The 112,216-nt window shown below is 71.8% G+C and carries 103 protein-coding genes and 1 pseudogene (1 of these 104 running past the window's edge); 56 read left to right on the top strand and 48 right to left on the bottom strand.

Features of this window, described 5'->3' with window-relative positions; genetic code table 11:
• Positions 1–67: 67 nt before the first annotated feature.
• From JAP66_RS06150 to JAP66_RS06135, 4 genes are all read left to right on the top strand, one after another.
• Entirely contained in the window at positions 68–1,207 is a 1,140-nt protein-coding gene (locus JAP66_RS06150; protein WP_199430564.1) for an epoxide hydrolase family protein, read from the top strand.
• Between the two features lie 90 nt (positions 1,208–1,297).
• Positions 1,298–1,738 (top strand): SRPBCC family protein, encoded by a 441-nt coding sequence (locus tag JAP66_RS06145; RefSeq protein WP_199430563.1) that lies wholly within the window; start codon positions 1,298–1,300, stop codon positions 1,736–1,738.
• A gap of 236 nt (positions 1,739–1,974) precedes the next feature.
• Positions 1,975–7,512: an ATP-binding protein gene (locus JAP66_RS06140; RefSeq protein ID WP_199430562.1), complete on the top strand. Its 5,538-nt coding sequence runs from the start codon at positions 1,975–1,977 to the stop codon at positions 7,510–7,512.
• Positions 7,513–7,758: 246 nt separating this feature from the next.
• Positions 7,759–8,268 carry a DinB family protein gene (locus JAP66_RS06135; RefSeq protein WP_199430561.1) on the top strand — a complete coding sequence of 170 codons (510 nt, stop codon included), beginning with the start codon at positions 7,759–7,761 and terminating at the stop codon, positions 8,266–8,268.
• Positions 8,269–8,340: 72 nt separating this feature from the next.
• Here the strand turns inward: JAP66_RS06135 and JAP66_RS06130 are convergent, their stop codons facing one another.
• Complete coding sequence (locus JAP66_RS06130) at positions 8,341–9,096, bottom strand: SGNH/GDSL hydrolase family protein (protein ID WP_199430560.1); 756 nt, start codon at positions 9,094–9,096, stop codon at positions 8,341–8,343.
• A gap of 113 nt (positions 9,097–9,209) precedes the next feature.
• Between JAP66_RS06130 and JAP66_RS06125 the strand changes: the two genes are divergently transcribed.
• The 3 genes from JAP66_RS06125 to JAP66_RS06115 are packed head-to-tail and all read left to right on the top strand — an operon-like array spanning position 9,210 to position 11,522.
• Entirely contained in the window at positions 9,210–10,268 is a 1,059-nt protein-coding gene (locus JAP66_RS06125; RefSeq protein ID WP_199430559.1) for an alcohol dehydrogenase family protein, read from the top strand.
• Positions 10,268–10,960, top strand: a complete 693-nt coding sequence (locus JAP66_RS06120; RefSeq protein WP_199430558.1) for an HAD-IA family hydrolase — start codon at positions 10,268–10,270, stop codon at positions 10,958–10,960. The genes JAP66_RS06125 and JAP66_RS06120 overlap by 1 nt, the downstream gene beginning before the upstream one ends.
• 37 nt (positions 10,961–10,997) lie before the next feature.
• Positions 10,998–11,522 (top strand): retropepsin-like aspartic protease, encoded by a 525-nt coding sequence (locus tag JAP66_RS06115; RefSeq protein ID WP_199430557.1) that lies wholly within the window; start codon positions 10,998–11,000, stop codon positions 11,520–11,522.
• On the opposite strand, the gene JAP66_RS06110 is transcribed toward JAP66_RS06115, so the two are convergent.
• From JAP66_RS06110 to JAP66_RS32005, 3 genes are all read right to left on the bottom strand, one after another.
• The gene (locus JAP66_RS06110) at positions 11,486–12,430 is read right to left on the bottom strand and encodes a ribonuclease Z (protein ID WP_199430556.1); all 945 of its coding nucleotides are present in this window, start codon (positions 12,428–12,430) and stop codon (positions 11,486–11,488) included. The two genes, JAP66_RS06115 and JAP66_RS06110, sit on opposite strands and share 37 nt — an antisense overlap.
• 46 nt (positions 12,431–12,476) lie before the next feature.
• The gene (locus tag JAP66_RS06105; protein WP_199430555.1) at positions 12,477–12,896 is read right to left on the bottom strand and encodes a CBS domain-containing protein; all 420 of its coding nucleotides are present in this window, start codon (positions 12,894–12,896) and stop codon (positions 12,477–12,479) included.
• A gap of 73 nt (positions 12,897–12,969) precedes the next feature.
• Positions 12,970–13,203 (bottom strand): hypothetical protein, encoded by a 234-nt coding sequence (locus JAP66_RS32005; RefSeq protein WP_235998767.1) that lies wholly within the window; start codon positions 13,201–13,203, stop codon positions 12,970–12,972.
• A gap of 60 nt (positions 13,204–13,263) precedes the next feature.
• On the opposite strand from JAP66_RS32005, the gene JAP66_RS06100 reads away from it, so the two are divergent.
• The 3 genes from JAP66_RS06100 (at position 13,264) to JAP66_RS06090 (ending at position 19,060) form a co-directional block, all read left to right on the top strand.
• On the top strand, positions 13,264–14,322 hold the full coding sequence (locus tag JAP66_RS06100) for a DNA polymerase IV (RefSeq protein ID WP_307849453.1): 1,059 nt from the start codon (positions 13,264–13,266) through the stop codon (positions 14,320–14,322).
• 177 nt (positions 14,323–14,499) lie between these two features.
• Entirely contained in the window at positions 14,500–16,557 is a 2,058-nt protein-coding gene (locus tag JAP66_RS06095) for a DNA gyrase/topoisomerase IV subunit B (RefSeq protein WP_307849452.1), read from the top strand.
• Positions 16,558–16,573: 16 nt separating this feature from the next.
• Positions 16,574–19,060, top strand: coding sequence for a DNA gyrase/topoisomerase IV subunit A (locus JAP66_RS06090; protein WP_199430553.1), 2,487 nt, complete (start codon positions 16,574–16,576; stop codon positions 19,058–19,060).
• A gap of 42 nt (positions 19,061–19,102) precedes the next feature.
• Here JAP66_RS06090 and JAP66_RS06085 read toward each other — a convergent pair whose 3' ends face one another.
• The 3 genes from JAP66_RS06085 to JAP66_RS06075 form a co-directional block, all read right to left on the bottom strand.
• Positions 19,103–20,035: an RluA family pseudouridine synthase gene (locus JAP66_RS06085; RefSeq protein ID WP_199430552.1), complete on the bottom strand. Its 933-nt coding sequence runs from the start codon at positions 20,033–20,035 to the stop codon at positions 19,103–19,105.
• A gap of 195 nt (positions 20,036–20,230) precedes the next feature.
• On the bottom strand, positions 20,231–20,902 hold the full coding sequence (locus tag JAP66_RS06080) for a response regulator (protein WP_199430551.1): 672 nt from the start codon (positions 20,900–20,902) through the stop codon (positions 20,231–20,233).
• Positions 20,899–22,041, bottom strand: coding sequence for a sensor histidine kinase (locus JAP66_RS06075; RefSeq protein WP_199430550.1), 1,143 nt, complete (start codon positions 22,039–22,041; stop codon positions 20,899–20,901). The genes JAP66_RS06080 and JAP66_RS06075 overlap by 4 nt, the downstream gene beginning before the upstream one ends.
• Positions 22,042–22,204: 163 nt before the next feature.
• Between JAP66_RS06075 and JAP66_RS06070 the strand changes: the two genes are divergently transcribed.
• The gene (locus JAP66_RS06070; RefSeq protein ID WP_199430549.1) at positions 22,205–23,071 is read left to right on the top strand and encodes a class I SAM-dependent methyltransferase; all 867 of its coding nucleotides are present in this window, start codon (positions 22,205–22,207) and stop codon (positions 23,069–23,071) included.
• 2 nt (positions 23,072–23,073) lie between these two features.
• Complete coding sequence (locus tag JAP66_RS06065; protein WP_199430548.1) at positions 23,074–23,688, top strand: YHS domain-containing protein; 615 nt, start codon at positions 23,074–23,076, stop codon at positions 23,686–23,688.
• 48 nt (positions 23,689–23,736) lie between these two features.
• Here the strand turns inward: JAP66_RS06065 and JAP66_RS06060 are convergent, their stop codons facing one another.
• Entirely contained in the window at positions 23,737–24,741 is a 1,005-nt protein-coding gene (locus tag JAP66_RS06060; RefSeq protein ID WP_199430547.1) for a sugar-binding transcriptional regulator, read from the bottom strand.
• A gap of 128 nt (positions 24,742–24,869) precedes the next feature.
• Between JAP66_RS06060 and JAP66_RS06055 the strand changes: the two genes are divergently transcribed.
• The 5 genes from JAP66_RS06055 to JAP66_RS06035 all read left to right on the top strand — a co-directional run bounded on the left by JAP66_RS06055 (position 24,870) and on the right by JAP66_RS06035 (position 29,894).
• Positions 24,870–25,877, top strand: a complete 1,008-nt coding sequence (locus tag JAP66_RS06055; RefSeq protein ID WP_199430546.1) for a zinc-dependent alcohol dehydrogenase family protein — start codon at positions 24,870–24,872, stop codon at positions 25,875–25,877.
• The gene (locus tag JAP66_RS06050; RefSeq protein WP_199430545.1) at positions 25,870–27,234 is read left to right on the top strand and encodes an ABC transporter substrate-binding protein; all 1,365 of its coding nucleotides are present in this window, start codon (positions 25,870–25,872) and stop codon (positions 27,232–27,234) included. The genes JAP66_RS06055 and JAP66_RS06050 overlap by 8 nt, the downstream gene beginning before the upstream one ends.
• Positions 27,231–28,169 (top strand): carbohydrate ABC transporter permease, encoded by a 939-nt coding sequence (locus JAP66_RS06045; RefSeq protein ID WP_235998765.1) that lies wholly within the window; start codon positions 27,231–27,233, stop codon positions 28,167–28,169. Before JAP66_RS06050 ends, JAP66_RS06045 begins: the two co-directional genes overlap by 4 nt.
• Entirely contained in the window at positions 28,166–28,993 is an 828-nt protein-coding gene (locus tag JAP66_RS06040; protein WP_199430544.1) for a carbohydrate ABC transporter permease, read from the top strand. Before JAP66_RS06045 ends, JAP66_RS06040 begins: the two co-directional genes overlap by 4 nt.
• 79 nt (positions 28,994–29,072) lie before the next feature.
• A complete protein-coding gene (locus JAP66_RS06035; protein ID WP_199430543.1) occupies positions 29,073–29,894 on the top strand; it encodes an SAM-dependent methyltransferase in 822 nt (273 codons plus the stop codon).
• A gap of 48 nt (positions 29,895–29,942) precedes the next feature.
• Here the strand turns inward: JAP66_RS06035 and JAP66_RS06030 are convergent, their stop codons facing one another.
• The 3 genes from JAP66_RS06030 to JAP66_RS06020 all read right to left on the bottom strand — a co-directional run bounded on the left by JAP66_RS06030 (position 29,943) and on the right by JAP66_RS06020 (position 32,868).
• A complete protein-coding gene (locus JAP66_RS06030) occupies positions 29,943–30,509 on the bottom strand; it encodes a hemerythrin domain-containing protein (RefSeq protein ID WP_199430542.1) in 567 nt (188 codons plus the stop codon).
• A gap of 73 nt (positions 30,510–30,582) precedes the next feature.
• Entirely contained in the window at positions 30,583–31,608 is a 1,026-nt protein-coding gene (locus tag JAP66_RS06025; RefSeq protein ID WP_199430541.1) for a S1C family serine protease, read from the bottom strand.
• A 9-nt stretch (positions 31,609–31,617) separates the two neighbouring features.
• A complete protein-coding gene (locus tag JAP66_RS06020) occupies positions 31,618–32,868 on the bottom strand; it encodes a cation:proton antiporter (protein WP_199430540.1) in 1,251 nt (416 codons plus the stop codon).
• A gap of 138 nt (positions 32,869–33,006) precedes the next feature.
• Here JAP66_RS06020 and JAP66_RS06015 point away from each other — a divergent pair, with 138 nt between their 5' ends.
• Together JAP66_RS06015 and JAP66_RS06010 are read left to right on the top strand one after the other, a co-directional pair.
• Positions 33,007–33,363 (top strand): hypothetical protein, encoded by a 357-nt coding sequence (locus JAP66_RS06015; RefSeq protein ID WP_307849451.1) that lies wholly within the window; start codon positions 33,007–33,009, stop codon positions 33,361–33,363.
• A gap of 23 nt (positions 33,364–33,386) precedes the next feature.
• Positions 33,387–33,920: an SPW repeat protein gene (locus JAP66_RS06010; RefSeq protein WP_199430538.1), complete on the top strand. Its 534-nt coding sequence runs from the start codon at positions 33,387–33,389 to the stop codon at positions 33,918–33,920.
• An 8-nt stretch (positions 33,921–33,928) separates the two neighbouring features.
• On the opposite strand, the gene JAP66_RS06005 is transcribed toward JAP66_RS06010, so the two are convergent.
• Positions 33,929–34,768: a YihY/virulence factor BrkB family protein gene (locus tag JAP66_RS06005; RefSeq protein ID WP_199430537.1), complete on the bottom strand. Its 840-nt coding sequence runs from the start codon at positions 34,766–34,768 to the stop codon at positions 33,929–33,931.
• Between the two features lie 79 nt (positions 34,769–34,847).
• Between JAP66_RS06005 and JAP66_RS06000 the strand changes: the two genes are divergently transcribed.
• A complete protein-coding gene (locus JAP66_RS06000) occupies positions 34,848–35,849 on the top strand; it encodes a universal stress protein (protein ID WP_235998763.1) in 1,002 nt (333 codons plus the stop codon).
• Complete coding sequence (locus JAP66_RS05995) at positions 35,846–36,373, top strand: YflT domain-containing protein (protein WP_199430536.1); 528 nt, start codon at positions 35,846–35,848, stop codon at positions 36,371–36,373. The genes JAP66_RS06000 and JAP66_RS05995 overlap by 4 nt, the downstream gene beginning before the upstream one ends.
• Before the next feature lie 73 nt (positions 36,374–36,446).
• On the opposite strand, the gene JAP66_RS05990 is transcribed toward JAP66_RS05995, so the two are convergent.
• Positions 36,447–37,202, bottom strand: coding sequence for an acetate uptake transporter (locus tag JAP66_RS05990; RefSeq protein WP_199430535.1), 756 nt, complete (start codon positions 37,200–37,202; stop codon positions 36,447–36,449).
• Between the two features lie 171 nt (positions 37,203–37,373).
• Here JAP66_RS05990 and JAP66_RS05985 point away from each other — a divergent pair, with 171 nt between their 5' ends.
• The 6 genes from JAP66_RS05985 (at position 37,374) to JAP66_RS05960 (ending at position 44,458) form a co-directional block, all read left to right on the top strand.
• Positions 37,374–37,835 (top strand): hypothetical protein, encoded by a 462-nt coding sequence (locus tag JAP66_RS05985; protein ID WP_199430534.1) that lies wholly within the window; start codon positions 37,374–37,376, stop codon positions 37,833–37,835.
• A gap of 38 nt (positions 37,836–37,873) precedes the next feature.
• The gene (locus tag JAP66_RS05980; RefSeq protein WP_199430533.1) at positions 37,874–39,187 is read left to right on the top strand and encodes a calcium:cation antiporter family protein; all 1,314 of its coding nucleotides are present in this window, start codon (positions 37,874–37,876) and stop codon (positions 39,185–39,187) included.
• A gap of 318 nt (positions 39,188–39,505) precedes the next feature.
• On the top strand, positions 39,506–39,985 hold the full coding sequence (locus JAP66_RS05975) for a hypothetical protein (protein ID WP_199430532.1): 480 nt from the start codon (positions 39,506–39,508) through the stop codon (positions 39,983–39,985).
• Between the two features lie 121 nt (positions 39,986–40,106).
• Positions 40,107–42,065, top strand: coding sequence for an MFS transporter (locus JAP66_RS05970; RefSeq protein ID WP_199430531.1), 1,959 nt, complete (start codon positions 40,107–40,109; stop codon positions 42,063–42,065).
• Positions 42,066–42,068: 3 nt separating this feature from the next.
• Positions 42,069–43,448, top strand: a complete 1,380-nt coding sequence (locus JAP66_RS05965) for a cytochrome ubiquinol oxidase subunit I (protein ID WP_307849450.1) — start codon at positions 42,069–42,071, stop codon at positions 43,446–43,448.
• Positions 43,445–44,458, top strand: a complete 1,014-nt coding sequence (locus tag JAP66_RS05960; protein ID WP_199430530.1) for a cytochrome d ubiquinol oxidase subunit II — start codon at positions 43,445–43,447, stop codon at positions 44,456–44,458. Before JAP66_RS05965 ends, JAP66_RS05960 begins: the two co-directional genes overlap by 4 nt.
• A gap of 13 nt (positions 44,459–44,471) precedes the next feature.
• On the opposite strand, the gene JAP66_RS05955 is transcribed toward JAP66_RS05960, so the two are convergent.
• The gene (locus JAP66_RS05955) at positions 44,472–45,530 is read right to left on the bottom strand and encodes an AI-2E family transporter (RefSeq protein WP_307849449.1); all 1,059 of its coding nucleotides are present in this window, start codon (positions 45,528–45,530) and stop codon (positions 44,472–44,474) included.
• A gap of 88 nt (positions 45,531–45,618) precedes the next feature.
• Between JAP66_RS05955 and JAP66_RS05950 the strand changes: the two genes are divergently transcribed.
• Complete coding sequence (locus JAP66_RS05950; RefSeq protein ID WP_199430529.1) at positions 45,619–46,146, top strand: DUF421 domain-containing protein; 528 nt, start codon at positions 45,619–45,621, stop codon at positions 46,144–46,146.
• A 9-nt stretch (positions 46,147–46,155) separates the two neighbouring features.
• Here JAP66_RS05950 and qcrA read toward each other — a convergent pair whose 3' ends face one another.
• Positions 46,156–47,283: a cytochrome bc1 complex Rieske iron-sulfur subunit gene (gene qcrA, locus JAP66_RS05945; protein WP_199430528.1), complete on the bottom strand. Its 1,128-nt coding sequence runs from the start codon at positions 47,281–47,283 to the stop codon at positions 46,156–46,158.
• An 80-nt stretch (positions 47,284–47,363) separates the two neighbouring features.
• Here qcrA and JAP66_RS05940 point away from each other — a divergent pair, with 80 nt between their 5' ends.
• The 6 genes from JAP66_RS05940 (at position 47,364) to JAP66_RS05915 (ending at position 51,665) form a co-directional block, all read left to right on the top strand.
• Complete coding sequence (locus JAP66_RS05940; RefSeq protein WP_199430527.1) at positions 47,364–47,915, top strand: copper chaperone PCu(A)C; 552 nt, start codon at positions 47,364–47,366, stop codon at positions 47,913–47,915.
• A gap of 54 nt (positions 47,916–47,969) precedes the next feature.
• A complete protein-coding gene (locus tag JAP66_RS05935; protein WP_307849448.1) occupies positions 47,970–48,218 on the top strand; it encodes a hypothetical protein in 249 nt (82 codons plus the stop codon).
• Positions 48,219–48,251: 33 nt separating this feature from the next.
• On the top strand, positions 48,252–48,788 hold the full coding sequence (locus JAP66_RS05930) for a DUF1360 domain-containing protein (RefSeq protein WP_199430526.1): 537 nt from the start codon (positions 48,252–48,254) through the stop codon (positions 48,786–48,788).
• 23 nt (positions 48,789–48,811) lie between these two features.
• The gene (locus JAP66_RS05925) at positions 48,812–49,105 is read left to right on the top strand and encodes a DUF3040 domain-containing protein (protein WP_199430525.1); all 294 of its coding nucleotides are present in this window, start codon (positions 48,812–48,814) and stop codon (positions 49,103–49,105) included.
• Positions 49,106–49,142: 37 nt separating this feature from the next.
• The gene (locus JAP66_RS05920; protein ID WP_199430524.1) at positions 49,143–49,781 is read left to right on the top strand and encodes a DUF2238 domain-containing protein; all 639 of its coding nucleotides are present in this window, start codon (positions 49,143–49,145) and stop codon (positions 49,779–49,781) included.
• A 93-nt stretch (positions 49,782–49,874) separates the two neighbouring features.
• Positions 49,875–51,665, top strand: a complete 1,791-nt coding sequence (locus tag JAP66_RS05915) for a thiamine pyrophosphate-requiring protein (RefSeq protein ID WP_199430523.1) — start codon at positions 49,875–49,877, stop codon at positions 51,663–51,665.
• A 43-nt stretch (positions 51,666–51,708) separates the two neighbouring features.
• Here JAP66_RS05915 and JAP66_RS05910 read toward each other — a convergent pair whose 3' ends face one another.
• On the bottom strand, positions 51,709–53,514 hold the full coding sequence (locus JAP66_RS05910; RefSeq protein ID WP_199430522.1) for a glycoside hydrolase family 15 protein: 1,806 nt from the start codon (positions 53,512–53,514) through the stop codon (positions 51,709–51,711).
• 64 nt (positions 53,515–53,578) lie between these two features.
• Here JAP66_RS05910 and JAP66_RS05905 point away from each other — a divergent pair, with 64 nt between their 5' ends.
• From JAP66_RS05905 to JAP66_RS05895, 3 genes are all read left to right on the top strand, one after another.
• On the top strand, positions 53,579–54,145 hold the full coding sequence (locus JAP66_RS05905) for a DUF4232 domain-containing protein (protein ID WP_199430521.1): 567 nt from the start codon (positions 53,579–53,581) through the stop codon (positions 54,143–54,145).
• A 6-nt stretch (positions 54,146–54,151) separates the two neighbouring features.
• The gene (locus tag JAP66_RS05900) at positions 54,152–55,171 is read left to right on the top strand and encodes an SDR family oxidoreductase (protein WP_199430520.1); all 1,020 of its coding nucleotides are present in this window, start codon (positions 54,152–54,154) and stop codon (positions 55,169–55,171) included.
• Between the two features lie 209 nt (positions 55,172–55,380).
• Complete coding sequence (locus tag JAP66_RS05895) at positions 55,381–56,187, top strand: SAM-dependent methyltransferase (RefSeq protein ID WP_199430519.1); 807 nt, start codon at positions 55,381–55,383, stop codon at positions 56,185–56,187.
• 10 nt (positions 56,188–56,197) lie between these two features.
• Here the strand turns inward: JAP66_RS05895 and JAP66_RS05890 are convergent, their stop codons facing one another.
• The 5 genes from JAP66_RS05890 to JAP66_RS05870 form a co-directional block, all read right to left on the bottom strand.
• Entirely contained in the window at positions 56,198–57,136 is a 939-nt protein-coding gene (locus JAP66_RS05890; RefSeq protein ID WP_199430518.1) for a UbiA prenyltransferase family protein, read from the bottom strand.
• Entirely contained in the window at positions 57,124–58,368 is a 1,245-nt protein-coding gene (locus JAP66_RS05885) for a cytochrome P450 (RefSeq protein WP_199430517.1), read from the bottom strand. The genes JAP66_RS05890 and JAP66_RS05885 overlap by 13 nt, the downstream gene beginning before the upstream one ends.
• The gene (locus tag JAP66_RS05880) at positions 58,368–60,083 is read right to left on the bottom strand and encodes a prenyltransferase/squalene oxidase repeat-containing protein (protein WP_199430516.1); all 1,716 of its coding nucleotides are present in this window, start codon (positions 60,081–60,083) and stop codon (positions 58,368–58,370) included. The genes JAP66_RS05885 and JAP66_RS05880 overlap by 1 nt, the downstream gene beginning before the upstream one ends.
• A gap of 342 nt (positions 60,084–60,425) precedes the next feature.
• A complete protein-coding gene (locus JAP66_RS05875; protein ID WP_199430515.1) occupies positions 60,426–61,610 on the bottom strand; it encodes a YncE family protein in 1,185 nt (394 codons plus the stop codon).
• A 126-nt stretch (positions 61,611–61,736) separates the two neighbouring features.
• On the bottom strand, positions 61,737–62,570 hold the full coding sequence (locus JAP66_RS05870; RefSeq protein WP_199430514.1) for an alpha/beta fold hydrolase: 834 nt from the start codon (positions 62,568–62,570) through the stop codon (positions 61,737–61,739).
• A 128-nt stretch (positions 62,571–62,698) separates the two neighbouring features.
• On the opposite strand from JAP66_RS05870, the gene JAP66_RS05865 reads away from it, so the two are divergent.
• Together JAP66_RS05865 and JAP66_RS05860 are read left to right on the top strand one after the other, a co-directional pair.
• On the top strand, positions 62,699–64,078 hold the full coding sequence (locus JAP66_RS05865) for an HNH endonuclease signature motif containing protein (RefSeq protein WP_199430513.1): 1,380 nt from the start codon (positions 62,699–62,701) through the stop codon (positions 64,076–64,078).
• An 8-nt stretch (positions 64,079–64,086) separates the two neighbouring features.
• Positions 64,087–64,671, top strand: a complete 585-nt coding sequence (locus tag JAP66_RS05860) for a hypothetical protein (RefSeq protein ID WP_199430512.1) — start codon at positions 64,087–64,089, stop codon at positions 64,669–64,671.
• 42 nt (positions 64,672–64,713) lie between these two features.
• On the opposite strand, the gene JAP66_RS05855 is transcribed toward JAP66_RS05860, so the two are convergent.
• The 3 genes and pseudogenes from JAP66_RS05855 to JAP66_RS05845 all read right to left on the bottom strand — a co-directional run.
• The gene (locus JAP66_RS05855) at positions 64,714–65,973 is read right to left on the bottom strand and encodes a class I SAM-dependent methyltransferase (protein ID WP_199430511.1); all 1,260 of its coding nucleotides are present in this window, start codon (positions 65,971–65,973) and stop codon (positions 64,714–64,716) included.
• Positions 65,974–65,980: 7 nt separating this feature from the next.
• Complete coding sequence (locus JAP66_RS05850) at positions 65,981–67,366, bottom strand: FAD-binding oxidoreductase (RefSeq protein ID WP_199430510.1); 1,386 nt, start codon at positions 67,364–67,366, stop codon at positions 65,981–65,983.
• Positions 67,367–67,511: 145 nt separating this feature from the next.
• Positions 67,512–67,817: pseudogene (locus tag JAP66_RS05845) on the bottom strand (MerR family transcriptional regulator); the annotation flags it as partial.
• 145 nt (positions 67,818–67,962) lie between these two features.
• Between JAP66_RS05845 and JAP66_RS05840 the strand changes: the two are divergent.
• On the top strand, positions 67,963–68,448 hold the full coding sequence (locus tag JAP66_RS05840; RefSeq protein ID WP_199430509.1) for a hypothetical protein: 486 nt from the start codon (positions 67,963–67,965) through the stop codon (positions 68,446–68,448).
• A 34-nt stretch (positions 68,449–68,482) separates the two neighbouring features.
• Here JAP66_RS05840 and JAP66_RS05835 read toward each other — a convergent pair whose 3' ends face one another.
• The 4 genes from JAP66_RS05835 to JAP66_RS05820 form a co-directional block, all read right to left on the bottom strand.
• Complete coding sequence (locus JAP66_RS05835; protein WP_199430508.1) at positions 68,483–69,859, bottom strand: FAD-binding protein; 1,377 nt, start codon at positions 69,857–69,859, stop codon at positions 68,483–68,485.
• Positions 69,860–70,149: 290 nt separating this feature from the next.
• Positions 70,150–70,986: an ATP-binding cassette domain-containing protein gene (locus tag JAP66_RS05830; RefSeq protein ID WP_199430507.1), complete on the bottom strand. Its 837-nt coding sequence runs from the start codon at positions 70,984–70,986 to the stop codon at positions 70,150–70,152.
• Positions 70,987–70,990: 4 nt separating this feature from the next.
• A complete protein-coding gene (locus JAP66_RS05825) occupies positions 70,991–72,052 on the bottom strand; it encodes an ABC transporter permease (RefSeq protein ID WP_199430506.1) in 1,062 nt (353 codons plus the stop codon).
• A 16-nt stretch (positions 72,053–72,068) separates the two neighbouring features.
• Entirely contained in the window at positions 72,069–73,070 is a 1,002-nt protein-coding gene (locus tag JAP66_RS05820) for a sugar ABC transporter substrate-binding protein (protein ID WP_199430505.1), read from the bottom strand.
• 146 nt (positions 73,071–73,216) lie between these two features.
• Here JAP66_RS05820 and JAP66_RS05815 point away from each other — a divergent pair, with 146 nt between their 5' ends.
• The 4 genes from JAP66_RS05815 to JAP66_RS05800 all read left to right on the top strand — a co-directional run bounded on the left by JAP66_RS05815 (position 73,217) and on the right by JAP66_RS05800 (position 76,343).
• Positions 73,217–74,260: a LacI family DNA-binding transcriptional regulator gene (locus JAP66_RS05815; RefSeq protein WP_235998761.1), complete on the top strand. Its 1,044-nt coding sequence runs from the start codon at positions 73,217–73,219 to the stop codon at positions 74,258–74,260.
• 181 nt (positions 74,261–74,441) lie between these two features.
• Positions 74,442–74,606, top strand: a complete 165-nt coding sequence (locus JAP66_RS05810; protein ID WP_199430504.1) for a hypothetical protein — start codon at positions 74,442–74,444, stop codon at positions 74,604–74,606.
• Between the two features lie 54 nt (positions 74,607–74,660).
• Entirely contained in the window at positions 74,661–74,873 is a 213-nt protein-coding gene (locus JAP66_RS05805) for a hypothetical protein (RefSeq protein ID WP_199430503.1), read from the top strand.
• Positions 74,874–75,122: 249 nt separating this feature from the next.
• Positions 75,123–76,343 carry a 3-hydroxyacyl-CoA dehydrogenase gene (locus JAP66_RS05800; RefSeq protein ID WP_199430502.1) on the top strand — a complete coding sequence of 407 codons (1,221 nt, stop codon included), beginning with the start codon at positions 75,123–75,125 and terminating at the stop codon, positions 76,341–76,343.
• Positions 76,344–76,407: 64 nt separating this feature from the next.
• On the opposite strand, the gene JAP66_RS05795 is transcribed toward JAP66_RS05800, so the two are convergent.
• Positions 76,408–76,596, bottom strand: coding sequence for a hypothetical protein (locus tag JAP66_RS05795; protein ID WP_199430501.1), 189 nt, complete (start codon positions 76,594–76,596; stop codon positions 76,408–76,410).
• A 139-nt stretch (positions 76,597–76,735) separates the two neighbouring features.
• Here JAP66_RS05795 and JAP66_RS05790 point away from each other — a divergent pair, with 139 nt between their 5' ends.
• From JAP66_RS05790 to JAP66_RS05765, 6 genes are all read left to right on the top strand, one after another.
• Entirely contained in the window at positions 76,736–76,969 is a 234-nt protein-coding gene (locus JAP66_RS05790; protein WP_199430500.1) for a DUF6480 family protein, read from the top strand.
• A gap of 25 nt (positions 76,970–76,994) precedes the next feature.
• On the top strand, positions 76,995–78,284 hold the full coding sequence (locus tag JAP66_RS05785) for an NAD(P)/FAD-dependent oxidoreductase (RefSeq protein WP_199430499.1): 1,290 nt from the start codon (positions 76,995–76,997) through the stop codon (positions 78,282–78,284).
• A 126-nt stretch (positions 78,285–78,410) separates the two neighbouring features.
• Positions 78,411–80,108, top strand: coding sequence for a 2,3-epoxybenzoyl-CoA dihydrolase (boxC, locus tag JAP66_RS05780; RefSeq protein WP_199430498.1), 1,698 nt, complete (start codon positions 78,411–78,413; stop codon positions 80,106–80,108).
• Positions 80,109–80,110: 2 nt separating this feature from the next.
• Positions 80,111–81,532 carry a benzoyl-CoA 2,3-epoxidase subunit BoxB gene (gene boxB / locus JAP66_RS05775; RefSeq protein ID WP_199430497.1) on the top strand — a complete coding sequence of 474 codons (1,422 nt, stop codon included), beginning with the start codon at positions 80,111–80,113 and terminating at the stop codon, positions 81,530–81,532.
• 32 nt (positions 81,533–81,564) lie between these two features.
• Positions 81,565–83,178 carry a benzoate-CoA ligase family protein gene (locus JAP66_RS05770; protein WP_199430496.1) on the top strand — a complete coding sequence of 538 codons (1,614 nt, stop codon included), beginning with the start codon at positions 81,565–81,567 and terminating at the stop codon, positions 83,176–83,178.
• A complete protein-coding gene (locus JAP66_RS05765; RefSeq protein WP_199430495.1) occupies positions 83,175–84,026 on the top strand; it encodes an amidohydrolase family protein in 852 nt (283 codons plus the stop codon). Before JAP66_RS05770 ends, JAP66_RS05765 begins: the two co-directional genes overlap by 4 nt.
• Positions 84,027–84,138: 112 nt before the next feature.
• Here the strand turns inward: JAP66_RS05765 and JAP66_RS05760 are convergent, their stop codons facing one another.
• Genes JAP66_RS05760 through mftA form a run of 14 tightly spaced genes read right to left on the bottom strand, consistent with a single transcriptional unit; the run spans position 84,139 to position 97,234 of the window.
• Positions 84,139–85,002 (bottom strand): PaaX family transcriptional regulator, encoded by an 864-nt coding sequence (locus JAP66_RS05760; protein WP_199430494.1) that lies wholly within the window; start codon positions 85,000–85,002, stop codon positions 84,139–84,141.
• A gap of 53 nt (positions 85,003–85,055) precedes the next feature.
• Positions 85,056–85,436, bottom strand: a complete 381-nt coding sequence (locus tag JAP66_RS05755) for a VOC family protein (protein WP_199430493.1) — start codon at positions 85,434–85,436, stop codon at positions 85,056–85,058.
• 22 nt (positions 85,437–85,458) lie between these two features.
• Positions 85,459–86,139, bottom strand: a complete 681-nt coding sequence (gene mftE / locus JAP66_RS05750) for a mycofactocin biosynthesis peptidyl-dipeptidase MftE (RefSeq protein WP_199430492.1) — start codon at positions 86,137–86,139, stop codon at positions 85,459–85,461.
• Positions 86,136–87,458 (bottom strand): mycofactocin biosynthesis glycosyltransferase MftF, encoded by a 1,323-nt coding sequence (gene mftF / locus JAP66_RS05745; RefSeq protein ID WP_199430491.1) that lies wholly within the window; start codon positions 87,456–87,458, stop codon positions 86,136–86,138. The genes mftE and mftF overlap by 4 nt, the downstream gene beginning before the upstream one ends.
• On the bottom strand, positions 87,455–88,243 hold the full coding sequence (locus tag JAP66_RS05740) for a mycofactocin-coupled SDR family oxidoreductase (protein WP_199430490.1): 789 nt from the start codon (positions 88,241–88,243) through the stop codon (positions 87,455–87,457). The genes mftF and JAP66_RS05740 overlap by 4 nt, the downstream gene beginning before the upstream one ends.
• Positions 88,240–89,130 (bottom strand): mycofactocin-associated electron transfer flavoprotein beta subunit, encoded by an 891-nt coding sequence (locus tag JAP66_RS05735; protein WP_199430489.1) that lies wholly within the window; start codon positions 89,128–89,130, stop codon positions 88,240–88,242. Before JAP66_RS05735 ends, JAP66_RS05740 begins: the two co-directional genes overlap by 4 nt.
• A complete protein-coding gene (locus JAP66_RS05730; protein ID WP_199430488.1) occupies positions 89,123–89,419 on the bottom strand; it encodes a ferredoxin family protein in 297 nt (98 codons plus the stop codon). The genes JAP66_RS05735 and JAP66_RS05730 overlap by 8 nt, the downstream gene beginning before the upstream one ends.
• 12 nt (positions 89,420–89,431) lie before the next feature.
• Entirely contained in the window at positions 89,432–90,781 is a 1,350-nt protein-coding gene (locus JAP66_RS05725; protein WP_199430487.1) for an FAD-dependent oxidoreductase, read from the bottom strand.
• Positions 90,774–91,721 (bottom strand): mycofactocin-associated electron transfer flavoprotein alpha subunit, encoded by a 948-nt coding sequence (locus tag JAP66_RS05720; protein WP_199430486.1) that lies wholly within the window; start codon positions 91,719–91,721, stop codon positions 90,774–90,776. The genes JAP66_RS05725 and JAP66_RS05720 overlap by 8 nt, the downstream gene beginning before the upstream one ends.
• The gene (locus JAP66_RS05715; RefSeq protein WP_199430485.1) at positions 91,718–93,688 is read right to left on the bottom strand and encodes a mycofactocin system FadH/OYE family oxidoreductase 2; all 1,971 of its coding nucleotides are present in this window, start codon (positions 93,686–93,688) and stop codon (positions 91,718–91,720) included. The genes JAP66_RS05720 and JAP66_RS05715 overlap by 4 nt, the downstream gene beginning before the upstream one ends.
• Positions 93,685–95,661, bottom strand: a complete 1,977-nt coding sequence (locus tag JAP66_RS05710; protein WP_199430484.1) for a mycofactocin system FadH/OYE family oxidoreductase 1 — start codon at positions 95,659–95,661, stop codon at positions 93,685–93,687. Before JAP66_RS05710 ends, JAP66_RS05715 begins: the two co-directional genes overlap by 4 nt.
• A complete protein-coding gene (gene mftC / locus JAP66_RS05705) occupies positions 95,658–96,860 on the bottom strand; it encodes a mycofactocin radical SAM maturase (RefSeq protein ID WP_199430483.1) in 1,203 nt (400 codons plus the stop codon). Before mftC ends, JAP66_RS05710 begins: the two co-directional genes overlap by 4 nt.
• Before the next feature lie 16 nt (positions 96,861–96,876).
• Positions 96,877–97,155: a mycofactocin biosynthesis chaperone MftB gene (gene mftB, locus JAP66_RS05700; RefSeq protein ID WP_199430482.1), complete on the bottom strand. Its 279-nt coding sequence runs from the start codon at positions 97,153–97,155 to the stop codon at positions 96,877–96,879.
• Positions 97,145–97,234 carry a mycofactocin precursor MftA gene (gene mftA / locus JAP66_RS05695; RefSeq protein WP_199430481.1) on the bottom strand — a complete coding sequence of 30 codons (90 nt, stop codon included), beginning with the start codon at positions 97,232–97,234 and terminating at the stop codon, positions 97,145–97,147. The genes mftB and mftA overlap by 11 nt, the downstream gene beginning before the upstream one ends.
• Positions 97,235–97,337: 103 nt before the next feature.
• Here mftA and mftR point away from each other — a divergent pair, with 103 nt between their 5' ends.
• Entirely contained in the window at positions 97,338–97,979 is a 642-nt protein-coding gene (gene mftR / locus JAP66_RS05690) for a mycofactocin system transcriptional regulator MftR (RefSeq protein ID WP_199430480.1), read from the top strand.
• A 70-nt stretch (positions 97,980–98,049) separates the two neighbouring features.
• On the opposite strand, the gene JAP66_RS05685 is transcribed toward mftR, so the two are convergent.
• On the bottom strand, positions 98,050–98,511 hold the full coding sequence (locus JAP66_RS05685; RefSeq protein ID WP_199430479.1) for a GreA/GreB family elongation factor: 462 nt from the start codon (positions 98,509–98,511) through the stop codon (positions 98,050–98,052).
• A 54-nt stretch (positions 98,512–98,565) separates the two neighbouring features.
• Positions 98,566–100,947, bottom strand: coding sequence for a Tex family protein (locus JAP66_RS05680; protein ID WP_199430478.1), 2,382 nt, complete (start codon positions 100,945–100,947; stop codon positions 98,566–98,568).
• Positions 100,948–100,980: 33 nt separating this feature from the next.
• On the opposite strand from JAP66_RS05680, the gene ilvD reads away from it, so the two are divergent.
• A complete protein-coding gene (ilvD, locus tag JAP66_RS05675) occupies positions 100,981–102,654 on the top strand; it encodes a dihydroxy-acid dehydratase (protein ID WP_199430477.1) in 1,674 nt (557 codons plus the stop codon).
• Positions 102,651–103,346, top strand: a complete 696-nt coding sequence (locus JAP66_RS05670) for an SDR family NAD(P)-dependent oxidoreductase (RefSeq protein WP_307849447.1) — start codon at positions 102,651–102,653, stop codon at positions 103,344–103,346. The genes ilvD and JAP66_RS05670 overlap by 4 nt, the downstream gene beginning before the upstream one ends.
• Positions 103,347–103,378: 32 nt before the next feature.
• Here the strand turns inward: JAP66_RS05670 and JAP66_RS05665 are convergent, their stop codons facing one another.
• Together JAP66_RS05665 and cobN are read right to left on the bottom strand one after the other, a co-directional pair.
• Positions 103,379–103,930 (bottom strand): pyridoxamine 5'-phosphate oxidase family protein, encoded by a 552-nt coding sequence (locus tag JAP66_RS05665; protein ID WP_199430476.1) that lies wholly within the window; start codon positions 103,928–103,930, stop codon positions 103,379–103,381.
• 4 nt (positions 103,931–103,934) lie between these two features.
• Positions 103,935–107,561, bottom strand: coding sequence for a cobaltochelatase subunit CobN (gene cobN, locus JAP66_RS05660; protein WP_199430475.1), 3,627 nt, complete (start codon positions 107,559–107,561; stop codon positions 103,935–103,937).
• Between the two features lie 159 nt (positions 107,562–107,720).
• Between cobN and JAP66_RS05655 the strand changes: the two genes are divergently transcribed.
• The 3 genes from JAP66_RS05655 to JAP66_RS05645 are packed head-to-tail and all read left to right on the top strand — an operon-like array spanning position 107,721 to position 111,009.
• A complete protein-coding gene (locus JAP66_RS05655) occupies positions 107,721–108,878 on the top strand; it encodes a ferredoxin-like domain-containing protein (RefSeq protein WP_199430474.1) in 1,158 nt (385 codons plus the stop codon).
• Entirely contained in the window at positions 108,875–109,501 is a 627-nt protein-coding gene (locus tag JAP66_RS05650; RefSeq protein WP_199430473.1) for a precorrin-8X methylmutase, read from the top strand. Before JAP66_RS05655 ends, JAP66_RS05650 begins: the two co-directional genes overlap by 4 nt.
• A complete protein-coding gene (locus tag JAP66_RS05645) occupies positions 109,498–111,009 on the top strand; it encodes a precorrin-2 C(20)-methyltransferase (RefSeq protein ID WP_199430472.1) in 1,512 nt (503 codons plus the stop codon). Before JAP66_RS05650 ends, JAP66_RS05645 begins: the two co-directional genes overlap by 4 nt.
• Before the next feature lie 117 nt (positions 111,010–111,126).
• Here JAP66_RS05645 and JAP66_RS05640 read toward each other — a convergent pair whose 3' ends face one another.
• On the bottom strand, positions 111,127–112,216 hold the 3' portion of the coding sequence (locus JAP66_RS05640; RefSeq protein ID WP_199430471.1) for an arabinosyltransferase domain-containing protein. It continues 2,069 nt past the right edge of the window; the window shows 1,090 of its 3,159 coding nt (coding positions 2,070–3,159); the start codon falls outside the window, past its right edge — the gene reads right to left on this strand; it ends in the stop codon at positions 111,127–111,129.

The raw sequence follows: 112,216 nt of genomic DNA, 5'->3' as shown, positions 1-112,216 counted from the left end.
CACTGGAACGGATCATTCCGCTCTGCTACTGTTTCGGAACAAAGCATTCCGTTCCGAAGGAGTCAGCATGACCGGCACCGCGATCCGCCCCTTCCGTGTCGATATCCCGCAGGCCAGGCTCGACGACCTGAACGAGCGCCTGCGCCGCGCGCTGTGGCCGGACGAGCCGGCCGGTGTCGGGGACAGCTACGGCGTCACCGTCGGCCGCGTGCGCGAGCTCGCCGAGTACTGGCTGGACGGTTTCGACTGGCGCGCGCTCGAAGCCCGGCTGAACGCCTACCCGCAGTTCACCACCGAGATCGAAGGGGAGGACATCCACTTCCTGCACGTCAGGTCCTCGCGCGAGGACGCCACCCCGCTGGTGCTCACGCACGGCTGGCCCGGTTCGGTGGTGGAGTACCTGGACGTCGTCGAGCTGCTCACCGAGCCGGCATCCGCGGAGGATCCGGCATTCCACCTGGTGATCCCCTCGCTGCCTGGTTTCGGGTTCTCGGGCCCGACCAGAGGCACCGGCTGGGACCGCCACCGCACCGCGCGGGCGTGGGTGGAGCTCATGCACCGGCTCGGCTACGAGCGCTACGGCGCGGTCGGCAACGACGGCGGCTCGATGATCTCGCCCGAGATCGGCAGGCTCGACCCGGAAGGGGTCATCGGCGTCCACGTCACCCAGCTGTTCTCGTTCCCGTCCGGTGACCCCGCGGAGTTCGCGGACCTGAGCGAGGCCGACCAGGCCGCGCTGCGCCACCTGCAGTGGTTCCACGACAACAAGATGGCGTTCAACATCCTGCACAGCCAGCAGCCGCAGACGCTGGCGTTCGCGCTGGCGGACTCGCCGACCGGCCTGCTCGCGTGGAACAGCCAGCTGTTCGGTTACGGCATCGACAGGGAGTTCGTTCTCGCCAACGTGGCGATCTACTGGCTCACCGGCACGCAGGCGTCGTCGATCCGGTTCTACTACGAGGACGCCCGCGCCGAGCACCCGGCGGAGCCGACCGGTACCCCGACCGCGCTGGCCATGTTCGCGGGCGACTTCCAGTCGATCCGGCGTTTCGCCGAGCGCGACCACCACAACATCGTCAGCTGGAACTCCTACGACACCGGCGGCTCCGGCGCAAGCGGCGCGGACGCCGCCGGGCACTACGCCGCGCACGAGGCGCCCGAGGTGCTCGTCGGCGACATCCGGGAGTTCTACGCCAAGCTCGGCTGACTGCTGGGCCGCATGGAGTGGTTTCCGCGGTTCCGGCCGCGGGAACCCGCTGTGCGGCGACTCGACGGGAGAAGCCACGAAGGGAGAGTCATGGGAGCCGTTGCGCACTACGTCGAGGTCGACGCGCCGGCACAGGCCTGCTACGACTGGTGGCGGCCGCTGACCCGGCTGCCGGAGATCTTCTCCGACGTCGAGAAGGTGGAGGCCGTCGACGGCGACTCCGACCGGACGAAGTGGACCGTCAAGGGCCCGGCCGGGGTGTCGGTCGACTGGGAGGCCCGCATCGTCGAGGACTCGGCGCCGCACACGATCGCCTGGGCGACCGACGACTCGGCCGATCCAGACGTCAAGCATTCGGGCGTGGTCCGCTTCGACGACAAGGGCCACGGCGTCACCGGCGTCGAGATCAGCCTCAAGTACGACCCGCCGGCGGGCAGGGCCGGGGAGGCCGTGGCCACGTTGCTGGCCGACCCGCAGACAAAGGTCGAGCGGGCGGCGGCGGAGTTCAAGCGCATCGTCGAGACCCGCTGACCCGGTACCCCTCGTGAATGCCTGCGCGAGTTCTCACTCGGGTAGGCACTCACGAGGGGTGGGTGGCCGGCAGCTGAGCTTTTGGCGACACTCCACAAACGTGGCCGCTCACGTGTGGCGAGTCCGACGGTTCCCGTACCCGGCGGTAACGGGCAGGGTGAGGGACGGTGTAGGCGACGGTCCGCGACCCGGGCGTCGCCTTTCGTGTGTTTGTCGGACTTGTGAGGGCTCAGTCGGTGTTCAGTCGTATCGCCATCGTCAACCGGGGAGAGGCTGCGATGCGGCTGATCCACGCTGTCCGGGAACTGGCCGCCGAGGGGGGTACGCCGATCCAGACGGTGGCCCTCTACACCGAGGCCGACCGGGGGGCCACGTTCGTGCGGGCCGCGGACGCCGCCTACTGCCTCGGCCCGGCGTCCGCCCGCCCGTATCTCGACTTCGGCGTGCTCGAACGGGCGCTGACCGAGACGGAGGCCGACGCGGCCTGGGTCGGCTGGGGCTTCGTGGCCGAGGACCCGGCCTTCGCCGAGCTCTGTGAGCGGCTCGGTGTGACGTTCATCGGCCCCGGCGCCGAGGCCATGCGCAGGCTCGGCGACAAGATCGGCGCCAAGCTGCTCGCCGAGGAGGTCGGCGTCCCCGTCGCACCCTGGAGCCGCGGGGCCGTCGCCGACCTCGGCGCCGCCCTGACCGCGGCCGGGGAGATCGGTTACCCGCTGATGCTCAAGGCCACCGCAGGTGGCGGCGGGCGTGGTATCCGGGTGGCCGGTTCCGACGCGGAGCTGGCCGACGCCTTCGAGCGGACCACCCTGGAGGCGGAGCGCGCCTTCGGCAGCGGCGTGGTGTTCCTGGAACGGCTGGTGACCGGCGCCAGGCACGTCGAGGTCCAGGTGATCGCCGACGGCCAGGGCACCGCATGGGCGCTGGGGGTGCGCGACTGCTCGGTGCAGCGGCGCAACCAGAAGATCATCGAGGAGTCGGCGTCCCCGGTGCTGCGTGCCGAGCAGGTCGCCGAGCTCAAGGCCGCGGCGGAGCGGCTGGCCCTGGCCGTGGACTACCGGGGCGCCGGGACCGTCGAGTTCCTATATCACCCCGGGGACGAGCTGTTCGCCTTCCTCGAGGTCAACACCCGGCTCCAGGTGGAGCACCCGATCACCGAGGCCACGACCGGGATGGACCTCGTCAAGGCCCAGCTGCACGTCGCGGCGGGCGGCAAGCTCGGCGGCGACCTCCCCGCCGAGCTCGGCCACGCGGTCGAGGCCCGGCTCAACGCCGAGGATCCCGACCGGGACTTCGCGCCCGCACCCGGCCGGATCGAGCGCCTCAACCTGCCCGCGGGGCCCGGTATCCGGATCGACACGGGGGTCAGCGAGGGCGACACGATCCCCGCGGACTTCGACTCGATGATCGCCAAGATCATCGCCTACGGCCGCACCCGGGACGAGGCCCTCGCCCGGCTGCGCCGCGCGGTCGCCGGGACGACGGTGCTCGTCGCGGGCGGCGCCACCAACAAGAGCTTCGTCCTCGATCTGCTCGACCAGCCCGAGGTGATCGAGGCGACCGCCGACACCGGCTGGATCGACCGGGTTCGCGCGCAGGGACGGCTCGTCTCGCACCGGCACTCCGGCATCGCGCTCGCCGCCGCGGCCATCGAGGCATACCAGGACGAGGAGCACGTCGAGCGCCAGCGGCTGCTCTCCACCGCGCACGGCGGGCGCCCGCAGGTGCAGCACGAGGGCGGGCGCCCGATCGACCTCAAGCTGCGCGGCGCGGGCTACCGCGTCACGGTCGCGCAGATCGGGCCGGCGCGCTTCCGCGTCGGCATCCTCGGCGGAGACGACGTGCGGACCGTCGACGCGGAGCTCGAACGGTTCGACCGGGAGTCCGGCCAGATCACCGTGAACGACCAGCGGTTCCGGCTGGTCACCGGAACGTACGGGCCGATCCACGTGGTCGAGGTGGACGGCGTCACCCACCGGGTCAGCCGGGACGAGGGCGGCGTCGTGCGCTCGCCGGCGCCCGCGCTGGTGGTGGCCACCCCGCTCGACGCGGGCGCCGAGGTCGAGGCCGGTGCGCCGGTGCTCGTCCTGGAGAGCATGAAGATGGAGACCGTGCTGCGCGCGCCGTTCCGTGCGCGGCTGAAGGAGTCGCTCGTCTCGGTGGGCAGCCAGGTCGAGACCGGCGCACCACTGCTGCGGCTGGAACCGCTCGGTGACGACGCCGAGGCCGAGGGGCCCGCCGCGGCGCAGACGGCGGGCGTGGACCTGGCGCTGCCCCCGGAACCGGGCGGCGTCTCGGCGGCCGACCGAGCCGCGCGCAGCCGCACGGAGCTGCGCAGCCTCCTGCTCGGCTACGACGTCGACCCGAGCGACGAGGGCCGCACCCTGGCCGACTACCTGGACGCGAGGGCCGAGCTGCTGGCCTCGGGGCACCGCCCGCTCGCCGAGGAGGTCGAGCTGCTGCGGGTCTTCGCCGACCTCTCCGAGCTGAGCCGGAACCAGCCCGCGGGCGAGGAGAGCGCGGCCGACACCCGCGTGCACAGCCCGCGCGAGTACTTCCACACCTACCTGCAGAGCCTCGACGTCGAGCGGGCCGGGCTGTCCGAGACGTTCCAGAACCGGCTCGCGCGCGTGCTCGGCCACTACGGCGTCGATGACTTCGAGCGCACGCCCGCACTGGAGGAGGCGGTCTTCCGGATCTTCCTCGCCCAGCAGCGGGCCGCCGCCGACGTCGTGGTCGCCACCACGCTGCTGCGCCAGTGGCTCGCCGAGCAGCCGCCGGCCGAGGCGCTGCGCGAACCGGTCGGCTACGCGCTGGAGCACCTGATCCTGGCCACCCAGCGCCGCTTCCCCGTGGTCAGCGATCTGGCCCGCAGCGTCGTGTTCCGCTGGTTCGCCCAGCCCATGCTGCGGCGCACCCGCGCCGAGGTGTACGCCGACGTGCGCAGGCACCTGCGCCACCTGGAGCGGAATCCGGATGCGCCCGACCGCGCCGAGCGCATCGCGGCGATGGTCGCCAGCCCGGAACCGCTGGTCCGGCTGCTCGCGCAGCGCATCGGGCGCAACGGCACCGACCTGCGGCCGCTGCTGGAGGTGCTCAGCCGCCGCTACTACCGCAACCGCGAGCTCGAGCACATGCGCAGCCTCCGCGTCGCAGGGCGCTCGTTCTTCACCGCCGAGTACGACCTCGACGGCCATCGTCTGCACCTGGTGGCCACCGCCACGGACTTCGCGGGGCTGGCCGAGACGCTGCGGGCCGTTGCCGAGGTGGCGCGCGACTCCGCGGCAACGGCCGACCTCGTCGCCGAGGTCTACCTCACCTGGAACGAGCAGCCCGCGGACGCCGACGCGATGGCCGCCGAGCTGCGCGAGGCGGTCGCCGACGCGCCGCTGGCCGGCCGGGTGCGCCGCGTCACCACCACGGTGGCGGGGCGCAGCGGCGCCGCGATGCACCACCACTTCACCTTCCGGCCCTCGTCCACCGGGTTCACCGAGGAACGGCTGATCCGCGGGCTGCATCCGCTCATCGCGCAGCGGCTGGAGCTCAGGCGCCTGCGCAACTTCGACCTGACCCGGCTGCCCTCCGCCGACGAGGACGTCTACCTCTTCCGGTGCGTGGCGCCGAAGAACCCCGCCGACGAACGGCTCGTCGCGATGGCGCAGGTCCGCGACCTGACGCCGCTGCGCGACACCGAAGGGCGGCTGGTGGCGCTGCCCGCCGTCGAGGGTGCGCTGGACGCGTGCCTCGACGCGATCCGCAAGGTCCAGGCCCAGCGGCCGGCCAAGAAGCGGTTCGACACCAACCGGATCTTCCTCTACGTCTGGCCGCCGAGCGAGCTGACCGTCGACGAGCTGAACACGATCGCGCGGCGCGTGGTGCCCACGACGGCAGGCGCGGGCATTGAGGAGGTCCAGTTCCTCGGCCGTCAGCGCGACCACAGCACCGGTGAGCTGCGCGATGTCGCCGTGCGCATCTCCTACGCCGTCGGCTCCGGCGTGCGGGTCGCGGTCACCGAACCGACGGCCGAGCTGATCCAGCCGCTGGACGACTACGGGCAGAAGGTGCTGCGCGCCCGGCGCCGCGGCACCGTCTACCCGTACGAGCTGACCGGGATGCTCGCCGGTTCGCGCGGCACCTTCACCGAGTACGACCTCGACGACACCGGGGCACTGGTGCCCGTCGAGCGGCCGAAGGGGCACAACAAGGCCGCGCTCGTCGCGGGCGTGGTGAGTACCCCGACCGACCGCTACCCGGAGGGCATCACGCGCGTCGTCCTGCTCGGCGACCCGACGAAGGCGCTGGGCGCGCTGTCCGAGCCGGAGTGCGCGCGGGTGATCGCCGCTCTCGACCTCGCGGAGCGGTTGCGGGTGCCCCTCGAATGGTTCGCGCTCTCGGCGGGCGCGCGGATCTCGATGGACTCCGGTACCGAGAACATGGACTGGGTCGCCGCGGCGCTCAAGCGCATCGTGGAGTTCACCCAGGCCGGTGGCGAGATCAACGTCGTGGTGGCAGGCATCAACGTCGGCGCGCAGCCGTACTGGAACGCCGAGGCCACGATGCTGATGCACACCAGGGGCATCCTGGTGATGACGCCGGACTCGGCGATGGTGCTCACCGGCAAGCAGTCACTGGACTTCTCCGGCGGCGTCTCGGCCGAGGACAACTTCGGCATCGGCGGCTACGACCGGGTGATGGGCCCCAACGGCCAGGCTCAGTACTGGGCGCGTGATCTCGCCGGGGCGCGCGAGGTGCTGATGTCGCACTACGACCACGCCTACGTGGCGCCGGGCGAGGCGGGGCCGCGGCGGGCCGGGACGGCCGATCCGGTCGACCGCGACATCTCGGACTATCCGCACGCCGTCGTCGGCAGCGACTTCACCACGGTGGGCGAGATCTTCTCGGCCGAGGCGAACCCTGACCGCAAGAAGGCATTCGACATCCGGACCGTGATGCGCGCCGTCGCCGACTCCGACCACCCGATCCTCGAACGCTGGGCGGGCATGGCCGACGCCGACACCGCGGTGGTGCAGGACGTCCACCTCGGCGGCCTGCCGGTGTGCCTGATCGGCGTCGAGTCGCGTTCGGTGCCGCGGCGCGGCTTCCCGCCCACCGACGGGCCCGACGCGTACACGGCGGGCACGCTGTTCCCCCGCTCGTCGAAGAAGGTGGCCAGGGCGATCAACGCGGCCAGCGGCAACCGGCCGCTGGTGGTGCTGGCCAACCTCTCCGGCTTCGACGGGTCGCCGGAGTCCATGCGCAAGCTGCAACTGGAGTACGGGGCCGAGATCGGCAGGGCCATCGTGAACTTCTCGGGCCCCATCGTGTTCTGCGTGATCTCCCGCTACCACGGTGGTGCGTTCGTCGTGTTCTCGAAGGCGCTGAACCCGAACATGACGGTGCTCGCCGTGGAGGGATCGTTCGCCTCGGTCATCGGCGGCGCGCCCGCCGCGGCGGTGGTGTTCGCCGGTGACGTCGGCGCCCGTACCGCGAACGACCCGAGGGTGACCGAGCTCGAGGCACGGATCGCCGAGGCCGATGGCGCGGAGCGGGCCGAGCTGACCACCGAGCTGGCGGACGTCCGGTCGGCGGTGCGGGCGGAGAAGCTCGGCGAGGTCGCCACGGAGTTCGACCGGGTGCACAGCATCCAGCGGGCGGTGCAGGTCGGCTCGGTGGACGCGATCATCCGGCCTGCCGAGCTGCGCCCGGAGATCATCGCGGCCGTCGAGCGCGGGCTCACGGCGGGGAGCGGCGGGAGTGAACCGGGAGCGAACCGGTAGCGAACCAGTATCGCCGGGCAGAATTCGCGTTCCATCCGGCGTGGATCGCGTAGGATGGGAAGCAGCCCGCTCCCGGTGACCCCCAGGCCGGTTGAGCGGGCCCTTTAAGTGTTCGGTGCCGATCCGGCCGCTCGGCTATTCAGGCCGGGAAGTGACCGCAATGGCCTCTAACGTTCTCCCCGGACTCCCCGAGGACTCCGGGGACTCCGGGGACTCCGGGGAAAACGAGAACGAGAGGCGAGCGACATGACCACCACCGAGAAGGCCCTGACCGGCGAGCGCGCCGACCTGCTGGAGACGCTGGCCAAGCACCGGTTCTTCCTGACGTTCACCGCGCGTGAGCTTACCGACGAGCAGGCCGCTGCGAGCCCGGCCGCGAGCGCGCTCTCCATCGGTGGCCTGATCAAGCACGTCACCGCCATGGAGCGGAAATGGACCGCGTTCGCGCGGGGCGAGCGGGAGAGCATGGCGGGCGGCGGCAGCGGCTGGGAGGACGGCTTCCGGATGCTGCCGGGGGAGACCCTGGCCGGGTTGATCGAGGAGTACGAGGCGGTGGCCCGCGAGACCACCGCGTTCGTGGAGAGCGCGCCCGACCTGGACGCCTCCCACCCGCTGCCGGAGGCGCCGTGGTTCGAGCCCGGCGCGCGCTGGTCGGTGCGGCGGGTGCTGCTGCACCTGATCGCGGAGACCGCGCAGCACGCCGGTCACGCCGACATCATCCGCGAGACGCTGGACGGCGCCAAGAGCATGGGCTAGCCAGCTCGTGAGTGCGTGGGACCCTGCGGCGCGGAGCGCATCCTCCGGGGGTGGTCGGGCGAGACGGTGGGGCTAACTCGCGTGCGCACTCACGAGGCCGCTGCGCAGGGCCTCGGTGCCCAGTTGCGCGCCCCAGAACGCGTAGCCCTCCGGGCCGGGATGGAAGCCGTCCCCGGCGAACGAGCCCGCGTCGAGCGCGCCCCGGCTCATCGGCACGTGCACCGTGCGCGGCAGCGCCGCCAGCTGCGCCAGCGCCGCGTCGAGCGCCCGCGCGCGCAGGCCGAGCACGAGCCGCAGCGGCTGGGGCAGCGCCGGGAAGCGGCCCAGCGGCGGCACGCCGGCCAGCAGCACCGGCACCGGCCCCAGCCGCCGGCGCAGCCCGGCCACCAGCCGCAGGACGTCGAGCCGGAAACCGGCGGCCGGGCGCAGCCCGATCGTGTCGTTCACCCCGAGCGCCAGCACCACCAGGTCGGCCGGCTCGGCGCAGGCGGCCGCCAGCAGCTCGCGGTGCACGGTGCGGACGTCCGAGCCGGACCGGCCGGTCGCCCGCCAGCGCATACTCCGGCCGGTCTCCCTCGCGAGTGTGTGGGCGAGCTGCCCGGTGAGCGCCGCACCGTGATCGGCCGCGCCGATCCCGGCCACGGTGGACTCGCCGAGCACCAGTAGCCGCAGCGGCTGGCCGATGCCGGGCACGAGCCCCGAGGCGGGACCGCCCGCCCCCGGCAGCCGTGGCGTCCTCCCGCGGATCAGCAGGCCCTGAGCGATCAGCGCGGGCGCCAGCAGCACCGTCGCTGCGGTCGCGACGAACTGACGGGTCACCACGGACATGCGGCCGACTCTACCCGAGTTGACAGGTCCGGGCCGGGCAAGTTGTACTGAGGTAACCATACCGGTCGGTATACCTGACGCGGATACGAACGAAGACCCAGGAGGTGCCAGAGATGCGCGCTGTAGTGCTCACCGGATTCGGCGGCCCGGAGAAACTGGAGTACCGGGACGACGTGCCCGAGCCGGAGCCCGCGGCCGGCGAGGTCCGGGTACGGGTGGGCGCCGCCGCCCTGAACAACACCGACATCTGGACCAGGCAGGGTGCGTACGGCTCACCGGACGACCCCGGCGCGCAGGCGGGGTGGCGGCGCGAACCGCTGCGGTTCCCCCGGATCCAGGGCGCCGACGTGGCGGGCCGGATCGACCGGGTCGGCGAAGGTGTACCGGCCACCCGCGTGGGGGAGCGTGTGCTCGTCGACCCGATGCTCTACACCGGCGGTGAGCGTGAGCTCGTGTCCACCGACTACCTGGGCAGCGAGCGCGACGGCGGCTTCGCCGAGCTGGTCACCGTGCCCGCGGCCAACGCGCACGCGGTGGACAGCACGCTCTCCGACGCCGAGCTCGCCACCTTCCCGACCGCCTACACCACGGCGATGCGGATGCTCAACCGCGCGGCCGTCCGCTCCGGCGAGACGGTGGTGGTCACGGGCGCCTCCGGCGGCGTCGGCTCTGCGCTGATCCAGCTGGCCGTCGCCCGCGGCGCGCAGGTCGTCGCCGTCGCCGGTGCGGGCAAGCGGGAGCGGGCCGAGCGGCTCGGTGCCACGGCCACCGTGGACCGCGACGCCGCCGACCTCGCCGCCGAGGTCGGGGCGGTGCTCGCCGGAACGCCTGTCGACGTGGTCGCCGACGTCGTCGCCGGGCCGTCGTTCCCCGCGCTGCTGCGGATGCTCGGCCCGCTGGGCCGCTACGTGGTCGCCGGAGCGATCGCAGGGCCGCTGGTGGAGGCCGACCTGCGCACCGTCTACCTGCGACAGACGCAGCTCATCGGCTCCTCCTTCGGCACACACGAGGACTTCCGGCAGTTGCTCACGCACGTACGGGCCGGCGAGCTCACCCCATTGCTGGCCGGCACGTACCCGCTGCGCGAGCTGGGCCGCGCGCAGGAGGACTTCACGCGCAAGAACTTCTTCGGCAAGCTCGTCGTGACACCGGGAGAGGAGGGCCGGCGCTGATGCGGCTCGCGGACCACCGGGTGCTGACCTTCGACGTGGTCGGCACGTTGATCGACTTCGAGACCGGCATCCTCGACTGCCTCCGGCCGCTCGCCGGCACGGCCGACGACGAGACCGTCCTCGACGCCTTCGGGCGCGCCGAGGGGGAGCAGCAACGGCGCACGCCGGAACTGCCGTTCACCCGGATGCTGGAGCCGGTGTACGAACGGATGGCGGCCGAGCTCGGCCTGCCGCCCGGTCGTGGCGCGGAGCTACGCGCGTCGATCCCGCGCTGGCCGGCGTTCCCCGACGCCGCCGACGCGCTGCGGCGCCTGCGCGGCCGGTTCCGGCTCGTGGCCCTCACCAACGCCGACGACCGGGCCACGGCGGAGATGTCGGCCACGCTCGGTGAGCCATTCCACGACGCCGTCACCGCCGAGGCCGCCGGGGTCAGCAAACCCGATCCACGGGTGTTCGCCTACTGCCTCGGTAGGCAGAGCGCGTACGGTTACCTCCTCGCCGACCACGTGCACGTGGCGCAGAGCCAGTACCACGACATCGGCGTCGCCAAGCGCCTCGGCTACCGGGTCTGCTGGATCGAGCGCCGCCGCGGAAGGGCCGGGTCCGGTGCGACCCCCGCCTCCGGCGCGATCACCACCCCCGACCTGCACTTCGGTTCGCTCGACGAGCTTGCCGGCGCCGCGGGGGTGTGACCGGTTTCGGCCGCCGCGTGCCGGGTACGCCACGGCCATGCGGACGCCGACGACGGCCGGGGTGTTCACCGCGCTGCTCACGCTGAGTCTGGTGAGCGGCTGCCGGGGCGAGGGTGGTGATCCGTTCGGCGCACCCGCGGAGCCGCCCGACTCGCCTGATCTGCGGACTGTGCCGCTGCGGGTCGCGGAGGAGGGGCAGGCGACCCTCGCCTTCGTGCCGGTCACCATCGACGGCCAGGGCCCGTACCGGTTCGCGCTCGACACCGGCGCCTCCCGCAGCCTCGTGGATACACAGGTAGCCGACGAGGTCGGCCTCCGAAGGACTGGTGAACGGCAGCGCATCACCGGGCTGGTCGGTGAGGACCGCGTGCCGATCGCCGCGGTGCAGCGATGGCAGGCCGGCGACGTCCCGCTCGGCTCGGCCGAGATCGCGGTCACCGAGCTGCCCGGCCCCGAGCGGGGTCAGGGTCTGCAAGGACTGCTCGGCTCCGACCTGCTGAGCCGGTTCGACTACGTGGTGGTCGACTACGACGACGGGGAGCTGCGGCTGCCGCCGGAATGACGCTTCGGCACGGCGATCCGGTCCAGGTCGGCGGCCACCACGATCTCCCCGCCGAACTCCCGCGCGGCTTCGGTGTGAAAGGCCGCCGGATCGCGATAGCGCTGGGAGAAGTGCGTCAGCACCAGCTTCCGGACGTCGCACTCCGCCGCGACCTGGCCCGCCTGCGCCGCCGTGAGATGCCCGTACCGTTCGGCGAGCCCGGCGTCCGCCGACAGGAACGTCGACTCGGTCACCAGCAGGTCGGCGCCGTCGGCCAACCGGTAGACGGCGGCGCACAGCCGGGTGTCCATGACGAACGCGAACCGCTGCCCACGGCGTGGCTCGCTGACCTGCTCCAGCCTGACGGTGCGCCCGCCGACGCGGATCGACCCGCTGCGCTGCAGCCGCCCGATGTCCGGTCCTGTCACGCCGCGCCGGGCCAGCTGCTCCGGCAACATCCGGCGGCCGTCCGGCTCGGCCAGCCGGTAGCCGAAAGACTCGACCGGATGGTCCAGGCGCAGCGCCACCAGCTCGCCGAACGCGCCGGTGGCGATCGGGCCGTCCCGCTCAACCGGCTCCTCGACGAGCTCGGCCACCTCGTGGAACACGCTGGCGTTCCGCAGCCGCGCGAAGAACCGCGCGCCCGAGGCCGGGTAGTGCGCCGTGACCGGGTGCGGCACGCCGTCCAGCGAGAGCCGCTGCACGATCCCGGGCACACCGAGGCAGTGGTCGCCGTGGAAGTGGGTCAGGCAGATCCGGGTGATCGCGGCGGCGGGCACACCGGCCAGCAGGAGCTGCCGCTGGGTGCCCTCACCGGGGTCGAACAGCAGCCCCTCGGTGTCCCAGCGCAGGAGGTATCCGTTGTGGTTGCGGTCGCGGCCGGGCACCTGGCTCGCGGTGCCCAGCACGACCAGCTCGCGGGCCGACACGGATGTCGACCCTATGGCCTCCCCGCGCCGGCCCGCGGCGGCCGGATCACGTGTTGGCGGGCGCGGCGCTGATGTCGCTCAGCGCGGAGCGGGGGTCCCGCTCGATCGCCGCGTCGCCGATGGAGAACACCCCGACTGGCCGGCCCTCGTCGACGACCGCGACCCGCCGGATCGCGTGCTCGCGCATCCGCGCGATCGCGTTGCCGGCCTCCTCGTTGGGCGAGGCCGTGATGAGCTGCTCGCTGCACACCTCGCGCAGCTCGGTGCCGGAGAGGTCGTCGCGCTCGGCGAGCGCCCGCACCACGATGTCGCGGTCGGTGACGACGCCGCACAACCGGCCGTCGTCCACCACGAGCACGTCGCCGATGCCCCGGTCACGCATCCGCTGCGCCGCCTGCCGGACCGGTGCGTCGCGGGGCAGCACCTCCGGATCGGCCGTCATGAGCTCGCGGACGAGCTGTGCCATGGCCGTGCACCTCCTCACTTCCCTGCTTCGTGGTCTCTTCCGTGGTCTTCGCGTACCCGGTGCCACGCGGGGCTCAACCCTCCGCGGTGTCCTTGCCCTCCGGCGGGAGGTCGGTCGGGTTCAGGTTGCCGGTGGGGTCGGCCTCCGTGGTCCGCCGCGACACGGCGGCCCGGCCCGGTTGCGCCTCCGGCTCGTCGATGACGCCCGCGTCGTTCTCGACCGGCGCGCTCCGGTTCGCCTCCCGCTCGGCGACGCGATCCAGGTACTCCTGCTGGTCGTGCTGCTGGTCCTGCTCGTTCTGGTTCATCGGCTCCGGATACCCGCGCGATCCGCGCGCCGAACCCCGCCGCCGGCACATACTGATCCCGTGGACGCGGCGGCTACCGGCACTACCGGGAACTGGATCCTGCACGTCGACCTGGACCAGTTCATCGCGGCGGTCGAGATCGCGCGGCATCCGGAGCTGCGCGGCCGCCCGGTCGTGGTCGGCGGCTCCGGCGACCCCGCCGAGCGCGCGGTCGTGGCCACGGCGTCCTACGAGGCGAGGGAGTTCGGCATCCACTCCGGAATGCCGCTGCGCACGGCTGCCAAACGCTGCCCGGAGGCGGTGTTCCTGCCCACCGACGCGAGCGCCTACGAGGAGGTGTCGCAGCGGGTCATGGCGGCGCTGCGCGAGCTGCCGGTGATCGTCGAGGTGCTTGGCTGGGACGAGGCGTTCCTCGGTGCCCGCACCGCCGATCCGGAGGCGCTCGCGGCGCGCGTGCGGCGGACCGTGGCGGCCGAGACCGGGCTGTCCTGCTCGGTCGGGATCGGGGACAACAAGCTGCGCGCCAAGCTCGCCACCGGCTTCGCCAAGCCGGCCGGGATCTACCGGCTCACCAGGGAGAACTGGGTGGCGGTCATGGCCGGGCTGCCCACCGACGCGCTGTGGGGCATCGGCCGAAAGACGGCGCGGAAGCTGGCCGAGGCGGGCCTTTCCACGGTCGCGGCGCTGGCCAGGGCCGATCCGGCCGAGCTCGCCGCCAGGTTCGGGCCGAACCTGGGGCCGTGGTACCGGATCCTCGCGCTCGGCGGCGGCAGCACGGAGGTCGTGGCGACCCCGTACGTGCCACGCTCACGCAGCCGCGAGACGACCTTCCAGCGGAACCTGGAGGACCGGGCGGAGATCGAGGCGCAGGTGGCCCTGCTGGCCGGGCGGGTGGCGCGGGACGTGGCCGACGAGGGGCGGCCCGCGCTGCGGGTGGCGGTGAAGGTGCGGTTCGCGCCGTTCGTCACGCAGACCCGCAGCACCACCCTCGACGCGCCGACCGGCGACCCGGGCACCCTGGAACGGGCCGCCCTCGCCGTGCTGGACCGGTTCGAGCTGACCCGGCCGGTGCGGCTGCTCGGCGTGCGCGCCGAGTTCGAGCCACCCGCGGAAACCTGAGTCCGGCCCGCGCGGCGTTCGAACTTGAGTTCGAGTGCTGCGCTAGTATGGGCCGCCGGGTTGGCGGTTCTCACGGCGGGAATGTCGAGCGGGCCCGATACCCTGCAGTACGGTGAGTCGCCGCCGACCACGGCAGGCCGAGCACCCGTGTACGCCACACTCTGGGAGAACGACCCTGTGACTGCTTCTGCTGAGACCTTCTACGGGGCTGACGACCTGACGCATCTGGAGGGTCTGGAAGCGGTTCGGAAACGGCCCGGTATGTACATCGGGTCTACCGACAGCCGCGGCATCAACCACCTCTTCACCGAGGTGGTCGACAACTCGACGGACGAGGGGGTCGCCGGGCACGCCACGAAGGTCGTGGTGACCCTGCACGCGGACGGCAGCGTCCAGGTGGACGACGACGGCCGCGGCATCCCCACCGGCAAGCACGCCAAGTCCGGCCTCTCCGGCGTCGAGCTGGTGCTCACCAGGCTGCACGCGGGCGGCAAGTTCGGCGGTTCCGGGTACAAGGCGTCCGGCGGCCTGCACGGCGTCGGCGCCTCCGCCGTCAACGCGCTGTCGCACCGCTTCGATGTCACGGTCAAGCGGGACGGCAAGGTGCACGAGATGTCCTTCGCCCGCGGCGTGCCGGGCGTGTTCGACGGGCCGGGCCCCAAGGCGAAGTTCACCCGGCAGTCCGGCCTGCGGGTCGTCCGGAAGATGAAGCGCGGCGAGTCCACCGGCACGTCGATCCGCTACTGGCACGACGCCCGCTACTTCGAGACCGGGGCCGCGCTCGACGCCGACGACGTGCGGGCGAAGCTGCGGCACACCGCGTTCCTCGTGCCCGGCGTCACCTACGTACTGCGCACCGCCATCGAGGGGACGATCAACGAGGAGACCTTCCACTACCCGAACGGTCTCGTCGACATGGTCGACTTCCTGGCCCCCGCCGGGGACAGGGCGGTCTGCGGCACACTGCTCCTCAAGGGCGAGGGCACCTACAAGGAGAACGCCGCCGACGAGAACGGCGTCATGCAGTCCAATGTGGAGCGCCATGCGGAGGTCGAGGTCGCGCTCCGCTGGGGCACCGGGTACGAGCGAACCGTCGAGAGCTTCACGAACACGATCCGCAACGTGCACGGCGGCACCCATCGCAAGGGTTTCGACCGGGCGGTCGTGAAGGCCCTGCAGGAGGCCATCTCCAAGACCCGCGGCCTGCTCAAGGCCAAAGAGGACCCGCCGACGCTGGACGACGTCCTCGAAGGCATGACCGCGGTGATCCACGTGCGGATCCCCGAACCGCAGTTCACCTCGCAGACCAAGGACGAGCTCTCCACCGCCGGGATCACCAAGGTCGTCCAGGGCATCGTGGAGAAGGAGCTGAAGTCCTGGACCGAGCACCGCAGGACCAAGTCCGAGGCGAAGACGGTGCTGCAGAAGGTGGTCGACGCCTCCCGCGTCCGCCTCGCCCAGAAGCAGCAGAAGGACGCAGCCAGGCGCAAGACCGCGCTGGAGGGTGCGGCCATGCCGCCGAAGCTGGTGGACTGCCGCACCACCGGCGTCTCCCGCAGCGAGCTGTTCCTGGTGGAGGGCGACAGCGCGCTGGGCTCCGCCCGGATGGCGCGGGTCTCGGAGTACCAGGCGCTGCTGCCGCTGCGCGGCAAGATCCTCAACGTGCAGAAGGCCGGCCTCGGCGACACCCTGAAGAACGCCGAGATCGCCTCGATAGTGCAGGTGCTCGGCGCCGGTACCGGCCGGACGTTCGACATGTCCGCCATGCGCTACGGCCGGGTGATCCTGATGGCCGACGCGGACGTCGACGGATCGCACATCCGCACCCTGCTCATCACGCTTTTCGCGAAGTACATGCGCCCGGTCATCGAGGAGGGGCGCCTGTTCGCGGCGATGCCGCCGCTGCACAAGGTCCTCACCAAGGGCCGCAACTCGGAGACCCGCTACACGTTCACCGAGCGGGAGATGGAGGCGGTGGTCGCCGAGCTCGAGAGCGCGGGCAAGAGCGTCGACAAGCCGGTGCCCCGGTTCAAGGGGCTCGGTGAGATGGACGCCGACGAGCTGTGGGAGACCACGATGAACCCGGCGACCCGGTCGGTCCGCCGCATCAACTTCGACGACGCCGAGGCGGCCGAGGCCGCACTCGAGCTGTTGATGGGGGAGAAGGTCGAACCGCGGCGCAACTGGCTGATCGAGTCGGCCGCGCGGGTGGACCAGGCCGCGATCGACATCTAGGGAGTAACGCAAACCCATGGCACGCCGCAAGAGCACAGTCACCCGGGTCGACCCTTCCGCGTTCGACCAGCCGGGCGCGCAGGTCTTCGAGAACCCGGTGAAGACCGAGATGGAGGACTCCTACCTGGAGTACGCCTACTCGGTGATCCACTCGCGCGCGTTGCCCGACGCGCGGGACGGCCTCAAGCCCGTGCACCGCCGGATCCTGTACTCGATGAACCAGAACGGGTACCGGCCGACGCACGCCTACGTGAAGTCCTCGCGCGTCGTCGGCGACGTGATGGGCCGCTACCACCCGCACGGTGACACCGCGATCTACGACGCGATGGTGCGGCTGGCGCAGGACTTCTCGATGAACGTGCCGCTCGTCGACGGGCACGGCAACTTCGGCTCGCCGGACGACGGCCCGGCCGCGAGCCGGTACACCGAGGCGCGGATGTCGCCCGAGGCGATGCTGCTCGTCGGCGAGCTCGGTGAGGAGACCGTCGACTTCCGGCCCAACTACGACGGCTCGCTGGAGGAGCCGACGGTACTGCCTGCGGCATTCCCGAACCTGCTGGTCAATGGCACTTCCGGGATCGCCGTCGGCATGGCGACCAACATGATCCCGCACAACCTGGGCGAGGTGATCGCCGCGGCGCGCTGGCTGATCACCCATCCCGGCGCGTCGCTGGACAAGCTCATGGAGTTCGTGCCCGGCCCCGACCTGCCGACCGGCGGCATGCTGCTCGGTCTCGACGAGGTGCGGCGGGCCTACGAGACCGGCCGCGGCGTGGTCCGGATGCGCGCGCAGGTGCAGACCGGTCCGCTCGAGGGCAGCCGGGGCAGGCAGGCGATCACCGTCACCGAACTGCCCTACGGCGTGGGCCCGGAGAAGGTCATCGAGAAGATCACCGACGAGGTCAACAAGTCCAAGCGGCTCACCGGCATCGCTGACGTGAAGGACCTGACCGACCGGGAGAACGGCACCCGGCTGGTGATCGAGTGCAAGGTCGGGGTGAACCCGCAGGCGCTGCTGGCCGACCTCTACCGGCTCACGCCGCTGGAGCAGTCCTTCGGCATCAACAACCTGGTGCTCGTCGACGGCAAGCCGCGCACGCTGGGCCTCAAGGAGCTGCTCGAGGTCTTCCTCGCGCACCGCTACGAGGTCGTCACCCGGCGCACGCGCTACCGGCGGCGCAAGCGGGAGGAGCGCCTGCACCTGGTCGAGGGCCTGCTCAAGGCGCTGCTCGACATCGACAAGGTGATCAGGCTGATCCGGGGCAGCGACAACGCCCAGGCCGCGAAGGACGGCCTGATGAAGCAGTTCAAGCTGTCCGAGATCCAGGCGACCTACATCCTCGACACGCCCCTGCGGCGGCTCACCAAGTACGACAAGATCGAGCTCGAGGCCGAGCAGGAACGGCTGCGCGAGGAGATCGCCGAGCTGTCGACGATCCTCGACGACGACACCGTGCTCAAGAAGCTGGTGTCGAAGGAACTGGGCCAGATCGCCAAGGACTTCCCCACCGAGCGGCGCACGGCGCTGGTCGACGGCGACCTGAAGGAGGTGCTCGCGGCGTCGAAGCCCGCCGGCCCGCTGGAGATCGCCGACGACCCGTGCCAGGTGATCCTGTCCGCGACCGGGCTGGTCGCCAGGACGGCCGCCGAGTCGGAGGAGGTCACCGAGACGCGCAGGCGCAGTGGCCGGGTCAGGCACGACGCGGTGGCCGCCGTCGTGCACTCGACCGCCCGCGGGCAGGTGCTGCTGGTCACCAGCGCGGGGCGGGCGGTCAAGACCGACGTGCTGCCGCTGCCGGTACTGCCCGAGCAGGCGGGGACGGTGTCGCTGCGCGGCGGGATGCCCGCGCGGGAGCTGGTGCCGCTGGCCAAGGGCGAGCGGGTGGTCGGTATAGCGCCGCTCGGCGAGCAGGCCGCCGGCTCACCGGGGCTGGCGCTGGGCACGCGGCGCGGGGTCGTGAAGGTCTGCGCTCCGGAGTGGCCGGTGCGGGCGGACGAGTTCGACGTGATCAGCCTCAAGGACGGCGACGAGGTGGTCGCCGCGAGCTGGCTCACCGGCGGTGCGGAGACCTTCGCGTTCGTGTCGTCGCAGGCGGCGCTGTTGCGGTTCGACGCGTCGCTGGTGCGGCCGCAGGGCCTCAAGGGCGGCGGGATGGCCGGGATGAACCTTTCGGCGGATGCGCACGTGGTGTTCTTCGGGGCGATCCGCACCGACGACGCCGAGCACGGCGAGCCGATGGTCGTCACCGCGACCGGGTCGAGCGTGAAGATGACCCCTTTCGCGGAGTACCCCGCGAAGGGCCGCGCCACGGCCGGAGTCCGGGCGCACCGGTTCCTCAAGGGCGAGAACGAGCTGGTGGTGGCGTGGATCGGGCCGCGGCCCGCCGGGTCGGCGAAGAACGGCGACGCCGTGGAGCTGCCCGAACCCGACCCGCGCCGGGACGGCTCCGGCGCGGCACACCCCGGCCCGGACGTCGTCGGGCACATGATCGAGCGCGGCTGAGCCCTCGTGAGTGGCTGCACGAGTTAGAACTCGTGCAGCCACTCACGAGCCTGCAGCCCAGTCCTCGTACGCCGACCACGCCGCGAGGCTCGCCCGGCTCTCGAAGCGGCGAGGCTCGCCGCTGAGCGGGTCGGTGAACTCCAGTGTCCGCGCGAGCAGTTGCAGCGGCCTGCGGAAGTCGTCGAGTGCGGTTTCGGTGAGCACCGGGTAGAAGGTGTCGCCGAGGATCGGGATGCCGAGCTTGCTCAGGTGCAGCCGGAGCTGATGGGTGCGGCCGGTCGCGGGCACCAGCAGGTACCGGCCGAGCCCGCCGGCGTGTTCGAGCAGCTCGACGTAGGTCTCGCTGTTCGGCTCGCCGGGCACCTCCTGCGCGGTGATGATGCCGCGCTCCTTGACGATGCGGCTGCGCACCGTGCGCGGCAGTGGCAGCCCGGGATCGTACGGCGCGATCGCCTCGTACTCCTTGCACACCGCGCGGTCGCGGAACAGCGACTGGTACGGGCCACGCAGCTCGGGTCTGGTGACGAACATGAGCAGCCCGGCGGTGACGCGGTCGAGCCGGTGCGCCGGGCTCAGCTCGGGCAGCTCCAGATCGCGGCGCAGCCGGACCAGAGCCGTTTCCAGGACGTGCCTGCCGCGCGGGATCGTCGCCATGAAGTGCGGTTTGTCCACCACGACCAGGTCGTCGTCGCGGTGGACGATGCCGATGTCGTACGGCACCGGGACCTCGTCCGGCAGGTCGCGGTGGAACCAGATGAACGTGTTCGGCACGAACGGGGTGTCGATGCCGATCGGCCCGTCGAGGCCCACGATCCGTTGCTCGCGCAGCATCGCGTCGATGCGCTGCGGCGGCAGCCGCGGCAGCCGGTCGACCAGGTGGTCCCGGACGGTCGCCCACGGCCCCCCGGCCGGTAGCCGCACGCGCGCGGCGTCGAGGCCGTTGCGCGGTGGCAGTGGCGAGGCGGGGCGTCTCATGCGTGACCACTGTAGCCGGGCGCATGNCCGGACGGTCGCCCACGGCCCCCCGGCCGGTAGCCGCACGCGCGCGGCGTCGAGGCCGTTGCGCGGTGGCAGTGGCGAGGCGGGGCGTCTCATGCGTGACCACTGTAGCCGGGCGCATGCCTCGTGAGTGCGTACCCGAGTTAGAACTCGCGTGCGCACTCACGAGCGTCAACCGGTTCCGGGGTGCCTTGGAGCGACCAAACCGGACTCGTAGGCGAAGACCACGAGCTGGGCACGGTCACGCGCACGCAGCTTCACCATCGCCCTGCTCACGTGCGTCTTCGCCGTCGTAGGGCTGATCACCATGTACCCGGCGATCTCGTCGTTGGACAGGCCGCGCGCGACGAGCGCCACCACCTCGCGCTCGCGCCGGGTCAGCACGTCCATCCCCGCGGCGGACAGCCCGTCCGGTGGCCGTGAGACGAACTCGCTGATCAGCTTGCGGGTGATGCCCGGCGAGAGGAGCGCGTCGCCGCGTGCCGCGACGCGGACGGCGGCGATCAGGTCGCCGGGGTCCATGTCCTTCACCAGAAACCCGCCCGCACCGGCGCGCAGGGCGTTGAACACGTACTCGTCGACGCCGTAGTTCGTCAGGATCACCACGTGCACCCCCGCCAGCCGCGGGTCGGTGGCGATCCGCCGGGTCGCCTCGATCCCGTCCAGCACCGGCATCTGTACGTCCACCAGCGCCACGTCGGGTACGTGCTCGGCGGCGAGCTCGACCCCGCGCGCGCCGTCGGCGGCCTCGCCGACGACCTCGATGTCGTCCTCCGACTCGAGCAACGCGCGGAACCCGGCCCGGATGAGCGGCTGGTCGTCGACGAGCAGTACGCGGATCATGCGGGGTCCGCCAGCGGGATCCCGGCCTCGATCGTGAACCCGCCCTCCGGCCGGGGACCGGCGTGCAGCCGCCCGCCGAGCGCGGTGACCCGCTCCCGCATGCCGATGAGCCCGACGCCCGGCACCGGCGGCGTGTCCGGCGTGGCCGCCCCGTCGTCGGCGACGCGCACCAGGAGCTCGTCCCTGCCGTAGTGGACGCACACGGACGCCGATGCGGGGCCCGCGTGCCGGGCGACGTTGGTGAGCGCCTCCTGCACGATGCGGTACACGGCCTTGCCGGTCTCCGGGGACAGCTCGCGCGGCTCACCGTCGACGGTCAACGTCGCGGGCACACCGGCCGCGGACGCCCGCCGCAGCAGCTCGGGCAGCTGGTCCAGCCCGCCGGCCGGCGCGTCGCCGCCGGGCTCGCGCAGCACCTCCAGCGTCGCCCGCAGCTCCCGGCCGGCTTCCCCGGCCGCCTCCTGCACGGCGAGCAACGCCTCCGGCACCTCCTCGCCGCGCTTGCGGGCCAGGTGCACGGCCACCCCGGCCTGCACCTTGATGATCGAGATGCTGTGGGTGAGCGAGTCGTGCAGTTCCCGCGCGATGCGCAGCCGCTCGTCCCCGGCCCGGCGCAGCGCCACCTCCTCGCGCGTGCGCTCGGCCTCGGCCGCCCGCTCCTCGGCCTGCCGCAGGTAGGCGCGGCGGTGCCGGGTCACCTCGCCGAGCACCGAGACGGCGACGAACCAGCCGACCGGCAGGATCGCGTCCTGGATCGCCTGCGCGGCAGGCCCTTCTCGGGCCTGCCCGAGGTTGTCCATCACCGCGAACACCATCAGCGGCACCACCACCGCGGCCGCCAGTGCCCGGTGCCCGGCGCTGACGACGGTGTAGATCGCGACCAGCACGGGCACCGTCGCGATCGGACCCGGTTCGACCCGCGCGGTGTAGGCGAAGATCAGCACCACGCTGACCAGCAGCACCGTGCGCGGTGCGCGCCGCCGCACGACCAGCACCAGCGTGCCGGCGAGCAGCAGAACGTAGTCGAGCGCGGTGACGCGGGAGGCGCCGAGCAGCGCGTCGGCCACCGCCAGCGCGGCTACCCCCACGGCGAGCGCCGCGTCCCGCGCTTCGGCGTGCCACCCCCGTTCGGTCCGCATGAGCGAACCCTAGAGCGTGCGGGTGGTGCGCACGTTCTCCGGTGAGAGCGGATCGGCGTACTCCCCGGGAAGTAGCCGGGGCCGTCGCTGCTACCGGGGGCGCAGCGTCGAGTTCCTCCGCCCGTGCGACGTGCGGCGTGCCGTGCGGGGCGATGATCGAGCCATGGCATCGATCGTGAACACCGAGCAGGATGCGGCCTGGAACGGTTACGAGGGCAGGTACTGGGCCGACCACCAGGACCGCTGGGACGCGGTGAACGGCGGGTACAACGAGCGGCTGCTGGCCGCGGCCCGGATCGGCGAACGGGACCACGTGCTCGACGTCGGCTGCGGCAACGGCCAGACGACCCGGCTCGCGGCCCGCCTCGCCGTGCTCGGCTCGGCGACCGGCCTCGACCTGTCGGAGCCGATGCTGGAGCGGGCGCGGGCCACGGCCGCGGCCGAGGGCCTCGCCAACGTGACGTTCGAGCGCGGCGACGCGCAGGTCCACCCCTTCGCCCCTGACGCGTTCGACGTGGCGATCAGCCGGTTCGGCGTGATGTTCTTCGCCGACCCGGTGTCCGCGTTCGCCAACATCCGGCAGGCCCTGTGCCCGGGCGGGCGGCTGGCGTTCGTCTGCCTCGGCGACCCGCGCGAGACCGTGCTGTTCCGGCTGTACGCCTCCGCGCTGGGGGAGCTGCTGCCGCGAGGCTGGGCGGAGCCGGGGAAGCCGGGACCGGCGCTGTTCGGCGACCCGGCACGGACCCGCGAGGTGCTCACCGCGGCGGGCTTGGCGGACGTGCGATCGGAACCGGCGGACGAGGTCGCCCTGTACTACGGCGGCGACGCCGCCGATGCCGCGGGGTTCCTGGCACACCAAGGGCCCATCCGGCACTTCCTCCGGGACGCCGGTGAGTCCGTTGCGGACCGGGTCCGCGCGGAGATCGAGGAGGGCCTGCGGCCGTACGAGACCGCGGACGGGGTGTGGCTGACCGGCGCCGCCTGGGTGGTCACGGCGACCCGGTCCGGAGAACGCGAGGAGAGGAGCTGACCATGATGTTCATCGAGGTGTTCTGCCCCGGTGGCGCGCTCGACGAGCAGCGGCGCCGCGTGATCGGCGAGCGGTTGGTCACCGACGTGATGCAGGCCGGTGAGAGCGACGCGCCCGCCGAGGTGATCGAGGCCGGGCGGTCGCTCTGCCACGTCGTGTTTCCCGACCTGGCGGGCTGGTACGCGGGCGGCCGGGCGGTGGAGGCGGGCGAGGCCCCACGCTACGTGGTGCGGGCGCACGTGCCGGAGAGCTGGCGCACGGACATGAGCCCGTATCTGGTCAAGGCGTTCATCAAGGTGCTCGCCGACGTCGACGACGCCCCGCAGCGGCTCTACGACGAGCCGCTGGCGTGGATCCACGTCCTCGGCGTGCCGGAGGACGGAATGGGCGCGATGGGCGGGCCGCTGAGCTCGACCGACCTCGTCAAGCTGGTCACCAGGTCGCACCGGGAGGCGCCGCGCTCCGCCGAGGGTTTACCGCCCGGCACGGGGCTCGACCCGGTGTGCGGCATGACGGTGCCGTACGACCATGCCGCCACGACCGCGGAGCACGACGGCACGACGTACGCGTTCTGCAGCATGGGCTGCTATGAGGTGTTCGCCGAGGAACACTCGTGAGTGAATGACCTCGTGAGTGCGTACCCGAGTTAGAACTCGCGTGCGCACTCACGAGCGCAGTGGCGGGCGGCGGGCGGCGAGGTCGAGAACGAGCCTGGCGGTGCCCGCATCGGTGATGAGCGTGGAGACCATCCCCGAGCGCAGCACCGCGTCGACCGCCTCCGCCTTCGGCGGGCTGTAGCCGAGCGCGACGACCTCCGGCACGCGATGCAGTTCCGCGGCGCCGATCGCCAGCACGTGGTGTGCGAGCCCGGTGGAGAGGACGTTTCCGTCCGCGTCGAACAGCCGGGCCGCCACCTCGGCCTTCGCCCCGCGCTTGCTGATGGCGTCGCGCTCTGCCTGGCCGAGCGAGTCGTACACCGTCGACTCGCCTTCCTGCCAGGCGCCGATGCTGACGACCGCCTTGGTGAGATTGCGGAACTGCCCGAACGTCTCGGCGATGCCGGGCTGGCGCCGCAGGATCTCGGTGGTGCGCCGGTCGGGCAGCACCAGCGGCGCGAAGATCGGATAGGCGGCGCCGCCGGACACGCCGGCCAGCCTGCTCACCGTGTCCACCGACCGGTCGTGCATGTCGATCCCCGCCTGAACCCCGCACAGCTGCACGATCGGGCACCGGGGCAGCGACTCGATCTGCTCGGTCATCACGTTCACCGAACGCGCCCAGGACAGGCCGATCACGTCGTCCGCGGTCGCCGTCTCGGAGAGCAGCCGGGCCGCCAGCGCGCCGATCCGCCTGCGCATCTCGGTCCGACTTTCCTTCCCAGGCGCTCGTTCGAGCACCAGTGCCTGGCGCAACCCGTAGGCCGAGCCCACCTCGTCGCACAGCACCGGGTCGAGCTGCGCCGGCATGTCGAACTCCACCCGGACCAGGCCGCTCTCCCTGGCAGAATCCAGTATTCGGGCCACCTTGAACCGGCTGATCCCGAACTCCTCGGCGATCTCCAGCTTGGCCACGCCCTGGAGGTAGAACCGCCGCGCGATCGCCGCCGCCTGTACCGACTCGGTGAGTCCGAAGCGCTGAGACCGCTGAGAACGCTGCCGCGATGTGCTCATATGAGCACTATAACGCGAAATCTAGGGGAAAGGTTGACGCAACACCAGCATAAGTTCTTCAATGCTCGAACATGCGTCGAGGCGAATGACTTGCGAAGTGCTCATATGAGCGCGAGAGGTGGGATGGTATGCGCGCCGCGATCGTCGACCAACCGGGCTCCGTCCGGGTCGGTGACGTGCCGGATCCGAAGCCGGGCGACCGGCAGGTGGTGCTGAAGGTGGGCGCCTGTGGGATCTGCGGTACCGACCTGCACATCGCCGACGGGCACTTCCCGCCGACGCCCTACCCGATCGTGCCCGGGCACGAGTTCGCGGGCGAGGTCGTCGAGCTCGGCGCGGACGTGCCGGGCGGTCTGCGGGTCGGCGACCGCGTCGCCGTCGACCCCTCGCTTTTCTGCGGTTACTGCACGCCCTGCCGCTCCGGGCACGGCAACCTGTGCGCCAACTGGGGCGCGACCGGGGACACGGTCGACGGTGCCTTCGCCGAGTACGTGGCCGTCCCCGCGGCCAACTGCTACCGGATGCCCGGCGAGCTCAGCTGGCAGCAGGGCGCGCTCGTGGAGCCGGTCTCCTGCGCGGTGCACGGCGTGCGCCGGGTCGGTGTCGAGGCGGGCGAACGGTTCCTGGTCATGGGCGCGGGCACGATGGGCCTGATCATGCAGCAGCTGCTGCAGCGCGCGGGCGCGGCGGTCACGGTGGTTGACCGCAACACGGCCCGGCTCGCCAGGGCGAAGGAGCTCGGCGCGCACGCCGTGGCGGGCGACGCCGCGGAGCTCGACGACGAGCGGTTCGACGCCGCCGCCGACTGCACCGGCGCCGTGCCCGCGATCGAGGCCGCGTTCGACGCGCTGCGCCGCGGCGGGCGGCTGCTCGTCTTCGGCGTCGCACCGGAGGAGGCGCGGGTGGCCCTCTCCCCGTTCCGCATCTACAACGACGAGATCACCGTGGTCGGCTCGATGGCCGTGCTGAACAGCTTCGGTGCGGCACTCGACCTCGTCGCCGCGGGCGCCGTCGACACCGCCGCGCTGTTGACCGACACGCTGCCGCTGGAGCGGTATCCGGACGCGCTCGCGCTCATGCGCAGCGGCGCCGGTCTCAAGGTCCAGGTCGTCCCGGGAGGCACCGACGATGTTTAGAGTCCCTGGCCGCCGGCAGCGTCGCCGGTTGCCGCTGGTCCTGCTGGCGGCCGTGCTCGCGCTCACCGGGTGCGCCGGCGCCGGAGCCCTCGGCGCGGGCGACCGGACACTGGTCGTCGCGATCGTGGCCAACCCGCAGATGAACGACGCCATCGAACTCTCCGGCCGCTTCGAGCGGGAGCATCCCGGCGTCCGGCTCAAGTTCGTGTCGCTGCCGGAGAACCAGGCGCGCGCGAAGATCACCGCCTCGACCGCCACCGAGGGCGGCGAGTTCGACGTGGTGATGATCAGCAACTACGAGACGCCGCAGTGGGCCGCGAACGGGTGGCTGGAGAACCTCCAGCCCTATATCGACTCCAGCCCGGGCTACGACGGCGACGACTTCATCCCGAGCATCCGCGAGTCGCTGTCGCACGAGGGCTCGATGTATGCCGTGCCCTTCTACGGCGAGTCTTCCTTCCTGGCCTACCGCAAGGACCTGTTCGAGCAGGCCGGGCTGACGATGCCGGAGCGGCCGACGTGGCAGCAGGTCGCGGAGTTCGCGGCGAAGCTGGACGACGACGCCGCCGGCATGGCCGGGATCTGCCTGCGCGGCAAGCCCGGCTGGGGCGAGAGCCTCGCGCCGTTCACCACCGTGGTGAACACCTTCGGCGGCCGCTGGTTCGACCAGGACTGGAACGCCCGGCTCACGTCGCCGGAGTTCCGCGCCGCTGCCGAGTTCTACGTGAACCTGGTACGCGAGCACGGCGAGGTGGGTGCCTCCAGCGCCGGCTTCTCCGAGTGCGGCACGCGCTACGCGCAGGGCCAGGCCGCCATGTGGTACGACGCGACGGTCATGGCAGGCACCAACGAGGACCCTGCCAGCAGCAAGGTCGTCGGCAAGTCCGGCTACGCGCCCGCGCCGGTGCGCGATACGGCGAGCAGCGGCTGGCTCTACACCTGGTCGCTCGCGATGCCCGCGGTCACCGAGCACAAGCAGGCGGCGTGGGACTTCATGCGCTGGATGACCGACAAGAACTTCGTGCGGACGGTCGGTGAGGAGTTCGGCTGGAACCGCGTGCCGCCGGGCTGCCGCCAGTCGACCTACGAGATCCCCGAGTACCGCCAGGCGGCGGAGGCCTACGCCCAGCCGACCCTCGACGGCATCCGGGCGGCGAACCAGGAAAGCACGATGACGGAGCCGGTGCCCTACCCGGGCATCCAGTTCGTCGGCATCCCCGAGTTCCAGGACCTCGGCACCCGGGTGAGCCAGCAACTCTCCGCGGCGATCGCGGGGCAGATCTCGGTCGACGAGGCACTGCGGCAGTCGCAGGAGTACGCGGAGACCGTCGGCGAGGCCTACCGGGAGACCCGATGACGACCACAGTGCAGCCCGTTCCGGAGCGCCAGGCACCCGTACCGCCCCCGCCGCGGCGCCCGGCACCGAAGGGCGCAGGCTGGAAGCGCAGGGCGCCGCTGCTGCCCGCGCTGCTGTTCACGATCGCGGTGACGCAGGTTCCGTTCCTGCTCACGGTCTTCTACTCGTTCCAGTCCTGGAACCTGGTGCGGCCCGGTTCGCGGCACTTCGTCGGCCTGCAGAACTACGTCGACGTGTTCGCCGACGCCCAGTTCCGTGGCGCGATGCTCAACACGGTCGTGCTCACGGTGGTCTGCGTGCTGGTCGCCATGCTGCTCGGCCTCGGCCTCGCGCTGCTGCTGGACCGCAAGTTCCTCGGCCGCGGCGTGGTGCGCACCCTCATCATCACGCCGTTCCTGATCCTGCCCGCGGCCGGGGCGCTGCTCTGGAAGACGACGATGTTCGACCCGACCTACGGGCTGCTGAACTTCGTCCTCGGCGGCAGCACCGACTGGCTCTCGGAGTTCCCGCTGGCCTCGGTGATGACGCAGATCATCTGGCAGTGGACGCCGTTCATGACGCTGCTGATCCTGGCCGGGCTGCAGGGACAGTCCAAAGAGGTCCTCGAGGCCGCCCAGGTGGACGGGGCCGGCCGGTGGCGGACGTTCGGCTCCATCACGCTGCCGCAGCTGACCCGCTACCTGCAGCTGGCGGTGCTGCTCGGCGCGATCTACATCGTGAACTCGTTCGACGCGATCTACCTGATGACCCAGGGCGGTCCCGGCACCGCGAGCACCAACCTGCCCTACTACATCTACCAGCGTGCGTTCCAGGGCTTCGACATCGGACAGTCCTCGGCGATGGGCGTGATCGTCGTGCTGCTGACACTGATCGTCGCGACCTTCGCGCTGCGCCTGATCTTCCGGACCTTCGATGTGCGAGGTGGCGTCAAATGACCACGATCGGCACCAGCAGGCTCGGCCGCTCCGCGCTGACGGCGTTCACCTGGCTCATCGCGGTCCTGTTCATCTTCCCGCTGCTGTGGATGGTGCTGACGGCGTTCAAGCAGGAGGCCGACGCCTACACCGATCCGCCGCGGCTGTTCTTCGCGCCGACGTTCGAACAGTTCGCGGGCGTGCTGGAGCGGGGCTTCCTGCCCTACCTGGCGAACTCGGCGTTCGTCACGCTCGCCTCGACGCTCGCGGTGCTGCTGCTCGGCATCCCCGCGGCCTACGCGCTCTCGCTGGCGCCGGTGAAGGGCACCGGCAACGTGCTCGGCTTCTTCCTGTCCACCAAGATGCTGCCGATCGTCGCTGCGATCATCCCGCTGTACGTGATCTCGCAGAACATCGGCCTGCTGGACAACGTGTGGGCGCTGGTCATCCTCTACACCGGCATGAACATCCCGCTGGCGATCTGGATGATGCGCTCGTTCTTCCTCGAGGTGCCGAAGGAGATGATCGAGGCGGCCAGGGTGGACGGGGCGCCGCTGCCGACGCTGCTGTACCGCGTGGTGCTGCCGGTCGTCGCGCCCGGGATCGCGGCGACCGCGCTGATCTGCGTCATCTTCTCCTGGACGGAGTTCTTCTACGCGGTGAACCTGACGGCGGCCCGCGCCGGGACGGTTCCGGTATATCTGTCCGGTTTCATCACCAGTGAGGGCCTGTACTGGGCGCAGCTCTCCGCCGCCGCGCTGCTCGCGTCACTGCCGGTGATGATCGTCGGCTGGATCGCGCAGAACCATCTCGTCCGGGGCCTTTCGATGGGCGCCGTGAAGTGAGCCGACCCCGGTGACGCGGGGTGTCGGAGCCGCTACGATGACGGGCGTCCCCGGCGATGGTGAGGAGACTGATCCACCGATGTCCGCTGATAGCACGGAGCAGAACTCCGAGATCGTGGTGCTCGACAACGGCGTGCCCACGGCGGCGCGGGTCTACGACGTGATGCTCGACGGCAAGGACAACTACGCGATCGACCGCGAGGTGGCGAACGCGAGCCTCGCCGTCATGCCGGAGCTCAAGGAGATCGCGCTGCACAACCGCGCGATCCTGCACCGCGTGGTGCGCCACCTCGCCGCCGAGGAGGGCATCACCCAGTTCCTCGACCTGGGCTCCGGCCTGCCCACGGTGGAGAACACGCACGAGGTCGCCCAGGGCGTCAACCCGGACGCGCGGGTCGCCTACGTCGACGTCGACCCGATCGTGCTCGTGCACGGCCGCGCGCTGCTGGCCGACAACGTGAACACGCGGGTGATCACTGCCGACATCCGCAAGCCGGCCGAGGTGCTGGAGCATCCGGACGTCCGGGACTTCATCGACTTCGGCAAGCCGGTGTGCGTGATGCTGTGCGGCATCCTGCATCACCTGCTCGACGAGGAGGACCCGCAGGGCGTCGTCGACACGTTGCGCGAGGCGGTGCCGTCCGGATCGTACTTCTTCATCACGAACTTCACCCGATTGAGTGACGCGCCCGAGAGCGACGAGCTGGAGCGGGTCCTGCTCTCCCAGCTGGGCACCGGCCGGGTGCGCACACCGGCCGAACTGGCCAGGTTCTTCGACGGGCTGGAGCTGCTCAGCCCCGGCATCGTCCCGCTCCCGCTGTGGCGGCCGGACGAGATCGTCACCGACGCCACCACCGTCGCGGCCCGCTTCATGACCGGCGGCGTGGCGCGCAAGCCCTGAGGCTCGTGAGTGCGGAGGCCAACTCGTCTCCGCACTCACGAGGCGCGGTCACGTCTGCCTGCCGCTCAGGCGGTCGCGTATCTGGTCGATCAGCCCTGCGCCCGGGTCGAGGATCCGGTTGGCCGGCGGCTTGTCCGGTGCGCCCGGATGCGGGCGGGTCGGCGCCTTCTCCTTGGCCTTCAGGACCTTCTCGCCGAGATCACGCAGCTCCTCCTCGGACATGGAGTTCTGCAGCTTCGGCAGCAGGTCGTTCTCCTCGTCCTCGACGTGGTGCCGGATCGAGTCCATCAGCTGCCCGAGGAGCTGGTCGAACTTCGGGTCCTTCGGGTCGAGGTCCTCGAGCTGCTTCATCACCTGCTCGGCCTCGGAGTGCTCCTCGATCTCGTGGTCGGCGATCTCGTTGCCGTTCGCCAGGTTCTTGCGGGCCGCGGGGTACATGTACTGCTCCTCGGCGACACTGTGCCGCACGAGCTCGGCGATGACGTGATCGACGAGGTCCCTGCGGTGCTGCGGATCGCGGTTGGCGCCGCTCTCCAGCTCGGTGAACACCTGCTCCACCTCGCGGTGGTCGTTGACGATCACGCTGATCAGGTCCTGTTGCGGAGCCGTTGTCATGGGATCTCCTCGTGGTGGGTGCGTTCGGTGCGCACGCGGTGGTTACCCAGGCCCTCCGCGCCGAAACGGCGGCTCAGCCCGGCCTCGTACCGACGGTGACGGTCGTCTGCTGCCGCTGCCCGTTCCGGGAGTACTCGAGCTGCAGCTTGTCGTCCGGCTCGGCCTGGCGCAGCGCCGCCAGCACGTCCTCGACGCTGCCGACCTGCGAATCGCCGAGGCCGACGATCACGTCGCCCTGCTGCAGGCCCGCCTCGGCGGCCGGGCCGCCCTGCTCGACGCCGAGCACGAGGGCGCCCTGCTCGACCTGGACGTCGAACTGCTCGCGGATCGCGGGTGTCAGCCTGCCCAGCGAGACCCCGAGGTACGGGTGGGTGGCCGTGCCGTCCTGGAGCAGCTCGTCGGCGGTGTCGACAGCGGTCGCCGCAGGGATCGCGAAGCCGAGCGAGACGGCGCCCGTGCTCGGCGGGATGTACGCCTCGTTGATCCCGATCACGCGGCCCTGCGCGTCGAGCAGCGCGCCGCCGGAGTTGCCCGGTGAGATCGAGGCGTCGGTCTGGATGAGATCGACCAGCGACTGGGTGCGCGACGCCGAACCCGGGATCTCGCGGTGCAGCCCGGAAATGATGCCGGACGTCACCGAGTTCTGGAAGCCGAGCGGGCTGCCGATCGCGATCGCGCGGTCGCCCTGTCGCGGCAGCTGCTCGCGGTACTCGGGAACGGGCAGGTTGCCGCGCTCGGTCCGTACCACCGCGATGTCCGTCACCTGGTCGGCGGCGACGACCGTACCTCCGGACTCGGTGCCGTCCGCGTACACGATCCGGACCTGGTCCCTGCCCTGCACGACATGCTGGTTGGTGATCACGACGTCCGGCTTGTACACGACTCCGCTGCCGACCCCGTCACCGGCGCGGACGGTGACCACGCTCGGCTCCACCCGGTCCACCAGATCGGCGTAGCCGGTCCCGCCCGCCGACCCTCCCGGTGTCGGTGCCGGGCTCTGCGTGCCCGGCCCCTGCCCGTCCTGCCCGCCGTTCGTGCATCCGCTGACCAGCACCAGCGCGGCCGCCGCCACGGCCGCGATCCCTCGATTCGGCGACATGCGGCCCGGCTACCCGGAGCGCGGTCCCTCCAATCTCTCCTCTTCGTCCGGATCGCCGATCTGTTCCGTGCGCTCGGCGTCCTCGTTCACGCCACCGGGAAGGTTGTCGGGCGGCCGGATCCGCAGCAGCTTCGCGAACGGCACGTCTGTGGACGAGTGCAGCACGATCGACAGCGCGATCGTGATCGCGACGAGGTCGAACACCTGCTCACCCCCTGGAATGTCCGACTGCAGGGCGTGCAGGCCGTAGACCACGGACGCGAAGCCCTTCGGCCCGAACCAGGCCGCCGCGGCCCGCTCCCGCTTCGAAAGGCGGGAACGCAGCATGGACAGCAGGATCGCCGCGGGCCGGACGAGGAAGATGGCGAGCACGGCGACCGCCCACGCGCCCCAGCTCAGGTCGGTGATGCGGTCCGGTGTGATCAGTGCGCCGAAGACGAGTAGCGCGGCGAACTTGGTGACCTCCGACAGCAGGTCGCCGAACGGATGGAAGTGTTTGGCGGCCGTGCGGTCGACGGTGGCGATGGTCGAGCCCGCCACGAAGGCGGCGAGGTAGGGGTTGGCGTGGGTGAGGTGGCAGGCGGCGTAGAGCAGCACGGCGATCGCGAACGGACCGAGCGGCTGCAGCCGTGGCTCCGCGGTGAACACGCGCAGCCGCCACGCGAACGTGACGAGCAGCGGTACGGCGATCCCGAACACCAGGCCGAGCGCCAGCTCGAACGCGACCTGCCCCGGATGCGCGCTCTCGTGGGCGGCGGTCGCGATGAAGATCAGCACGAACGGCAGCGCGAGGCCGTCGTTGAGACCGGACTCCACGTTCAGCAACCGGCGCAGCCGCAGCGGAATGTCGTCGCGCCCGACGATGATCGAGGCGAACACGGGGTCGGTGGGGGCGAGGATCGCGCCGAGCAGCAACGCGGTCGGCCAGTCGAGCCCGGCGAGGAAATGCGCGGGCACGGCGACGCCCACCAGGATCAGCGGCATACCGAGGCCGAGCGCCCGGCCGGAGAGCCGCCAGCCCTCGCGCAGTGCCTGCACGCTCACCCGCTGCCCGTCGGTGAACAGCACGGTGAACAGGGCGATGTCGGCCAGCCGGCTGACCGTGCCGAGCGAGATGTCCACGAGCCCGGCGCCACCCTGGCCGAGCAGTGCCCCGGCGAGCAGGAACAGCAGGGCCGTCGACAGCACCGTCCGCGCCGCCAGACCGGACAGCGAGATGCTGATCAGCAGCACGATCCCGAACGCGAGGGCCAGCGCCATCGGGTCTCCTTTCCGCGGGAACACGGCCGTAATGCGGCGCCTGCCGATGATTCGGCGGCGCGCCGGCCGGGCATACCCCTGGTGTGCCGTCGCCGAACCGTAGTACCTCAGTACCTCGTGATGTTTAGGAGATCCGCCGTGCGTGCCGTCCTTTCCGGCGTGTTCGCCGTCGCGCTGTTCGTGCTGGCCGGCTGTGGCGAGTCACCGGACCCGTCACAGCCACCGCCGCCCGCAGGCCCGCCGGCCACGACGACCACCAAGGCCCCGACGCCGGAACCGGGCGAACAGGTGACCCTGGAAGGCGTGGTGCAGCGCGGCGTCGAGCCGAACTGCCTTGTGCTCATGGCGGAGGAGCGGCAGTACCTGCTTCTGGGGGCCGATGAGCAGGTGGAGCCCGGCGACGAGGTCGTCGTGCAGGGCCGGGCGGTACCGGACCAGCCGACGACCTGCATGCAGGGGATCCCGGTCGAGGTGACCGACACGCGACCGGCGTAACCGCGCCGGAAGGAGTGAGAACCATGGCGAAGGCTCGTTACCGGCATCGCGGACAGGTGCCGCCACCGATGGTCCCGGAGGAGCAGTACGGCCCGTGGAAGGGGATGCGCCCTCCGCACACCAACCCGTCGGCCGTGCCCGCGGACCGCTACCAACGCCCTGGCGAGAGGTCCGTGCCGTTCCGGGATGTCCTCGCCGGGTTTCCGAGCGCGTTCGTCTTCCTGGTCGGGGTGTGGCTGCTCGTCGACCTGTTCCTGCTCGACCACCCGGGCACAGCCGCCGGGTTCGACGCCATGTGGAACGACGTGGTGGTCGGTGCCGCGCTCGCGCTGCTGGGCGGTCTCCGCGCGGTGTCGCCGTTCTCGACGATGTGGGCAGGCTGGCTCACCATCGGTCTCGGCGGGTGGCTGATCGCGGCGCCGTTCGCGCTGGGTTTCCGCGCCGAGGCCGACTCGGCGGCGGCCACCACGAACGACATGATCGCCGGCGGGCTGGTCATCGTCCTCACGCTCGTCGGGATGGCGCTGACCGCGTGGTGGCGCCGCAAGCCCTCGTGACCGCACGGTCACGAACGGGGCTGCCACTGCTGTAGCTCGGCATCGATCTCGGCGCCGACCAGCACCGCGAGCGCCGAAAGGTACAGCCACAGCATCAGCACCACCAGGCCGGCGAGAGCGCCGTAGGTCGCGTCGTAGCGGGAGAAGTTCTCCACGTACAGGGTGAACGCGCCGGAACCGGCCAGCCACAGCGCGAGCGCCGCGAGGACGCCCCAGCTCACCCAGCGGCGCCGGGTCCGGTCGCGGTCCGGCCCGTAGCGGTACAGCACCGCGATCGCGCCGCCCACCAGCACGATCAGCCCGAGCCAGCGGGCCGAGCCGACGATCCACCGGGTGTCGCCGGGCACCCTGAGCACGTCGAGCACGGCCGGGAACACGGCGATCGCACCGAGCGCGACAGCGGCCACCGCTATCCCGCCGAGGGTCAGCACCAGCGCGAGCGCACGGACCCGCAGGAACCCGCGGCTCTCCGTCTCGTCGAAGGCGCGGGTGAGGCCGGTGATCAGTGCCGTCATCGCGGTGGACGTGCTGGTGAGCACCACGACCACGCTGGCGACGAGACCGAAGGTCAGCCCGCCCGAGCCGAGCGCGGTCACCGACTCGAGCTGGTCGCGCATCAGCTCGCCCGCCGGGCGAGGCACCGCCGCGAGCAGGGGCTCGAGCTGGTCGCGCACGTTCTGCGGGTCGGTGATCAGCGCATAGATACTGAGCAGCGCGATCAGACCTGGCACGAGCGCGAGCAGGGCGAAGAACGCGATCCCGCCCGCGGCGAGCGGTATCTGGTCGTTGCCGATCTCGCGCACGATCCGGCTTGCGGCCCGCGTCCATCGCCGGTTCCCCTTCGCCACCAGCACCCTCCTCCGCGCGTACGGACCGTCGCCACCGGGTAACCAGGACAGCGGGGGAGCAATCGAAAGGAGGCCGACATTGTCCGCTTCCGTGCAGGAGATCGAACGCGGCGCGGTCATGGCCGGGTTCGACGGCTCCGACAACGCGCGGCGCGCGGTGCACTGGGCGGCGGAGGAGGCGAAGGCACGGAACCGTCCGCTGCTGATCGTCCAGTCGTTCGAGTGGGGAATCCCGTTCCTCGCCCGTGGCGCGACGACCGCGTCCGAGTACGGCGTCGACCGGATCCGTGAGTACGCCGAGGCGGACCTGGAGGGCCTGGTGGCGGAGTGCCGCCGGACGTATCCGGACCTCACCGTCACGTCCCTGATGCCCGACGGGCCGCCGGAGGAGACCCTTCCCGACCTGGAGGCCAGGGCCGAACCGGAACTCGCGGTCTTCGGCGCCTCCGGCCGCGGCGCGGTGTACCGCGCGGTGCTCGGCTCGAGCATCGCCGAACTGGCCCGCACCCTGCGATGCCCGATGATCGTCGTCCGCGACGGCGAGGACAGCGAGGAGAGCGCCGGCCCCACCGGCGCGGCCGCTTCCTCCGGGCCGGTCGTCGTCGGCGTCGACGGCTCCGCCACCAGCGACCGGGCGGTCGAGTTCGCACTCGGCTTCGCCGCCCGCCGCGGTGTCCCGGTCCGCGCCGTGCACGCGTGGTCGGACTGGCCACTGGACATCCTGGCCAGCGCACCGCTCGGCCAGGTCGGCAACGAACGGGCAGGCGACATCACCGACGACCTGGCGAAGAACCACGTGGAGAGCAGGCGGGACCGCTACCCGGACGTACCGGTCGAGTGGGAGTCCGTGGCCGACCGGCCCGCCGACGCGCTGCTTCGCCTCGCCAAGGACGCCGGCCTGCTCGTGGTCGGCAGCCACGGCCGTGGCCCCGCCCGCAGGGTGCTGCTCGGCTCGGTCAGCCACGCCGTGCTCTACCACGCGCCGTGCCCGGTGGCCCTGCTGCGAGACCTGGACGAAGGCAGTGCGCACGGCAGCGAGGTCAGCAACGACGTCAGGAAGGACGAAGGAGGATCGCCATGAGCGCTCAGCACGAGACCGCGACCCGCGCGACACCACAGGAGGTCGTCGCGAGCTACCCGGACTACGAACAGGCCGAACGGGCCGTGGACTACCTCTCCGACCACGAGTTCCCGGTGCAGCGAACGGTCATCGTCGGCCGCGGACTGGACATGGTGGAGCAGATCACGGGCCGCTACACGTACTGGTCGGCCGCCGGCCGCGGGGCCGTGACCGGTGCGGTCGTGGGTGCACTGTTCGGCTGGATCTTCGGACTGTTCGGCTGGGTGTCGCCGGTGATCGGCTACCTGCTGCTGGCGCTCTACGGCGCGGTGTTCGGCGCCGTCGTCGGTGCCGTGCTGGGGGCGCTGCTCGGCCTGGCCGGGCACGCCACCACCGGCGGCAGGCGGGACTTCCGCTCGGTGCCCAGCTTCCGTGCCAAGTCCTACCAGGTGCTGGTGGACACCGAGGTCGCGGAGCGGGCGCGGCAGACGCTGGCCCGCGAAGGTGCGCCCGGCATCGGCGACGTCGAGTCACCCAGGTCCTGAGCCGCGCACGAAACACGGCCACAAAGGAAGCGCCCCGGAGGTTCCGGGGCGCTTTCCCTTTCGGGTGCGACGGTCACTGGCCGACCTTCACGCCGGGCTCGCCGAGGGAGTACTGGATGGTCTCCTTCGGCTTGGCTCCGGGCGTGTTCGGCTCGGGGCCCCGCTTGCCCATCGGCAGGACGACGCGCTTGAACGCGGCCTCCAGCACCATCGCGCTGGCCGCGTACCACGCGATCACGGCGGAGGCGACCAGCACGTTGCCGGCGATGGTCTCCACCAGCGGCAGACCTGCGATGAGCCCGATCGCGAGCAGCGTGGCGCCCGCGGCGAGCACCAGCAGCACCAGCGAGATCGCCAGGTTCTCCGCGGCCGCGGCGAACGCGCCGACCCAGGTGATGGCGGCCAGGCCGATGAACCAGAAGCCGAACGCGCTGGCGGCGATCGCACTGGTCGCCGTGCCCGGCACCACGCCTACCGCGACGAGCAGGTGGTAGATGCCGTAGGCGATCCAGAACGAACCCCAGGCACCGTGGATGCCGGTCGCCAGCGCGTCGCGGGCGCGGTAGGCCCACATGCCGGCGAGGAACTGCGCGATACCACCGATCGTGAACGCGAACGGCGCCAGCACCAGCGGCGTCGTGGTGTCGTTGCCGTACCAGCCGCCGAGATTCGCCGCGACCATGAAGGTGGCCACCGCGAAGCCGTACAGGCCCAGTATCGACGGCGCCGCCACCGGGCTCAGGTTGATGTGTGTGTGGTCCTTCCAGAAGGTGAACTCGGACTGATCCCTCTGCCCGTGACCGTTGGTCGCGGTTGCACTGCGGGTCATTTGCGTGAGCTCCTTGGTCTTGTCTTCTTCACCTTGCCCTGTCCGGGTACCCGTCGTTTCCGGACAAAACTCACGCGAACCAGGGGGGCCACTGCGTGCCGGGTCGCCCGGTGAACCTTCCGGACGGACACTGAAACCGTTCTGCCGGTGCGAGAGAGAAGGCGAGCGGTGATGTCAGCTCAAGAGTCCGGCCGGGAGCGATCCCCGGGCGTGTACGTACGCGAGTTGCGGTTGTCGTTGCGGAACAACTCCGGCGCCTACGGCTTCTCCGTGCTGATCACGTGCGCGCTGGCGATGCTCAACGCGCTGACCGGCACACCGAACGCGATGCAGATCCTGGTGTTCGCCCTCGGTGCGGTGGCGAGTTTCCTGATCGTCGAGCTGATCGCGACGCAAGGTTTCCGGCAGTCCCTCGGTGGGGACGAGCAGACGAAGGTGGTGGCACTGGGCAGCTCGTTCAGCGCCGTCTCGATCTCGGCCGGCATCGGCGCGGCCGCCCTGTGCGGCCTCGTCCTGCCGGTGACGCTCGGCTGGTTCGGCGGTTCGCTCTCCGCCTCGATGACGTACCTGCTGTTGAACGGGCTCGAGATGAAGATCGCCCGGCGGATCGAGGAGGCCCGCGACCTCGCGTGAGCGTGTAGGTGGCGCCGGACCGGGTTACTCCGGAGGCGATGAACGCCTCCGGGGGCGCCCGAACACGCCAGGTCCTCGCGCTGACGGTGGCGGTGGGCCTGTGCGTCCCCGCGCTCCTGCTGCGCCTGCTGCTCGGCCACGTCAGCGCACCGATCGGCACGCTCTGCTACGGCGTGGCGTTCATCGGCGCCGCGCTGCTGCTGGTGTGGGGCACCGAGCTGGCGCAGCTGGAGCTGCCGACCGGGCTCGCGCTCTCCGCGCTGGCGGTCATCGCGATCCTGCCGGAGTACGCGATCGACCTGCTGTTCGCCTACCAGGCCGGGCAGAACCCGGGCACGTCGTCGCTGGCACTGGCCAACATGACCGGCGCCAACCGGCTGCTCATCGGCATCGGCTGGTCCGTGGTCGTGTTCGTCGGAGCGGTCAGCTACCACCGGGCGCGGCGTGCCGGAGGCGGCGAGAACGGCGGCGGCGACAACGGAGCAGGCGAGCGACACCGCTACGCCATGAACCTTCGGCGCCTCGCGACCCTCGACATCGTGGTACTGGGTGCCGCGTCGCTCTACATGCTGCACATGCCGATGCGCTCGACGCTCACCCTCTTCGACTCCGCCGTGCTGCTGTGCCTGTTCGGCTTCTACGTGTTCCGGCTCGCCAGGGCACCCCAGGAGGAACCGGAGTTCATCGGACCTCCCGCGCTCATCAACCGTCTGTCCACATCGTGGCGGCGAACGGTCGTGGTGGTCATGATGGGCTCGGCAGCGCTGGTCATCGTGTTCATGGCGCATCCGCTCAGTGAGTCGATCGTGCAGACCGGTCAGCTGCTGGGGCTGGACAAGTTCCTGATGGTGCAGTGGGTCGCACCACTGGCGACCGAGTCGGCCGAACTGGTGCCTGCGTGCCTGTTCGCGTGGCGGCAGCTGCCGGACAAGGGACTCGGCACGCTGCTCTCGTCGAAGATCAACCAGTGGACGCTGCTCGTCAGCATGGTGCCCGCGGCGTTCGCCCTCGCCGCGGGCAGCCTCTCGGGTCTGCCGATGAGCCCGACGCAGCAGCACGCGATCCTGCTCACGGCAGCGCAGTCGCTGTTCGCGATGAGCCTGCTCATCGACCTCCGGATGTCGGTACGCCAGGCCGCCCTCATCCTCGCACTGTTCCTCAGTGACGTCGTCGGCAGTGTCGTGCTCGGCGACGACGCCCGGTCGGTGATGCGCACCACACTCTCGGTGGTGTACTTGACGCTCGCCGCGGTGCGGCTGGTCCGGCTCCGGGACCGCATTCCCCAGGTGCTCCGCGACGGCGTGCGGACACACCCGAGGGACATGCTCGGTGAACCTGAGCAGGTGCGCTGACGCGTGAGTCACGACGGGACAACGGTGTTGGTTTCGTCCGTTTTGACCGCTGGTGCCGGGGTAGCACGCAGAGCATGCGGTACGGAGACAGGGACCCGGACCGGGAGGATGGCGCACTCACCGTCATCCGGATAGCCGGCAGGGTACTGCGCACAGTGGACGCCGGTGCGATCGCGGCCTCAGCACGGCCGCGTCATCAGTGCGCACCTCCGGGCGAGAACGGTCGGCCGTCACCGGCGTCGCTGGCTGGGCACCGCGGGTGAACGCCGAGCTGACACCGGTCCGCGCACCGACCGACTCGATGGAAGGAGATCACCGATGTTCGAGCACCGGAGGCCGAATCACCTGCTTGGCCGTGTCGCCGCGGTGGCGGTGCTGCTGCTTTCCCCTTTCGCCGTGGCCGCCTGCGGTGGTGACGACGGAACGGCCGGTCCGGAGACCGGCGCGGACGTCGAGGACATCACCGAGGACGACTACTTCGCCGACGATCAGTACGTCGGTGAGGAGGTGACGGTCAGCGCGAACGTGACCGAGGTGATCGATCCACAGAGCTTCGTGCTGGCGGGTGAGGACTACGGCGACGACTCGCTGCTCGTGCTGTCCGGAAAGGACGCCAGGAAAGTCCAGGAGGGTGACGTGGTCAAGGTGACTGGAACGGTGCGGGAGTTCGACTACGAGAACTACCGTGCCGACTACGCGCTCGGTGCGGCTGATCTCTACACGCCGTACGACACCGAGGAGTTCCTCGTCGCCGACAGCGTCACGCGGAACACGGCGTCGACGACGGCGACCCGTTGACCGGGTAGGTGGCCGCGCGGAACTGGCCAAGCGGTTCACCGCACGGACCTTCGGTGCGTCGCCCGGCGAGGGGACCGAGTCGGGATGGTTTCCGTGCCGCGCACGCGGGTAGTGCCTGGCCATGAGTACTGCGGTGGAGACGGGAACGATCGAGACCAAGGTGCCGTCGCGGATGGATCGGCTCCCCTGGTCACGGTTTCACTGGCGGGTGCTGATCGGGCTGGGCACGGTCTGGATCCTGGACGGGCTCGAGGTCACCATCGTCGGCTCGGTGGCCGCGCGGCTCACCGAGCAGGGCAGTGGTATCAACCTCACGCCGGGCCAGATCGGTATCGCCGCCGCCTTCTACGTCACCGGCGCCTGTCTCGGCGCACTCTTCTTCGGCCAGCTCACCGACCGGTTCGGCCGCAAGAAGCTGTTCATCATCACGCTCGCCGTCTACGTCGCCGCGACGGTGGCCACCGCCTTCGCGTTCACCCCGTGGTACTTCTTCCTCGCCCGGTTCTTCACCGGCGCTGGGATCGGCGGCGAGTACGCCGCGATCAACTCGGCCATCGACGAGCTGATGCCCGCCCGCGTGCGCGGCCGCGTCGACCTCGTCATCAACGGCACCTACTGGCTGGGTGCCGCGATCGGCTCCGCGCTGGCGATCCTGTTCCTCAACACGGCGATCTTCCCGCTCGACATCGGCTGGCGGCTGGCCTTCGGCATGGGCGCGCTACTCGGTTTCGTCATCCTGCTGGTGCGCAGGCACGTGCCGGAGAGCCCTCGCTGGCTGTTCATCCACGGCAGGCAGGAGGAGGCCGAGCGGATCGTCGGCGGCATCGAGGACAGCGTCCGGGAGGAGACCGGTGAGTCGCTCGGCGAGCCGCGCGACTCGATCACCGTGCGGCAGCGCAGGACGATCCCGTTCCGCACCATCGCCCGCACCGCGTTCAAGGTGTATCCCAAGCGCGCCGTGCTGGGGCTGGCGCTGTTCGTCGGCCAGGCGTTCATCTACAACGGCATCACCTTCAACCTCGGTACCCTCTTCAGCAACTACTACGACGTCGCGTCCGGTTTCGTGCCCGTGTTCGTGATCGCCTACGCGATCGGCAACTTCCTCGGCCCGGTGACGCTGGGCCGGCTGTTCGACACCGTCGGCCGCAAGCCGATGATCACCCTGTCCTACCTCGGCTCCGCGCTGCTGACGGTGCCCCTGCTCTGGGTGTTCCTGACCAGCTTCGGCGGTCAGTGGACGTTCCTCGGCTTCGTCGTGGCGACCTTCTTCCTCGCCTCCGCCGGGGCCAGCGCCGCGTACCTGACCGTGAGCGAGATCTTCCCGATGGAGACCAGGGCGCTCGCGATCGCGTTCTTCTACGCCGCCGGCACCGGTCTCGGCGGCATCATCGGCCCGCTGTTGTTCGGGCAGCTCATCGGCACCGGCGACCGCGGGCTGGTGGCCATCGGGTTCGCCGTCAGTGCCTCCGTGATGGCGCTCGGCGGGGTGGCCGAGATCGTGTTCGGCGTGCGGGCCGAGAAGAACTCCCTCGAGGACATCGCGAAACCGCTCACCGCCGAGGAGGCCGAGGAAGGTGCTCCGGAAGGCGAAGGTGGTCCGGAAGAGACGTCCGAACCGGACGGCGGAACCGATCCGGAGGCCGAGCGCAGGCGGCGGGTCGAGGCCGAACGCCGGGCGGAGATCGCCGAGCGGGCCGCCGCCCGGCGCCGCGCCGACGCGGAGCGGTCCCGCCGCGCGCTGGCGCGCGTCACCAGCCGCGCGGAGCGCGAACGCGAGGGCGCGCGGCGGTGGCGGCCGGGCCCCGGCTCACTGCCCCGTACCTGGGGGATCGGTATGGAACCGGCAGACGTGGTCGCCGCCGAGGAGGCCCTGGAACTCGAGATCGAGATGATCGACCACGCGCTGCGGGAGCACGGCCCCACGCGACGCGAGACCCTGGCCGAGATGGTCGGCGCCCGTTACTGGGGTCCTGGCCGTTTCGGCGCCGCGCTGCGGGCGGCGGTCCAGGACGGCAGGGCACGACGGCTTTCCCGCCGCACGTACGGGCCCGCCGGTGACGAGCGGCGCACGGGGAGGTAGCCCGTGGCAGGCTGGCAGGTGCTCGCGGACGCCGCGACCCCGGGTGACCTCATGGCGGCCCGGATGCAGATGGGGCTGTCGTTGGGCTGGCACATCATCATCGCCTGCTTCGGTGTCGGCATGCCGGCCATCACCGTGTTCGCCGAGTGGCGCGCGATCCGCACCGGCGACGAGGTCTACGAGTTGCTCGCGCACCGCTGGGCCAAGGCGATGGGCGTCCTGTTCGCCGTCGGTGCCGTGTCCGGGACCATCCTGAGCTTCGAGATGGGCGTGCTGTGGCCCGGGATGATGGAGACCTACGGCCAGGTGATCGGCCTGCCGTTCACCCTGGAGGGTTTCGCGTTCTTCATCGAGGCGATCTTCCTCGGGATCTACCTCTACGCCTGGGACCGGCTGCCGCCCCGCGTGCACCTGCTCACGGGGCTCCCGGTGTGTGTCGCGGGTGTCGCCTCGGCGTTCTTCGTGGTCTGCGCGAACGCGTGGATGAACCAGCCGCGCGGATTCGACCTGGAGAACGGGACCCTGACCGGCGTCGACCCGTGGGCGGCCATGTTCAACCCGGCCACACCGCCGCAGACGACGCACATGATCCTCGCGGCGTTCATGGTGGCCGGTTTCGGCATGGCGAGCGTCTACGCGGTGGCCATCCTGCGCGGCAGGCGGGACCGCTACCACCGGCTCGGCTTCGCCGTGCCGTTCACCGTCGCCGCGGTCCTCACCCCGGTGCAGATCGGTGTCGGCGACTGGGCGGCGAAGTTCCTGGCCACGAACCAGCCCGCGAAGCTCGCCGCCATCGAGGGCCTCTACGAGACGACGGCGGGAGCCTCCCTGCACCTCGGCGGCATCTACCGCGACGGCGAACTGCACTACGCGCTGGAGATCCCCAACGCGCTGTCGCTGCTGGCGCACTGGGATCCCGGCGCCACGATCACCGGCCTGGCCGAGGTGCCCGCCGCCGACCGCCCGCCGGTCAACGTCGTGCACTGGTCGTTCCAGCTGATGGTCGCGATGGGCGTCGCCCTGCTCGTGCTCGGTCTCTGGTGCCTGCTCGTGCGGTGGCGGCGCAAGCGGCTGCCGGAGTCCCGCTGGTTCTACCGGTTCGCGGCGTTGTCCGGCCTGGCCGCCGTGCTGGCACTGGAGGCAGGCTGGGTGACCACCGAGGTCGGCAGGCAGCCGTGGATCGTATGGGGCGTCCTGCGGGTGGAGGACGCGGTGACCCCCGTGCCGGGGCTCGGCACCGGGCTGGCCGTGGTGTCCGGCGTCTACGTGCTGCTCACCGCCGCCACCCTCTACGTCCTGCGCAGGCTCGCCGGCACGCCGCTGCCGCTCGCGCCGCAGGAACCCGGACCGGAGCCCCCGACCCCTGAGCGAGGTGAACCATGACCACCGCCGACTGGCTGCTCAGCCTGATGTGGCTCGCGCTCACCGCCTACGTGCTGCTCGGCGGTGCCGACTTCGGCGGCGGCTTCTGGGACCTCGTGGCTGGCGGCTCCGCGCGCGGGCGCCACCAGCGGGAGCTGATCGAGGAGTCGATCGGCCCGGTGTGGGAGGCGAACCACGTGTGGCTGATCTTCGTCATCGTGCTGTGCTGGACCGGCTTCCCCGCCGTCTTCGCCGCCGTGTCGTCCACGATGTACATCCCGCTGACGCTCGCCGCACTCGGCATCATCGCCCGCGGCGCGTCGTTCGCCTTCCGCAAGGCCAGCACCGGCCTCGCCCGGCGCAGGCTCTTCGGCGCCGCGTTCGCGGGCTCGTCGGTGCTCACGCCGTTCTTCCTCGGCACGGTGGCGGGTGGCGTCGCCTCGGGCCGCGTGCCGATCGGCATCGCCGAGGGGGACATCGTCACGAGCTGGTGGAACCCGACGTCCGCGCTCGCGGGTGTGCTGGCCGTGGCGGTCGCGGCCTACCTCGCCGCGGTGTACCTGTGCGCGGACGCGCGGCGGGCAGGCTCGGCCGTGCTGCTCGGCGCGTTCCGCAGGCGCGCGATCGGCAGCGGCTTCGCGGCGGGCGCGATCGCCCTCGGCGGCGTCCTGGTACTCCGGCGCGACGCGCCGTTTCTGTTCAGCGGCCTGACCACGGTCGCGCTGCCGGTGGTGGTGCTGTCCGCCGCGGCCGGCCTGACCTCACTGGCGCTCCTGGTGCGCGGCCACTACCTCGTGGCGCGGGTGTCCGCCGCGCTCGCCGTGGCGGCGCTGCTCTGGGCGTGGGCGGTGGCCCAGTACCCGATGCTGCTGCTGCCGGACACGGCGATCGACGACGCCTCGGCGCGGCCGGAGGTGCTCCAGGTGACGCTGCTCGTCTCGGCGGTCGGGGCGGTCTTGCTGGTCCCGTCGCTGCTGTGGATGTTCTGGCTCTTCCAGCGTCCCGCGCCGCGCAAGGCGGAGCCGGGCTAGGTGCGGTGGCGGGCTAGGTGCGGTGGCGGGCCACCGCGAGTATCACCGCTCGGACAGCGGTGACCAGCGGGACCGCGAACAGCACCCCGGCGATACCGCCCTCGATCCCGCCGATCGTCAGCGCCACCAGCACGACGGCGGGATGCAGGTGCACGAAGTTGCCCTGCAGCAGCGGCTGCAGCAGCTGGCCTTCCAGTTGCTGCACCACAAGCACGACCCCGAGGATGATCAGCGCGGCGGTCGGCCCGTTGCTCACGAGCGTCACGGCGACGGCCAGGACTCCCGAGACGAACGCACCGGCGTAGGGCACGAAACCGCCGAGGAACACCAGCGCGGCCAGCGGCACCGTGAGCGGCACGCCCACCACCGCCAGCCCGATGCCGATGCCCACCGCGTCGATCAGTGCGACCAGGGCGGTCACCCGTACGTACAGCACCACGCTGCGGAACGCCTCGCGCCCGGCGTCGTCCACGATGTCGCGTGTCTCGGTCCGCCACGGCCGAAGCAGGAACGCCCACATCTTGGGACCGTCGTAGAGGAACATCACCATCAGCACCACGGCGAGCACCAGGCCGGCCAGTACCGAGCCGAGCGTGGTGAAGGCACCCACGGTCTGCGACACGATCGGCTGCTGGTTGCTCTCCAGCCAGCCCTGCGCCCGCTGCAGCAGCTGACCGCCGAAATCGAACGGTCCGTCGGTCAGCCAGCCTCGGACGCGCTCGACGCTCTGCGACACGCTCCGCCGCAGCTCGTCCACGTTGTCGAGCACGGCGATGACGACGAAAGTGACGATCCCGCCCGCGGTGGCCAGCCCGGCGATCAGCGATGCCAGCACCGCCAGCGACCGCGGCCAGCGGTGCCGGGTCAGCCAGCCCACCATCGGCTCCAGCAGTGCGGTCAGCAGCAGGGCCACCGCGAGCGGGATGAGCACGAAGCTCAGATGCTGCACGGCCGCGCGCAGCGCCCAGAGAGCCAGGAAGATGAGCAGAAACTGACCCGCCACCATCGCGGCGCGGCGCAGCAGGTCCGAGGTCAGTCGCAGACGGGAGGTCTCCGGGGCCGGTTCGCGCACGGCACTCGGGTAGCCCACCGTGCACGAACGGAAACCGGGCGGTCGCCGGTCGGCGGTTCACGGCCGCCGCGAAGGGTACCCGGCCAGCATGGACTGGCTCATCGCGGATCTGCCCGCCACGGCGGCGGTGGCGGGCAAGATCGCACTGCTCTACGTCGCCGCGCTGGTCGGGCTGCGCGTCACCGTCCGCAGGGCCGCCGGCCAGCCCACCGTCTACGACGCGGTCGCCATGGTCACGGTCGGCGCCATCATCGGGCGGACCGCCACGGCCTCGGGCACGGCGTTCGTCCAGGGGCTCGTGGCCCTCGCCGTGCTGCTGGTATGCCACGAGATCGTCAGTAGGCTGCGGCTGCACGGCAAGGTGCGCAGGCTGACCGATCATCCTGTGCACGTGCTCGTCGACAACGGCGAGGTCGATCACCGGCACCTCAAGACCTGCCAGCTCACCGAGGCCGACCTCCACGCGTCCCTGCGCACCCGCGGCATCACGAGCCTGAGCGAGGTGCGGTACGTGCTCTACGAGTCCCAGGGCGGAATCTCGGTGGTCCGGGACGGCGAGCGGCCCGGTGAGCTGGTGCGCTCGGTCGTCGGGGAAGGCCGGGGTAGCGGCTTCTGACCGTCACCGTCAGGACGAGGGCAACTCCCAGAAGCTCGGTCCGACCGGCTCCGTGAAGTCGCCGAGGGCGTGGAAGAACCCTTCGTCGTCCACGGCGATCGGCAGCTGTGGCAACGGCCGCGCGGCCGGGCCGAAGGTCGGTACCGCGTGCCGGTTGAGGTCGAACTGCGACTGGTGGCACGGGCAGTAGGCGCGGTTGATCTGCTTCTCGTACAGGTTCACCGCGCAGCCGAGGTGCGTGCACACGCGGGAGAAGGCGTAGTAGTCGCCGTAGTTCATCCCGGCCCGATCCGGCCGGTGCTGCACCGGGGCCTCCGGCCGCAGCCGGTACAGCGTGGCCGGGTTGTCGGCCCGCTTGAGTGCCTCCTTGAGCTTCTTCGTGTTCCCGCGGTCGGACTCCCGGAACGGGAACACCGCGATCTGGCTGCCCGGCGCCACATCCCCCGGCCGGACCAGCACCACCTCCTCCGGATCGGCCGTCTCGGTCCGCAGGTAGACCTTCTCGTCGTTGTACGGGTACCAGCCCGAGTGCCAGAGCGTGTCCATGCGGTCGGCACGGGGGCCCTGCGCATCCCAGGGATTCTCGACGAAGCCGCCGAGACCGATCACCGCGCCGCTCGTGCCGAGCACACCGGCGCCGAGGCCCATCGCCTTACCGACCGCCGACCGCCTGCCGACCGCGCGCCGGCTCCCGAGCCCGACCTGCGCGGCCGTGTCCATCGCCGTCGCGGTCGCCGTGGCGCGGTCCTCCTCCGTCGACGCTCCCGGCTGGTGCCGCTCCTGGACGGCGGTCTCCTTCGGCAACAGGAGTTTGACGTGCAGGATCAATGCCACCGAGACGGCGGCGACGGCGAGCCCGAGAAACAGCCCCAGCAGCGGCGTGTAGAGCACGTAGAGAAGGTGTCCCTCCTCGCCGGGGAACACGTACCGCCAGGGCCAGAACACGAAAACCCCGGCGGCGACCACCCCGAAGACACCGGCGAGCAGCCACAGGACGATCACCAGACGCCGCGACCGCGCCTCGCGCTTGCTGCCCGGCGGCTGCCGTGGTTCGTACTCCACGAGCTCGACGCCGTCCATCTCGGCGCCTCGCCGCAGCAGCTCCGCGCGCCGGTCGGGATCCGCGCCGCCGTCCATCGACCCTCCCTGCTCCTGCCTAGCCGGATCACTTCCGCGCAGGACGGATGACCTCGCCGATGCCTGGGTAGCCACGCGCCATGATTCGAAACCACGGTCGGCGAGCGGTGCTGGCGGCAGGGCTCGCCGCGCTGGTGATCACCCTGCCTGCCTGCGTCAATCCGCAGAAACAGCTGGAGTCGGGTCCCATCGGCGCGAACGCCAGCGCGGCGACGATCGATGTGCACAACGTGCACACGGAGCCGCCGGAGAAGGCCAGCTACTCGATCGGCGACGACGTGGTCGTCCGGTTCGCCCTGTTCAACCGTGCCGAGGTGCGGGACGAGCTCCGGCGGGTGGAGACCAGCCTGGCCACGCAGGTGAGGCTGCACTGGGATGCCGACTGTGACGGCACCGCCGAGCCGACGTCCAGGCTCCCGCTGCCCGCCAACAGCACGGTGCCCGAACCGCCGGGTGGCGGGCCGGGCACGGCGTACCACCTCGAACTGCTCGGCCTCAACGAGGAGGTCAGGGAAGGTACTACGATGCCGCTGACCTTCACGTTCGAGAAGGCCGGGCCGGTCACGGTCGATGCGCTCGTACCGACCGGCGAGGACTCGGAGGTGCCACCGCTCGGCTGCGAGCCGGGCTGAGGTTCCGGCGGGCCGGCCGGGTTTCGGCCGCCGCCGACGGGGTAGTCGCGTGGCGTGACGACTCGCTGCGCCGTGTTCGGACACCGGTACCGCTTCCGTGCCGACGGGCCGACGATGACCTGGACCTGTCAGCGCGGCTGCGCGGTAGGCGGTAGCAAGTCCTACGCGTCGGCGGCCGAGGCGCGCAAGTTCGCGACCGCGTTCGACAAGGAGGACGCCGACGACCTCGGGCGCCGCGCGCCGCTGCTCGGCATGCTGCCGCTACGCATGGCCCGAGCGGTGCGGCAGTTGCGGCGCCGCTAGTTTGCCCCCTACCAGTGGGGGTAGTCCCGGGACATGGTCGGGCTGAAGATTGCTCTGAGGCGGGTCCAGGACATCTACGCCGGGAATGCGGACAGGCCGCTGCGCGGCTACGTCGTCGTACTCGGAACGTACCTCTCGCTCGCCACGCTGCTCGCCGCCGGAGGTCGCGCGTTCGGAGTGCGCCTCCCGGAGCGGTTCGGCGTAGGGGACACGGTGCTGCTTTCGGTGGCGACGCACAAGGCGAGCAGGCTGCTGTCCAAGGACGCGGTCACCAGCCCGCTGCGCGCGCCCTTCGCCCGCTACGAGGAGCCGGCCGGGATGGCCGAGCTCAACGAGTCGGTACGCGGGCACGGTGCGCAGCACGCCCTCGGCGAGATGCTCACCTGCCCGTTCTGCCTCTCGGTGTGGACCGCGACGGCCCTCGGCACGGGGTTCGTGACGGCTCCGCGAGCGACCCGGTTGGTGAGCACGGTGCTGACCGCGGTGGCCGCCTCGGACATGCTGCAGCTGGGCTACGACGGCGGCAAGCAACTGCTTGAACGCACCGCGCGGCAAGCGAAGGACGACTGAGCGGATCGAGGCAGGAGCCGGCGATGATGAGTCACCACGAGCGGCAGGAGCTCGAACGGATCGAACAGTGGTTCCGGACCGAGGACCCGAACCTCGCGAGATCGCTGGGCGACGGCAGGCCGCCCGGCGGCGGCACGGGCGCGAAAGTGGGGCGCTTCGCCGTGGACGCGCTGGCCGCGATCCTCATCCTGATGGGGGCGTTCACGCTGAACTTCGGGCTGATCTTCCTCGGTGCCGTGGTTCTGGTCGCGGGTGCGTGCCTGCACGTCGCGGGCCGCAGCGGCCGAGAGGGCCGCTCCGGTCCGCTGGCCGAATGACGGAGGTCGGGCCGGCGCCGGCCCGGTGCCCCGCGTCGTGACCCCCGTTCCGGTCGGTGCAGGGACGGTCGCGCGTTCCCGCGAACCGCGCGTACTGCTCGCGGTGGTGCTCGCCGGGCTGGTCGCCTCGGGAATCCGGCCCCGTAGCCACGGCACCTGGCTGCTGGAGGTCGTCCCCGTCCTGCTGGCGGTGCCGCTGCTCGTGCTGACGTTCCGCCGTTTCCCGCTGACGCCGGTGGCCTACCGGGTGCTGACGGCGGGCGCGCTGATGATCCTGCTCGGCGCCCACTACACGTACGCGGCCGTGCCGGTGGGGGAGTGGGCGCAGCACTGGTTCGGCTGGAGCCGCAACCACTACGACCGGGCGGGCCACGTGCTGCAGGGGGTGATCTCCGCCGTCGTCCTGCGGGAACTGCTGATCCGGCGGACTCCGCTGCGCTCGGGGCGCTGGCTGCTGCTCGTCACCGTGCTTGGCGCGCTCGGCGTCAGCGCCGGTTTCGAGATCATCGAGACCACCGCGGCGGTGTTCACCGGCGAGGCCGGCCAGAGCTACCTCGCGACGCAGGGCGACCCGCTCGACAGCCAGCACGACATGACGATGGCGGTCGCCGGCGTCACGCTGACCCTGCTGCTGTTCCGGCGTGTCCACGACCGCGAGCTGCGCCCGCTGTCGTGACCGCGGCAGCTCATCTCCGCGCGCCCGGGATTGATGTGGCGACGTTCGGGTAGCCGAGCGGGTGAGTGCCGGTCCGAGCGAGGAGGAAGAAAGATGCCCGTAACGGTCGCCGACCATGTACTCCAGCGCCTGCGGGAATGGGGTGTCGAGCACGTGTTCGGCTACCCGGGCGACGGCATCAACGGGCTCGTCGCCGCCTTCGGGAAAGCCGACAACCAGCCCCGCTTCGTGCAGTCCCGGCACGAGGAGATGTCGGCGTTCGAGGCGGTCGGCTACGCCAAGTTCGACGGCAGGCCCGGCGTGTGCATGGCGACGTCCGGCCCCGGCGCGATCCACCTGCTCAACGGTCTCTACGACGCCAAGCTCGATCACGTGCCCGTGGTCGCGATCGTCGGGCAGACCGCACGCAGCGCGATGGGCGGCAGCTACCAGCAGGAGGTGGACCTGCAGGCGCTGTACAAGGATGTCGCGAGCGAGTACCTCGTCGAGGTCAACGTCTCCGAGCAACTGCCCAACGCGATCGACCGCGCCTTCCGCACCGCCGAGGCCGAGCGGGCGCCCACCGCGGTGATCATCCCGGCCGACCTGCAGGAGGAGGAGTACCGGCCGCCTGAGCACGAGTTCAAGCACGTGCCCTCCAGCCCGCCGAACACCCCGCACTCGGTCATGCTGCCGCCCGAGGACGAGCTCGCCAGGGCCGCCGACGTGCTCAACGCGGGGGAACGGGTCGCGATCCTGGTCGGCCAGGGCGCGCGAAACGCCACCGAGGAGGTCCGGCTGGTCGCCGACGCCACCGGCGCCGGCGTGGCGAAGGCACTGCTGGGCAAGGACGTCCTGCCCGACGACCTGCCCTACGTCACCGGCGCGATCGGGCTGCTCGGAACCCGGCCCAGCTACGAGCTGATGCGGGACTGCGACACCCTGATCGTGATCGGGTCCAGCCTGCCGTACTCGCAGTTCCTGCCCGAGTTCGACCAGGCGCGCGCCGTGCAGATCGACATCGACGCGGGCCGGATCGGCATGCGCTACCCGATGGAGGTCAGCCTGGTCGGCGAGGCGAAGGGCACGCTGCGGGCACTCATCCCCCTGCTGGAGCCGAAGCAGGACCGTTCGTGGCGCGAGACGGTGGAGAACAACGTCTCCTCGTGGTGGAACACCATGGAACAGCAGGCCATGCTCGACGCCAAGCCGGTCAACCCGATCCGCGTCGTGCACGAGCTGTCGCCACGCATCCCCGAGGACGCGATCGTGACGGCCGACTCCGGTTCCTCCACCAACTGGTACGCCCGCAACCTGCGGATGCGCGGGCGGATGCGTGGCTCGCTGTCCGGCACGCTCGCCACGATGGGTCCCGCGGTGCCGTACGCCATCGGGGCGAAGTTCGCCTATCCGGACCGGCCGGTCGTGGCGCTCGCCGGTGACGGTGCGATGCAGATGAACGGTATGGCGGAGCTCATCACCATCGCCCGCTACCGGCACACGTGGGCGGACCCGCGGCTGGTCGTCTGCGTGTTCCGCAACGACGACCTGAACCAGGTCACGTGGGAGCTGCGGGCGATGGGCGGCACGCCGAAGTTCGAGGAGTCACAGTCGATCCCGGACGTCTCCTACGCCACCTTCGCCGAAAGTCTCGGGCTGACGGCGATCAGCGTCGACTCGCCGGATGACCTCGGCGGGGCGTGGGACCAGGTGCTGGCGGCCGACCGGCCCGCCGTGCTCGACGTGCGCTGCGACCCCGAGGTGCCGCCGATCCCGCCGCACGCCACGTTCGAGCAGGTGAAGTCCACCACCGAGTCGCTGCTGAAGGGCGACCCGAACGCCTGGCACCTGCTCGTCCAGGGCGCCAAGACGAAGGCGCAGGAGTTCGTTCCGGGCCGCCGCTGACCGGGTGGCCCTTTGGCGCCAGGCCCCGCGCCTTCCGAACTTCTCAGCCGCCGGACTCGGCGCGTTTCTGCGCCGGTCCGGGCGGCTCCGAGAGGTTCAGCGCGGTACTCACCAGCGGGATGTGCGAGAGCGCCTGCGGGAAGTTGCCGATGAGCCTGCCCTCCTCCGGCGCGTACTGCTCGGCGAGCAGCCCGAGGTCGTTGCGCAGCGACAGCAGCCGCTCGAAAAGGTCGCGGCCCCGGCCGGTGTCGCCCTGCAGCAGGTAGTTGTCGGCGAGCCAGAAGGTGCAGGGCAGGAAGACGCCCTCGCCATGCGGGAGGCCGTCGACGTGCCGGGTGTCGGCGTCCATGGTGTAGCGCTGCACGAGGCCGTCCCGGCAGAGCTCCTTCTCGATGGCGGCCACCGTGCCGCGCACCCGTTCGTCGGTGGCGGGCAGGAAGCCGATGTCGGGCATCATGAGCAGCGCCGCGTCGAGTGAGCGGGAGCCGTAGAACTGGGTGAACGTGCCGCGGTCGGGATCGAAGCCACGCTCGCACACCTCGTCGAAGATGTCCCGCCGCAGCCGCTTCCAGCGGTCCACCGGCCCGTCCAGGCCGAACACCGTCACGCCCTTGATCGCCCGGTCCACCGCCGCCCACGCCATCATCTTCGAGTGCGTGAAGTGCCGCCGCGGACCGCGTACCTCCCAGATGCCGTTGTCCGGCTTGCTCCAGTCCGACTCGAGGAAGTCCATCAGCGACCGCTGCACCCGCCAGGCGTCCGGGTCGGGCGGAATCCCGTGCGTTCGCGCCTGGTGCAGCGCGTCCATCAGCTCGCCGAAGACATCGAGCTGGAACTGGGTGGCGGCCTCGTTGCCGACGCGCACCGGGGAGGAGCCCGCGTAACCGGGCAGCCAGTCCAGTTCCAGCTCCGGCAGTCTGCGCTCGCCGTCGGCGCCGTACATGAGCTGCATCTGCGACGCGTCGCCGGCGACCGCCCGCAGCAGCCACTCCCGCCATGCCCGCGCCTCGTCGGCGTAGCCCGCGCCGAGCAGCGCCATCAGGGTGAACGTGGCGTCCCGGATCCAGCAGAACCGGTAGTCCCAGTTACGCACGCCACCGAGGTGCTCCGGCAGGGACGTCGTCGGTGCGGCGACGATCCCGCCGCTCGGCGCGTACGTCAGGGCCTTGAGCGTGATCAGCGAGCGCACCACGGCGTCCCGGTACTCACCGCGGTAGTCGCACCGGCTCGCCCAGTCCCGCCACCAGCGGGTGGTGCGCTCGATGCGCTCGCCGACGTCGAGCATGCGCGGCGGCGGCTGGCGCGGTGCACTCCAGGCCAGCCGGAAGTCCACGGTCTGCCCCTCGGCCACGCTGAACTCGGCGACGGCGTGCCCGGGCGCCGTCGTGAGCGGGAGTTCCGCGTCGAGGGTGAGGTGGTCCGGCCCGGCGAGCGCGTGGGTCCGCCGCCCCTCGGACTGGATCCACGGGATGGTGCTGCCGTAGTCGAAGCGGGGCGCGAACTCCGTTCGCATCGGCACCCGGCCGCGCACCCCCTCCACCCGGCGCACCAGATCGGCGTAGTCGCCGCGGATCGGCATGCAGTCGATGATGCGGATCTCACCTTCGGCGCAGGCGAGCCGCGTTTCCAGCACGAGGCTGTCCTCCCGGTACGCGCGGCCCGCGGTGCGAAACGCACCGCGCGGCGCCAGCGTCCAGCGGCCGTGCCTCGAGTCGCCGAGCAGTGCCGCGAAGCAGGCTCCCGAGTCGAAGCGTGGCAGGCACAGCCAGTCGATCGAGCCGTCGGCGGCCACCAGTGCGGCGGTGCGCGTGTCACCGAGCAGACCGTAGTCCTCGAGCGGGCGAGACATGATCCTCCTCGATCGGATGGTGCGGGCAGGCATCGTGGCCTGCCGATCGGGGTACCCACCGAGCATGAGGCCGACAACCTTCCGGCGCAGTGGGTATCTGCTACTGGCCGGCGCCACGGTGCTGTCGCTCGCGGGCTGCGGCACCGCCTCGCCGAGGACCGCGGACTTCGGCGACAGGTCGCTGCCGCCGGTGCGGGAGGACGTGGCGCCCTGTGCCGCCGCGATGCTGGACGGCGACGTGAGCCGGGTGGAGTCAGCCGCGGGCAAGCGGCACGCCACGCTGCGGATCGTCAACACCGGACTGACCGAATGCGCGTTGCGCGGCTACGGGAACCTCCAGCTGGTCGGCGCGGAGGGCGAGCAGCTGCCCACGAACCTGCGGCGGACCGGGGAGCCCGCACAGGTCGTCCTCCAGCCCGGCGAACGCGCCGTGCAGGACCTCCGCTGGAGCGCCCCGGCCGGGCAGGGCGGGCCTGCGGACGAACGCTGCGTGCCCGCGCCCGCCGCCGTGATGGTCACGCCACCCTCGGACACGGAGACGTTGCGGGTTTCCTGGCCGGCAGGTGCGGTCTGCGACCACGGCCGGATCGAGCTGACTCCCTGGCATCCGCCGCGGGAAGGAAAGGAGTAGGCACAGATGGGCCGTTCGCCGAAGACGGTGGTGGTGACCGGAGCGAGCGCGGGCGTCGGCCGCGCCACGGCGCGCCTGCTCGGCGGCCGGGGCGACCGCGTCGCCCTGCTCGCGCGCGGCGAGAAGGGGCTGCGCGAGGCGGCGCGCGACGTCGAGGCGGCGGGTGGCACGGCCCTGCCGATCCCGCTGGACGTGACCGACTACGCGACGATGCGCTCGGCCGCACGACGCGTGGAGCATGAGCTGGGACCGGTCGATGTCTGGATCAACGGTGCGTTCGCGACGGTGTTCGCCCCGTTCAGCAAGATCGAGCCGGACGAGTTCCGCCGGGTCACCGACGCCACCTACCACGGTTTCGTGCACGGCACCAAGGTCGCGCTGGAGCTGATGCTGCCGCGCGACCGCGGAACGATCGTGCAGATCGGCTCCGCGCTCGCCTACCGTGGGGTTCCGCTGCAGTCGGCGTACTGCGGGGCCAAGCACGCGATCCAGGGCTTCACCGAGTCGCTGCGCTGCGAGCTCCTGCACGACGGCAGCGGCGTGCACGTGACGATGGTGCAGCTGCCGGGCGTCAACACGCCCCAGTTCGACTGGTCGCTGTCGCGGATGCGGCGCAAGGCGCAGCCGATGCCGCCGATCTACGAGCCCGAGGTCGCCGCGCGCGGCATCGTGCACGCGGCCGACCATCCCGCGCGCCGCGAGTACTGGGTCGGTTTCAGCACGGTCGCCACGTTGCTGGCCAACAAGTTCGCGCCCGGCCTGCTCGACCGGTATCTGGGGCGCAACGGCTACTCGGCGCAGCAGACGCGGGCACCCGAGGACCCCGACCGCCCGGTGAACCTGTGGGAGCCGGTCGACGACGACAGCGACCACGGAGCGCACGGCCGGCTCGACGAGCAGGCGAAGAAGCGCAGCCCGCAGCTGTGGTTCTCGCATCACCACGGGACCCTCGCGGCCGCGGCGGCGACCGTCGTCGGCGCCGCGGGCGGTGGCCTCGCGGCCGCCCGTGCCCGTCGCCGCTCGTGAGCGGACCCCGGCGGCTGCCCGCACGAGCAGGTGAGCCGGCGTGGCAGGTTGGGACTGGTGTCACCTTCCGCAACGTGACGCGGGCGGGCAGAATGTCCTCCACCGAGCCTGGCGCTCGCCGCCTGGCCCCCGCACAGTAGAGTCGGGTGCCTCGCAAGGTGGAAGATCACCCCACCTGCCGGGTCGCGACCTGAGGAGGCGTACTCAGAGTGGCAATCCCCGTGGGAACCACAGGTCAGGATGGCTCCGGTCAGCCGAGCATCGCCCGTATGCGGGACTGCTGGATGGGCGGAACGCATCACTCGGACGCTGACCGTGAGTTCGCCGACCAGATCGCCGTGTGCGCGCCGCACCTGCCGTACCTGGTCCGTGCGCAGCGCGCCTGGCTGGACCGTCTTGTCCGGTACCTTGCCGAGCACGGCATCCGGCAGTTCCTCGATCTCGGTTCGGGCGTGCCCGTCGAGGGCCACGTGCACGAGGTCGCGCAGGAGGTCGCACCGGACAATCGCGTCGTCTACGTGGACATCGACCCGGAGATCGTCGCCGAGGGCCGCGGCATCCTCGACGGCAATCCGCACGCGGGCTTCGTGCAGGCGGACATCCGGCGCCCGCGGGAGGTCCTCGAAGCCCTCGAGGTGAAGCAGCTCCTCGACCTCGGCGAACCGGTCGCCGTCCTCCTCATCGACACGCTCGTGCACATCCCGGACTCCGCCGATCCCGCCGCGCTGGTCTCGGGCTACCTCGACGCGATGTGCTCCGGCAGCTACCTGGCCATCTCGCATTTCAGCGCCAGCGAGCAGCTCAATCTCGGCCTCGGCATGTTCGGCGAGATGTTCGGCACGCCACCCACCGTGACCCTGCGTGAACCGCGCGAGGTGGAACGCTTCTTCGCGGACCTCGACATGGTCGAACCCGGCGTCGTGCCGGTCACGCTGTGGCGACCGATGTCCGAGTACGACATGGGCCGCAATCCGGAGCTCGCCCAGGTACATGCCGGAGTCGCCCGCAAGCCCTGAACGCCACTCCTCACGCGGCCAGCGGGACGACGAGCAGCGCCACCTCGCCCAGCATGACGACGGGCAGTCCCCGCGTGTGCATCCGCCTGGCGGTGGGCAGTTCGCCGTCGCGGGCCCGCCGCAGCAGTGCGGCGACGCGGACCAGGAACACCCCGTGCGCCAGGGTCCCGGCCAGCGCCCAGGCCGGCCCGTACCGCCACCACAGCCCCCAGCCCAGCAGTGCCAGCCCGGCCAGCAGCACGACGCAGGCCAGCGCGAGCGTGTGTGCGGCACCGTGGCGCGCGGACGGCGTCGCCACCCCGGTGGCGGTGTCCGCGGCACGGTCGGGCACCGACCACCACACCGTGCGGCCGATCGTGAGCACCGCGACCCCGGCGAACACCGGCCACACCGACGTCTCGAAGCCGGACCGCACTGCGCCGTAGGAAAGCAGGCACGGCAGCCCGACCAGGGACGTGCCGAAGACCAGCGGCCCGGCGAAGCCGCGGCGCTTGAGCCGTATCGGCTCGATGTTGTAGCTCAGCGTGAGTAGCACGATCGCAGCGGCGACCGCGGTGACGACCCAGTGCCCCGTCCGGACCGCCACCGCGACGGACAGTGCGGTGGCGAGTGCCAGCTCGGCGACCACCCAGCGCAGCGCGCGCCTGCGGCCGACGCGCAGGGTCGCGTCGGCCAGGTACGACTTCTCGTCGTGCCGCTCGTCGGTACGCAGGTCCGCGACGTTGTTGAGAGCGAGGGCGGCAACGATGAACAGCAGGTTCGCCGCGATCGCGCCGAGCACGGGTAGCGTCGCGAGCCCGCTCGCGGCCGGCACCGCGAAGCAGGCGCCCCAGGCGGCGTAGCAGAGGTAGGTGATCGGTAGCGGATGTTGGAGGCGGTGCAGAACGACGAGGTCGCGCGCTGTTCGCCCGCCGGGCCGTCTCCGCCGTTCGCCCGCTAGTCGTGACACGCGGTCACCGCCATTCGCAGCCGGGCGGCCGGCGCCATCGCGTGCCCGCGCAGCTGCGGCACCCCGGCGCGGGGGTTGACGCAGCGCAGTTCCCTGCGGCGCAGCAGCGCGGCGACGATCATCCGTGCCTCGAGCTGGCTGAGCTGGCTGCCGAGACAGTGCCGGGTGCCGCCGCCGAAAGGGAAGTAGTGCCGCGCGGCGACGCGGCCGTCGAGAAAGCGGTTCGGGTCGAACGCCTCCGGCGCCGGAAACCGCTCCGGCACGCGGTGCGCGAGGTAGATGCTCGGCGACAGCGTCGTCCCGGCCGGCAGCGTGCGGCCGAGCAGCTCCGTCTCCTCGGGCAGCACCCGGTTGCCCGCCGCCGGGACGGGCGGGGTGACCCGCAGTGCCTCCTGGACGACGGCGTGCAGGAGTGGCACGCGCGTGGTGTCCGCCCCGTTGTCGGTGGTGGCGGCCAGTTCGGCGAGGACGTCCCGGCGCACCCGTTCGTGCCGGTCGAGCCAGTAGAGCGCCCACGCGGTCGCGGACGCCGTGGTCTCGTGACCGGCGAAGAGCAGCGAGGCGATCTGATCCCGCAGTTCGGTGTCCCCGATGTCGTGCAGCGGCCCGTCCCCGTTCAGCAGGAGTGCGATCAGCGAGTGCGGGTGCGCGCGGGCGGCCTCCCTGGCGCTCCGGACGAAGAGCCGGTCCAGGGCGTCCCCGGAGCGCGGCAGCCTGCCGCGGAGAAAGCGGTATGCCAGCGTGCGGCCACGGGAGCCGAGCGCACGCTCGATCCAGGCGGTGAACGGCTCGAGCACCCCCTCACCGGACCGCCCGAGAATGATCCGGCCGATGATGCGGAGGGCGAGCTCGCGGGTCCACTCCGACAGTGGTAGGACGGTTTCCGTCGGCAGCGCGTCGATCGCGCCGTGCACGGTGTCGGCGATGACCCCGTGGTACCGGCCCAGGCTGCGGCCGCGCAGCGGAGGGCCGAGCACCTGGCGGTAGGCGGTGTGCCGGGGACCGTCTCCCCACAGCAGCGATGTCCGCCCCAGCAACGGGACCAGAGAGCGGCTCCCCGGATGCGCCAGGTGCCGATCGGAGCGGAAGATCCAGTCGATCGTCTCCGGGTCCCACACCAGCAGTTTCGGCGCCGGCCCGCCGGTCACCTCGGCGAAACCCTCCGGCGAGCCTGCCCGGGAGTCGAGGAAGGGCAGGGTCCGCAACGTCAGCCGGAGCTCGTTGCGATGCATCACACCTCGATCCGCGCGGCGTACCCGGTGCTCCCGTCTCCGGCGAGCGCCGCCACGCGCGGGTCGGTGTGCGCGAGGTGCAGAGCGGCGAACACCTCGGTCCGCACTATCCGGACCGGTGTGTAGAGGTCCTTGTCATGCCACAGGGCGGGAAATTCCTCACCGGTAGCGCCGGTGCCGCCGGTGCCGCTGTCAGTGCGCAGCAGGAAATCCCGTCCCCGTGCGGCCGCGCGCCCGATCGCGGCTGGGTTCCGCGCGGGCCCGGCGTGCAGCAGCGTCCGGATCGCGTACGCGGTCTCCTCCCGGGTGCTGTGCCAGTGCCCCCACGACCCGTCCGGACGCTGGGTGCCGAGTACCCACTCCACCGCCCTGCCCACCGCACGGGCCCCGGCCGCACCGCCGTAGGCCGCGAGCGCGGTGGCGCAGCACGCGGTCGCGTAGTACGGCGACGCGTGCCACTTGTCCAGCCAGCTGCCGTCGGCGTGCTGCTGCTCACTCAGCCAGCGCGACACGGTTCCGATCGTGGCGAGGTAGCGGGCGCAGTGCCGTGGCTCCACCGGCGGGGCGGACTGTGCCTGCTGTGCCTGCGGTGCTTGCCGTGCCGAAAGCGACGCCACGGACGCGCCGAGTGCCTGCAGCACGTGGGCATTCGTGCTCGTCGATGGAGTCCGCTCCTCGGGAAAGCAGCTGAAGTGGTCGCCGGAGTGGTAGTCCCACAGGCATTCCGGGGAACGGGGGCTGCCCAGCAGCGCCAGCGCGTACAGCGCGGTGGCCGTGTCGTCGGCATCCGGCGGCAGGCCGAGTCCGCCCGCGGCCCCGGCGTCACCGAAGGCGCCGTGCAGGCTGTCCACGAGTGTGCGCGGCGCCGTGAACGGCACGCCGGTGGCGGCGAGCGTGGACAGCACCCACGCTCGCTCGAAGAGCGCGAGGGGAGCGGCCACGGGCACGCCACCGCTCGTGCTCTGGACGGCCGCCAGATAGCGGAGGCTGGGTTGCCTGGCCGGGTCGTCCGCCCGGTCGCCGAGCCACGCGGCGGTCGCCGCGGGCGAACAGCCGACGCCGCCACCCGCGACCGGTTCCACGAACGGCGCGCCCCGCGCGTTGTCGCCGAGTACCTCCAGCGAGTGCCACAGCTTGTGCGGCAGCGCGTGGCCCTGCGCGGCCGCCTCCCGCAGCCGGGTAGCCAGTTCCGGGTTGGCGCCGGCCGGGATGCCGAGCCGGGCTCCCGCGCCGCGCCAGCCCGTCAGGGCCGGCAGTGTCTTTCGGTTCAGCCGGTTCAGCCGGTTCAGTTGAGCGTTGATCTCGTCGATCAGCACGGGCACGATGATCTCGACCGCGACCGTGTCCGGAAGGGTGCCGTGTGCGCGGATCCGGCCGGACAGCGCGGTCAATCCGCGGGCGGCCGCGTCCGCCACGATGCCGCCCGCGGCACCGGTGCCGTTCTCCGGCAGCAGCGCGAGGAGGGCCTCGGTCGCGCTCAACGTGGGCACCAGCGCGTAGTCGCCAGGGCCGCCCCACGCACCGTCGGCATGCTGCTGTTCCAGCAGGAACCGGACACGCGGCGCATGACCCGGCAGTGCAGGCACCAGCTTCACCAGGCGACCGGTCTCGTAGACGGAAGGGGCGAACTGCCCGGCGGGATCGGCTGCCATCTCGGCCAGCAGCCGCGTCGCGGTACCGCGCGCCTGCTCCGGCCAGGAATCACGCGAATCCATGAAACACCCTTCGACGGCAGGCGAGTTCGGGTTGTCGATGGTCCGGCGGTAGTTGAAAGGACACTCAACGTAGCATCACGGTCGCCGATGTCACACCGTGTTTGCTTCGATCGGAGCAGTGCGACGCGCGGTAGCCGGGCACCCGCTCGTCGCGCGCGGTGGCGGATCGCGAAGGCCGGAGTACGGCGGTGAAAACGGAGTTCCATGTGCTCGCGGGATCCGGCGCCGTACCGCCGCCCGGGGGGACGCATGTGTCAGGCACGACGTAAGCGCGGACAGCCACTGCCGCCCCAGCCCAAGTCCATTCAGGACAAGGCGGGGTGCGTTGCGTGCTCCCGGCTCCTACGGTGTCAGCACGTCGGCCGGTACCGAGTAGCCACGGACCCGCTGCGGGTGGTCCCCGACCGGGATGCGGGCGACCTCGCGGGGATCGTCGAAGGACACCACGGAGATGTCGTCGCTGTCGCTGTTGGACAGGAAGCAGTGCCTGCCGTCGGGGCTCGTGGCGGCCCAGTACGGCTTCCCGCCGGTCGGCACGATCGCGTCGACGGTGAGCGCGGGCACGGAGAGGATCGCCGCGTAGTCGGAGATCGTGCCGGCGTCACAGATCTTGTCGCCCGTGCCGTTCAGCGTGAGGCCGTGGTGCGCGGAGTCCAGTGGGTAGTCCTCCCGTTTCATCTGCTTAGCCTCCTCGGACAGCGGCAGGTGCACGGTGCGCGTGGTGCGCTCCTCCGCGAGGTCGTACTCGATGAATCCGTTGTGGAAGGACAGTTGCGCGTACATCGTCCGCTGGTCGGGCATGACCACGAAGGGCCGGATGCCGACTCCGAAGTCGATGACCCGTTCGACCTCCAGTGTCCGGGCGTCGACGATGGTCAGCTCGCGCCTGCCCTTGGCCGCGTCGAGCAGCGGGGCGTCCGGCGCGACCACATTGCCGATCGTGGCGTTGTAAATCGTGCCGCCGTCGGGGGAGAACTGGTTCTCGTGCGGGAAGTCGCCGGTGGGGAAGCTGCCGGTGATCCTGCCCGTGGCGGTGTCGACGGCGTCGACGACATTGGCGGTGGTGGCGGAGACGAGCAGGGTGCCACCGTCCGGGGACAGGGCCATGTGGTCGGAACGGTAGCCGTCGACGCGGGTGAACCACAGCTGCTCGCCCGTGCCGACGTCGAACGCGGACACATCGCCGAGGCTCGGCCTGGACACGTACATCGTGCGGCCGTCGGGCGACACCATGATGTCGTCGACGAGCTGGTCGTGTCCTTCACCCGCGGTCTGCCTGATCAGGAGCATGGCGATGTACTGGTCGGGGGTCATCGCGGCCTTGCGCCGGTCGAGATCCGGTACGACGTTGATGCGCCGGTGCTTCTCGAAAGTCCGCGCGTCGATCAGGTCGACGGTGCCGTCCCAGTTGTTGCCGACGAACATGACGTCGCGCTCCGCCGGCTCGGCGTGCCCGGGCACCGTCGGCACGCTCAGCAGCAGAATTGCGGCGGCAAGTGCGAGTAGCCGGGCCGGTAGCTTCGCCATTTTGCCGTACCTACCCCGTAGTAGATATGAATGCGATTCGCGTAGTGTGGCGCGTCCGGGAGTCCAGCGCAAGCCTGGATCGATTTCGGCAGCCCGTGTGCCAGCGCCACCGCGGGAAGCGCGTTGTCAGCGCCGGGGGAGGAAGTCCAGCAGCAGTGCGGCCATCGCCTCCGGTACCTCCTCGGGAACCCAGTGCGTGACGTCCTCCAGCATCCGGAACTCGTACGGCCCGCTCACCCAGTTCTCCGTGTCGAACGCAGCGGTGGAGCCGACCGCCACGTCCTCCGTGCTCCACACGTAGAGCGTCGGCACCTCGACGACGCCGATCTGCTCGTCGGGGCGGCCGGCGCGATACCAGTTCAGCGCCGCCGTCAGCGCGCCCGGTTCGGACAGCCGCCGCACGTACTCGTCGACGTTGCCCCGCGGCACCTTCCACTCGAACATGCGCCGCAGCGCCGCCGCGTCGTCGGCGAGCATCCGCTCCTCGGTGGCCGGGGTCTGCCGCCATTCCTTCATGTACGCCGAGCGCAGGTGCTGGTCCTCGTCGGTGCGGATCGCCCGGGCCAGTGCCGCCGGATGCGGTACCGAGACGGCCGTCAGCGTCCGCAGCCGGCCGGGATGCCGCGATGCCGTGTGCCAGCCGACCGCGGCGCCCCAGTCGTGGCCGACCAGGTCAAACCGGTCCCAGCCGAGCTCGTCGGCGATGCCGAGCACGTCGCCGACCAGCTCGTCCATGCCGTAGTCGGCCGGACGCTCCGGGCGGACACCGGGAGAGTAGCCACGCTGGTCCGGGGCCACCGCCCGGTAGCCCTCCGCGCCGAGCGCCGCGAGCTGGTGTGCCCACTCCAGCGCGGCCTCGGGAAAGCCGTGCAGGAGCAGCACCGGCCGGCCGTCGCCGGGGCCCGCCGCCATGGCGTCGAAAGTGCCGGCCGGGGTCGGAATGCTGAGGTGCTCGATCATCGGTCGGAGACTAAACGGCACGGCGGGCGACGTGAACGACGGCGCCCCCCTGCGGGCCGCCCCGCTGCCACGGCACACAACCTGATCGTGTCATTGGTAATCGAACACCTGTTCGATACGTTGGCGAGGTGGATGAAGATGCGGTGGACCTTCTGGAGCCGGGTATCGAGGCCGACCTTCCGTACTCGGAGCAGTGGATGCTGCCCGCGCTGCCAGGGGACGAACACTGGTTGCCGCAGGACCTGCTCACGCTGAGCGGACCGGAGGTGGCCTCGTTCGACGATCTGCGGGCGATCGAAACGCTGGTCTCGGCCCGGCGAGTACGTGCGATCGCGGACGCCGCTGAGGCGCACGCGCTGGTACGGCTGGACGTCCTGCGGGGCGGTGACCGTTCACTCGCCGACGAGGTCGCCCCTGAGCTGCGGGTGAGCAGACACGCCGCGGACAAGCGCCTGCAACGCGCGAAGGCGCTGGTCGCGCGGATGCCACAGCTGCTGTCGATGATGGAGTCCGGCGAGGTGGAGCGCGCGACGGCCGGCGGGATCGTCGACGTGGCCGGTCCCTTGCCGGACGCCGCCGCACGCGAACTGGACGCCGTCCTCGTGCACAAGGTCCTCACCGGCCGGGTGACGATGAACGACCCACGGAATCTCCGAGATGCCGCCCGCCGCCTCGTGACGAAGGTCGATCCGCACGGTGCTCGAGCCCGCGCACGTCGTGCCCGGGCGCAACGCAAGGTCGAACTGCTCCCCGGTGAGGAGAGCGTGTCCACCCTCTGCGCCGATCTGCCCGCCGAGGTGGCCGCCGGCTGCTACGGCAGGGTCGACCAGTTGGCCAAGGCCCGCAAACGTGGCCGCGAGACGCGCACTCTCGACCAGCTCCGGGCGGACGTTTTCGCCGACCTGCTACTCGGTCACGAGCCCGGTCCCGGCGGCGGGTCCGGTGCGGCACAGGTCCTGCACGTACCCGTCGACACCGCGCTCGGCATCAGCGACGAGGGCTGCGAACTGGCCGGCTACGGGCCGATTCCGGGACCGGTCGCTCGCGAGATCATGGCCCACGCGGACAGCGTGTGGCGCAAGGTGCTCACCGATTCCGCCAGTGGTGCGGTGCTCGACGTGGGCAGATCCCGGTACCGGCCGCCGGCCGCGCTACGCGACTACGTCGTCGTCCGCGACCGGGAATGCTCGATGATCGGCTGCCCCCGGCCGGCGCAATGCTGTGACCTCGACCATCTGAGGGACTGGGACCAGAACGGGGTCACCGCGGCCCACAACCTCACGCCACGCTGCGAGCACCACCACTACCTCAAGGACGCTCCAGGCTGGTCCTTCGACTACGACCCCGCCACCGGCACGATGATCGTCACCACACCCGCCGGGCGCCGGCACGTCAGCCGCCGCGGGCCACCCCTGACCACGCGAACCACCGAACCCGCTGAACCGTCCCCGTCCGACGAGCCGGACGGCGCCGACGAACAATCCGTCGACCTGCCGGACTCTTGGTAGCGTGAGCTGTGATCCTGTCGCAGGACGTGGCCCGTGGCGTCGCCGAAGGCACGGTCACCCAGGTGTTCCGCCGGTGGGCCAAACCGAACGTGCGCCCAGGGGACACGGTGCGCACGGTGGCCGGCGTCATCGCCGTGGAGTCGGTGGAACCGATCGACCCGATGGCGATCCGCGAGGCGGATGCGGCCGCGGCGGGACAGCGGTCCGCCGCCGATGTCCGGGCGGCGCTGCGAGGCTCGGACGACCACCCGACCTACCGCATCCGAGTTCGCTGGGCCGGTCCCGATCCCAGGATCGCACTCGGGGCCGACGACGATCTCTCACCGGAGCAGGCCGAGCAGATCGGTCGCCGGCTGGCCCAGCTGGATGCCCGCAGCAGCCACGGTGCCTGGACCCGGGCCGTTCTCGAACTCATCGCCGCGCATCCCGGCCGAAGGGCGGGCGACCTTGCGGACCTGCTCGGCCGGGAGAAGCAGGCACTCAAGCTCGACATCCGCAAGCTCAAGAACATCGGCCTCACCCAGAGTCTCGAGGTCGGATACCGGCTCTCGCCCCGCGGCGCCGCCTACCTCCAAGCCGTACGCGATGGGTGAGCGTCGGTGGGCTCACCGTCCGTGTGGTCAACGTCCGTGGGCTCAGACGCCCCAGTCCGGGCGCAGCGGCATCGCGGCATCGCCGGAGGCGCCCACCTTGACGCCGAGCACCTGGTGCAACTCGATCCGGCGCTGCTCGAACGACAGCCGTGACGCGGCCATGTAGAGCGCCCACACACGCGCCCGGCGCTCCCCGGCCTCGCGCGTCGCCTCGGTCCAGTTCGCGTCGAGGTTGGCGCACCACGCCGCCAGCGTGCGGGCGTAGTGCTCGCGCAGGTTCTCCTCGTGGCGAACCTCGAACCCATTGTCGTGCATGGCGGACACGATCGTGCCGACGCCTTCCAGCTCGCCGTCCGGGAAGACGTACCGGTCGATGAACTGCCCGACCCGGTTGGGTTCCTTGTCATTCGGGCGGGTGATGCTGTGGTTGAGCAGGCGGCCGCCGTCCCGCAGCTTCGACGCCAGGGAGCGGAAGTACGCGGGCAGCCTGCGGGCACCCACATGCTCGGTGAGCCCGATCGACGACACGGCGTCGAAGCCGCCCTCCGTCACGTCGCGGTAGTCGAGGTGGCGCACCTCGGCGCGGTCGGCGAGGCCCTTGGCGACGATGTCCTTCTGCGCCCACTGTGCCTGCTCGCGCGAGAGGGTGACGCCGAGTGCGTGCACGCCGTAGTGCTCCGCGGCGTGCGCGACCATTCCGCCCCACCCGCAGCCGACGTCGAGCAGCCGCATCCCCGGCCGCAGCCCCAGTTTTCGGCAGACCAGGTCGAACTTGTGCCACTGCGCCTGATCCAGCGACGCGTCGTCGGATGGATAGCACGCGCACGTGTACGCCATCGACGGGCCGAGCACGAGCTCGTAGAAGCGGTTGGAGACGTCGTAGTGCCGCGAGATGGCCTCGCTGTCGCGGGTCTTCGAATGCCGCAGGCCCTGCAGCCCCCGCCGCAGCCGGCCGGGCGCCTCCTCCGGCGGCGGTTCAACGCGCCGCAGGTAGCGAGGGCCCAGTGTGCGCAGCACCGCGATCCGGTCCCGCACGCTCAGCTCGCCCATCCGCTCGGTCAGGGCGCGCAGCATGGTGTAGAGGTCGCCGTGGACGCGCAGCTCGCCGGCCACGTAGGCGCGCGCCATTCCGAGCTCGCCCGGCGAGGAGAGCGCGTAACTCAGCGCCAGCGGCGAACGCAGTTCGATCTCGGCCTCCGCGTCGGCACTGCCCGCGGTACTGCCGTCGTATGCCGTGATCCGCAGCGGTGCCTCCGCGCCAAGCAGACGCTCGAAAGTCCCCGCGAGCCCGCCATCCGTCATCGTGCCCTCACCTCGCCTCGACACATTTGCCGTACAGGTCCAGTAGCCTCTGGCCGGGGTCGTAGCGCCGCTTCAGCGCGTGGTAGGCCTCGCCGTTGTAGAGGCGCCAGAACGTCTTCTCGTCGTAGAAGCTTTCCGAGTAGAGCGACTTGCGTCCACCGAGTTCCGTCACGGTGCGCTCGATCAGCCGGTTGTGGGTGCCCGGTGCTTCGCCGTCGGCGAGTGGCACCGTGCCCCAGAATCCGAAGTTGACATAGAGCGTTTCGGGGTCCAGCTCGTACAGCGGCCAGTGCTGGTCGGCCCGGCGCTGCCGGACCGGGCAGATCCAGACCGGACTGATCGGGACCTCGCGGTGGAGGACGTCGAGGAACTCGGCCGCCCGGTCCACGGGCACCTCGATGTCCTGCACGACAGCCTCCGTCTCCGGCTTGCCCAGCCTGCGTTCGAGCCGGGCGAGCAGGCGGTGGCGCCGCTCGAAGGAGACCACCTTCCAGTACACGTCCGAGCGCAGCAGCCGGCGGCCGAGCAGCAGCCGCACCAGGCGGTTCTGCGCGCCGAGTGCGCGGGAGCACCAGAACCAGTCGGTGTCCCAGCGCCAGAGGTAGTCGCGCGTGGTGAGGTGGTCGGTGGTGCGCTCCCGGATGGAGCGGTAGTAGATGTTGAGCCAGGTGTAGTCGCTGGTGCGCGGTGCGTCGTCGGTGAATGTGCCGAGCGTCAGGTACATCTCGTGGGGACCGAACACGGTGCCGTCGACGAAGTCGGCCTCGCCGTCGCGGCACGCGCGGTCCAGCGCGGCGAAGTACTCATCGGGGTCGCTGTGCCGTACATGGCGCAGCCGCACGTACGGGCGCACCGGTTCGAGCTCGATGCGCAGGCGCAACGCGTAGCCGAGGGTGCCGTAGGAGTTGGGGAAACCGTAGAAGAGGTCGCTGTGTTCGCCGTCCGGGCGGGCGACGACGATGTCGCCGGCACCGGTGAGCAGCTCCATCTCGAGCACCGACTCGTGCGGCATCCCGTTGCGGAACGACGAGGACTCGATGCCGAGGCCCGTTACCGCGCCGCCCAGGGTGATGGTCTTCAGCTGCGGCACCACCAGCGGCATCAGTCCGTGTGGCAGGGTCGCGTCCACAAGCTCCTCGTAGGTGACCATGCCCTCGACGTCGGCCGTGCGGGCCACCGGGTCGACGTCGAGGACGTGCCGGAAGCCGGATACGTCGAGCCCCGCGGTGCGGGAGTCGGCGCGTGGTCGGAAGAGGTTGGACGTGCGTTTCGCCAGCCGTACCGGCGCGCCCGCGGGCAGTGCCGCGAGCTGGCTCCGGAGCTGTGCGACCCGTGCGTCGTGTCCGGAGGCTCCTGGGGAACGGTTGCCGGCATCCCGGCTGTTCAGCGCCATGACCCTATGATCACCGTCCCGGGCGGCCGGGGCCACCGTGGTGATCTGCTTCACTCGCCGGCGTGCCGCCGTTGCTGTGCTCGTGTGCGCCACCGTTGCCGGCTGCACCGGCCCGCGGCGAACGACTGCGCTCGTGCCCGCCATCGAGCTCGGCCAGTTCGGCCCGCAGTCGCGCGATTTCCTGGCGCGCTTCGTCGAGTTCGTTCTCGAGTTCGAGGATGCGGTGCGCGGAGGCCAGGGTGTGCCCGTCGTCGAACAGGCTGCGCAGCCGGCTGGCCATGCCGAGCTGGTGACGGGAGTAGCGGCGATGCCCACCGCTGGAGCGCTCCGGCGAAACGACTCCCGCATGGTCGAGGCTGCGCAGGAACGGCTGTTCCACGCCGAGCAACTCGGCTGCCTGCCCTGTCGTGTACGCGGGGTAGTGCTCGTCGTCCAGGTAGCGCAGGTTCATGGCGGCTCGATCTCCGTCAACCGAAATGGCCATTGCATGTCAAGGCTATCTCTAGCGACTGGTTGACACAATTTGAAGTGGACGCTATAAGAATTACAGGTTGATCACACGTCTCATGTCGAGCGAAAAGAAGGTGAATCACGCCGTGCGCGATCGCCGGTCCGATCAGCGGTCCCACCCTGTCGCCGAAGCCATCGAGGAAGCCGAGCGCGGCATCGCCCGCGTGCAGCGGGCGCTCGATGCTCACGACGGTGACCTGCGCGCCCTCCGGGAGGCGATCAGCGGCACGCTGCGCCTCACCCGTTCCCTCGCCGCGACGGTCGACCGGATCGGCCTGTACGCGCCGAGCACGGTCCCCGACCCCGCGATCGTCGGGGACGTGGTGGCGGACCTGCGTGCGCTGCACGGCTGTCTCACCACCGGCGCCGCACTGGTCGATCCCGCGGTCGAGGACGTGCGCGGGCTCGTCGAGGGGATGGACCGGGACGGCGGCCCCGTGCCCACCGTGCCTACTGCGCGTACGCCGCGTACGGTCCCGGCCGGCCCCGGCGCCGATCCCGGGATGGACCCGGCGGACGACTTTGCGGCGCGCTGGGAGGAGTGGGCCGCGCTGGGTCCCGGCCCTTCGTGAACGGGGCCCTCGTGAACAGGCCAGCGAGCACCGGCTACGGCGCGTCGCTGCCGAAGACACCCTGCCCCGGCGTGAGCACGCCCTCGGGGTCGTACCGGCGTTTCGCGGCCTGCAGGGTGGGCCACTCGTCGCCGAAGTGCTCGGCCCAGTCCTTCGGTGACATCGGCAGCATGTTCACCGGATAGACGGTGCCGCCGAGGCCGCTCGCGCGTTCGAACAGCTCCGCGTTGAGCCGCACCATGCGTGCGGTCCCCGCCACGTCGTGCGGCTCTCCCGTGCGCAGCAGCGCGAACAGCCACGCGAGTTCGCCCGGCGGCGTTCGCAGCAGCGGCGTGCCGAGCCGGTCGGTGCGCACCGGATACAGCATCACCAGTCCCGTGTCGCCCAGGTCGGCGCCGGTGGTGCCGGCCAGGGTCTCCTTCACGAACTCCTCGACGGCGTCGTCCGGGACGAACATGTTCAGCCACGGATGCGGGCGGTACCAGCTTCCCTCCGCCCGCAGGATCGCCTCGCCCTCGGCCATCCGGTCGAGGAACTCCAGGTAGGTCGTGTCCTCGCGTTCGGTCGTGTCCCGGTCGAAGGAGAGATCGCCGAGCAGCTCGTCCTCGTCGGGCTCGTCCGGCAGCGAGTAGTAGGTGGTCGCTTCGAGCAGGTACCGCCAGGACTCGGCGTCGTCGTCCAGCAGCGCCTGGCCCTCCACGTAGTCGAACCGGCCGTCGCCGACGACGAGGCGCTGGTCGGCGACGAAGGCTGTGGCCGAGTCGTAGTACAGCCGCCACCGGCGGGCGCGCTGCCGGGCCGGCCGCAGGCGGATCGCGGCGCGCACGAGGACGCCGCACTGGCCGAGCCCGGCTCGCACCGCGTCGAACAGGTCGCGGTCCTGCTCCGCCGAGCACCGCCGCAGCTCGCCGGAACCGGTGACGACCTCCAGCTCGGCGACGGTGTCGGTCTGCGCGCCGTGCCGGTGGCTCATGCCCCCGAGCCCGCCGACGGCAAGGGTGCCGCCCACCGTGAGGTCCAGGTAGTCCGTGAGCACGGGTGGCGTCAGCCCCCGCGGCAGGGTCGCGGCCAGTACCTGCCGCCACCGTGCTCCCGCGTCGACGAGCACCTGGTCGCCCGTGCCCGCGTGCACGGTCGACAGGCTCGTCATGTCGAGCACGATCCCGCCCTCGGCCTGCCCCTGTCCGAACGGCGAGTGCCCGGCGCCGCGCGCGGCGACCGGGATCCCGCGGCCTGCGGCGAACGTGACGACGGCGGCGACGTCGGCGGCCGACCCCGGCCGCACCACAGCCCTCGGCCGGGCCTGCACGACATGACCCCAGTCCTGCGCGGCTCTGGCCAGGCTCGCGTCGTCGTCGAAGACGTTCCCGGTCAGGGCGGGCAGGTCGGCGAGCGCGAACGGTGGGGACACCCTGGCGACTCTAGCGACGCTGTCCAGGGCCGGGTGCCGGGGATCACGGCCCCTGCCTCGTCCGGCATGGGCGTCTCGTCCTTCCCGCGATGCCGCACGGAAGGGACGGTGATGAGCGGGCACATCGCGGTGATCGGTGGTGGACCGGCCGGCCGCGATCGAACGCGGCGGCGACGTGTTTGTCGCGGAGACATGGTCGCGGCACCGGCGATACGCGATGAGATCTCGGTCGACAGTGCCCTGCGTGCCGCCGAGGGCGCGGTGGCGCTCTCGGCGGCACGTGGTCCGGCTCAGGCGGTGCCGCTGGGCTGGGGTAGCGCTCCGAGGCCGGGACTGTCGACGCGCTCGAGCTCGTGTTTGAGGGTCTCCAGTTCGGCACCCCCGGCCATGTGCAGGGTGAGCTCGTCCAGGGTGAGCGCGTCGCGGGCGGCGTCCAGCTCCACCTCGCCGTGCTTGAGGACGGCAAAATGGTCGCCGACCAGGAACGCGTGGTGCGGGTTGTGGGTGATGAAGATGACGCCGAGCCCGGCCTCCCTGGCGGCGGCGACGTACTTGAGCACCACCCCGGACTGCTTGACCCCGAGCGCGGCGGTCGGCTCGTCCAGGATGAGCACCCGGGCACCGAAGTAGATGGCACGCGCGATGGCCACGCACTGACGCTGCCCGCCGGAGAGGGTGCCGATCGGCTGGTCGATGTCGGGCAGGTGAATGCCCATCTTCCGCAATTCGGCGTCGGCCGTGGCGCGCATGCCCCGCACGTCCAGCCGCCGTAGCGGCCAGTGCCCTGTGGTGCGCTCCGAGCCGAGGAAGAAGTTGCGCCACACCGGCATCAGCGGCACCACCGCGAGGTCCTGGTACACCGTCGCGATGCCCCGGTCCAGCGCGTCGCGCGGGGAGGCGAAGCGCACCGGCTCCCCGTCGACGCGGTACGTGCCGTCGTCGTAGCCGTGCAGGCCGGAGACGATCTTGATCAGGGTGGACTTCCCGGCGCCGTTGTCGCCGAGGATGCACGTCACGCGTGCCTCGTGCACCGCGAGACTGACGTCGTGCAGAGCACGGATGTTGCCGTAGTGCTTGCCGATGCCCTCGAGTTCGACCACCGGCACGCGGTCGTCGGCGTTGGTCATGGTGTCACCTCCGGGCGGCGCGGTTGCGCACCCACAAGTTGAGCAGCGTCGCCGCCAGCAGCGTCGCGCCGATGAAGAACATGAACCAGTCCGGATTCCAGCCGGCGTAGACGATGCCCTGGCCGGTCATGCCGAAGATGAACGCGCCGATCGCCGCGCCGACCGCCGAGCCGTACCCGCCGGTGAGCAGGCAGCCGCCGATCACCGCCGCGGCGATGAAGATCAGCTCCTGGCCCACCCCCTCGCCGGACTGGACCGTGTTGAACGCGAACAGCTTGTGCATCCCGGCGAACCACGCGGTGAAGCCGACCGTCATGAACAGGCCGATCTTGGTGCGCTTGACCGGTACCCCGACCGCGCGGGCCGAGTCGGCCTGCCCGCCGACGGCGAAGATCCAGTTGCCGACCTTCGTGCGCAGCAGCACCCAGGTGGCGATCGCCACGAAAGCCAGCCACCAGAAGACGGTGACCTTCACCGAGACCGCGCCGATCGTCAACGCCGAGGCGAACACGGCGCGAGCGGAGTCGAAACCGTCCATGTCGGCGATCGAGTCCGTCGCCACCCCGCCGCTGACCAGCTTCGTGACCGCCAGGTTCAGCCCTTGCAACATCAGGAACGTCGACAGCATCACCAGGAAGCTGGGCAGCCGGGTGCGTATCAGCACGTAGCCGTTGAACATCCCGATGCCGAGCGAAAGCGCGAGCGCCACGACGATGCCGACCCACACGTTGGTGGTGAACTCGAAGGCGAACATCGCCGCCGTCAGCGCCGAGGTCGTCACCGCCACGCCCGCGGAGAGATCGAACTCCCCGCCGATCATCAGCAGCGCCACCCCGACCGTGACGATCCCGATGGTCGACGACGCGTACAGCACGGTGGACAGCGACGCCGCGTGCCGGAACGGCTCCGCGATCACGAAGAACATCACGAACACCGCGACCGCGCCCATCAGCGAGCCGACCTCCGGCCGGCCGAAGAACCGCTTGCCCACCGACCGCCTGCCGGCCTGCGCGTGCCCGGGCTCCGGTGGCGCCGGGGCGGGTGCGGGCTGAACTGCCTGAGTCATGGTTGCCTCCCCGCGCCTAGCGGGTGCCGTTCTCGGCGAACTCGGCGATGCTGTCGATGTTGTCCTTGGTGATGAACGCAGGCCCGGTCAGCACCGGCTGCTCACCGCCGCCGCTGAAGTTGCCGTTGTGCCGGTAGAGCCAGATCGAGTCGACCGCGAGATAGCCCTGCAGGTACGGCTGCTGGTCGACCGCGAACTGCACGTCGCCGTCCTTGATCGCCTTGACGAGGTCCTTGTTCGTGTCGAACGTCGCCACCTTCGCCGAGCTGCCCGCGTCGGCGACCGACTGCACCGCGGCCAGCGCGAACGGCGCGCCGAGCGTCACGACGTACTCGATGTCCGGATCCTGTTGCAGCTTGGCCTGGATCGTGGACTGGACCGCCGGCATGTCCTGTCCGTTGACGTAGAGCGTCTCGCTCTTGCCGTCGAAGTTGTCCCGCAGGCCGCCGCAGCGGGCTTCGAGCGCGACGTGGCCCTGTTCCATGTTCACGCAGATCGCCCGCTTGGCGCCGAGTTCGTTCAGCCGCTCCGCGAACTGCTTGCCCGCGATCGCCTCGTCCTGCCCGAAGTACTGCAGCAGGCCCATGCCCTTCCAGTCGTCCAGTCCCGAGTTGAAGCCGACCACGGGGATTCCGGCCGCCTCGGCCTTCCGCACGACTCCGGTCATCGCGTCCGGCTTGGCCAGGGTGAGCGCGATCCCGTCCACCTTCTGGTCGATCGCGTTCTGCACCAGGTTGGCCTGCTGGCCCGCCTCCGGGTCGGCCGAGTAGAGCAGCTCGACGTTGTCCTTCGCCGCCGCGGCCTCGGCGCCCTTGCGGACCAGGTCCCAGAAGGTGTCGCCCGGCGCGGCATGGGTGATCATGGCGACCCGCAGGCGCGGCGTGTCGGCGGTGCCCGCGCCGATGCCGCCGCTGCCCTCCTGCGCCTCCTTGCCGCCGCTGCCACTGCAACCGGCGATCGCCAGCAGTGCCGCGGCCGCGAGGGCGGCGAGCGACGACACACGATTCCTCTTCTTCATGCGGTTGCACCTCTTTGTGCGTTGGCTGACCAGGGCTAGTGCGCTCTACTAGCGCGCTCTAGCAGTCGGGTACTATGCTGCGCGTCACACGCTGATGTCAATACCTTCTAGTGAACGGTTGCGGAGGGGGAGTGCACGATCGACGGATGAGCGAGGAGTCGGAGACCCGCGGTAACCGCGCACGGCAGAGCAGGCCGACGATGGCGGACGTCGCCGCGAAGGTCGGGGTGTCGCGCGCGCTCGTGTCCCTGGTCTTCCGTAACGAGCCGGGGGCGAGCAAGGAGACAAGGGAACGGGTCTTCCAGGCGGCCGACGAGCTCGGCTACCGCCCGGACAGCGCCGCGCAGATGCTCGCACGCAGCCGCAGCAAGGTGCTCGGCGTCATGCTCACCGTCCGCAACCCCTTCCACGCCGACATCGTCGAGGGCATCTACCCGGTCGCGGAGCAGCACGGCTACGACATCCTGCTCTCGGCCACGGCGCCGACGCGGGACGAGCGCAAGGCGGTGGAGGCGCTGCTGAGCCACCGCTGCGAGGGGCTGATCATGCTCGGCCCGAACATGGAGGCCAGGCACCTCGCCGAGCTCGCCGAGCGGATCCCGGTCGTGGCCGTCGGCCGCCGCTTTCCCGGGGTCGAGGTCGACTCGGTGCACACCGCCGAGGCCAAGGGCGTGCGGCAGGCCATCGATCACCTCGTCGAGCTCGGCCACTCCGCGATCACGCACATCGACGGCGGCAAGGGTGCAGGCTCAGTTGAGCGCCGCCGCGCCTACCGGGCCGCCATGCGCAAACACGGCCTGGCCGGGCACATCCAGGTGCTGCCCGGCGACCACACGGAGGAGTCGGGCGCGCAGGCGGCGATGGCGCTGCTCGCCGACCGGGTGAACATGGCGACCGCGATACTCGCCGGCAACGACCGCTGCGCCATCGGTTTCCTCGACGCGGTGTGGCGGGCCGGCCTGCGCGTCCCCGGAGACATCTCGGTGGTGGGCTATGACGACAGCCATCTCGCGCACCTCTCGCACATCGACCTCACGACCGTGCGCCAGGACCCCGACCGGCAGGCCGAACTCGCCGTCCGCGCGGTGGCCGAGCGGCTGGACGGGGTTCGCTCGGAGGTCCGGGAGCTGGTGCTGGACCCCAAGTTCGTCGCGCGGGGCACCACCGGGCCGCCGCCCCGGCGCGGCTGAGCGCGAAGGGTGGGCGCCTGCCGGGTCCCGGCGGGAAGGGCCACAGTTCCCACGTCCGGTGGGGATCAACCGAGTGTTTTCCGCTTTTCGCCCGGGTACATCCGGAGAATCATGGGAGCTGCGCCCCGTGCCCGGCAGCCCGCGGCCCGGGGCCGTACCCGAGGAGAGGAGTGCGGAAATGATGCCGGACACGGAAAGAACCGACTCGGCCCAGCATCCCCCGCCGCCGGTCATCCAGCCCGGACCACACGGCGGAGGCGGCGACTCGGCGGGCAACACGCGGGTGCCCGCGCCGCGCGAGGACGACGAGGAGCTGGAACCGACGATCGTGCTCGGTCGCGAGTAGGTTCTGCCGTGTAGCGTGCTACATTGGCCGTATGAGTACGGCCGGACCGATCCGATGATCCGCAAGGACCGCGAGCTGCTCGCCCGCCTGTCCGCGCTGAACACCTACCTCGGCGAGATCGTGGTGGAGCTGCTGCATCGCCAGGACGGTGGCGAGTTGCCCGCGGACGGGTTGCGCCAGCTGGGCGGGCACCTGCAGCGGCTGACCACGGATCTGCTCGCCCGCGCCGACGAGCTCGACGCCGTGGTGATCGATGCGCCGGGCTAGCGCCAGGGGCCGCGGATGTACGGCGCCGGCCCGCCGGTGCGGCCGCCGCTGGTTTCCGCGTTGTGCCGTCCGGCAGGCGATCATCCGTGAGGAACCTGAACACCCCTGAACCAGGCCGGACCACGCGGGCGGACAAGACCGGCGAAAAAGAACGGCGAAAAGACACGGCGGAACACTGCGGCCCTGCGGCGGCGGCGAGCGAGGTACGGTCCCCGGTGGCCTTCGCATGCCACCGGAGGAGGACAGTCGATGAACGCAGCGCCGCCCGGCCCGGAAGAGCCGGCAGCCTTCGAGGTCGCCGCGCGCCGGTACCTCGCCGACGCCGAGCGGGTGGCGGGCCGGGCGCCGGACGCCGAGCCGCGCCAGGTGGAGCGGGTGGGTGTGGTCGGTGCGGGCACGATGGGTGCCGGGATCGCCGCCGCGTTCCTCCAGGCCGGTTTCCCCGTGACGCTGGTCGAGCAGTCGGCGGACGCGCTGGAACGCGGCGTCGGGCGGATCCGGGAGATCCAGGACAAGGCCGTGGCGAAGGGCAAGGCCGACCGGGCCGAGGCCGAGCACAGGCTGGCGGCACTCACACCGGGCACCGACCAGGCCGCGCTGGCCGGATGTGATCTCGTGGTGGAGGCTGTGTTCGAGGACATGGCCGTCAAACGGGAGCTGCTGTCCCGGCTCGGCGCACTGGCGAAACCGGGTGCCGTCCTCGCCTCCAACACCTCCTATCTCGATCTCGACGAGCTCGCGGCCGCCAGCGGCAGGCCCGGCGACGTGGTGGGCCTGCACTTCTTCAGCCCTGCCCACGTCATGCGCCTGCTCGAGGTGGTGCGCGGTGAGCGCACCGCCGACGACACGCTGGCCACCGCGCTGCGGCTCGGTGGCGCGCTCGGCAAGGTGGCGGTTGTCGCCCGGGTGTGCGACGGCTTTATCGGCAACCGGATCTACAACGTGTACCGCACCGAGTGCGAGTTCATGCTGGAGGAGGGCGCACTGCCCAGGGAGGTCGACGCGGCGCTGGAGGAGTTCGGCTTCGCGATGGGCCCGTTCGCGGTGGGCGACCTTTCCGGCCTGGACATCGCGTGGGCGAACCGCAAGCGGGTCGCCGCCACGCGGGATCCGGGCGAGCGGGTGCCCGGCGTGCTCGACCGGTTGTGCGAGCACGGCAGGTTCGGCCGCAAGTCGGGCGCGGGCTACTACCGTTACCGGGAGGGCGCGCGGCGCGGCGAGGTGGACGAGACCGTGCACGAGCTCATTCGCCAGGTGTCCGAGGAGAAGGGCTTCCAGCGACGGCCGTTCGCCGCCGAGGAGATCGTGCGCCGCGCGCTCGGGGCGATCGTCGGCGAGGCCAGGCGGGTGCTGGAGGACGGAATCGCCGAACGTGCCTCGGACATCGATCTCGTGCTCGTCCACGGCTACGGTTTTCCGGCGCACCGTGGCGGTCCGCTGTTCTGGGCCGACCGGCAACCCGGCCGGTGACAGGCGTGGCCCGGGCCGGGGGAACGCGCGGTACGCGCCGGCCCGGCCCGGGGCTTTTCCGGACTCAGCGCTGTTCGGGCTCGGAGCGTTCGGACTCGTCGATGGGCGGGACGGCGGGATCGTCGTCGGCAGGCGGCTCCGGGTCGCGCCACTCCTCGGCCCGGCTCGGGCGGTTGCCCTTCAACATGCCCTGCAGTTCGGACTTGAGCTCGTCGTCCTCACGGGGACTGTGCCGGTCGCTCTCGCGGTGCATATGAGCCTCCTTTCCCGAATCAGCCGCCTACCCGTGGCCGCCGTGCGTGAAACCCGTGCGCGCCGCTGCCGGGTTTGTACGGCTCGCTGTGGGTACCCGGAGGGGGACAGCAGCAAGTGATCGCGGTACGGGAGGCAGCATGACCGCGCGACCCCCCGATCCCGACCCGCGCGAGACCCCCGGACTTGAGCGTGGCGGCGGCGTCGCGCCCGGCGACACCCCGCCCGAGTCGGGGCAGGTCTCCGGCCTGAGCCATCAGGAGCCGCGGCAGTCCAGGAAGATGTCGCTCGGCTGGGTGCTGGCCATCGCCGTGGTCGTCGTGCTCGTCGCGGGCTTCTTCGTCGCCTACGCGGTCGCCCTGCTCGGCGAGTAGGACCGTGCCCTGAGGAGGTTTTCGAGTGTCCAAGCGGATCTTGATCGCCGGCGGTGGCTACGTCGGCCTCTACACCGCGCTGCGGTTGCAGCGGCGGCTCCAGCGCGGCGAGGCCGAGGTGACGGTGGTCAACCCGGAGAACTTCATGGTCTACCGGCCGCTGCTGCCGGAGGTGGCCTCCGGCACGCTCGAACCCCGGCATGCCGTGGTACCGCTGCGCGCCGTGCTCAAGGGCACGCGGTTCGTGGCGGGCAGGCTCACCGGTGTCGACGCGCAGCGGTCGGTCGCCTCGGTGGAGCCCTACGCAGGGCCGTCCCTCGACCTGGAGTACGACGAGCTGGTGCTCGGCCTCGGGGCGATGTCGAAGCTCATGCCCGTGCCCGGGCTGGCCGACTGCGGCATCGGTTTCAACTCGCTCGCCGAGGCGGTCTATCTGCGGGACCACGTGCTGCGGCGGCTGGAGATCGCCTCCGCCACCGCCGATCCCGAACTGCGCAGGCGTGCCCTGACGTTCGTGTTCGTCGGCGGCGGTTATACCGGCGTCGAGGCGCTGGCCGAGCTGCAGGACATGGCCGTGGACGTGCTCGCGGGCTACCCGGAGATCGAGGCCACCGAGATGCGCTGGGTGCTGGTCGAGGCCATGGACCGTATTCTCACGACGGTCGGCGAGGAGCTGGCCGAGCGCGCCATGAGGGAGCTGGCCGGCCGGGGCATCGACATCCGGCTCGGGACGCAGCTCGAATCGGCCGAAGGTGGTCTGCTGCAGCTGTCCGACGGCAGCAAGTTCGAGGCCGACACCCTGGTCTGGGTGGCGGGCACCCGGCCGCAGGCGCTGGTCGGTGAGCTGGGCCTGCCGGTGGACGAGCGCGGCAGGCTGGTGGTGGACCCGACCATGCGGGTCGAGGGAACCCGCAACATCTGGGCCGCGGGCGACTGCGCCGCGGTGCCCGATCAGGAGCAGGGCGTCAGCCCGCCAACGGCGCAGCACGCGGTGCGCCAGGCCGAACAGCTCGGGGACAACCTGGTCGCCGACATCCGCGGCAGGCAGGCGGGGCCGTTCCGCTACCGCAGCCGCGGCGAGTTCGTGACGCTGGGCAAGAACAAGGCGGTCGGCGAGGCGTTCGGCCGCCAGCTCGACGGCACGCTCGCGTGGGCGGCCCGCCGCGCTTACTACGCGACGCAGATCCCGACGTGGAACCGGACCATCCGGGTGCTCGGCGACTGGCTCGTCGGCATGCCCTACGGCCACGACGTCGTCGACCTCGGCTCCCGGGAGGAGCCGCGTGGCGCATTCGAGGAGGCCGCGGGCCGCTGATCCGGCGTGCCGTCAGCCCGGCCCGGCGCGCCCGGTCGGTGGGGTTTCGTGCCGCGGTACTCAGGTAGGGGTTGATCTTCTACATAACCTTGACGATGCCGCAATATCACGTAGAAACTATCCGGCATGACCGCCATCGATGCCGGAGAGACCACCGACTCGCCCGTCGTGTCGTTCGATCGCCATCCGGACGGCTACCGGCACTGGAAGCTCACGGTCGACGGCCCCGTGGCCTGGCTGGAGCTGGACGTCGACGAGGCGGGCGGCCTCGTGCCCGGCTACGAGCTGAAGCTGAACTCCTACGACCTCGGCGTGGACATCGAGCTCTACGACGCGGTGCAGCGGTTGCGGTTCGAGTATCCCGCGGTCCGGTCGGTCGTGCTGACCAGCGCGAAGGAGAACGTGTTCTGCGCTGGTGCGAACATCCGGATGCTGGCGGGCTCCCCGCACGAGTGGAAGGTGAACTTCTGCAAGTTCACCAACGAGACCCGCAACGGCATGGAGGACGCCACCGAGAACTCGGGGCAGACGTATCTCGCTGCGGTGAACGGCGCCTGCGCGGGCGGCGGGTACGAGCTGGCGCTGGCCTGTGAGCACATCGTGCTGGTGGACGACAACTCCTCGACGGTGGCGCTGCCGGAGGTGCCGCTGCTCGGCGTGCTGCCCGGCACGGGCGGGCTCACCCGGGTGGTGGACAAGCGCAGGGTGCGCAAGGACCGCGCGGACGTGTTCGCCACCCGCAGCGACGGCGTGAAGGGCCGGACCGCCGTGGAATGGCGGCTGGTGGACGAGCTCGCGCCGCGCCGGGAGTTCGCCGAGACGGTCCGCCGCCGGGCGCGGGAGCTGGCGGAGCGGAGCAGCCGCCCGGCCGACGCCAAGGGCATCGAGTTGGTGCCGCTGGAGCGGGTGGAGAGCGCGGACGGTGTCGCCTACCGGCACGTCAGCGCCCGCTACGACCGCGCGGCGGGGACGGTGGAGCTCACCGTGCGCGGGCCGCGTGAGGATGCCCCGGACGGGCCGGCGGGGGCCCACGAGCAGGGTGCCGCGAACTGGCTGCTGGCCGTGACGCGCGAGCTGGACGACGCGATCCTGCGGCTGCGGACCAACGAGACCGAGCTGGGCACGTGGGTGCTGCGCACCGAGGGCGACCCGGCGCGGGTGCTGGCGCACGAGCGGGTGATGCTGGACAACGCGGCCGGGGACTGGTTGTGCAACGAGATCGTGCACTACTACAAGCGCACCCTGAAACGGCTGGACGTGACCAGCCGCAGCCTGATCGCACTGATCGAGCCGGGGAGCTGCTTCGCCGGGGTGCTGCTGGAACTGGCGCTGGCGGCCGACCGGCAGTACATGCTGGACGGGCCACCGATCGAGGACGAGGACAGCGACGAGCGCGCCGCCATCGTGCTCTCCGGCGCCAACTTCGGGCCCTTCCCGATGGGCAATGGCCTTTCCCGGCTGGAGTCCCGCTTCTACCGCGAGGACGAGCACCTGGCGTGGCTGCGCAGGGAACGCGACCGGGAACTCACCCCGGGGGAGGCGGTCGAGCTGGGGCTGGTCACCGGCGCGCCGGACGACATCGACTGGGAGGACGAGATCCGGCTCGTGGTCGAGGGCCGCAGATCCCTCTCGCCGGATGCGCTCACCGGGATGGAGGCCAGCCACCGCTTCACGGGCCCGGAGACGATGGAGACGAAGATCTTCGGGCGGCTCTCGGCCTGGCAGAACTGGATCTTCAACCGGCCCAACGCCGCGGGACCCGACGGCGCGCTGCGCCGCTACGGCACCGGACGCAAGGCCGTGTTCGACAGGAAGCGAGTCTGACCATGCCGGAGAAGATCGACTACGACGCGAAGATCCCGAACAACGTCGACCTGGCGGGCAACCGCCGCCTGCAGCGGGCGCTGGAGGGCTGGCAGCCGAAGTTCCTGCACTGGTGGGGCGAGATGGGACCCACCCTGGAGACCCACGGCGTCTACCTGCGCACCGCGGTCAGCGTCGGCCGCGAGGGCTGGGCGCACTTCGACCACGTCAACGTGCCCGACTACCGGTGGGGCATCTTCCTGGCCGAGCGCGACCCGGACCGGCGCATCGCCTTCGGCGAGCACCGCGGGGAGCCGGTGTGGCAGCAGGTGCCCGGCGAGTACCGGGCCGACCTGCAGCGGCTCATCGTCATCCAGGGCGACACCGAGCCGGCCTCCGTGGAGCAGCAGCGGCTGCTCGGGCTCAGCGCGCCGAGCCTGTACGACCTGCGCAACCTCTTCCAGGTCAACGTCGAGGAGGGCAGGCACCTGTGGGCGATGGTGTACCTGCTGCACGCCTACTTCGGCCGGGAGGGCCGGGAGGAGGCGGAGGCGCTGCTGTACCGCAACTCCGGCAGCCCCGACACGCCGCGCATCCTGGGCGCGTTCAACGAGGAGACCGCCGACTGGCTGGCCTTCTACATGTTCACCTACTTCACCGACCGTGACGGCAAGTACCAGCTGGGCACCCTCAAGGAGTCGGCGTTCGACCCGCTGTCGCGCACGTGCGAGTTCATGCTCAAGGAAGAGGCGCACCACATGTTCGTCGGCACCACCGGTGTCGACCGCGTCGTCACGCGCAGTGCCGAGCTGATCCGCGAGCACGACACCCTCGACATCGCCTCGCACGGCGGCATCCCGCTCGACATCATCCAGAAGTACATCAACTTCCACTACAGCGTCTCGCTGGATCTCTTCGGCAGCGAGACCTCCACCAACGCGGCCAACTACTACACCGCGGGTCTCAAGGGCCGCTGGCTGGAGCCGCGCCGCAAGGACGACCACCAGCTCACCGACGACAGCGTGGTGCTCGACAAGCCGCGCGAGGACGGCACCTGGACCCAGGAGGAGATCCAGACGATCCTCGCACTCAACCTCGACCTGCGCGAGGAGTACATCGCCGACTGCCGCACCGGGATCAAGCGCTGGAACAAGATCCTCGCCGAGAACGGCATCGACTTCCGGTTCAAGCTCCCGCACCCGGGCTTCAACCGGCAGGTCGGGATCAACTCCGGCCACCACATCACGCCGGACGGCACGATCGTCGACGAGGGGACGTGGCAGGCGGCCAGGGACCACTGGCTGCCCACCGCCGAGGACCTGACCTTCGTGCGTTCACTGATGAAACCGGTCTACGAACGTGGCAAGATCGCGAGCTGGGTGGCGCCCCCGGCCAACGGCATCAACGGAAAGCCGTTCGACTACGAATACGTCCACCTGAGCTGAGGCGGGGCCCAGAGCGCGGGAGATGAGGCCACATGACCGAGACGAGCCCCGGCGTCACGAGCGCGTCGAACATGTCGAGCACACAGCCGGCACCCGCTTTCAACGCGGCCGAGTACCTGGTCGGCCGGCACGTCGCCGCGGGGGACGGCGACCGCACCGCGGTGATCTCCAACAGCCGCACGGTGAGCTATGCAGACCTCGGCGCCGAGGTGCGCCGGGTCGCCGGTGGCCTGCGGGAGCTGGGTGTGCGCCCCGAGGAACGCGTGCTGATGTGCATGACCGACGAGGTCGAGCTGTTCACCGCGATCCTCGCGAGCATGTACCTGGGCGCGGTGGCCGTGCCGTGCTCGACGATGCTCACCGGCGGTGAGCTGGGCACCCTCGTCGCCGACTGCCGGGCCCGCGTGGTGCTGGGCTCCACGGAGTTCGCCGGTGCGGTGCGCACCGCGGTGGAGCGGGCGCCGGACGTCGAGCACGTGATACTCACCGACGACTGGGAGCGGCTGCGCGGCGCCGGCGAGGTCGCCGCGCCCTACCCGACGTGGGCCGACTCGCCTGTGCTGTGGCTCTACACCTCCGGCACCACGGGGACGCCGAAGGCGGCGATGCACCGGCACGCGGACATCCCGTTCGTGGCCGAGAACTACGGGCAGCGGGTCCTGGGCATCACGCGTGAGGACCGCTGCCTCTCGGTGGCCAAGCTGTTCTTCGCCTACGGCATCGGCAACTCCATGTTCTTCCCGCTCTCGGTCGGCGCCACGGCACTGCTGGAGGCCGCGCGCCCCACACCGCAGCTGATCGCCGAGCGCGCCACCGCGCAGCGCGCGACGCTGCTGTTCGGCACACCGAGTTTCTGGGGCCCGCTGCTGGCTGGCGCCGTCGCCGACGACGCGTTCGCGACCGTGCGGCTGGGTGTGTCGGCGGGGGAGGCGCTGCCCGCGCGGATGTATCACGGCATGCGCGAGTGGTTCGGCGTCGAGGTGCTCGACGGCATCGGCTCCACCGAGATGCTGCACATCTTCATGTCCAACCGGCCGGGCCGGGTGCGGCCCGCGTCGTCCGGCACACCGGTGCCCGGCTACGACGTGGAGATTCGCGACGAGCACGGCGCGGTGATCGAGGCCGCAGGGCAGCCGGGCGAGCTGTACGTGCGGGGGGAGAGCGCCGCGACCGGATACTGGTGCCGGGCGGAGGTGTCGCGCAGGGTGTTCCTGGGGGAGTGGATGCGCACCGGCGACACCTACGTGCGCAACGACGACGGCAGCTACTCGTGCCTCGGCCGGTTCAACGACATGCTCAAGGCGGGCGGCATCTGGGTCACGCCGAGCGAGGTGGAGGACCGGCTGCTGGAGCATCCGGACGTCGCCGAGGCGGTGGTGGTCGGCGTGCCCGACTCCGACGAGCTGGACAAGCCGGTGGCCTGCGTGGTGCCGGTGCCGGGCAGGTCCGTCGACGGCGCCGCGCTGATCCAGTGGTGCCGCGACGGGCTCGCCGCGTTCAAACGTCCCCGCGCGGTGGTGCAGCTGTCCGAGCTGCCGAAGACCGCCACCGGCAAGATCCGCCGCAACGTCCTCCGGGAGCTCGTGGCCGCTCCCGCCACGGAGCAGGCGGGCGAAGCGGCCGCCGAGCCCGCAGGGGCGCCATGATCGACGGCCGCACCGTCGTCGACGCGCACGTCCACGTGCCCAGGCTGCCGACGCTGAAACCGGCGTGGTCGGAGTGGGCCGAGCGCTTCTCCGGCCCGCACCCGTGGCGCACCGCCTACGACGAGCACGGCACGCCCGATCCGGCCCGGCTGGACGCGCTGTTCGAGGCGGAGGGCATCGACCGCGCGCTGCTGTTCTGCGAGTACAGCCCGCGGGCGACCGGCATCCAGCCGATCGAGGACAACCTGCCGATCGTGCGGTACAACTCCGAGCGGTTCCGGCTTGTCGCGAACGTGAACCCGCACCTGCACCACCCGCTGGGGGCCGAGGTGGAGCGTCAGCTGGACCTGGGAGCGGTGGCGCTGAAGCTGCACCCGGTGCACGGTGCGTTCTCGCCCGCGGACCGGGAGCTCTACGCCGCCTACCGGGTGTGCGAGGAGCGCGGCGTCCCGGTGATTCTGCATTCCGGGACGAGTACCTTCCCGGGTTCGCGCACGAGCTTCGGCAATCCGGAGCTGCTCAGCGACGTCGTCGAGGACTTTCCCGCGGTGCCGTTCGTGTTCGCGCACGGCGGGCGGGGCTGGTGGTACGACGTGGCGGCGTTCCTCGCGCTCGCCCGTGACAACGTGTGGCTCGACCTGGCCGGCCTGCCGCCGAAGAAGCTGCCGGAGTACTACGCCCGGTTCGACTTCGCCAAGCTGGCCGCGAGATGCGTTTTCGGTACCGACTGGCCGGGCGTGCCAGGCGCGGCCCGCAACGTGCGGGCGCTGGCAGGGCTCGGGCTGCCGGAGGGCGTCCTGCGCGACGTCCTCGCCGGCAACGCCACCAAACTCTACGGCCCCTTCTGATCGTGTCCGCGTGCCGTGCACACGTATCGGCGTCCTGTGCGCAAGCGGTGTCCATGGAGCGCGGCCGCGCGCGCACAGAGTGCGGACACGCGTGCGGGAGGCGCGGACACGGTCAGGCGGCGGCTTCGTTGTCCAGGCGCTCGTCCCAGCGCCGCTGGGCGGCGGGCCGCCATTCGACGTGCTTGCGGTGGAACAGCTCCGCGGCCTTGGCTCCGCTCCAGTTCTCCGGCAGCAGGCACGCGGGCAGTTGCGGGTCGAGGAACGGGAACCGCCGCCACTCGTGCACCAGCCGGGTCTGCGCGTCCAGCACGGCGTCGCCACCGCTCGGCTCCAGCCCGCCGAACTCGTCGATGAACTCCTCGTAGCGGGCCTCCAGCTCCCGCAGGTCCCATGCCCGCGTGACCATCGTGCCCTGCTCGCCCACGGCACCGTAGGCGCCGACGAACGACATCGCGTCGCGCAGGTCGAGCGCCTCGACGACGGCCAGCGCCTCGGACTCGCGGGCGGCGTGCGGGGTGATCCACACGCCGGGTTCCGGGGACCCGAAACCGGCCCACGTCAGCTTCGTGCGGAGCTGGTGGCGCAGGTCGCGCTTGGACTCGGGAACGGAGACCAGCAGGATCACCCACCGCCCGTCCCACGGCTGCTCGGTGCTGCCGAACTCGTAGATCCGCCGGGCACCCTCGGTGAGCAGGCTCCGGCCGGGTGCCGTCAGCGACCACCGCACCCGCCTGCCGACCCGCTCGGACTCCAGCCAGCCCTCGGCCGCGGTGCGCGCGAGCGCCTGCCGGGCCGACTTCTCCTCGACGTCGAAGGTGGCGAGCGCGTCGACCAGCACGGACGTCCACACCGGACGGTCCCGCGGCAGGACGAACTCGCCCAGCAGCGTCATCAGCAGCGATCGGGCGCTCATGTGGCTGACCTCGCGGCGCCTGCTGACCACCGGCCGGGTGTGCCTGCCTGCGGCGGATCCCATCGCCGTCACCACTCTCGTCGCTGGTCGTGCATCCGACGAGGGTAGCGAGCCGGTCAGCCCCCGCTGCCGTACGGGCGGGTCAGGATCTCCAGGTTGTGGCCGTCCGGATCCTCGAAGTACACGCCGCGGCCACCGTCGTTGGTATTGATCTCGCCGGGTCGCTGGTGACCCGGATCGGCCCAGTACCGTACGTCCCGCTGCCGGATCCGGTCGAAGATCTCGTCGAACTCGTCCTCGCCGACCAGGAACGCCAGGTGCGTCGAGGTCACGGAGTCCGCGTCGAGGTAGTCGAGCGTGACATCGTTGTCAACCCGCACGGCGAGGAACGGTCCGAACGGCTCGGGCGGTGCGAGCCCGAGGATGTCGGTCAGGAAGTTCGCGGCGACCTTCTTGTCCCGCGCCGCGACGATGGTGTGGTTGAGCTGAACTGGCATACCCCGAAGCTAAAACTTCTAGTTAGGTCGAAGTCAAGGCCGACCAGGCGCGCACGGACCGCACCAGGGCGTCCGTCCACGTCGCGAGCACGGTCTCGCCCTCCCCGGCCGAGGCGCCTGCCGGGTCACCGAGCACCCCGTTCGGGCTGACCGCGCGGACGCCGTCGCGCGTCAGACGGCCGAGCAGCTCCGGCAGCGGCTCGGTACGGCCGCGTTCGGCCAGTGCGAGCCGGACGTCGCCAGGGCGCAGCCGGAGCACGGCCGAGGTCTCCGTGCGCCCGGCGTGGGAGTCGTCGGCCCGCCCGGAGGGCAGCCACGCCAGCACCCGCCTGCCCTCGGCGCGCAGCAGCCGCACCGCCCCGCGCAGCGGCTCCGCGTTCCCGCCATGGCCGCTGACCAGCACTACCCCGGCGAAGTGGTCGGCCGAGCGCACCAGTTCCACCAGCGCGAGCTCGAGCGCCTCCCGGCCGATCGACAGCGTGCCCGGGAAGCCCGCGTGCTCGCCGCTGGAGCCGTATGGCAGTGCGGGCGCCACGAGCACGTCCGGCACGCGCTCGGCGAGCCTGCGGCACAGCTCGGCCGCCACGGCGGTGTCGGTGTCCAGCGGCAGGTGCGGGCCGTGCTGTTCGGTCGCGCCGAGCGGGACGGCGAGCAGGGCGCCGTCGCCGACCTCGGGCCAGCGCAGCCCGCCGAGCCAGGTCATCGCAGCGACCCCTCGGTGAACCGGGGCAGCAGCGGCGCGAGCGTGCGGTGCCGCGCGCAGCCCGCCCACACCCCGGCGCCGTAGGCGAGGTCGTCGGCGATCCGCAGCGCCGCCCACGCCGGGCCGTGCCGGGCGGACTCGGCCAGGCACGGCAGCAGGCTCGCCAGCAGCACGCGCCTGCCCCGCCGGCTGAGCAGCGCCGTGGGCCACCACGCGCGGCGGGTGGCTTCGGCGAGCAGCCGCCCCGCGCCGAGGTGCCCGAGACCGGCCAGCCGCAGCGACTCGGCCGCGGGCACTCCCCGGCCGGGCAGCTTGCGGGGGAGCAGCGCCGTGCTCCCGGCCGCGAGGCCGAGCGCCACCAACGGGTGCCCGGCGGCGAGCAGCGCCCACGACGCCGCGCTCCACGCCGAAAGGCGCGCGCAGCTAAGCTGCCCGGGATGCCGCGCCGACAGCGGGGCCGCCGAGGTGCCGTACTCGAACCGCTGCCGCAGCCACGGCCACAGGTGCGGGCGGGGAAGGTGCCGTACGACGGCGGCGGGCTGGTAGCGGACGCCGCCGTGCTCCAGCAGCCGCCACACCAGGTCCACGTCCTCCCCGAAGCGCAGCGCCGGGTCGAAGCCGCCCACGGCGGCCAGCGCGGTGCGGCGGACGAGCAGCGCGGCACTCGGCACGTAGCTCACCCGGCTCATCGGCCGCACTGGCGCGGCCCGCGGCCCCAGGTCGAGGCTGGACCGGTCGGCCTCGTAACCGGCGAGGGCGCCGGGGCCGGGCGTGCTGCGGATGCGGGGCGCCACCGCGAGCACCCGGGAATCGCTGAACTGGGGCAGCAGCGCCGCGTCCAGCCAGCCGGGCTCGGGAACGGTGTCGGAGTCGAGGAAGGCCACGATCTCGGTGGCCGCGAGCCGCCAGCCCGCGTTGCGCGCCGCCGCCGGTCCCTCGGGGCGCTCGTGCCGCACGCGGGCGCCGGGCAGCGGCTCCGCGGAACCGTCGTCCACGACGATCCGCTCGGTGATCTCCGGGGTCGCCGCGAGCAGCCTGGCGAGGCCGCCCGCGTTGTCCCTGACCGGCACCACGAGCGTCACGTCGGCCGCGCCGAGCCCGGCGGGCGGCTCGGGGTGCAGCAGACCGGCGTCGACAAGGCGCCGGGCGAGCGTCCGCTCCCGCTCGTCGGCGCGGAGTGGCTCGCCCGCCACCCAGCGGTCGAGCAGCCGCGTGCCGCCCGGCCCGAGCCGCAGCAGCCGCAGCGGCGATCCGCCGATCAGCAGGCCGCCCCTGCGGCGCACCGAGTCGTCCAGCCTCAGCCGCGTGCCCGGCCTCATCCCGCGAAACCGCCGTCCGCGTGCAGGACGGTGCCGGTGATCGCGGAGGACTCCGGCGAGCACAGGAAGCACACGGCGGCCGCCACCTCGTCCGGCTCCAGCAGCCGGTCCACGAGCTGGTGCCGGGCGAACTCCCGGATGTCGGCGAGGTCGTAGAGCCGGGCCGTGGCGGTGAGCATGTCGGTGCGGGTCGATCCGGGTGAGACCGCGGTGGCGCAGACACCGGTGCCGCGCAGGTCGGTGGCCAGCCCGCGGATCAGCCCGGCCACGGCGTGCTTGGCGGCGTTGTACCCAGCAAGGTGCCACAGCCCGTGGTGCGCGGCGGCCGACGCGAGCGCGACGAAGCGGCCCTCGCGTGGCTCGGGGCGGCGCAGCAGCGCGGGCACCGCGGCGCGCGCCAGGTTGGCGACGCCGTGCACGCCGACGTCGAACAGCGCGTCCCACTCGGTGTCGTCGCTCTCCCACAGCGGCCGCCCGCCCGCCATCAGGGCCGCCCCGGCCACGGCGGCGTCGAGCCCGCCGAAGCGTTCCTCGGCGGTGGCGACGGCGTCGCGCAGCGCCGGGAGGTCCTGCACGTCGGCGACCACGTCGACCACCGTGCCGGGGTGCTCGGCGGCGAGCGCGGCGAGTTCGCCGCGGGTGCCCAGCGGATAGGGCACGCGGGGATCGTCGGCGCAGCGGTCCACGGCCACCACCCGCCAGCCCGAGGCCGCGAGGCGGCGGACGACCGCGGCGCCGATCCCGCGGGCCGCTCCCGTGACCACGGCGGTCCTCGCGTCGCTCATGGCAGGTAGCCCCGGTCGCGCAGGAACGCGAGCAACTCGTCGGCGGCCTCCGCCGGGTCCTCGGTGACGACCACGCGGGGCGGCTCCCGTTCCTCGTGGGCGCCGGTGAGCCGGAGCAGCCGCAGCCGCGGATCGTCGCCCTGCGGCGCAGGCAGCTCCTTCGCCCTCGGCCGGTACGGGCGGGCAGCGCGCACGGACGGCGGCTCGGCACCGGTCTGCCCGGAGGCGACCGGGATCGCCGGGATCGCCGGGATCACGGCCTCGCGGGCGCGCAGCGTCCCCGGCAGCCCGGCCCGGCGCAGCCGCACCCCGGCCGGTTCCACCGAGCACACCGCGGGCACCGGGATCGCGAGCCGCTCCCTGCGGCCCCGGTCGAGCCTGCGCAGCCCGGCCAGCCGCCCGTCCACGAGGGACAGCTCGACCAGCCCGAGTGCCTGTGCGCAGCCGAGCTCGGCGGCCAGGAAGGCCGGGGTGGCGCCGGTGCCGCGGTCGGCGGAGTGGTCGCCGGTGAGCAGCAGGCCGGGATCGCCCAGCTCGGCGCGGATCGACCTGGCGAGTGCCCTTGCGGTGGCCGCGCCGGAGTCCGGCAGCCGCGGGTCCTCGGGCGCCACGTCGACCCGCAGTACCTCGTCCGCGCCGCAGGCGAGCGCGTCGCGCAGCATCTCCTCGGCCGGTGGCGGGGCGAGCGTCACGGCGGCGCAGCGGGCACCGGTGGCTCCGGCGATCCGCAGGCCGTGCTCCAGCGCGCACCGGTCGGCCTCGCCGGGGCCCGCGCCACGCGGGTCGGTGCCGACCTCGCCGGTGAGCGGGTCGACGCGGGCGCGAGCGTCGGCCCAGCGCAGGGCGACGACCACCAGCGGGTCGGCAAGGTCTCCCAGGTCAGCCATGGCGGAACACCACGCCCTGCCCGCCGTCCGGGTAGCTCCAGCTGATCGCGTTGCCGCCGTCGCACACCAGGTAGCAGGTGCCGCATTCGAAGCACTGCTCGTAGTTGAACAGGATGCCGCCGTCGTCGGTGGGCACGAACAGCTTCGCCGGGCACGCGTGCACGCACGCCTTCGTGGTGCACGAGCGGCAGACGTCGGTGTCCACCACGATGTGCGCGTTCCCGGCGACCCGGAAGTCCACCTGGGACATCCGGTCCTCGAACGCGATGTCGCCGTATCGCTGGGTCATGGCCACCTCACCTCATCCGAACGAGCGTAGGCCGGTGAGCGCGTCGCGGGCCAGCTCGCGCATCCGCACCCCGTTGTGCCTCGCCGCGCGCCGCAGCAGCCTGCGCAGGCCCGGCTTGGGGCGGGGGTTGTCCACGGTGAACATGCCCTCGGCGAGGTCGCACACCAGTCCCGGGTAACGGTGCTGCACGCGCTCGGACAGCACCAGCCCGGGTGCGTCGCGCAGCTTCTTGTGGTCGGCCAGCACGAACGACTTCTCCAGCAGCCTCCGGTACTCGCCGAGCACCGCCGGACCACCCGAGCGCAGCCCGTTCGCCGCGGCCCGGCCCGCGTACATGCCCGAGCCGAGCGCGAAGTTCACGCCCTCCAGCCAGATCCCCGCCGCCAGGCACATCGCCGCGGAGTCGCCGGCCAGCAGCAGCCCGTTCCCGCCGAGCCGGGGCATCGACCGGTAGCCGCCCTCGGGAATGAGGTGCGCCGAGTACTCCACCACCTCCGCGCCGCGCACCAGCGGCCGCACCGAGGGATGCTGTTTGAGCTCGGCCAGGATCTCCTCCGGGCGCAGCCCGGCCTTCGCCAGTCCCGGCAGGCCGAGCACGAGCCCGACGCTCACGGTGTCCCGGTTGGTGTAGAGGAAGCCCCCGCCCGGCACGCCGCTCGTGCCGCCGAGGATCTCGATGTCCACGCCGTCGGTGCCGGTGACGCCGAACCGCTCTTCGATCGTCTCCCGGGGCAGCGCCAGGGTCTCCTTGACGCCGAGCGTGGTGTGCGCGGCCTGCTCGTCCGGGTGGAGACCGGCCTGCTTGCCGAGGAAGGAGTTCACGCCGTCGCAGGCGATCACCACCCGTGCGGTGAGGTCGCCGTCCGGCCGGTCCGTGCGCACGCCCACGACCTGCCCGTCCGCGGTGCGCAGCAGCGCGGTGGCCACCGTGGACGGCACCAGCACGGCGCCCGCCGCCCGCGCGTGCCCGGCGAGCCAGCTGTCGAACTCCGCGCGGTAGGTCGTCGCCCCGTTGTACGGCGCCCGGCCCCAGTTCTGGCTGCGGAAGTCGACCGTGAGCGAGCGGTCGCCGGACAGCAGCATCGTCTGCCGCCGGGTGATCCAGCGCTGCACCGGCATCCGCTCGTACCAGTCCGGGATCAGCTCGTCGAGGATCCGGCCGTAGACGACGCCGCCGTAGACGTTCTTCGAGCCGGGGAACGGCCCGCGCTCCACCAGCGCCACCGAGTGCCCTGCCCTGGCCAGCTCCAGCGCGGCCGCGGAACCCGCGGGTCCCGCGCCGACCACGACGGCGTCGAAGTCGGCCGCCTCCGGTCGCCGCACCGTGACGGCCTCGGCCGCGGGGCCTGCCCGGTCACGCATCGGTACCCTCCGTGAGTCGGCGGGCCAGTTCCCGCACCAGTGCCTGCGCGTCGGTGACGAGCCCGAGGTCGGCCAGGGTGGTCATCGGTGAGCTGGCGTCGGTGTTCACCGACACGACGTGCCGGGGCGCGCCGAGGCCGCCCGTGTGCTGTGCCGCGCCGGAGACGCCGAAAGCCACGTACAGCTCCGGGTCGACCACCACGCCGGTGGTGCCGATCTGCCGTTCGTAGGGTGCCCAGCCCGCGTCGGTCACCACCCTGGTCGCGCCGACCGAGGCGCCGAGGGCGGCCGCGACCCTGCCGAGCAGGGCCACCGACTCGGGGCCGGACAGCTCGCCCCTCGCCAGCCCGGCGCCCGCACCGAGTATGCGGGGTGCCTCGGCGAGGTCCGCGGTCTCCGGGTCGGGCTCAAGCACCTCCAGCACCTCGGCGTCCCGCCGCCCCACCGCCGCGAAGTCCACGGTGGACAGTTCCGGGGTGCCGTCGAACGGCACGCAGCCGCGCACACCGGGCACCAGGGTGGCGACGAACGGGTGCGGCGTCTCCACGGTCACCGCCAGCCGGGCGTCCCAGCGCGCCAGCTCGGCACAGCGCTCGCCGACCCGCACGGCCCCGGCGAGCAAAGGGCGGTCCAGCTCGGCGGCGAGCCGGGGCGCGAGGTCCCTGCCGTCGGCCGAGGCGGGCAGCACGATGCGCGGTACGTCCCGCAGGAGCGGGGCGAAGGCGCGGGCCCAGGTCCCCGGGGCGAACGCACCGGCCTCGGCGCACCACCCGCGGCGCAGCGGCGGCAACCGCGTGGCCGCGTCGGCGCAGCCGGTGCCCGCGAGCAGCGCCGCGCCCCCGGCCTCGGCGATCGCCTCGTCCCCGCCGAGCGGCGGTACGCCGTCGCGGATCACCAGCACGGCGAGGGAGTCCGTGTGCACGGTGTGCTGAGTGGTCATATCCCTGCCGCCACCCGGTGCCCCTCGATCACGGCGGCATGCGCGCGCCGCGGTGCCACGCAGTCACCGACCCGGTGCACCTCGAACCCGGCCGCCCCGGACAGCTCGTGCCACAGCTCGTCCTCCGGTTCCTGGTGCGTCGCGCACACCACCCAGTCGCACGGCACCTCGGTGGTCGACCCGGTGGTGTGCGTCAGCATCTGCAGCCGCACACCACCGGTGCTGCCGTCGGCGGTGGCGCCGAGCACGACCTCGTCGGTGGTCTGTGTGATGCCCTTCGCCGCCGCCCGCACGTTGAACGTCTCCAGGTCCAACGTCACGCCGAGGTCCTGGCCCACGACCATGCCGGACGTGGAGATCCGGACCGTGCAGCCCCGGTCGGCGAGCAGTTCCGCGACCGAGGTGGCCTGGTGGAAGCCGAGATCGTCGACCACGACCACGTCGCCCTCCGGCGCCGCGCGGCCCTCCAGCACGTCGCGCACGTCGACCACCCGGTCCAGCTCGCCCTTCCAGTACGGCGGCTGCGGGCGGGCGCCGGTCGCGAGCACCACCACCTCCGGGCGCAGCGCCCGGACCTCCCCGGCGGTGGCGCCGAGGCCGGTCCGCACGTCCACGCCGTGGCGGCGGCACTCGGCCAGCGAGTTGCGCACGACGTCGAGGAACTCCGCCCGGCTCGGCACGCTCGCCGCCACGCTCACCTGGCCACCGGTGGACTGCCGCCGTTCGAGCAGCGTCACCTCGTGCCCGCGCTCGGCGGCCGTCGCCGCGGCCTGCAACCCGGCAGGCCCGCCGCCGACGACCACCACCCGGCGGCCGCGCCGGACCGGCATCGGCAGTGGCACGCTCTCCCTGCCGGTGCGCGGGTTCTCGATGCAGCCGAGCCAGCGGTTGAGGCCCATCCGGCCGACGCACTCCTGGTTGCACGAAAGGCACGTGCGGATGTCGGTGGCGTGCCCGGCGCGGGCCTTCCCCACGAAGTCGGCGTCGGCGATCTGCCCGCGGACCACTCCGATGAGGTCGGCATGGCCCTCGGCGAGCGCGCGGTCGGCCTGCACCGGGTCCTTGAACCGGCCGACGCCGACCACCGGCAGCTCCACCGCCTTACGGATGGCGCTCGGAATGAACATCGCGTAGCCCGGCGGGACGCTCATCGATGCCTCGATCATGTAGAGCGTCGAAGTGGCCACGCCGATCGAGGTGTTGATGTAGTCCACCTTGCCGGTCGCCTCGACCCGGCGTGCGACCTCGACCGCCTCGTCGATCGTGGTGCCGCCCTCGATCAGCTCGTCGCCGCAGAGCCGCACCCCCAGTGCCAGATCCGGCCCGATGGCCTCACGCACGGCGTCCACCAGCCGCAGCAGCAGCCGGGCCCGGTTGGCGAGCGTTCCGCCGTAGTCGTCGGTGCGCACGTTGGTGGCGGGGGAGAGGAAGCCGCGCACGATCGAGGAGTGCGAGCACTGCAGCTCCACGCCGTCGAAGCCACCGGCCCGGCAGTGGCCGGCGACCGTGGCGTAACCGGCGACGATCTCGTCGATCTCCGCGATCGTCACGGCCTTCGGCACCTCGCGGAACATCGGGTCGGGCACCGGCGAGGGCGCCCACACCGGCAGCCGCGAGTACATGCTGGACGCCTGCCCGCCGTTGTGGTTGAGCTGCGCGAAGATCGGCACCCCGTGTGCGTGCACCGCGTCGGTGATCCGCCGGTAGCCGGGCACGACCTCGGGATGGAAGCCGTGGATCAGCTTCTCGTACGGCCAGTCCGTCGGGTGGGTCGAGTGCTCCTCGGTGATGATCAGCCCGGCGCCGCCCGCCGCGCGGGCCGCGTAGTACGCCGCGTGCTGCTCGCTCGGCAGCCCGTCGGCCGCGTAGTTGGTGAGGTGCGCCGAGAACACCACGCGGTTGGCCAGCGTCACCGGCCCGATCCGCAGCGGGCGGAACAGGTACCGGTACCGGCCGGTTGCGGTCACAGCGCCACTCCCGTCGTGGCTCGTGAGTGTTCACCCGAGTTAGAACGCCGGTGAGCACTCACGAGCGCCAGCGCGGCACGGCGGCCTTCCAGCACCGCCTCGTGCACGGTGCGGGGTGCCACCCGGTCCCCGGCCACCCTGGCGTGCCCCGGCACCGGCGCCGGATCGGGCAGCCGGTGTCCGCAGTGGACGAGCGTCGCGGAGTCGAGCTCGGTGGGCGTGCCGGTGAAGGCGTCGGTCACCAGTACGTGCCCGGGGTGCACTGCCCGCAGGACGCTGCGCTTGGCAAGCCGCACGCCCGCCCGCTGCAGGCGCGCGTTGGCGTCGGCGAGGTCGCCGGTCAGCGCGAGCTGGGTGCCCACCACCTGGTCCTGGGTCACGATCGTGGTCGCCCGCCCCGCGGCCGCGAGCAGCTCGGCCACGCCGACGCCGACCGCGTCGCCCACCGGGTCGTAGACGGTCACCGGCCCCTCCGGCGGCGTCCCGGGCGCGCGGAGCAGGTCCGCGACGTCGAGCACCCGCGCGTCCCCGTGCACGGTGTACGGCAGCGGGCCGGGAACGGAGCCGGTCGCCACGATCACCTCGCCCGCCAGGCCGGTGAGGTTCGCCTCCGCACCGGTGGCGACCTCGACGCCGAGCCGGTGCACCTCGGCGGCCAGCCATCCGGCGAGCGCGCCCAGCCGCGCCCGGCCGGGCAGCCGGGCGGCCAGGGCGAGCATCCCGCCCAGCTCCGCCTCCCGCTCGACCAGCCGCACGCGGTGGCCGCGCAGCGCGAGCACCCGCGCGGCCTCCAGCCCGGCGGGGCCGCCGCCCACCACGAGCACCGGACGGGACGTGCCGGTGCCTGCGGTCGCCGCGACGTCCTCCGGCGCGGGATCGGTGGTCTCGTGCCCGCTGCGGGGTTCGCCGATGCAGCTCACCACGGGGTTGCGGTTGTCGCGCACGCGGCACCTCTGGTTGGTCAGCGTGCACGGCCGCACGCGCTCCGCCTGCCCCGCGCGCACCTTGCGCACCAGCTCCGGGTCGGCGATCTGCGCGCGGGTCATCTCCACCAGGTCGGCGGCGCCGTCGGTGAGTGCCCGCTCCGCCTGCCCGGGGTCGACCACCGAGCCCTGCAACGCCACCGCCGCGGCGCCGTCGACGGCAGCCCGCATCTGCCTGCACAGCTCCAGGTTGAAGCCCGGTTCGGTGTGCGAGTCGGGTCTGGTGGCCGAGGTGCCCATCGCCGAACCGCGCACGACGGCGAGGTAGTCCACCGCGCCCGCCAGGTCGCTCGCGATGCCGGCGGCGTGCTCCGGCGTGACACCCGCCCACGGCGCCAGCTCGTCGCAGGAGAGCCGCAGGCCGAGCACCCGGCCCGCGCCGATCCGAGCGCGGACCGCGGCCAGCACCTCGCGCAGCAGCAGCGTCCTGCCGTGGCCGCCGTAGCCGTCGCCGCGCTGGTTGGTCAGGCCGGAGAGGAACTGCCGCAGCAGCGAGTGCTGGCCGGCGTCGACCTCGACGCCGTCCAGCCCGGTGTCCACGGTCAGCTCGGCGGCCACGGTGAACCCCGCGACGACCGCCCGGATCTCGGCGGTCTCCATCTCCATCGGCAGCTCGCGGCTCGCCACGTCCGGCACCCGCGACGGCGCCCACAGCGGCCGCTGCGAGAACGCCGACGAGCCCTGGGAACCGGCATGGCCGAGGCTCGCGAGCACCAGCGTCCCGTGTGGACGGCATGCGCCCAGCACGCCGGCCCAGCCGGGTCCGCACTCGGCGGCCAGCGGGGCACGCTCGTAGGGCCAGTCGGACTCGTGCACGCTCGCGGTCTCGGTGACCACGATGCCCGCGCCGCCGGCCGCGCGCCGTGCGTAGTAGGCGACGTGGGCGTCGGAGAGCGCCCGGCCACGGCCGAGGTTCGTCTCGTGTGGACCGAAGAGGACACGGGACGGTGCGGTCCGGCCGGCCAGCTCGGCCGGTTCGGTGAGCTTCATGGCTGAAAGCCCGCCAGCGGGCTCGTGTCGCAGGCGCGGTCGGGGATGCGCTCGGGTTCCGGTGGGCCCCAGCCGATGCCCACGGCCACCGGGCGCTTGCGCGGCGCCACGGTCCGGGAGTGGTCCTTGTCCGGGCGCGGCTTCTCCGTGCCCGCGCCGACGGCGGCCAGCGCCCGCTCGCCGTTGCCCTTCACGCACTCCGGGTCCGGGCCGTCGAGTGGAAGGCCGGTGAAGAACTTCGCCGCCATGCAACCGCCCTGGCACGAGTCGTAGGCGGAGCAGGACGTGCACGAGCCTCCGGTCTGCGGTGTGCGCAGCCGTTCGAACAGGTCGGACTCCCGCCACACGGAGGTGAACCCGCCGGTGTCGCGGACGTTGCCCGCGAGGAACTCGTCGTGGATGGCGAACGGGCAGGCGTAGACGTCGCCGACCGGGTCGATCAGGCACACCACCCGGCCGGCGCCGCACAGGTTCAGGCCGGGCAGCGGCGTGGAGCCGAGCGCGTTGAGGTGGAAGAAGGAGTCGCCGGTGAGGACGTTCTCGCCCTTGTCGAGCAGCCATTCGTAGAGGGTGAGTTGCTGCTCGGCGGTGGGGTGCAGCTCGTCCCACACGTCGGCGCCGCGGCCGGAAGGGCGCAGCCGGGTGATGCGCAGCTGGGCGCCGTAGTGGTCGGCGATGCGCTTGAAGTCGTCGAGCTGCCCGACGTTCTGCCGGGTCAGCACCACGCTGATCTTGAAGTCGCGGAACCCGGCCTCGCGCAGGTTCTCCATCGCGCCGATCACGGTGTCGAACGAACCGGGCCCGCGAACGTGGTCGTTGACCTCCGCGGTGGCGCCGTCCAGGGAGAGCTGCACGTCGACGTAGTCGGTGCTCGCCAGCCAGCGGGCCCGCTCCGGGGTGATGCGCACGCCGTTGGTGGAGAACTTCACGCCAACCTGGTGGTCCACGGCGTAGGAGACGAGCTCCCAGAAGTCCGGGCGGACCGTGGGTTCGCCGCCGCCGATGTTGACGTAGAAGACCTGCAGGCGCTGCAGCTCGTCGATCACCGCCTTGCATTCCGCTGTGGACAGTTCGCGGGGGTCGCGGCGGCCGGAGGAGGAAAGGCAGTGCACGCAGGACAGGTTGCAGGCGTACGTCAGCTCCCAGGTGAGGCAGATGGGAGCGTCCAGCCCGCGCTGGAAGTGCTCGACGAGTTTCATGGGACTCCTGGAGAGGTCAGCGGGCCTCGATGGTTCCCGCGGAGAGCAGCCCGGCGAGGGCGTCGAGATAGCGCTCGCGCTCGCCGTCCGGCACGTCGGCCGAGACGAGCGCGGATCGCGCGTCAGGCTGTTTTTCCAGTGCGCGAACGACTTCGACGAGCGTGCGGGTCTTCAGGAAGGAGAGCTTCCTGGTCGTGAAGTCGTAGGCGAGGGCACCGAACGGTTCCGGTCGCAGCGCGATGTTCGGGCTCAGCCGGTAGGGCCGGTCGGCGTCGAATGCCGCGTCAGTAGACACCGCACATACCGTCGATCGAGACTTCCTCGACGAGCAGATCCTCTTCGACGGTAACTTCGGTGGTTTCGGACTCGTTCATGGGACGCTAACTCCTCGTTGAGTTGGGTGACCGCGTTGGGTGACCGTGTTGGTGTGACCGTGGACACGAGATTAATGGCACTGGGTGTCAAATGGAAGGGCTCATGGCTGAAGAGTCAGCAGAGTCAGCGGAGTCAGCAGAGTCAGCGAAGTCAGCAGAACCGTCCGCTCGGCCAGGTAGGCGCCGCTCGACCAGCCAGCACGAGCTGGAGAAGGTGGCCTTCGAGCTGTTCGGGCGGGAGGGGTTCGACGCGACCACCGTCGACGAGATCGCGCGCGGCGCGGGCATCGGCAGGCGCACGTTCTTCCGCTACTTCGACTCCAAGAACGACGTCGTGTGGGGCAGCTTCGGCGAGCAGCTCGAACGGATGCGTGAGCAGTTCCGGCGCTGCCCGCCCGACCAGCCGCTGATGGACGCCGTGCGCACGGTGGTGGTCGAGTTCAACCGGGTCGATCCCGCCGAGGTGCCGTGGCATCGCAGGCGCATGGAGCTGATCCTGCGGGTACCCGCGCTGCAGGCGCACTCGACGCTGCGCTACGCCGACTGGCGGGCCGTGGTGGCCGGCTTCGCGGCCGAGCGGCTCGGTTCCAGCCCGGACGCGCTCGTGCCGCAGGCGCTGGCCTACTCGACCCTCGGCGTGGCGCTGGCGGCCTACGAGCACTGGCTGAGCAGGCCGGGCGCCGAACTGTGCGACGTCCTCGACGCCGCGCTCGCCGAGCTCGCCAACGGCTTCACCACCACCTGAGCCCGCCCCCGCCTCGTGAGTGGCTACCCGAGTTCTAACTCGCGTAGCCACTCACGAGGCCGGCGTGCGGTCAGGACGGCGGGGTCAGCTTGACGATCTCCGCACTCGCCTCGCCCTGGGGCGTGCGGTAGGTGAACTTCTCGCCTTCCTCGTGCTCGGCGATCGCGCGGCCCAGCGGGCTGTCCGCGGTCAGCGTGGACAGGCCGTCCTCGGCCTCCTCGGCGATGCCGATGACGAGCATCTCCTCGACGTCGCCGTCCTCGAAGCGCAGCGTGACCTTCGTGCCCGGTGGCAGCGCCGACTCCGACTCGGCGACCGGGCCGCCGGTGAGCAGGTCCTGGATCTCGCTGATCCGCCGGTCGATCCACGATGTGCTCTCCGCCCGCTCCAGCAGGTCGGCCTGGTCGGCGCTGTCCCCGAGCGGGTCCTCGCCGAGCCGCGGAGCCAGCGCCTCGCGCTGTTCACGTAACTGTTCGAGCTCACGCTCCAGCCGCTCGCGGGCGGCCGGGCTCAGGCCAGGCGTCGACGTCATCGTTCCATTGTCGGTGCTGACGCCCGGCCTCGCCACGTGCCGCCACGCCGCCGGTCAGCGGTTGTAGCCCGCCTTGCGGAGCGCCTCCGCCATCGCTCCGCCCGCGGGTGCGGCCCGCTCGCCGCCCTGCCTGCCCTTGCGCTGACCACCGCCGGAGCGCCCGCCCCGGTCACCGCGGCCCCGGCCGCCCGGTCCGCCGCCGGAGGCACGCTGCTCCCCGCCGCCCGGTTTCGCCTCGTCGTCGAGCCGCAGGGTGAGCGAGATCCGCTTGCGGGCGATGTCGACGTCGAGCACCTTCACGTGCACGACGTCCCCCGGCTTGACCACCTCGCGCGGGTCCTTGACGAAGTTGTGCGACATCGCCGACACGTGCACGAGGCCGTCCTGGTGGACGCCGACGTCGACGAACGCGCCGAACGCGGCGACGTTGGTGACCACACCTTCGAGCCGCATGCCCGGCTTCAGGTCGGCCATCGTCTCCACGCCCTCGGCGAACGTCGCCGTCTTGAACTCCGGGCGCGGGTCGCGGCCCGGCTTCTCCAGCTCGGCGAGGATGTCGGTCACCGTGGGCAGCCCGAACGTGTCGTCCACGAAGCGTTCCGGCCGCAGCGACCGCAGCGTGCGGGTGTCGCCGATCAGCTCGCGCAGGCCGGTGCCCGCCGAGTCGAGGATGCGCCGCACGACGGGATAGGCCTCGGGGTGCACGCTGGAGGCGTCCAGCGGGTCGTCGCCGTCCGGGATGCGCAGGAAACCGGCACACTGCTCGAACGCCTTCGGGCCAAGCCGCGCGACCTCCTTCAGTGCCGTGCGCGAGCGGAACGGCCCGTTGGCGTCGCGGTGCTGGACGATGTTCTCGGCGAGTCCGGAGCCGATGCCCGACACGCGCGTGAGCAGCGGGGCCGACGCGGTGTTGACGTCCACCCCGACGCCGTTCACGCAGTCCTCCACCACCGCGTCCAGCGAGCGCGAGAGCTTGAGCTCGGACAGGTCGTGCTGGTATTGGCCGACGCCGATCGACTTCGGCTCGATCTTCACCAGCTCGGCCAGCGGGTCCTGCAGCCGCCGCGCGATCGAGACCGCACCGCGCAGCGACACGTCGAGCTCCGGCAGCTCCTGGCTGGCGTAGGCCGACGCCGAGTACACCGACGCGCCCGCCTCCGACACGACGACCTTCGTCAGCTTCAGCTCCGGGCTCAGCTTCACGAGCTCGCCGGCCAGCTTGTCGGTCTCCCGCGAGGCGGTGCCGTTGCCGATCGCGACCAGCTGCACCGCATGCTCCCGCGCGAGCCTCTCCAGCTTGACCAGCGCCTCGTTCCACTGACCCTGCGGCTTGTGCGGGTAGATCGTGTCGGTGGCCACCACCTTGCCGGTGGCGTCGACCACGGCGACCTTCACGCCCGTCCGGTAGCCGGGGTCGAGGCCCATCGTCGGCCGGGTGCCCGCGGGTGCGGCCAGCAGCAGGTCGCGCAGGTTGGCCGCGAAAACCCGCACGGCCTCGTCCTCGGCCGCCTGCCGCAGCCGCATGCGCAGGTCGATCCCCAGGTGCAGGAGGATCTTGGTGCGCCACGCCCAGCGCACGGTGTCGGTGAGCCACTTGTCGGCGGGCCTGCCGCGGTCGGCGATGCCGTAGCGCTCGGCGATCCGCGTCTCGTAGTCGCTCGGCCCGGTCTGCGGCTCGGCGCCGGGTGCGGCGGGCTCGTCGGGCTCCGTGTTCAGGTCGAGGATCTCCTCCTTCTCCCCGCGGAACATCGCCAGGACGCGGTGCGAGGGGAGCTTGGTGAATGGCTCGGCGAAGTCGAAGTAGTCGGAGAACTTGGCGCCGTCGGCTTCCTTGCCCTCCCGCACCTTCGAGGACAGCCTGCCCCGCGACCACATCCGCTCGCGCAGCTCACCGATGAGGTCGGCGTCCTCGGCGAAGCGCTCGACCAGGATGGCCCGCGCGCCGTCCAGCGCGGCGGCGGCGTCGGCCACGCCCTTGTCGGCGTCCACGAACAGGGCCGCCGCGGCCTGCGGATCCTTCGCCGGGTCCCCGAGCAGCCCGTCGGCGAGCGGTTCGAGCCCGGCCTCCCTGGCGATCTGCGCCTTCGTGCGCCGCTTCGGCTTGTAGGGCAGGTAGATGTCCTCGAGGCGGGCCTTCGTCTCCGCCGCCTCGATCCGGGCCTTCAGCTCGTCGTCGAGCTTGCCCTGCTCGCGGATCGAGTCGAGGATCGCCGCGCGCCGCTCCTCCAGCTCACGCAGGTAGCGCAGCCGCTCCTCGAGGGTGCGTAGCTGCGCGTCGTCGAGCGTGCCGGTGACCTCCTTGCGGTAGCGGGCGATGAACGGCACGGTCGAGCCGCCGTCGAGCAGGTCCACCGCGGCCTGCACCTGTCCAGGGCGGACGCCCAGCTCGTCGGCGATTTTCTGGGGAATCGACACCTTGTCAGCCACGACGGGCATTGTGCCCTGTTGCGCGTAAGGCATCATCAGGCCATGGCCGAACACGACGTGAAACCGCGCAGCCGGGAAGTAACCGACGGGATCGAACGGACCGCCGCGCGCGGCATGCTCCGGGCGATCGGGATGGGGGACGAGGACTTCGCCAAGCCGCAGATCGGCATCGCGTCGTCGTGGAACGAGATCACCCCGTGCAACCTCTCCCTGCAACGCCTGGCCGAGGCCAGCAAGCAGGGCGTGCACGGTGGCGGTGGGTTCCCCATGGAGTTCGGCACCATCTCGGTGTCCGACGGCATCTCGATGGGCCACGAGGGCATGCACTTCTCGCTGGTGTCGCGTGAGGTCATCGCCGACTCGGTGGAGACGGTGATGGAGGCCGAGCGGCTGGACGGAACGGTGCTGCTGGCCGGCTGCGACAAGAGCCTGCCGGGCATGCTGATGGCGGCGGCGCGGCTCGACGTGGCGGCCGTGTTCCTCTACGCGGGCTCGATCCTGCCCGGCAATGTCGACGGCCGCGAGGTGACGATCATCGACGCGTTCGAGGCCGTGGGCGCGTGCGCGCGGGGGCTCATCTCGCGCGAGGAGGTGGACAAGATCGAGCGCGCCATCTGCCCAGGTGAGGGCGCGTGCGGCGGCATGTACACCGCCAACACGATGGCCTGCGCGGCGGAGGCACTGGGCATGTCGCTGCCCGGCTCGGCGAGCCCGCCGTCGGTGGACCGGCGCCGCGACCGGTTCGCCCGTGCCAGCGGCGAGGCCGTGGTGGCGATGCTCGGCATGGGGCTCACCGCCCGCGACGTCCTCACGAAGGAGGCCTTCGAGAACGCGATCGCCGTGGTGATGGCGCTCGGCGGCTCCACGAACGCCGTGCTGCACCTGCTCGCCATCGCCCACGAGGCCGAGGTGGAGCTCACGCTCGACGACTTCTCCCGCATCGGCGCGCGGGTGCCGCACCTGGCCGACGTCAAGCCCTTCGGCAGGCACGTGATGACGGCCGTCGACCGGGTCGGCGGCGTCCCCGTGGTGATGAAGGCCCTGCTCGACGCCGGCCTGCTGCACGGCGACTGCATGACGGTGACCGGGAAGACGCTGGCGGAGAACCTCGCGGAGCTGGCACCCCCCGAGCTCGACGGCGAGGTGATCCGCAGGCTCGCCGAGCCGATCCACCCGACCGGTGGCCTGACGATCCTGCACGGCAGCCTCGCTCCCGAGGGCGCGGTGGTGAAGAGCGCCGGGTTCGACACGGCCCGCTTCGAGGGCACGGCGCGGGTCTTCGACGGCGAGCAGGCCGCGATGGACGCGCTCGGCGAGCTGGTGCCCGGTGACGTCGTGGTGATCCGCTACGAGGGGCCGCGCGGCGGGCCGGGCATGCGCGAGATGCTCGCGGTGACCGGCGCGATCAAGGGTGCGGGCCTCGGCAAGGACGTGCTGCTGCTCACCGACGGCCGTTTCTCCGGCGGCACCACCGGACTGTGCATCGGCCACGTCGCGCCGGAGGCCGCGCACGGCGGGCCGATCGCCTTCGTCCGTGACGGCGACCCGATCGTGCTGGACATGGACAAGCAGACGCTCGACCTGGTCGTCGACGAGGCGGAGCTGGCGCGAAGGCAGGAGGGCTGGCGGCTGCCCGAGGTGCCGCGGCGCACCGGGGTGCTCGCCAAGTACGCGAAACTGGTCGGTTCGGCGGCGAAGGGAGCGGTCTGCTCGTGAGTGGCACGGCACTGGTGACCGGAGGCACCGGCGGTCTGGGCGCCGCGGTGACGCGAACCCTGCTCGACGAGGGCTGGCGGGTCGTCGTGCCGTGGATCGACGAGGCCGAACGCGAGCGTCTCGCGCCGGTCGAAGGGCTCGAACTGGTGGCGGCCGACCTGTTCGAGCCCGGCGAGGCCGGCAGGGTCGCCGAGCTGGCGGCCGGCGACCCGGACGCGCCGCTGCGGGCGGTCGTGAACCTCGTCGGCGGGTTCGGCATGGGGCCCAAGGTGCACGAGGTGCCGGTGGAGGAGTTCGAGCGGCAGCTGCGGCTCAACCTCCGGCCCACCTACCTCACGTCGCAGGCGGCGATCCCGCACCTGATCGACGCGGGCGGGGGCGCGATCGTGTGCATGTCGAGCCGCGCGGCGGCGCATCCGTTCCCCGGCGCCTCGGGCTACGTGACATCGAAGTCGGCCGTGCTCGGGCTCGTCGGGGCGATGGCCGCGGAATACAAGCGGGACGGGATCCGCGTGAACGCCGTGCTGCCGAGCATCATCGACACGCCGGGCAACCGGGAGGCCATGCCGGACTCCGATCGCAGCGGCTGGGTGTCTCCGGAGGAGATCGCGAAGGTGATCGCGTTCCTCTGCGGCGACGGCTCCGGCGTGGTCAGCGGCGCACACGTCCCGGTCTACGGCGTCGGCTCGTGAGTGCGCACGCGAGTTCTAACTCGCGTGCGCACTCACGAGGGCAGCGCCGGGAGGCCGTCGATGCTGCGGGCGTTCTTGGTGGCCCAGTACTCGGCGAGGTCGTCGTCGCCGCGGCGCGCGTTTCGCCGGGTCAGCAGGTCCCGGTCACCCTGGTGCTCCATGAGCGGGAGCGCGAACCCGCACGAGTCGCTCACCCGGTCCACCCGCACGTCGACGATCGCCCGCAGGCCACGGTCCGGCTCGCCGGGGAAGTAGCCGAGCAGCTCCTCGGCCTCCCCGGTGCCCGCCACGACCACGCGGCCGCGGCCGTGCAGTCGCACGATGTTCGGCGGGCCGGTGAACGCGCAGAACATCAGCACGATCCGCCCGTTCTCCCGTAGGTGCGCGAGGGTCTCCGCGCCGCTGCCCGTGTAGTCGAGGTAGGCCACCCGGTGTTCGCCGAGCACCGCGAACGTGCCCTTCATGCCCTTCGGCGAGACGTTCACGTGCCCGTCCGCCGACAGCGGTGCCGTGCCCACGAAGAACATCGGCGCCGCGAGGAGGAACGCGCGCATGCGCTCTTCGATGCCCTCGTGCAGCTTCACCGGCTCAGTCCCCTTCGAGATCGCCCTCGACGCGCAGGTAGACCTCGCGCATCCGCTCCAGCAGCTCCGGGTCCGGCTCCGCCCAGAGGCCCCGGTCGGCGGCCTCGTCGAGTCGTTCGATGATGCCGCGCAGCGCCCACGGGTTGGCCTCGGCCAGGAAGTCCTGGTTCTCCTTGTCCAGCACGTAGGACTCGGAAAGCTTCTCGTACATCCAGTCGTCCACCACACCCGCGGTGGCGTCGAAGCCGAACAGGTAGTCCACCGTCGCGGCCATCTCGAACGCGCCCTTGTAGCCGTGCCGCCGCATGGCCGAGAGCCAGCGCGGGTTCACCACACGGGACCGGAACACGCGGGCGGTCTCCTCGCCCAGCGTGCGCGTGCGCACCGTGTCCGGGGTGGTGCTGTCGCCGACGTAGGACGCGGGCGCCGTGCCGGTCAGCGCACGCACGGTGGCGATCATCCCGCCGTGGTACTGGAAGTAGTCGTCGGAGTCGGCGATGTCGTGCTCGCGGGTGTCGGTGTTCTTCGCCGCCACCACGATCCGCCGGTAGGAGTTCTCCATGTCCTCGCGGGCGGGGACGCCGTCGAGATCGCGGCCGTAGGCGTAGCCGCCCCACACGGCGTAGACCTCGGCGAGATCGGAGTCGTCGCGCCAGTTGCCCGAGTCCATCAACGGCAGCAGCCCGGCGCCGTAGGTGCCCGGCTTCGACCCGAAGATGCGAGTGGTGGCGCGCCGCTCATCCCCGTGCCGGTCGAGGTCGGCGCGCGTGTGCGCCCGCACGAAGTTCTCCGACTCCGGCTCGTCCAGCCCGGCCACCAGCCGCACCGCGTCGTCGAGCAGGTCGACGACGTGCGGGAACGCGTCGCGGAAGAAGCCGCTGATCCGCACGGTCACGTCGATGCGCGGCCTGCCCAGCTCGGCGAGCGGGATCGCCTCGATCCCGGTGACGCGGCGGGACGCCTCGTCCCACACCGGCTGCACGCCGAGCAGCGCGAGCACCTCGGCCGCGTCGTCGCCGGACGTGCGCATCGCCGACGTGCCCCACACCGAAAGGCCGACAGAGCGGGGCCAGTCACCGGTGTCAGCGCAGTAGCGGCGCAGCAGTGAGTCCGCCAGCGCCTGCCCGGTCTCCCACGCGAGCCTGCTGGGGATGGCCTTCGGGTCGACCGTGTAGAAGTTCCGCCCGGTGGGCAGCACGTTGATCAGCCCGCGCAGCGGTGACCCGCTCGGCCCTGCCGGGATGTAACCGCCGTCGAGCGCGTGCAGCACGGCGTCGATCTCGCCACTGGTCCCGGCCAGCCGGGGGACGATCTCGGTCGCCGCGAACCGCAGCACGTCGGCCACCGCTTCACCGTCGGTGCCGGCCTCGGCGCACACCCGCTCGACTGCCCCCGGTGACCAGCCCCGGGCCTCCATGCCGGCCACCAGGGCCTTCGCGGTCTTCTCGATCCCGTCCACCTCGGACAGCGGGGCGTCCTCGGCGAGGCCGAGCGCGGCCCGCAGGCCCGGCACCGCGCCCGACCTGCCGCCCCACATCTGCGAGGCGCGCAGCATCGCCAGCACCAGGTTCACCCGCGCCTCGCCCTCCGGCGCCTCGCCGAGGACGTGCAGGCCGTCGCGGATCTGCGCGTCCTTCACCTCGCACAGCCAGCCGTCGATGTGCAGCAGGAAGTCGTCGAACTCGGCATCGTGCGGGCGCTCGGAGATGCCGAGGTCATGATCGAGCTTCGCCGCCTGGATCAGCGTCCAGATCTGCTGGCGGATCGCGGGCAGCTTCGCCGGGTCCATCGCGGCGATGTTGGCGTGCTCGTCGAGCAGTTGCTCCAGGCGCGCCATGTCGCCGTAGCTCTCCGCCCGCGCCATCGGCGGGATGAGGTGGTCGACGATCGTGGCGTGCGCGCGCCGCTTCGCCTGCGCGCCCTCGCCGGGGTCGTTGATCAGGAACGGGTAGATCAGCGGCAGGTTGCCGAGTACCGCGTCCGGGGCGCAGGACGCCGACAGTCCCGCGTTCTTGCCCGGCAGCCACTCCAGCGAGCCGTGCTTGCCGAGGTGCACCACGGCGTGCGCGCCGAACTCCTCCTCCAGCCAGCGGTAGGTGGCGAGGTAGTGATGGCTCGGCGGCAGGTCGGGGTTGTGGTAGATCGCCACCGGGTTCTCGCCGAAGCCGCGCGGCGGCTGGATCATCAGCAGCACGTTGCCCGCTTGCAACGACGCCAGCACGATGTCGCCCTCGGTGCCGCCGTCGACGTACAGCTCACCGGGCGGCGGGCCCCAGTGCTCGGTCATGTCGGCGCGCAGCTGCTCGGGCAGCGCGTCGAACCACTCGCGGTAACGCGCCGCCGGGACACGGATCGGGTTGCCCGCCAGCTGCTCCTCGGTGAGCCACTCCGGGTCCTGGCCGCCCGCGGCGATCAGCGCGTGGATCAGCGCGTCGCCGTCCGGCTGGTCGGTGCCGGTGGGGTCCACGCCGGGGAACGCGCCGGCGCCCAGGTCGCCGAGGTCGCCGAGGTCGCCGAGGTCGTAGCCCTGCTCGCGCATCCGCCGCAGCAGGCTGACCGCCGACGCGGGCGTGTCCAGGCCCACCGCGTTGCCGACCCGGGAGTGCTTGGTGGGGTACGCCGAGAGCACGAGCGCGATCCGGCGGTCCGCGGCGGGCGTGTGCCGCAGCCGGGCGTGCGCGAGCGCGATCCCCGCCACCCGGGCCGCGCGCTCGGGGTCGGCCGCGTAGCGGGGCAGCCCCTCGGCGTCCATCTCCTTGAACGAGAACGGCACGGTGATGAGCCTGCCGTCGAACTCGGGAACCGCCATCTGGTTGCCCGCGTCGAGCGGGGACAGGCCCTCGTCGTTGTCCAGCCAGGCGTCGCGGTCGCTGGTCAGGCACAGCGCCTGCAGCGTCGGCACGTCGAGTGCGGCCAGCTCCGCCACGTCCCACGCCTCGTCGTCGCCGCCCGCGCCCGCTTCGGACGGCCGGGTGCCGCCCGCGGCGAGCACGGTGACCAGCAGCGCGTCCGCCTTGCACAGCTCGTCCATCATCTCCGGCTCGCGCGAGCGCAACGACGCGCAGTACACCGGAAGGGCCCGGCCACCGGCCGCCTCGACCTGCTCGGCGAGGGTCTCCACGAAGGCGGTGTTCCCGGCGAGGTGGTGCGCCCGGTAGTAGAGGATCGCCACCACCGGTCCGTCGGCTCCGGCACCGCCGCGGCTCTCGCGCTCCAGCACGCCCCAGGACGGCTGCTCGACGGGCGGCGCGAAACCGTCGCCGGTGAGCAGCAGCGTGTCGGAGAGGAACCGGTGCAGCTCGGTGAGGTTCGCGGGCCCGCCCTGCGCGAGGTAGGCGTGCGCGTCGGTCGCGATACCGGCGGGCACGGTGGAGAGCGTCATCAACTCCGCGTCCGGCGACTGCTCGCCGCCGAGCACGACGACGTGCTTGCCGCTCTCCCGAACCATGCGCAGGCCCTCCGGCCAGGTGCGCTCGGTGCCGAGGATGCGCACCACGACGATCTCGGCGTCCGCGAGCAGACCGGGCAGCTCCGCCAGGTCCAGCCGGGCGGGGTTGGCCAGGCGGTAGTCCGCACCACAAGCCCTGGCACTGAGCAGATCGGTGTCCGACGTGGACAACAGCAAGATCACAGGTAGCCCTCCTCGACGCCTCACTCTCGGGGCCCCGAGGTACCGGCGTCAAGGTGATCTGCACGTCCCCGGGCTGGTCACCCCCGCTCGTGAGTGCGTAACAGTGTTCTAACTCGCGTGCGCACTCACGAGCTTGTGCGGTGCTCTTACAGTGTCTGCGTGCCCGCTCCGTCCAGACTCCGCGCCGACGCCTGCCCCGGCGTCGTCGCCACCCATGACGCCGCCGACGGGGCGCTGGCCAGGATCCGGCTGCCGGGCGGCGCGCTCACCGGCGCGCAGGCGCACGTGCTCGCCGGCTGTGCCGACGACCTCGGCGACGGTGCGATCCATCTCACCTCGCGGGCGAACCTGCAACTGCGCGCGGTGCACGACACCGGGGAGCTGATCGGCAGGCTCGCGGACGCCGGGCTGCTCCCGGCCCCCACGCACGAGCGCGTACGCAACATCCTCGGCTCCCCGCTCAGTGGCCTCGATGGCCTGGCCGACATCCGCCCGCTGGTCGGCGCGCTCGACGAGGCCGTCTGTGCCCGCCCCGAGCTGGCCCGGCTGCCCGGCCGGTTCCTCTTCGCCCTCGACGACGGGCGCGGCGACGTGGCGGGGGAGGGGCCGGACGTGTGCTGGCAGGCGCTCGGCCCGGCCACCGGCGCCCTGCTGCTCGACGGTGCCGACACCGGGCTGCGCGTACCGGCCCGCAACGTCGTCGCCGCGCTCGCCGAGGCGGCCGCCGCCTTCGAGCGCGTGCGCGGCAGTGCCTGGCGCGTGCGTGAGATCGACGACGCTCCGCTGATCGCAGCCGTGCGGCACCTCGCCGAGCCCACGGAACCCACAGAGCCCACGAAGCCGAAAGGACTGCCGCGCACCGGGCCGCCCCCCGTGGGCCCGTTCTGCGGTGACGCAGGCGTCGTGGCCGCCCCGCTGCTCGGGGAGCTCGGCGCGGCCGTGCTCCGCCGGCTCGCCGGCCTGGTCGAGCGCCTGGTGGTGACCCCGTGGCGCACGCTCGTGCTGCCCGGCGTCCGGCCAGGGGCGCTGAGCGGCACCGGCCTCGTCACCGACCCGGCCGACCCGTCGCCGGGGATCAGTGCGTGCGCCGGGCGGCCCGGCTGCGCCAGGTCCCTCGCCGACGTGCGCGCCGACGCGCGGGAGACGATGACCGCGCTGCCTGCCGGGGTGCACGCCCACTTCGCCGGCTGCGAGCGCCGCTGCGGCAGGCCGCGCGGCGCACACCTCGACGTCCTCGCCGAGGACGCCGGCTACCGGGTCGAGGGCACCTGGGTGCCCGCCGACGAGCTCGCCGACGCACTGAAAGGACGCCAGTGATCGACTACATCCGCGATGGGGCGGAGATCTACCGCCACTCGTTCGCCACGATCCGCGATGAGGCCGACCTCGCGATCCTGCCCGACGACATCGCCGGTGTGACGGTGCGGATGATCCACTCGTGCGGGATGGTCGATCTCGTCGACGACCTGGCCTACACGCTGGAGGTCGTCGAGGCAGGGCGCGTCGCACTGGAGGCGGGCGCGCCGGTGCTCTGTGACGCGCACATGATCGCCAGCGGCATCACCCGGCACCGCCTGCCCGCGCGCAACGAGGTGGTCTGCACGCTGACCGAGCCGAGCGTGCCGGGGCTGGCCGAGCGCATGGGCACGACCCGCTCGGCCGCAGCCCTGGAGCTCTGGCGCGACCGGCTGCCCGGCTCCGTGGTGGCGATCGGCAACGCGCCCACCGCGCTGTTCCGGCTGCTCGAACTGCTCGACGAGGGGGTCGGCGCCCCGGCCGCGATCATCGGGGTTCCGGTGGGCTTCGTGGGCGCCGCGGAATCCAAGGAGGAGCTGATGACGAGGGCACCGGCGCCCTACCTGGCCGTGCGCGGCAGGCGTGGCGGCAGCGCGATGGCCGTGGCCGCGGTGAACGCGATCGCCTCCAAGGAGGAGGTGTGAGCACCGGCGTCCTGTACGGCGTCGGCCTCGGCCCCGGCGACCCGGAGCTGCTGACGGTCAAGGCGGCCAGGCTGATCGGCTCCGCCGACGTGATCGCCTACCACTGCGCGCGGCACGGCCGCAGCATCGCGCGCTCGGTCGCCGAGCCGTACCTGCGCGAGGGCCAGCTCGAAGAGAAGCTGATGTACCCGGTCACGACCGAGACCACCAGCCATCCCGGCGGCTACGAGGGCGCGATCACCGAGTTCTACGAGCTGTCGGCCAAGCGGCTCGCCGAGCATCTCGACGCGGGCCGCGACGTGGTGCTGCTGTGCGAGGGCGACCCGTTCTTCTACGGCTCGTACATGTACATGCACGAGCGGCTCGCCGACCGTTACGAGGCGCACGTGGTGCCGGGCGTGACGTCGGTGAGCGCGGCCTCGGCGGTGCTCGGCAGGCCGCTGGTGCAGCGCGACGAGGTGCTCACGCTGCTGCCCGGAACGCTGCCCGCGCCGGAGCTGGCGCGGCGGCTCGCCGACACGTCCTCGGCGGCGGTGCTCAAGCTGGGCCGCACGTTCGGCTCGGTGCGCGACGCCCTCGCCGAGTCCGGCAAGCTGGACGACGCCTTCTACGTCGAGCGCGCGACGTGGCAGGCGCAGCGCGTGCGGCCGTTCACCGAGGTCGACCCCGAGACGGTGCCGTACTTCTCGCTGGCGGTTGTGCCGAGCCCCGCCTACGCGGCGCGCACGGCGGGGGAGCCCGCGGCGCCCCGGGAGCCCGCGCCCGGTGGGGAGGTGGTCGTGGTCGGCCTCGGCCCGGCCGGCCCCGAGTGGCTCACCCCGGAGGCCGAGCAGGCGCTCGCCGACGCCGAGCATCTGGTGGGCTACGGCCCCTACCTGGCGAAGGTGCCGCAGCGAGGGGGCCAGCAGCGGCATGGCTCCGGCAACCGGGTGGAGGCGGAGCGGGCCGCCGAGGCACTCGACCTCGCCCGCGGCGGCGCGCGGGTCGCGGTGGTGTCCTCGGGCGATCCGGGGGTGTTCGCGATGGCCTCCGCGGTGCTGGAGCAGGCGGAGCTGCCCGAGTGGGCGGGCGTCTCGGTGCGCGTACTGCCCGGGGTGACCGCCGCGCAGGCCGCGGCCTCGCGGGTGGGTGCCCCGCTCGGGCACGACTACTGCGTGCTCTCGCTGTCCGACCGGCTGAAGCCGTGGGAGGTGATCGAGCGCAGGCTGGCCGCGGCGGCGGAGGCCGACCTCGCCGTCGCGATCTACAACCCGGCCTCGCGCAGCCGCACCACCCAGCTCGCGCTGGCCCGCGAGGTGCTGCTGCGGCACCGCGAGCCCGCGACGCCGGTGGTGATCGCGCGGGACATCGGCGGCGCCGAGGAGTCCGTGCGCGTGGACACACTCGGCACGTTCGATCCGGCCACGGTGGACATGCGGTGCCTGCTCATCGTCGGCTCGTCGCGGACCAGGGTGCGTGAGCAACCCGGGGGCTCCCGGATCGTGTGGACACCCCGTAGCTACAGCTGACCGCCGCCGCGAGTCCCCGCCGAGACGCGCGAGTCCCGCACTCGGAACCCGCGGGCCTGGTCGCGCTGGCGCCTGAACGGGACACTCGCGGGCTGGGGTGGGGGACTCGCGATGGGGTCAGCCGCCCGGCTGCTGCGGGCCGGGGCCGGGGGACCACCAGCCGGGCCGCACCTCCTTACCGTGGACCACGCGCGGCGGCCCGCCCTGCGCGTACGGCTCGACCTCCTTGAGCGCGCCCCACGCCTGGCCGGGATCGCCCGCGAGGAAGCTCGGCACCTCCGGCTGCTCGCCCAGCTCCTCCAGGTAACCGTCCGGCCCGCCGGACGCGCTGCTCGACCAGTTGGCCTCGCTGGCGAGCGTGCCGGCCGTCAGCCGGTACGCGGGCACCTCGGCGATCCCGTCGCGCACCTTCATCGGGTTCAGGCACGGGTACACGAACGACGTCGGCCAGTCCATGTAGACGGGCTGCTCACCGACCTTGTCCGTGAGCGTGGTGAACGTCGGTACGCGGGGCGCGGTGACGCCCACCCAGCCGTCGTCGGTGAAGTCGTCGTCCACGGCCGCGATCCGTGTCACGGACGCCTCCGCGGGGATGTCGTCCAGGCCGATCCGGACGTCCTCCCAGTCGCCGCTGCCGCCTCCCTGCGCCAGTACCGGCTTGCTGCCGAGCACCCGGACACCCTCCGGGGTCGGCGTGCCGAACTGGAGCTCCACGCTGGTCGCCTTGCCCGCGGGCGACTGCACGGCGACGACGGCCTGGTCGCCGTCCCGCCGTTGGCCGAGGCCGTACCAGTCGGTGCGCAGCCGCCCGGTCGGGTTGTCCTGCTCGTCGTAGCTGCTCCACATCGGCACGGTGCCGGGCGCGAACCCGTGCGGCGGCTCGGCGATCGGGTCGCCGGTCAGCGACGGCTGGTCGTGGAACCCGGTCTGCGTCCGGTCGCTGTTCTCCCGCTGCGGGGGCAGGCTCCCGGGGGCGGTGTCGCGTTGCTCCACCGTGGCCTGCTGCCCGGGCGGCAGCGGCCGCAGGACGCTCGACACCGGGTCGCGCTCCACCATCACGTGATCGCCGAGGCCGCAGCCCGCGCCGGTCACGTGCTCGATGTTGGCGGCGCCGAGGCTGTAGCTGTCCGACTGCTTGACGATGGCCTTGGCCATGCTGCCGAACTCGCCCGCCGCGACCAGCCCGCACACGATCACGAACGCCAGC

The sequence above is a fragment of the Qaidamihabitans albus genome, from assembly GCF_016464705.1.
Taxonomy (GTDB): Bacteria; Actinomycetota; Actinomycetes; order Mycobacteriales; family Pseudonocardiaceae; genus Qaidamihabitans; species Qaidamihabitans albus.
Note: the sequence above shows the minus strand (reverse complement) of the source record. Positions and strands in the feature narration are given on the sequence as shown.

Excerpts from the sequence above, each read along its gene's own strand:
- JAP66_RS05760 (WP_199430494.1), bottom strand. The coding sequence starts at position 85,002 with ATGGGATCCGCCGCAGGCAGGCACACCCGGCCGGTGGTCAGCAGGCGC.
- JAP66_RS05825 (WP_199430506.1), bottom strand. The coding sequence starts at position 72,052 with ATGACTCAGGCAGTTCAGCCCGCACCCGCCCCGGCGCCACCGGAGCCC.
- JAP66_RS05905 (WP_199430521.1), top strand. The coding sequence starts at position 53,579 with ATGAGGCCGACAACCTTCCGGCGCAGTGGGTATCTGCTACTGGCCGGC.
- JAP66_RS05740 (WP_199430490.1), bottom strand. The coding sequence starts at position 88,243 with ATGAGCGACGCGAGGACCGCCGTGGTCACGGGAGCGGCCCGCGGGATC.
- JAP66_RS05940 (WP_199430527.1), top strand. The coding sequence starts at position 47,364 with ATGATTCGAAACCACGGTCGGCGAGCGGTGCTGGCGGCAGGGCTCGCC.
- boxB (WP_199430497.1), top strand. The coding sequence starts at position 80,111 with ATGCCGGAGAAGATCGACTACGACGCGAAGATCCCGAACAACGTCGAC.
- JAP66_RS06025 (WP_199430541.1), bottom strand. The coding sequence starts at position 31,608 with ATGTCGCCGAATCGAGGGATCGCGGCCGTGGCGGCGGCCGCGCTGGTG.
- JAP66_RS05735 (WP_199430489.1), bottom strand. The coding sequence starts at position 89,130 with ATGGCTGACCTGGGAGACCTTGCCGACCCGCTGGTGGTCGTCGCCCTG.
- JAP66_RS05815 (WP_235998761.1), top strand. The coding sequence starts at position 73,217 with ATGAGCGAGGAGTCGGAGACCCGCGGTAACCGCGCACGGCAGAGCAGG.
- JAP66_RS05850 (WP_199430510.1), bottom strand. The coding sequence starts at position 67,366 with ATGGCGCTGAACAGCCGGGATGCCGGCAACCGTTCCCCAGGAGCCTCC.
- mftE (WP_199430492.1), bottom strand. The coding sequence starts at position 86,139 with ATGACCTGGCTCGGCGGGCTGCGCTGGCCCGAGGTCGGCGACGGCGCC.
- mftC (WP_199430483.1), bottom strand. The coding sequence starts at position 96,860 with ATGAAACTCGTCGAGCACTTCCAGCGCGGGCTGGACGCTCCCATCTGC.
- JAP66_RS06105 (WP_199430555.1), bottom strand. The coding sequence starts at position 12,896 with ATGGCACAGCTCGTCCGCGAGCTCATGACGGCCGATCCGGAGGTGCTG.
- JAP66_RS05685 (WP_199430479.1), bottom strand. The coding sequence starts at position 98,511 with ATGACGTCGACGCCTGGCCTGAGCCCGGCCGCCCGCGAGCGGCTGGAG.
- qcrA (WP_199430528.1), bottom strand. The coding sequence starts at position 47,283 with ATGGACGGCGGCGCGGATCCCGACCGGCGCGCGGAGCTGCTGCGGCGA.
- JAP66_RS05725 (WP_199430487.1), bottom strand. The coding sequence starts at position 90,781 with ATGCGTGACCGGGCAGGCCCCGCGGCCGAGGCCGTCACGGTGCGGCGA.
- JAP66_RS05960 (WP_199430530.1), top strand. The coding sequence starts at position 43,445 with ATGACCACCGCCGACTGGCTGCTCAGCCTGATGTGGCTCGCGCTCACC.
- JAP66_RS05805 (WP_199430503.1), top strand. The coding sequence starts at position 74,661 with ATGATCCGCAAGGACCGCGAGCTGCTCGCCCGCCTGTCCGCGCTGAAC.
- JAP66_RS05900 (WP_199430520.1), top strand. The coding sequence starts at position 54,152 with ATGGGCCGTTCGCCGAAGACGGTGGTGGTGACCGGAGCGAGCGCGGGC.
- JAP66_RS05765 (WP_199430495.1), top strand. The coding sequence starts at position 83,175 with ATGATCGACGGCCGCACCGTCGTCGACGCGCACGTCCACGTGCCCAGG.
- JAP66_RS06070 (WP_199430549.1), top strand. The coding sequence starts at position 22,205 with ATGGCATCGATCGTGAACACCGAGCAGGATGCGGCCTGGAACGGTTAC.
- JAP66_RS05990 (WP_199430535.1), bottom strand. The coding sequence starts at position 37,202 with ATGACCCGCAGTGCAACCGCGACCAACGGTCACGGGCAGAGGGATCAG.
- JAP66_RS05800 (WP_199430502.1), top strand. The coding sequence starts at position 75,123 with ATGAACGCAGCGCCGCCCGGCCCGGAAGAGCCGGCAGCCTTCGAGGTC.
- JAP66_RS05980 (WP_199430533.1), top strand. The coding sequence starts at position 37,874 with ATGAACGCCTCCGGGGGCGCCCGAACACGCCAGGTCCTCGCGCTGACG.
- mftR (WP_199430480.1), top strand. The coding sequence starts at position 97,338 with ATGGCTGAAGAGTCAGCAGAGTCAGCGGAGTCAGCAGAGTCAGCGAAG.
- JAP66_RS06020 (WP_199430540.1), bottom strand. The coding sequence starts at position 32,868 with ATGGCGCTGGCCCTCGCGTTCGGGATCGTGCTGCTGATCAGCATCTCG.
- mftA (WP_199430481.1), bottom strand. The coding sequence starts at position 97,234 with ATGAACGAGTCCGAAACCACCGAAGTTACCGTCGAAGAGGATCTGCTC.
- JAP66_RS32005 (WP_235998767.1), bottom strand. The coding sequence starts at position 13,203 with ATGAACCAGAACGAGCAGGACCAGCAGCACGACCAGCAGGAGTACCTG.
- JAP66_RS05875 (WP_199430515.1), bottom strand. The coding sequence starts at position 61,610 with ATGGCGAAGCTACCGGCCCGGCTACTCGCACTTGCCGCCGCAATTCTG.
- JAP66_RS05770 (WP_199430496.1), top strand. The coding sequence starts at position 81,565 with ATGACCGAGACGAGCCCCGGCGTCACGAGCGCGTCGAACATGTCGAGC.
- JAP66_RS05710 (WP_199430484.1), bottom strand. The coding sequence starts at position 95,661 with ATGAAGCTCACCGAACCGGCCGAGCTGGCCGGCCGGACCGCACCGTCC.
- JAP66_RS05995 (WP_199430536.1), top strand. The coding sequence starts at position 35,846 with ATGAGCGCTCAGCACGAGACCGCGACCCGCGCGACACCACAGGAGGTC.
- JAP66_RS05680 (WP_199430478.1), bottom strand. The coding sequence starts at position 100,947 with ATGCCCGTCGTGGCTGACAAGGTGTCGATTCCCCAGAAAATCGCCGAC.
- boxC (WP_199430498.1), top strand. The coding sequence starts at position 78,411 with ATGACCGCCATCGATGCCGGAGAGACCACCGACTCGCCCGTCGTGTCG.
- JAP66_RS05925 (WP_199430525.1), top strand. The coding sequence starts at position 48,812 with ATGATGAGTCACCACGAGCGGCAGGAGCTCGAACGGATCGAACAGTGG.
- JAP66_RS06075 (WP_199430550.1), bottom strand. The coding sequence starts at position 22,041 with ATGCGGACCGAACGGGGGTGGCACGCCGAAGCGCGGGACGCGGCGCTC.
- JAP66_RS06030 (WP_199430542.1), bottom strand. The coding sequence starts at position 30,509 with ATGACAACGGCTCCGCAACAGGACCTGATCAGCGTGATCGTCAACGAC.
- JAP66_RS06055 (WP_199430546.1), top strand. The coding sequence starts at position 24,870 with ATGCGCGCCGCGATCGTCGACCAACCGGGCTCCGTCCGGGTCGGTGAC.
- JAP66_RS05790 (WP_199430500.1), top strand. The coding sequence starts at position 76,736 with ATGACCGCGCGACCCCCCGATCCCGACCCGCGCGAGACCCCCGGACTT.
- JAP66_RS05720 (WP_199430486.1), bottom strand. The coding sequence starts at position 91,721 with ATGACCACTCAGCACACCGTGCACACGGACTCCCTCGCCGTGCTGGTG.
- JAP66_RS05910 (WP_199430522.1), bottom strand. The coding sequence starts at position 53,514 with ATGTCTCGCCCGCTCGAGGACTACGGTCTGCTCGGTGACACGCGCACC.
- JAP66_RS05880 (WP_199430516.1), bottom strand. The coding sequence starts at position 60,083 with ATGGATTCGCGTGATTCCTGGCCGGAGCAGGCGCGCGGTACCGCGACG.
- JAP66_RS06135 (WP_199430561.1), top strand. The coding sequence starts at position 7,759 with ATGACCACCACCGAGAAGGCCCTGACCGGCGAGCGCGCCGACCTGCTG.
- JAP66_RS05855 (WP_199430511.1), bottom strand. The coding sequence starts at position 65,973 with ATGACGGATGGCGGGCTCGCGGGGACTTTCGAGCGTCTGCTTGGCGCG.
- JAP66_RS06085 (WP_199430552.1), bottom strand. The coding sequence starts at position 20,035 with ATGAGACGCCCCGCCTCGCCACTGCCACCGCGCAACGGCCTCGACGCC.
- JAP66_RS05795 (WP_199430501.1), bottom strand. The coding sequence starts at position 76,596 with ATGCACCGCGAGAGCGACCGGCACAGTCCCCGTGAGGACGACGAGCTC.
- JAP66_RS05985 (WP_199430534.1), top strand. The coding sequence starts at position 37,374 with ATGTCAGCTCAAGAGTCCGGCCGGGAGCGATCCCCGGGCGTGTACGTA.
- JAP66_RS06060 (WP_199430547.1), bottom strand. The coding sequence starts at position 24,741 with ATGAGCACATCGCGGCAGCGTTCTCAGCGGTCTCAGCGCTTCGGACTC.
- JAP66_RS05930 (WP_199430526.1), top strand. The coding sequence starts at position 48,252 with ATGGTCGGGCTGAAGATTGCTCTGAGGCGGGTCCAGGACATCTACGCC.
- JAP66_RS05975 (WP_199430532.1), top strand. The coding sequence starts at position 39,506 with ATGTTCGAGCACCGGAGGCCGAATCACCTGCTTGGCCGTGTCGCCGCG.
- JAP66_RS05730 (WP_199430488.1), bottom strand. The coding sequence starts at position 89,419 with ATGACCCAGCGATACGGCGACATCGCGTTCGAGGACCGGATGTCCCAG.
- JAP66_RS05950 (WP_199430529.1), top strand. The coding sequence starts at position 45,619 with ATGGACTGGCTCATCGCGGATCTGCCCGCCACGGCGGCGGTGGCGGGC.
- JAP66_RS06145 (WP_199430563.1), top strand. The coding sequence starts at position 1,298 with ATGGGAGCCGTTGCGCACTACGTCGAGGTCGACGCGCCGGCACAGGCC.
- JAP66_RS06120 (WP_199430558.1), top strand. The coding sequence starts at position 10,268 with ATGCGGCTCGCGGACCACCGGGTGCTGACCTTCGACGTGGTCGGCACG.
- JAP66_RS06050 (WP_199430545.1), top strand. The coding sequence starts at position 25,870 with ATGTTTAGAGTCCCTGGCCGCCGGCAGCGTCGCCGGTTGCCGCTGGTC.
- ilvD (WP_199430477.1), top strand. The coding sequence starts at position 100,981 with ATGGCCGAACACGACGTGAAACCGCGCAGCCGGGAAGTAACCGACGGG.
- JAP66_RS05810 (WP_199430504.1), top strand. The coding sequence starts at position 74,442 with ATGCCGGACACGGAAAGAACCGACTCGGCCCAGCATCCCCCGCCGCCG.
- JAP66_RS05830 (WP_199430507.1), bottom strand. The coding sequence starts at position 70,986 with ATGACCAACGCCGACGACCGCGTGCCGGTGGTCGAACTCGAGGGCATC.
- JAP66_RS06065 (WP_199430548.1), top strand. The coding sequence starts at position 23,074 with ATGATGTTCATCGAGGTGTTCTGCCCCGGTGGCGCGCTCGACGAGCAG.
- JAP66_RS05755 (WP_199430493.1), bottom strand. The coding sequence starts at position 85,436 with ATGCCAGTTCAGCTCAACCACACCATCGTCGCGGCGCGGGACAAGAAG.
- JAP66_RS06125 (WP_199430559.1), top strand. The coding sequence starts at position 9,210 with ATGCGCGCTGTAGTGCTCACCGGATTCGGCGGCCCGGAGAAACTGGAG.
- JAP66_RS06045 (WP_235998765.1), top strand. The coding sequence starts at position 27,231 with ATGACGACCACAGTGCAGCCCGTTCCGGAGCGCCAGGCACCCGTACCG.
- JAP66_RS05970 (WP_199430531.1), top strand. The coding sequence starts at position 40,107 with ATGAGTACTGCGGTGGAGACGGGAACGATCGAGACCAAGGTGCCGTCG.
- JAP66_RS06090 (WP_199430553.1), top strand. The coding sequence starts at position 16,574 with ATGGCACGCCGCAAGAGCACAGTCACCCGGGTCGACCCTTCCGCGTTC.
- mftF (WP_199430491.1), bottom strand. The coding sequence starts at position 87,458 with ATGAGGCCGGGCACGCGGCTGAGGCTGGACGACTCGGTGCGCCGCAGG.
- JAP66_RS05885 (WP_199430517.1), bottom strand. The coding sequence starts at position 58,368 with ATGCATCGCAACGAGCTCCGGCTGACGTTGCGGACCCTGCCCTTCCTC.
- JAP66_RS06150 (WP_199430564.1), top strand. The coding sequence starts at position 68 with ATGACCGGCACCGCGATCCGCCCCTTCCGTGTCGATATCCCGCAGGCC.
- JAP66_RS06115 (WP_199430557.1), top strand. The coding sequence starts at position 10,998 with ATGCGGACGCCGACGACGGCCGGGGTGTTCACCGCGCTGCTCACGCTG.
- JAP66_RS05870 (WP_199430514.1), bottom strand. The coding sequence starts at position 62,570 with ATGATCGAGCACCTCAGCATTCCGACCCCGGCCGGCACTTTCGACGCC.
- JAP66_RS06010 (WP_199430538.1), top strand. The coding sequence starts at position 33,387 with ATGGCGAAGGCTCGTTACCGGCATCGCGGACAGGTGCCGCCACCGATG.
- JAP66_RS05915 (WP_199430523.1), top strand. The coding sequence starts at position 49,875 with ATGCCCGTAACGGTCGCCGACCATGTACTCCAGCGCCTGCGGGAATGG.
- JAP66_RS06040 (WP_199430544.1), top strand. The coding sequence starts at position 28,166 with ATGACCACGATCGGCACCAGCAGGCTCGGCCGCTCCGCGCTGACGGCG.
- JAP66_RS06130 (WP_199430560.1), bottom strand. The coding sequence starts at position 9,096 with ATGTCCGTGGTGACCCGTCAGTTCGTCGCGACCGCAGCGACGGTGCTG.
- JAP66_RS05820 (WP_199430505.1), bottom strand. The coding sequence starts at position 73,070 with ATGAAGAAGAGGAATCGTGTGTCGTCGCTCGCCGCCCTCGCGGCCGCG.
- JAP66_RS06080 (WP_199430551.1), bottom strand. The coding sequence starts at position 20,902 with ATGATCCGCGTACTGCTCGTCGACGACCAGCCGCTCATCCGGGCCGGG.
- JAP66_RS06035 (WP_199430543.1), top strand. The coding sequence starts at position 29,073 with ATGTCCGCTGATAGCACGGAGCAGAACTCCGAGATCGTGGTGCTCGAC.